This window comes from Pontibacter beigongshangensis (assembly GCF_014332515.1).
In the GTDB taxonomy this organism is placed as follows: Bacteria; Bacteroidota; Bacteroidia; order Cytophagales; family Hymenobacteraceae; genus Pontibacter; species Pontibacter beigongshangensis.
This window is the reverse complement of the sequence record NZ_VFSD01000028.1, coordinates 1-84,308: the sequence shown is the minus strand read 5'-3', so window position 1 is coordinate 84,308 and position 84,308 is coordinate 1. Positions and strand designations below refer to the sequence as shown.

General features: G+C 50.1%; 71 protein-coding genes and 1 tRNA gene. 37 read left to right on the top strand and 35 right to left on the bottom strand.

Translation table 11 applies throughout. The features are described from left to right. Window positions 1-158: 158 nt before the first annotated feature. On the bottom strand, window positions 159-767 hold the full coding sequence (locus FJM74_RS19865; protein WP_007659731.1) for an RNA polymerase sigma factor: 609 nt from the start codon (window positions 765-767) through the stop codon (window positions 159-161). Next, entirely contained in the window at window positions 758-1,861 is a 1,104-nt protein-coding gene (locus FJM74_RS19860; RefSeq protein WP_187264382.1) for a glycosyltransferase, read from the bottom strand. The genes FJM74_RS19865 and FJM74_RS19860 overlap by 10 nt, the downstream gene beginning before the upstream one ends. Before the next feature lie 420 nt (window positions 1,862-2,281). Here FJM74_RS19860 and tgt point away from each other — a divergent pair, with 420 nt between their 5' ends. The 3 genes from tgt to FJM74_RS19845 all read left to right on the top strand — a co-directional run bounded on the left by tgt (window position 2,282) and on the right by FJM74_RS19845 (window position 5,562). Then, window positions 2,282-3,412 (top strand): tRNA guanosine(34) transglycosylase Tgt, encoded by a 1,131-nt coding sequence (gene tgt, locus FJM74_RS19855; protein ID WP_187264381.1) that lies wholly within the window; start codon window positions 2,282-2,284, stop codon window positions 3,410-3,412. 135 nt (window positions 3,413-3,547) lie between these two features. Further along, window positions 3,548-4,621: an LptF/LptG family permease gene (locus FJM74_RS19850; RefSeq protein ID WP_187264380.1), complete on the top strand. Its 1,074-nt coding sequence runs from the start codon at window positions 3,548-3,550 to the stop codon at window positions 4,619-4,621. Then, window positions 4,621-5,562: a DMT family transporter gene (locus tag FJM74_RS19845; protein ID WP_187264379.1), complete on the top strand. Its 942-nt coding sequence runs from the start codon at window positions 4,621-4,623 to the stop codon at window positions 5,560-5,562. The genes FJM74_RS19850 and FJM74_RS19845 overlap by 1 nt, the downstream gene beginning before the upstream one ends. Here FJM74_RS19845 and ispE read toward each other — a convergent pair. Continuing rightward, window positions 5,518-6,327, bottom strand: coding sequence for a 4-(cytidine 5'-diphospho)-2-C-methyl-D-erythritol kinase (gene ispE / locus FJM74_RS19840; RefSeq protein WP_187264378.1), 810 nt, complete (start codon window positions 6,325-6,327; stop codon window positions 5,518-5,520). The genes FJM74_RS19845 and ispE overlap by 45 nt on opposite strands. Window positions 6,328-6,985: 658 nt before the next feature. Here ispE and FJM74_RS19835 point away from each other — a divergent pair. Genes FJM74_RS19835 through FJM74_RS19825 form a run of 3 tightly spaced genes read left to right on the top strand, consistent with a single transcriptional unit; the run spans window position 6,986 to window position 9,376 of the window. Then, complete coding sequence (locus FJM74_RS19835) at window positions 6,986-7,600, top strand: sugar transferase (RefSeq protein WP_187264377.1); 615 nt, start codon at window positions 6,986-6,988, stop codon at window positions 7,598-7,600. Next, window positions 7,597-8,253, top strand: coding sequence for an acetyltransferase (locus tag FJM74_RS19830; RefSeq protein WP_187264376.1), 657 nt, complete (start codon window positions 7,597-7,599; stop codon window positions 8,251-8,253). Before FJM74_RS19835 ends, FJM74_RS19830 begins: the two co-directional genes overlap by 4 nt. Next, window positions 8,243-9,376 carry an aminotransferase class V-fold PLP-dependent enzyme gene (locus FJM74_RS19825; RefSeq protein ID WP_187264375.1) on the top strand — a complete coding sequence of 378 codons (1,134 nt, stop codon included), beginning with the start codon at window positions 8,243-8,245 and terminating at the stop codon, window positions 9,374-9,376. Before FJM74_RS19830 ends, FJM74_RS19825 begins: the two co-directional genes overlap by 11 nt. A 95-nt stretch (window positions 9,377-9,471) precedes the next feature. Here the strand turns inward: FJM74_RS19825 and FJM74_RS19820 are convergent, their stop codons facing one another. From FJM74_RS19820 to FJM74_RS19795, 6 genes are all read right to left on the bottom strand, one after another. Continuing rightward, window positions 9,472-10,044: a dihydrofolate reductase family protein gene (locus tag FJM74_RS19820; RefSeq protein WP_187264374.1), complete on the bottom strand. Its 573-nt coding sequence runs from the start codon at window positions 10,042-10,044 to the stop codon at window positions 9,472-9,474. A gap of 281 nt (window positions 10,045-10,325) precedes the next feature. Then, window positions 10,326-10,826, bottom strand: a complete 501-nt coding sequence (locus FJM74_RS19815; protein WP_187264373.1) for a hypothetical protein — start codon at window positions 10,824-10,826, stop codon at window positions 10,326-10,328. Window positions 10,827-10,972: 146 nt separating this feature from the next. Beyond that, window positions 10,973-11,278: a hypothetical protein gene (locus tag FJM74_RS19810; RefSeq protein ID WP_187264372.1), complete on the bottom strand. Its 306-nt coding sequence runs from the start codon at window positions 11,276-11,278 to the stop codon at window positions 10,973-10,975. After that, window positions 11,268-11,645 carry a hypothetical protein gene (locus FJM74_RS19805; protein WP_187264371.1) on the bottom strand — a complete coding sequence of 126 codons (378 nt, stop codon included), beginning with the start codon at window positions 11,643-11,645 and terminating at the stop codon, window positions 11,268-11,270. Before FJM74_RS19805 ends, FJM74_RS19810 begins: the two co-directional genes overlap by 11 nt. A gap of 78 nt (window positions 11,646-11,723) precedes the next feature. Further along, window positions 11,724-12,170, bottom strand: a complete 447-nt coding sequence (locus tag FJM74_RS19800) for a WapI family immunity protein (RefSeq protein ID WP_187264370.1) — start codon at window positions 12,168-12,170, stop codon at window positions 11,724-11,726. Window positions 12,171-12,233: 63 nt separating this feature from the next. After that, a complete protein-coding gene (locus FJM74_RS19795; RefSeq protein WP_187264369.1) occupies window positions 12,234-13,361 on the bottom strand; it encodes a trans-sulfuration enzyme family protein in 1,128 nt (375 codons plus the stop codon). A 327-nt stretch (window positions 13,362-13,688) separates the two neighbouring features. Here FJM74_RS19795 and FJM74_RS19790 point away from each other — a divergent pair, with 327 nt between their 5' ends. Further along, window positions 13,689-14,321, top strand: a complete 633-nt coding sequence (locus tag FJM74_RS19790; protein ID WP_187264368.1) for a PAS domain-containing protein — start codon at window positions 13,689-13,691, stop codon at window positions 14,319-14,321. Between the two features lie 189 nt (window positions 14,322-14,510). Here the strand turns inward: FJM74_RS19790 and atpC are convergent, their stop codons facing one another. The 3 genes from atpC to FJM74_RS19775 form a co-directional block, all read right to left on the bottom strand. Further along, window positions 14,511-14,756, bottom strand: a complete 246-nt coding sequence (atpC, locus tag FJM74_RS19785; protein WP_187264367.1) for an ATP synthase F1 subunit epsilon — start codon at window positions 14,754-14,756, stop codon at window positions 14,511-14,513. Between the two features lie 98 nt (window positions 14,757-14,854). Then, the gene (gene atpD / locus FJM74_RS19780; protein WP_187264366.1) at window positions 14,855-16,366 is read right to left on the bottom strand and encodes a F0F1 ATP synthase subunit beta; all 1,512 of its coding nucleotides are present in this window, start codon (window positions 16,364-16,366) and stop codon (window positions 14,855-14,857) included. 443 nt (window positions 16,367-16,809) lie between these two features. Further along, the gene (locus tag FJM74_RS19775) at window positions 16,810-17,043 is read right to left on the bottom strand and encodes a hypothetical protein (RefSeq protein ID WP_187264365.1); all 234 of its coding nucleotides are present in this window, start codon (window positions 17,041-17,043) and stop codon (window positions 16,810-16,812) included. 475 nt (window positions 17,044-17,518) lie between these two features. Between FJM74_RS19775 and FJM74_RS19770 the strand changes: the two genes are divergently transcribed. Continuing rightward, window positions 17,519-17,591 (top strand) — tRNA-Gln (locus FJM74_RS19770). 467 nt (window positions 17,592-18,058) lie between these two features. Here FJM74_RS19770 and FJM74_RS19765 read toward each other — a convergent pair. Next, entirely contained in the window at window positions 18,059-18,571 is a 513-nt protein-coding gene (locus FJM74_RS19765) for a hypothetical protein (protein ID WP_187264364.1), read from the bottom strand. A gap of 140 nt (window positions 18,572-18,711) precedes the next feature. Continuing rightward, window positions 18,712-19,092 carry a hypothetical protein gene (locus FJM74_RS19760; protein WP_187264363.1) on the bottom strand — a complete coding sequence of 127 codons (381 nt, stop codon included), beginning with the start codon at window positions 19,090-19,092 and terminating at the stop codon, window positions 18,712-18,714. A 634-nt stretch (window positions 19,093-19,726) separates the two neighbouring features. Here FJM74_RS19760 and FJM74_RS19755 point away from each other — a divergent pair. From FJM74_RS19755 to FJM74_RS19740, 4 genes are all read left to right on the top strand, one after another. Continuing rightward, window positions 19,727-20,656, top strand: coding sequence for a ribose-phosphate pyrophosphokinase (locus tag FJM74_RS19755; RefSeq protein ID WP_187264362.1), 930 nt, complete (start codon window positions 19,727-19,729; stop codon window positions 20,654-20,656). Between the two features lie 172 nt (window positions 20,657-20,828). Beyond that, window positions 20,829-21,413 (top strand): 50S ribosomal protein L25/general stress protein Ctc, encoded by a 585-nt coding sequence (locus FJM74_RS19750; protein ID WP_187264361.1) that lies wholly within the window; start codon window positions 20,829-20,831, stop codon window positions 21,411-21,413. A gap of 535 nt (window positions 21,414-21,948) precedes the next feature. Continuing rightward, window positions 21,949-22,512, top strand: a complete 564-nt coding sequence (pth, locus tag FJM74_RS19745; RefSeq protein WP_187264388.1) for an aminoacyl-tRNA hydrolase — start codon at window positions 21,949-21,951, stop codon at window positions 22,510-22,512. A gap of 223 nt (window positions 22,513-22,735) precedes the next feature. Continuing rightward, window positions 22,736-24,037, top strand: a complete 1,302-nt coding sequence (locus tag FJM74_RS19740; protein ID WP_187264360.1) for an MFS transporter — start codon at window positions 22,736-22,738, stop codon at window positions 24,035-24,037. Window positions 24,038-24,250: 213 nt separating this feature from the next. Here FJM74_RS19740 and FJM74_RS19735 read toward each other — a convergent pair whose 3' ends face one another. Both FJM74_RS19735 and FJM74_RS19730 read right to left on the bottom strand, forming a co-directional pair. Further along, the gene (locus tag FJM74_RS19735) at window positions 24,251-28,495 is read right to left on the bottom strand and encodes a hybrid sensor histidine kinase/response regulator (protein ID WP_187264359.1); all 4,245 of its coding nucleotides are present in this window, start codon (window positions 28,493-28,495) and stop codon (window positions 24,251-24,253) included. 720 nt (window positions 28,496-29,215) lie between these two features. Next, on the bottom strand, window positions 29,216-31,213 hold the full coding sequence (locus FJM74_RS19730; protein ID WP_187264358.1) for an adenylate/guanylate cyclase domain-containing protein: 1,998 nt from the start codon (window positions 31,211-31,213) through the stop codon (window positions 29,216-29,218). Between the two features lie 301 nt (window positions 31,214-31,514). Between FJM74_RS19730 and FJM74_RS19725 the strand changes: the two genes are divergently transcribed. Next, on the top strand, window positions 31,515-32,699 hold the full coding sequence (locus tag FJM74_RS19725; protein WP_187264357.1) for a Pycsar system effector family protein: 1,185 nt from the start codon (window positions 31,515-31,517) through the stop codon (window positions 32,697-32,699). 247 nt (window positions 32,700-32,946) lie between these two features. On the opposite strand, the gene metG is transcribed toward FJM74_RS19725, so the two are convergent. Beyond that, complete coding sequence (metG, locus tag FJM74_RS19720; protein WP_187264356.1) at window positions 32,947-34,986, bottom strand: methionine--tRNA ligase; 2,040 nt, start codon at window positions 34,984-34,986, stop codon at window positions 32,947-32,949. Window positions 34,987-35,127: 141 nt separating this feature from the next. On the opposite strand from metG, the gene FJM74_RS19715 reads away from it, so the two are divergent. Next, window positions 35,128-35,343: a hypothetical protein gene (locus FJM74_RS19715; protein WP_187264355.1), complete on the top strand. Its 216-nt coding sequence runs from the start codon at window positions 35,128-35,130 to the stop codon at window positions 35,341-35,343. Window positions 35,344-35,594: 251 nt separating this feature from the next. Here FJM74_RS19715 and FJM74_RS19710 read toward each other — a convergent pair whose 3' ends face one another. Next, the gene (locus tag FJM74_RS19710) at window positions 35,595-35,933 is read right to left on the bottom strand and encodes a hypothetical protein (protein WP_187264354.1); all 339 of its coding nucleotides are present in this window, start codon (window positions 35,931-35,933) and stop codon (window positions 35,595-35,597) included. Between the two features lie 905 nt (window positions 35,934-36,838). Between FJM74_RS19710 and FJM74_RS19705 the strand changes: the two genes are divergently transcribed. The 3 genes from FJM74_RS19705 to FJM74_RS19695 all read left to right on the top strand — a co-directional run bounded on the left by FJM74_RS19705 (window position 36,839) and on the right by FJM74_RS19695 (window position 40,876). Next, the gene (locus FJM74_RS19705) at window positions 36,839-38,656 is read left to right on the top strand and encodes an ABC transporter ATP-binding protein (RefSeq protein WP_187264353.1); all 1,818 of its coding nucleotides are present in this window, start codon (window positions 36,839-36,841) and stop codon (window positions 38,654-38,656) included. 295 nt (window positions 38,657-38,951) lie between these two features. Then, window positions 38,952-39,818: a DUF2911 domain-containing protein gene (locus FJM74_RS19700; RefSeq protein ID WP_187264352.1), complete on the top strand. Its 867-nt coding sequence runs from the start codon at window positions 38,952-38,954 to the stop codon at window positions 39,816-39,818. A 122-nt stretch (window positions 39,819-39,940) separates the two neighbouring features. Then, window positions 39,941-40,876, top strand: coding sequence for a class I SAM-dependent methyltransferase (locus tag FJM74_RS19695; RefSeq protein WP_187264351.1), 936 nt, complete (start codon window positions 39,941-39,943; stop codon window positions 40,874-40,876). Between the two features lie 735 nt (window positions 40,877-41,611). On the opposite strand, the gene FJM74_RS19690 is transcribed toward FJM74_RS19695, so the two are convergent. From FJM74_RS19690 to FJM74_RS19680, 3 genes are all read right to left on the bottom strand, one after another. After that, window positions 41,612-43,327, bottom strand: coding sequence for a sodium:solute symporter (locus tag FJM74_RS19690; protein ID WP_187264350.1), 1,716 nt, complete (start codon window positions 43,325-43,327; stop codon window positions 41,612-41,614). After that, window positions 43,324-43,464 carry a hypothetical protein gene (locus FJM74_RS19685; protein WP_187264349.1) on the bottom strand — a complete coding sequence of 47 codons (141 nt, stop codon included), beginning with the start codon at window positions 43,462-43,464 and terminating at the stop codon, window positions 43,324-43,326. Before FJM74_RS19685 ends, FJM74_RS19690 begins: the two co-directional genes overlap by 4 nt. 490 nt (window positions 43,465-43,954) lie before the next feature. After that, complete coding sequence (locus FJM74_RS19680) at window positions 43,955-46,513, bottom strand: PIG-L family deacetylase (RefSeq protein WP_187264348.1); 2,559 nt, start codon at window positions 46,511-46,513, stop codon at window positions 43,955-43,957. A gap of 439 nt (window positions 46,514-46,952) precedes the next feature. Between FJM74_RS19680 and FJM74_RS19675 the strand changes: the two genes are divergently transcribed. From FJM74_RS19675 to FJM74_RS19645, 7 genes are all read left to right on the top strand, one after another. Further along, window positions 46,953-47,657, top strand: coding sequence for a hypothetical protein (locus FJM74_RS19675; RefSeq protein ID WP_187264347.1), 705 nt, complete (start codon window positions 46,953-46,955; stop codon window positions 47,655-47,657). 108 nt (window positions 47,658-47,765) lie between these two features. Then, the gene (locus FJM74_RS22480) at window positions 47,766-48,290 is read left to right on the top strand and encodes a YobA family protein (RefSeq protein WP_241739265.1); all 525 of its coding nucleotides are present in this window, start codon (window positions 47,766-47,768) and stop codon (window positions 48,288-48,290) included. A gap of 442 nt (window positions 48,291-48,732) precedes the next feature. Beyond that, entirely contained in the window at window positions 48,733-49,077 is a 345-nt protein-coding gene (locus FJM74_RS19665; protein WP_187264346.1) for a Rieske (2Fe-2S) protein, read from the top strand. Between the two features lie 67 nt (window positions 49,078-49,144). After that, window positions 49,145-49,825 carry an alpha/beta fold hydrolase gene (locus FJM74_RS19660; RefSeq protein ID WP_241739264.1) on the top strand — a complete coding sequence of 227 codons (681 nt, stop codon included), beginning with the start codon at window positions 49,145-49,147 and terminating at the stop codon, window positions 49,823-49,825. Beyond that, complete coding sequence (locus FJM74_RS19655; protein WP_187264345.1) at window positions 49,822-50,073, top strand: hypothetical protein; 252 nt, start codon at window positions 49,822-49,824, stop codon at window positions 50,071-50,073. Before FJM74_RS19660 ends, FJM74_RS19655 begins: the two co-directional genes overlap by 4 nt. Before the next feature lie 2 nt (window positions 50,074-50,075). Further along, on the top strand, window positions 50,076-51,212 hold the full coding sequence (locus FJM74_RS19650; RefSeq protein WP_241739263.1) for an NAD(P)/FAD-dependent oxidoreductase: 1,137 nt from the start codon (window positions 50,076-50,078) through the stop codon (window positions 51,210-51,212). Between the two features lie 96 nt (window positions 51,213-51,308). Beyond that, window positions 51,309-51,578 (top strand): hypothetical protein, encoded by a 270-nt coding sequence (locus FJM74_RS19645; RefSeq protein ID WP_187264344.1) that lies wholly within the window; start codon window positions 51,309-51,311, stop codon window positions 51,576-51,578. 655 nt (window positions 51,579-52,233) lie between these two features. Here the strand turns inward: FJM74_RS19645 and FJM74_RS19640 are convergent. Together FJM74_RS19640 and FJM74_RS19635 are read right to left on the bottom strand one after the other, a co-directional pair. Continuing rightward, window positions 52,234-53,898 (bottom strand): dipeptidyl-peptidase 3 family protein, encoded by a 1,665-nt coding sequence (locus tag FJM74_RS19640; protein WP_187264343.1) that lies wholly within the window; start codon window positions 53,896-53,898, stop codon window positions 52,234-52,236. A gap of 464 nt (window positions 53,899-54,362) precedes the next feature. Further along, window positions 54,363-55,751, bottom strand: coding sequence for a TolB-like translocation protein (locus FJM74_RS19635; protein WP_187264342.1), 1,389 nt, complete (start codon window positions 55,749-55,751; stop codon window positions 54,363-54,365). 453 nt (window positions 55,752-56,204) lie between these two features. Here FJM74_RS19635 and FJM74_RS19630 point away from each other — a divergent pair, with 453 nt between their 5' ends. After that, the gene (locus tag FJM74_RS19630; protein ID WP_187264341.1) at window positions 56,205-56,993 is read left to right on the top strand and encodes an SGNH/GDSL hydrolase family protein; all 789 of its coding nucleotides are present in this window, start codon (window positions 56,205-56,207) and stop codon (window positions 56,991-56,993) included. 106 nt (window positions 56,994-57,099) lie between these two features. Here the strand turns inward: FJM74_RS19630 and FJM74_RS19625 are convergent, their stop codons facing one another. The 5 genes from FJM74_RS19625 to FJM74_RS19605 form a co-directional block, all read right to left on the bottom strand. Next, a complete protein-coding gene (locus tag FJM74_RS19625) occupies window positions 57,100-58,575 on the bottom strand; it encodes a sialate O-acetylesterase (RefSeq protein WP_206684065.1) in 1,476 nt (491 codons plus the stop codon). A gap of 52 nt (window positions 58,576-58,627) precedes the next feature. Beyond that, window positions 58,628-60,970, bottom strand: coding sequence for a beta-galactosidase (locus FJM74_RS19620; RefSeq protein ID WP_187264340.1), 2,343 nt, complete (start codon window positions 60,968-60,970; stop codon window positions 58,628-58,630). Between the two features lie 70 nt (window positions 60,971-61,040). Next, window positions 61,041-61,376: an L-rhamnose mutarotase gene (locus FJM74_RS19615; protein ID WP_187264383.1), complete on the bottom strand. Its 336-nt coding sequence runs from the start codon at window positions 61,374-61,376 to the stop codon at window positions 61,041-61,043. A 135-nt stretch (window positions 61,377-61,511) separates the two neighbouring features. Then, a complete protein-coding gene (locus tag FJM74_RS19610; protein WP_187264339.1) occupies window positions 61,512-63,923 on the bottom strand; it encodes a glycoside hydrolase family 95 protein in 2,412 nt (803 codons plus the stop codon). 281 nt (window positions 63,924-64,204) lie between these two features. Continuing rightward, window positions 64,205-64,819, bottom strand: coding sequence for a deoxynucleoside kinase (locus tag FJM74_RS19605; protein ID WP_187264338.1), 615 nt, complete (start codon window positions 64,817-64,819; stop codon window positions 64,205-64,207). A 305-nt stretch (window positions 64,820-65,124) separates the two neighbouring features. Here FJM74_RS19605 and FJM74_RS19600 point away from each other — a divergent pair, with 305 nt between their 5' ends. Further along, a complete protein-coding gene (locus FJM74_RS19600; RefSeq protein ID WP_187264337.1) occupies window positions 65,125-65,304 on the top strand; it encodes a hypothetical protein in 180 nt (59 codons plus the stop codon). 321 nt (window positions 65,305-65,625) lie between these two features. Here the strand turns inward: FJM74_RS19600 and FJM74_RS19595 are convergent, their stop codons facing one another. Next, the gene (locus tag FJM74_RS19595) at window positions 65,626-66,252 is read right to left on the bottom strand and encodes a hypothetical protein (RefSeq protein ID WP_187264336.1); all 627 of its coding nucleotides are present in this window, start codon (window positions 66,250-66,252) and stop codon (window positions 65,626-65,628) included. A 488-nt stretch (window positions 66,253-66,740) separates the two neighbouring features. Between FJM74_RS19595 and FJM74_RS19590 the strand changes: the two genes are divergently transcribed. From FJM74_RS19590 to FJM74_RS19575, 4 genes are all read left to right on the top strand, one after another. After that, a complete protein-coding gene (locus FJM74_RS19590; RefSeq protein WP_187264335.1) occupies window positions 66,741-69,179 on the top strand; it encodes a GAF domain-containing protein in 2,439 nt (812 codons plus the stop codon). Between the two features lie 280 nt (window positions 69,180-69,459). Next, a complete protein-coding gene (locus FJM74_RS19585; RefSeq protein WP_187264334.1) occupies window positions 69,460-70,266 on the top strand; it encodes a hypothetical protein in 807 nt (268 codons plus the stop codon). Window positions 70,267-70,516: 250 nt separating this feature from the next. Then, window positions 70,517-70,738 (top strand): CDGSH iron-sulfur domain-containing protein, encoded by a 222-nt coding sequence (locus FJM74_RS19580; RefSeq protein WP_187264333.1) that lies wholly within the window; start codon window positions 70,517-70,519, stop codon window positions 70,736-70,738. A 42-nt stretch (window positions 70,739-70,780) separates the two neighbouring features. Further along, complete coding sequence (locus FJM74_RS19575; protein ID WP_187264332.1) at window positions 70,781-71,227, top strand: putative signal transducing protein; 447 nt, start codon at window positions 70,781-70,783, stop codon at window positions 71,225-71,227. 55 nt (window positions 71,228-71,282) lie between these two features. On the opposite strand, the gene FJM74_RS19570 is transcribed toward FJM74_RS19575, so the two are convergent. Beyond that, window positions 71,283-71,540 carry an acyl-CoA-binding protein gene (locus FJM74_RS19570; protein ID WP_187264331.1) on the bottom strand — a complete coding sequence of 86 codons (258 nt, stop codon included), beginning with the start codon at window positions 71,538-71,540 and terminating at the stop codon, window positions 71,283-71,285. Window positions 71,541-72,175: 635 nt separating this feature from the next. Here FJM74_RS19570 and FJM74_RS19565 point away from each other — a divergent pair. Then, window positions 72,176-73,678 carry a potassium/proton antiporter gene (locus FJM74_RS19565; protein ID WP_187264330.1) on the top strand — a complete coding sequence of 501 codons (1,503 nt, stop codon included), beginning with the start codon at window positions 72,176-72,178 and terminating at the stop codon, window positions 73,676-73,678. 231 nt (window positions 73,679-73,909) lie between these two features. Here FJM74_RS19565 and FJM74_RS19560 read toward each other — a convergent pair whose 3' ends face one another. Next, window positions 73,910-74,221 carry a winged helix-turn-helix transcriptional regulator gene (locus tag FJM74_RS19560; protein ID WP_187264329.1) on the bottom strand — a complete coding sequence of 104 codons (312 nt, stop codon included), beginning with the start codon at window positions 74,219-74,221 and terminating at the stop codon, window positions 73,910-73,912. A gap of 79 nt (window positions 74,222-74,300) precedes the next feature. On the opposite strand from FJM74_RS19560, the gene FJM74_RS19555 reads away from it, so the two are divergent. Then, complete coding sequence (locus tag FJM74_RS19555) at window positions 74,301-75,227, top strand: ClpXP adapter SpxH family protein (protein WP_187264328.1); 927 nt, start codon at window positions 74,301-74,303, stop codon at window positions 75,225-75,227. A gap of 296 nt (window positions 75,228-75,523) precedes the next feature. On the opposite strand, the gene FJM74_RS19550 is transcribed toward FJM74_RS19555, so the two are convergent. Then, complete coding sequence (locus tag FJM74_RS19550; RefSeq protein ID WP_187264327.1) at window positions 75,524-76,522, bottom strand: zinc-binding dehydrogenase; 999 nt, start codon at window positions 76,520-76,522, stop codon at window positions 75,524-75,526. Window positions 76,523-76,645: 123 nt separating this feature from the next. Here FJM74_RS19550 and FJM74_RS19545 point away from each other — a divergent pair, with 123 nt between their 5' ends. From FJM74_RS19545 to FJM74_RS19535, 3 genes are all read left to right on the top strand, one after another. Then, entirely contained in the window at window positions 76,646-77,149 is a 504-nt protein-coding gene (locus tag FJM74_RS19545; protein WP_187264326.1) for a GNAT family N-acetyltransferase, read from the top strand. 358 nt (window positions 77,150-77,507) lie between these two features. Further along, a complete protein-coding gene (locus FJM74_RS19540; RefSeq protein WP_241739262.1) occupies window positions 77,508-78,257 on the top strand; it encodes a peptidylprolyl isomerase in 750 nt (249 codons plus the stop codon). Window positions 78,258-78,524: 267 nt separating this feature from the next. After that, window positions 78,525-78,803, top strand: a complete 279-nt coding sequence (locus FJM74_RS19535) for a (2Fe-2S) ferredoxin domain-containing protein (RefSeq protein ID WP_187264324.1) — start codon at window positions 78,525-78,527, stop codon at window positions 78,801-78,803. Between the two features lie 55 nt (window positions 78,804-78,858). Here FJM74_RS19535 and FJM74_RS19530 read toward each other — a convergent pair whose 3' ends face one another. The 3 genes from FJM74_RS19530 to FJM74_RS19520 form a co-directional block, all read right to left on the bottom strand. Beyond that, window positions 78,859-79,395, bottom strand: coding sequence for a ferritin (locus tag FJM74_RS19530; RefSeq protein WP_187264323.1), 537 nt, complete (start codon window positions 79,393-79,395; stop codon window positions 78,859-78,861). A gap of 193 nt (window positions 79,396-79,588) precedes the next feature. Next, window positions 79,589-79,942 (bottom strand): hypothetical protein, encoded by a 354-nt coding sequence (locus FJM74_RS19525; protein ID WP_187264322.1) that lies wholly within the window; start codon window positions 79,940-79,942, stop codon window positions 79,589-79,591. Window positions 79,943-80,428: 486 nt separating this feature from the next. Further along, complete coding sequence (locus tag FJM74_RS19520) at window positions 80,429-81,490, bottom strand: hypothetical protein (protein ID WP_187264321.1); 1,062 nt, start codon at window positions 81,488-81,490, stop codon at window positions 80,429-80,431. 526 nt (window positions 81,491-82,016) lie between these two features. Between FJM74_RS19520 and FJM74_RS19515 the strand changes: the two genes are divergently transcribed. Further along, window positions 82,017-82,601, top strand: coding sequence for a DUF1579 family protein (locus FJM74_RS19515; protein ID WP_187264320.1), 585 nt, complete (start codon window positions 82,017-82,019; stop codon window positions 82,599-82,601). 530 nt (window positions 82,602-83,131) lie between these two features. After that, a complete protein-coding gene (locus tag FJM74_RS19510; RefSeq protein ID WP_187264319.1) occupies window positions 83,132-83,755 on the top strand; it encodes a hypothetical protein in 624 nt (207 codons plus the stop codon). The last annotated feature ends 553 nt before the right edge of the window (window positions 83,756-84,308 follow it).

Sequence of the window (84,308 nt, the reverse complement as noted above, 5' to 3'; positions counted from 1 at the left end):
CGAATAATTAGCACATCAGCACATGAACTAAACGGCAAAGCCCCTGCTACAACGAGTGCGGCAGGGGCTTCTAACCAATAATCAACCTTAATCCAAAATCTTTAAAACAGCAGGGAAGTTCAAATGCTTTCCCGGATGCCTACTGCCTAACATCTAAACTAGATAAGATGTTTCTTGTTTTTTACCATGTCGTAGAGCAGCTCCCGGGCGCGGTGCAGCTGGGCTTTTACGGTGCCGAGCGGCGCGTTCAGCTCGGTGGCGATCTCTTCGTAGCTCAGTTCGTTGAAGTAGCGCAGCGTAACCAGGCGCTGGTATTTTTCGGGCAGCTTGGCTACCACATATTGCATAATCTCGATCTTCTGGTTCTTGATGGCCTCTTCCTGCGGGTTAAGGTTCTTGTCTTTGAAGTCGATCGTGATCTCGTCGCCGTTGTCGATTTTTATGGCCGAGTCGATGCTCATCGTTTTAATCCTGTTCTTGCGAATAAAGTCGATGCAGTTATTGGTGGCGATCCGGAAAAGCCAGGTACTGAAGGCATACTCCGGGTTAAACTTGTGCAGGTTTCTGAATGCTTTGGCAAAGGCTTCTATCGTAAGGTCTTCGGCATCGTCTGCGTTGCGCACCATCTTTAACACAACGTGGTAAACAGGCTTTTTATAGATACTCATCAACTCAGCATATGCTTTCTCATCGTTTTCTTCTACAGCTGCCTGAATCAGCTTGAAATCGTGTTTAGCTTTTGCTGAAAATTGTTTGTTTACTTCCATCTGATTTTTTTATACATTAATACAGATACCCCAAGGAGCAGGTAGTTGAAAAAATAGACTACATCCAGCACGGGTAATAACGGCAATGAAATTTTTTCCTGAAGCCTGCGTGCAGAAAGCGTGTAAACCGGAAAAATGAGCGCATACCGCAGGCCCACAATCAAAGCCAAGATAGGTAATTGACTGCTGAATACAAGTAGAATAATAGTCAGTACGTAAAAAAGGAGGTTAGCAGCCAAAAAAGATCCAATTCTTCTTTTAGCGCCGGCACTATATTGCCTTCCTGCAGCCATGTGCCTTCTTTTTTGTGTAAGCCACTCCCGAAACGTCTTTTTGGGAATACTCTCTGTATGCGCCTCCCGATCGATGACAATACTTACTTTGCTGTTCGCCACGGCATCCCGAACAAAAAGGTCATCATCGCCGCCAATCGTTCTGATATGTGAGGCAAACCCTTTGTTCCTGAAAAAACACGCCTTGGTATAAGACAAATTTCGCCCCACACCCATGTAAGCGCATCCCCTGTTTGCATGAGACAGATACTGAATTCCGGTCAGTAAGGTTTCATAACGGATAAGATGATTTAAAAATCCCTTTGTTTTTAAATATGGCGAGTAGCCCAGCACCACATCAGCCCCTGAGGCATAGCCACTTTGCATTTTTTCGATCCACTGCGGGCTGCACGGGCGGCAGTCGGCGTCTGTAAAAAGCATGTGCTCATATTTGGCAGACCTGATGCCCAGTGCCAGGGCATATTTTTTGGAGTTCAGATACTCGGGGGTTTTCTTGATGGTAACGACCCGGAAGAAGGGAAATTGCTTTTCGATCTCGTAGAGGTAAAACTCACTGTCGTCGTCGGAGCGGTCGTTTATCACGAGCACCTCAAACTCCGGATACTGCTGGTCGAGCAGCATCGGCACCAGTTCTATCAGGTTGTCGAGCTCATTGTGTGCCGCCACAATTACCGAAACCGGCCTTCGTGTACCAGGCTCCGGATCTTTGTACCTGGTGAGCGGCATAAAGTAGAAGTAGGCAAAATAAAACTGTATAAGCACACACATAGCCAGTACAGACAGGAGTATGATTGAAATCAATATGTATGAATTGTTAAATGGTTAATTGTTGCATGGCCAAAATGGTGAATACCGTTAAATGGTTGCATGGCTGATCCGTGCGTTTGAAGGGTTAACATTTTTTTAACCATACAACAATTTAACCATATAACCATTCCGCCGCCTCCTCCTCAAAATTAGCTATTCTCCTGCCATTTCCGAAGCGCCAACACACATAAGTTTCAATTTTCTGAGCCCTGGCTGTTGCTATTCCATTCTAAAAGAAAAGAGTGTTTAACCAGAATTAAAAAAGTCAGATATCTTGTATCCGGCACCTTGTCTCTGCTGCGCTTGTTCGTATCTTTGCCGGTTCTGTTTTTTTAACCTGGCAACGCAATGGCTCCTGGCTTTTGCTGCTATGTGGCGCTGTTTTTGTATTGTTGCGCCTACATCAACATTCTTATGCAATTTACTTTAGTAGCAAACGATACCCAGTCTAAAGCGCGTGCCGGTGTGGTGCAAACCGACCATGGCACCATCGAGACTCCCATTTTTATGCCGGTAGGCACGGCAGGCACCGTAAAAGCCGTGCACCAGCGCGAACTCAAAGACGATATAAAAGCCGAAATTATACTGGGCAACACCTACCACCTGTACCTGCGCCCCGGCCTCGATGTGCTGGAGCGGGCAGGCGGCCTGCACAAGTTCAACGGCTGGAACGGCCCCATCCTCACCGATAGCGGCGGCTATCAGGTTTTTTCGCTGGCAGGTACGCGCAAAATCAAGGAGGAGGGTGTAAAGTTTAAGTCGCACATAGACGGCTCTACCCTTAACTTTACCCCGGAGAACGTAATGGATACGCAGCGCACCATCGGCGCCGACATTATTATGGCTTTTGATGAATGCACTCCTTACCCCTGCGACTACACTTACGCCAAAAACTCGATGGACCGCACGCACCGCTGGCTGCAGCGCTGCGTCGATCGTTTCGACAGCACCGAACCGAAGTACGGCTACAACCAGACCTTATTCCCAATCGTGCAGGGCAGCACTTACAAAGACCTGCGGGTAAAATCGGCCGAAACCATCGCTACTTTTGGCCGCGAAGGCAATGCCATTGGCGGCTTATCGGTAGGAGAGCCAGCCGAGATGATGTATGAGATGACAGAGCTGGTATGCGACATACTGCCTGCCGACAAGCCGCGCTACCTGATGGGTGTAGGCACTCCTGCGAACATCCTAGAGAATATAGCCCTTGGCGTTGACATGTTCGACTGCGTATTGCCCACCCGCAACGCCCGCAACGGCATGCTGTTTACCACACAAGGCATCGTGAACATCCGCAACAAGAAGTGGGCCGACGACTTCAGCCCGATAGATGCGGAACTGGGCGGCTATGTGAGCACGTTTTACAGCAAGGCCTACTTACGCCATCTGGTGCACTCCACCGAGATGCTCGGCGCCCAGATATCGAGCGTGCACAACCTCACGTTTTACCTGTGGCTGGTAAAGCAGGCCCGCGAACAAATCCTGAAAGGAACTTTCCGCGACTGGAAAGACCTGATGGTAAAGAAACTAATGACCAGGCTCTAGCGAGCCAGTTAAAAGTTAAGAGTTAAAAGTTAAAATCTATAAGTATCTCTCCAAAACAGAACACGGCGTGTACCTATATGTTAAAATTCTTTTACACTCTTAACTCATAACTTTTAACTCTTAACTTTTTAAAAGGTGAAGCTCCTCGATAAGTATATACTGAAGAAATTTCTGACCACGTTTTTCTTTGTGGTGCTCATACTGGTCGCGATTATCTGTGTAATTGACTTTACGGAGAAGAACGACGATTTTATAAAGCACAAGCTGCCGGTGTCTGAAATTTTGGAGTACTATGTTAACCTCATCCCCTACTATGCCAACATGCTCAGCCCGATCACGGTGTTTATTGCCACCGTGTTTGTGACGGCTAAGCTGGCGTCGCATACCGAGATTGTGGCCATCCTGAGCAGTGGGGTCAGTTTCCGACGTTTGCTGGTGCCTTATTTGATGGGAGCTTCCATTATAGCGGCCATGACCTTTGCCCTGATCGGCTGGGTAATTCCGAATGCGAACAAAAAAACGGTGGCTTTCCAGGTGAAGTACGTGAAAAGCCCGTTTACCTACGACGGGCGAAATATTCATATGAAAATTGCGCCGGACACCTACGCCTACATGGAGAACTACAACAACAACTCCAACATCGGCTACAACTTTGCGCTGGAAAAAATTACCGGCACTAAACTGACGGAGAAGCTGACCACTAACTACATCTCCTGGAACGTAGAAAAAGAGAAATGGCACATGGACAGCTACACCCTCCGGACTTTTGATGGCGAGAAAGAAACCATCTACAAAGGCGGCCAGCTGGATACCTCCCTGAACATGCGGCCCAAAGATTTTGAGAGTACCTACAAGCTGGAGCAAACCATGACACTGCCGGAACTGAACGCCTTTATCAACCAAAAAATAGAGCGCGGGGCCGACGATATTGAACTGTACCTGGTAGAAAAGTATGAGCGCTTTACTTACCCGTTTGCCATTATTATTTTAACGGTGATCGGGGTAATTATGAGTGCCCGCAAAGCGCGTGGCGGAGTGGGCGTGCAGATAGCGCTCGGGTTCGTGCTGGCCTTTGTCTTCATCATATTCGTGATCGCCAGCCGCAGCCTTGCCCAGGTCGGTAACATGGACCCCATGATCGCAGCCTGGATACCGACGGTCATCTTTACCGGCATCGGCTTTATACTTTACCGCTACATACCACGCTAATGCCACGCCTGCGAGATTACGTTGAACTCCATTTCATCATCTTCCTGTGGGGCTTCACGGCTATACTGGGCAAGCTGATCACCATTCCGGCTGTAGAGCTGGTGGCGCTGCGCACCCTCATCACCGTTTTGGCACTAGGCCTTATCATTTACAGGCGCGGCACAAAATTCTGGCTCGGCAGCAGCCAGGGCCTTAAAGTTTTTTGCGTGGGTTTCCTGATTGCTGCCCACTGGATGCTGTTCTTTGCCTCAGCACGCGTTTCTTCGGTTTCTATTTGTCTGGTGGGTATGGCCACCTGCAGCCTCTGGACCGCCTTTCTGGAGCCCTTGTTTACCAGGAGCCGCATCAAAGCCCATGAGATTCTGCTCGGCCTGTTTATTATCCTGGGGCTCTATATCATTTTTCAGCACGAAACCGAGTTCAACAACATCCTTGGCATTCTCATGGCAGTTACCTCTGCCCTGCTGGCCTCTATTTTTACGATCATCAATGCCGGGCTGGCTAAAAAGATGCCCTCCACCACCATCTCCTGCTACGAGATGGCCGGTGCCTGCCTGGGTACGGTGCTGTTTTTTCCGGTCTATACCTACTTTTTTGCAGAAGGCGGCAGCTTAAACTTTGGCCTCACCGGCATGGATTGGGTGTACCTGCTCATCCTCTCGCTGGCCTGTACGGTGTATGCCTACACGGCTGGGGTGCGGCTTATGCAGCGCATAACCGCATACACCATGAACCTGACGGTAAACCTGGAGCCGGTGTACGGCATTATACTCGCCTGGATTATTTTTAACGAGCACAAAGAAGTGTCAGAAGGTTTTTTCTATGGGGCTGGCATTATCCTGCTGAGCGTGTTTATTTACCCGGTGCTCGATGCCTACGTCATGCGCCGAAAGAAACTAAAGCAGCCCCTTCCAGACAAGGTGATTGTCGGGGAAGATTAAGTTTGCAGGCACCTCGCCTTTAAACAAGCCATATACAGCCGAGCCGGAACCCGTCATGGCGGCATAAGCGGCACCAGCCTCATACAAGTTTTCTTTGAGCGTAGCCAGCGCCGGGTATTTTGGAAAAAGAGCTTCTTCAAAATCGTTTTTCAGGGTGTGGCGCCAGGTTTTTACGTCCTGCTGTAGCAGTTCTTCCAAGCCAACTTCAGGTGCTTTCGGAGTTATGTTGCCGTAGGCTTCGGCTGTGGTGATGTGGATGCCGGGATAAACCACTACGCAGCTATAGCCTTTTAAATTCAGGTCAATGGGCTTAAACACATCGCCTTTCTCCACAGCCAGCACCGGCTTGTTCCGGATAAAGAAGGCGCAGTCGCTGCCGAGCTTCCGGGCATACTCCTCCAGCGTGTCCTCGCTCAGGTTTAGTTCGAAGAGTGTATTCAGCAGCTTCAAGGTAAAGGCCGCATCAGCCGATCCTCCTCCCAAACCGGCCCCCATCGGAATAACCTTGTGCAGGTGCAGATGCACGGGCGGCAGTTTAAAATCCTGCTGCAGCAGCTTGTACGCTTTCAGGCAGAGGTTGGAGTCGGGGTTGCCGGGCACGGGCAATCCGCTCATGGTAAATTGCTCCTCCGGTGCCGGCAGCACCTCCAGGGCATCGCACCACTGCACCGGGTAAAAACAAGACTCTAAATTATGGAAACCATCCGGCCGTTTAGCGGTCACCAACAGGCCCAGGTTCAGTTTTGCGTTTGGGAAATCAAGCATTTTATAAGATACCAGATGTTAGATTTTAGATGTTAGACTTTTTTGTCTGAATCAGGATGTGATTAGTTAATAGTTATGAATTAAGAGTTAGAAATTGATCATTTTTTACAGTTTTGGTCAATCATTCAACTGCTGTTTGAAGTCTTCTGCAGCAGGATTTCAAACAGCGGGACAACCGAATTCCTCCCTGCTGTAAATTATTCTAATGATTTTGCCCCTCCGGAGGTTTCTGCTGCTGCTGCTCTTCTTGTCTGAATCTTTCTATAGGGCCCCTACCCCAAGGATTTTCAGGATTTAAGGATGTGCTCAAAGCTTTTCTTCCATGCTTTTCGCCCAAAAGATTCTTCCAGAATGACAACAAAGGGTGAGACAGTTTTCAAATTAACCATTTAACAATTAAACCATTTAACAATCAACAACAAGCAACCAGCAACCAAATTATTCTAATGAAAAAGGCCCTCCAGAGGTTTCTGCTGTTGCTACTGCACAAAAGTTAGCTCTTTCTTCAAAGGTAAAAAATTAACGGCTCTCCTGTAGCCTCTCCCCTACCTGCTATTGAATTAAGCTGCACCTATTACTGTTGCGAATAAAATAATTTGTATTTTCGTATAAGTGCTTTTTAAGTGATTCCTAAACAGCGCCTGATTGAATAATTACCGTGTACCAGAAATATATTAAACGCCTTACGGATTTAGTGCTGGCAAGTCTGGCACTGCTTATCAGCTTGCCCCTTTTGCTGCTGGTAATGGTGTGCCTGGCTGTTGGGCAAAGAGGTCAGGTGTTTTTCAGGCAGCAGCGGCCGGGCTTCCGAGAGAAGCCATTCTTCCTCTACAAGTTTAAAACAATGGCCGATCTGTACGATGTGCAGGGACAGCTGCTGCCAGACGATAAGCGCTTAACCAGCATCGGGAATTGGGTCCGGAAAACATCGCTCGACGAGCTGCCTCAGCTTTTTAACGTGCTCCGTGGCGACTTAAGTCTGGTGGGGCCCCGGCCCCTGCTCATGGAGTACCTGCCGCTCTACACCAGGGAGCAGGCAAGGCGGCACCACGTAAAGCCTGGCATTACGGGCTGGGCACAGGTGCACGGCCGCAACGCCATCTCCTGGGAACAGAAATTCAGGCTCGACCTGTGGTACGTGGAACACCAGTCGTTCAGAACAGATTTGCTCATCCTGCTGAAAACAATGAAACAAACTCTGCGAAGAGCAGATGTAAATGCGCCCGGCTACGCTACGGCTCCACGGTTTACAGGCGAAATACAGGTTTCATGAAAGATATTGTGATTATAGGCGCAGGAGGCCTGGGGCGTGAACTGCTCATGCTACTCCATCAGCTAAATGAAGTGTCGGCCCAATGGAACATCCTGGGCTTTTATGACGACAACACCGCCCTCGCCGGCACCTATATCAACAACCTCCCTTACCTGGGTACAGTTAAGGATCTGGAAAAAGTGCAGCAGGAGCTGTCTGTAGCCCTGGGCATTGGATCGCCCCAGGTAAAGCAACAACTGGTGGCGCGCCTGCAGCCGCTGCAAAACCTCACGTTCCCGGTACTGGTGCATCCTTCTGTTTCAATTAAGCCGTATCAATTTATTCATTTAGGCGAAGGCACTGTTATTGGCCAGGGAGTGGTGTTAACAGCCAACATCACACTGGGCAGGCACGTATTCATAAACCTGTGCTGTACCATCGGGCACGATGCCTGCCTGGCCGATTTTGTTGCCCTGATGCCTGGTGTGAACGTTTCCGGTGCTACCACGCTGGGTGAAGCCGTTTACATGGGTACCAATGCCGCCGTTTTACAGGGTATCCGGGTGGGGGCACACACCACCGTTGGGGCTGGTGCCGTTGTTACCACAGACCTGCCTGCCGGTTGTACGGCAGTAGGTGTACCTGCAAAAATCATAAAAAAGCATGAACTATAGGCCCGGACGCATCTTTCTCTCGGTACCGCACCTGGGAGGACATGAGCAGAATTATGTTCAGAAAGCCCTGGAAGACAATTGGGTCACGACTGCCGGGCCCAATATTCCGGGCTTTGAGCACGATGTGTGCCAGCATACCAATGCCCGGTTCGCCGTGGCCCTGAACTCCGGCACAGCGGCCATTCATCTGGCGCTGCGGGTGCTCGGCGTGAAACGCGGCGACGAGGTCATCTGCTCCACCTTTACCTTTGTGGCCACCGCCAACCCGATCCTGTACATGGGAGCCACGCCTGTGTTTGTAGAAAGCGAAGCCACCACCTGGAACATGTGCCCTGACACGCTGGAACAAACTATACAGGCAAGGCTGAAGCTAGGGAAAAAGCCCGCCTGCATCCTGCTGGTGCACCTCTACGGCATGCCGGCCATGCTGAAAGAACTGCTGGAAGTGGCCCACCGCTACAACATACCGGTAATAGAAGACGCGGCAGAATCGTTAGGCTCCCGTTACGGTGGCCACCAGACAGGCACTCTTGGGGAAGTTGGGATCTTCTCCTTTAACGGAAACAAAATTATTACCACCTCAGGAGGCGGTGCCCTGGTAACGGCCGACGAGAAACTGGCGGAGCAGGCAAGGTTCCTGGCTACACAGGCCAAAGAAGACGCCTCTTTTTACGAGCACACGCAAATGGGCTATAACTACCGCATGAGCAATATTGCGGCAGGCATCGGGCGCGGACAAATAGAGGTGCTGGAAAAGCGGGTGAAGCAGCGCCGCGAGGTCTTTAACTTTTACCGGGAGCGGCTGGAAAGTGAATTTGTTTCCTTTTTGCCAGAGCCGAAAGGCTCTTACTCCAACCGCTGGCTTACCACTATTCTACTAGACCCCAGCCTTGGTAAAAACCCGGAAGAGATAAGATTAGCAATGGAAACCCATAACATAGAAGTGCGCAGGCTCTGGAAACCCATGCACCTGCAGCCGCTCTTTAAAGGTGCTGCGTACTATGGCAATAGCCTGAGTCAGCAACTCTTTGAACAAGGTCTCTGCCTCCCCTCCAGCAGCAGCCTGCCCGAAGAGGACCTGGAAAAGGTGGTAAGGGTGCTGAAGGGGGAATTATTACAGTAAAACGTCACTCCTCAATAAATTATACCAGGCAAGGCTGGGCAGCAGGAGTCAACCTCAGATAGAATGGCTCCTGAGTTCAGCGCCAGCCTGGTTTTCTAATTGCGTTTCGGCTCGTACTGAAGCACCACAATTCCGCAATTAAATGGTGTTGCTCTCACCAGAGTGAGATCGAGTCTGCTGGCACGACTTTTAAAAATCGGCATCCCATTACCAATAACCACTGGATTAATAAACAGGTGGTACTCATCGATAAGCCCTTGCGCTATGAGGGCCGACACAAATGTTGCACCGCCATAAGCTATTATGTCCTTACCGTTTTGTTTTTTCAATTGGTCTATTTCAGCAACCAGGTCGCCTTTTGCTAATACCGTGTTCGCCCACTCCGGCTCCTGGAGAGTTTTGGTGAAAACGACCTTGTTTGTATCAGTAAATTTCTGACCTGCTGTAAACTCCGGATCGTCTGGATTTGCTGCCACCATAGCCCAATGCGGGATAAAGCCCTGGGCTAGTTTCCGGCCGAGCACAATACAGTCCACAGGTTCGGTTATTTCGGTTACATACTCCTTCAGTTGGTCATCCCAGTTCCACGTTATCCAATCCATTTCCCCGTTTGTTCCGCCAATGTACCCGTCAAGGGTCATTTGCACCTGAAGCTTTAATTTTCTCATAGTTGATTTGATCTTTATACAAAACAAATTTCAAGTTAAAATATGAAAGGCAAGCGGTGTAGAAACGACAATTTTAAGGGCGTTCTGCGACAATTCGCTGGTATTTAAAATTTATTTCTACCTAATTGGAATCGGTAACTGGCCCTTATATGAAGGTTATAAAAAAGCTTTGGCGATGGGCAAGGCTGCCGCTATCAGAGAAATAAACGTTTTGGCTTTGACAGTCTAGCTTTTGCTAAAGATTTTCATTTGCAACTTAAAGCCTTTCAGCCCGCTTCTGATCATCTCAGTTCAAAGGCTGCATTCAAATTAGCTGCCAAGTGCCTGCCGTCCGAAATGGCTCGGTCTTTATTCGAAAACAAAAATGAATGCACGGCTGAAGAAGTATCGGTGTACAATAACACCTTGTAATTTGTCTCTTCTCCTGACCATGTTGGGCTAATACCATTGGGAGTATTAGATACTTTGGATGTACCGGAAATGACTACTACCCGGGTAATTACTGGTAAAGCTGACCATTGCCCAAACTTGTACCCCATAAAGGAAGTGTACTCTTTTACCTTTTTTCCCTTAAAATCTATCAGCGTTCCGCCGTAAGATGATACTACCAATAACCCAATTGTTATGGCTACAACCCCAACTATCACAGCCTTCTCTAAAGTGCCTGAACTGTTCATAAATAAAGGACTTGCTATGGATAACAAACCAGCTCCTATGAATAATAACCCTAAAAAATGTGGGCCTGAAAAAAGGCTTCTTCTTTTGAAGTCGTAATTTTTCATAGGTTGGTTTTGCTAAAGGCGTTGAAAGGGCATTGTTATAATCAAGTCAGGCAGAATAGTTTTTCATTTGATTCATGAAATCAAGGTTTAGCGCGCTGGTATAGCAAGGTGTAAGACCAGCAGCATAACTGCTTTACTTTGTTCTGCTATCGTTGTTTTTCTTCTACTTTTTTGAACTGCTCTATCAATGCCGCCGGAACATTGCACCACTCTGTTTTATCTGTTAAATTGAGTCTGTAGAAACATTCTTCCCTTACTACTTCTATAATATGGCTGAACCACTCCAAGTATGTCCAGTTCCCCGGTATTGGTGAAAATAAAGTTTGCTTAACTGTATCCCAATGAACTTCTGTCGCTGTTGTGTAAATCATAGGAAACTTCACTGATTCTGGCTTTATGTGAAGCTTTCCCTCAGTGTCAATTTCTACTTTTACTATATTATCACTTTCCATCTTTAGCAATACCTTGTATTTGAACAGTAAAAGTCGAATTGCTGAATTCGTTCACTCCTGAATACGTATAATACTGCCCGGAACATGGTGTACAGGCAACCTTGTCAAAAACTGGCAACCCTCCTTCATGCGATTTGTTAGATGAGCCGATTCCATAGTGAGCTTTCAATTCTTCATGTTCTCTATCTGTTACTTCATCAGTTTTACCCGTCCAGCAATTTTGTATCTGCTTCTGAAAGTCAATTCCTAATTCTGCTCCACAAGCCGCACACTTGAATAAATATTGCTTCCTCTTTTCACTTTCTCCAGTGATAAAATCAGGCTTCTTGTAATAAACAGGAGTTATAATTTCCACTTTCATTTTCATCTCAATAAAGCTTAACGTCTCGTGCATAATGTGGGAAGGCGCAGCCGAACCTGTATTATGAACCTTGTTGTACTTACGTTATTTTTTCACTCCTTTCATATCACCATATTTAAGAGCAATTTGCTTTAGTTCTCCAACTGTTATGCTCATATATGATTGGTCAGAAGTAAATTCAAATTTCAATTCATTATCAAGTTCAGTAAGCTCGTAAAACCTTCCTTCAATATTCACATGCCCCATATTATCATACTTCACATTGAATTCTAAATTAGCTTCATAATTAGCAAAATCTACAGAGCCTTTTAATTCTTCATTACAAGCTTCCAACTTTTTATAGAATTCGAAAAGCTCACCTGTAGATGTCCAGAAGATTGATTTTACTAGAAAGTTTCCTGACTTTATTCCCAATGCAGCTCTCAGTTCATAGCCACCCCAATGAGAGGTTGATTCAGGAAACCCATAAACTTCTTGAAAAGTGATTTTAATGTAATTTCCATTGTCACCTATGATTGAGAATTCTTCCATAATTTTAATGAAGTACAACTAGCAGATAAACGTAACTAACCCAAATCCCTCTTCTCTACCCACTCAAATCTTCTCCAGCGCCTGCTCCAGATCAGCGATCAGATCCTCAACATCCTCTATGCCTACCGATAGCCGGATAACACCCAATGTAATGCCCAGGTTATTCAGCCTTTCAGGTGTAAAAGAGCGGTGGGAGGTGCGGAGCGGGTGCGAGATAGTAGTGCTAACGCCTGCCAGCGACGGCGCAAAAGGCATCTGCTGCAGTGCCTGCATAAACGTATTTACCATCTCCAGCTTATCGGCGATCCGGAAAGAGAGCATGCCTCCATAGAGGCCTTTGCCCTGCTCTTTGGCCAACTGGTGCTGCTCGTGCTGCTCCAGGCCAGGGTACCACACCTGCTCCACCTTTGGGTGCTGCTGCAGGAACTGTGCTATGGCCAGGGCATTGTGGGAGTGCTGCCGTATGCGCAGTTTCAAGGTTTTGAGGCCACGGGCTGCGAGCCAGCTTTCGAAAGGGCTCAGGTTCACGCCAAAAGTCATCACTACCTGCCTGGCCCGCTGCAGGTCCTGCTCCCGGCAAACCACTACTCCTGCCGTTACGTCGCTGTGGCCCGAGAGGTATTTGGTGACGCTATGCATTACCATGTCGGCGCCAAGCGCTAAGGGCTTTGTAATTACCGGCGAGGCGAAGGTGTTGTCTATCACCAGTTTTATACCGGCTTGTTTTGTTTGTTCAGCCAGCCGCTGTATGTCCAGCACCTGCAGGAGCGGGTTGCTGATGGTTTCGGCCAGTACCATTTTGGTGTTGGCTTGCACTTGGTCGCCTAACGCATACAGCTGCTCTCCGGGCACAAACGAAACGGTTATACCGATCCGTGTCAGCTCCTGCGAGAGCAGCGCGGCAGAGCCTCCGTAAATTTCCTCGGCACAAAGCACATGGTCTCCTGCCTGGCAATAAGTGAGCACCGCCGCCAGAATAGCCGACATACCCGATGAGGTGACCACGGCACCGGCCCCACCCTCCAGCTTGTTAACTTCTGCAGCCAGCTCGTCGGTATTGGGGTTGCCGAAACGGGAGTACATATACTGCTTGCCCGGCTGCTCAAAATAGGCTTCCAGCTCGTTCAGGTCTTCGAAAGTAAAAACCGAAGTCTGGTAAATCGGGGTTATTTTTGGATGAATCTGTGTCATAGCAGGTTTGTATTTGGCCTGAAGTTAAGGAGGTTTTTAGTAGGATTAAAAAACGATAGCCAAAATTATAAAGGTCCCGGCCGAAGAAGAAGCTTGAAAATAGCATGCCGGCAGCAGCAGCAATAAAACCTCTGGAGGACCTATTTCATTCAAATAATTAGCATATTAACCCAAATTATTCTAATCAAAAAGCCCCTCCAGCGCATGTTGCTGCTGCTGCTCCTGCTGCTGACTTAATACTCTGTTTAAATACGTAATAAACGGTATTTTTTACAATTGCAGGCATTACGGCTCTATATTCCGCAAAAAATCGCTTTATTAGCCTATATGTTGCCTGATTACCGTATGACCAATTTTGCAGAAACCCAGGCTTTACTGGAGCCCTCGTCTTTTTTTTATATCATCACCACCAACATGGCTGGCAGGTACTCCTACATCAACACCAACTATGCCAGAACATTTGCCCAGATATATGGCTCCCTCCTGGGGCAACCTTACGACATTACTATGCACCCCGAAGATACAAAGGTTTGTGCAGAGGTAGCAGCCAGGTGCTTTGCAAATCCCGAACGTTTATTCCCGGCTACCATTCGGAAGCACGACGGCCGTGGCGGTTTTCTTATTACCCAATGGGAGTACAAAGCCATATTAAATGCGCAGCAACAACCGGAAGGCATATTTTGCATCGGTTACGATATTACAGAATACATGGATCAGAAGGAGCAGTTGGAAGGCACCCGGGAGTTGCTGAACCTGAAAGAAAATGTACTCAAAGAAATTGGCTGGTACCAGTCGCATGTTATCAGAAAGCCCCTGGCGAATATTATGGGCCTTGTTAAAATACTGGAAAAAATGGATCTGGATCAGAATATGAAAAACATCTGCCAGATGCTGATCACCAGCAGTCTCGAACTGGATGCTGTGCTGAAAAACACGGCTAACAGGCATCAGCAGCCCTAGCACAGCTGTATTAAGGGCGATATTATAACATCGGCGCCAATTCTGTTCCTATCCGGCAAATATCTGGGGCTGCTACAAAAGGCACAAACACCCGCCCTGCATCAGCCGATTTAAGAAATCTTTCATAAAAGTAAAAACGCCTTCTGCTCCGGAAGAACAGAAGGCGTTTTATGTTGCACTGTCAGATAGTTACGCGCTCACAGACTCGGCAAGTACGATAATTTTGTTGTTGAGCACTTCTACCACACCACCGTCCACGGTAAAGAACTCATGCCCTTGTTTGGTGGTGATGCGGACGCTGCCTTTCTCCAGGGTGCTGATGAGAGGGGCGTGTAAATCCAGCACCTCAAAAGAACCTTTGGCTCCGGGGAACTGCGCTGCATCTACCTCACCGGCAAATACCTTTTTATCTGGTGTAATGATCTCTAAATACATCTTCTTTAGTTAAGAGTTTAGAGTTAAAAGTTAAAAGTTAAAAAGTCTGGGTTTGCCTTAACAACTCATAACTCATAACTTTTAACTCTTAACTGATACTAACGTGCTTCGGCCATCATTTTCTGACCTTTGGCAACTGCGTCTTCGATGGTACCAACCAGGTTGAAGGCAGCTTCCGGCAGGTTGTCGTGCAGGCCATCCATGATCTCGTTAAAGCCTCTGATGGTGTCTTTGATATCAACCAACACACCTTTCAGGCCTGTGAACTGCTCGGCTACGTGGAACGGCTGAGACAGGAAACGCTGCACACGACGCGCTCTGTGCACTATCAGGCGGTCTTCTTCAGAAAGCTCGTCCATACCAAGAATGGCGATAATGTCCTGAAGTTCTTTGTAACGCTGCAGAATCTCTTTTACGCGCTGGGCCGTGTTGTAATGGTCATCTCCTACCACATCAGCCGTCAGTATTCGGGAAGTAGAGTCAAGAGGGTCTACCGCAGGGTAGATACCAAGCTCGGAGATTTTACGGGAAAGTACCGTGGTAGCATCCAAGTGAGCAAAGGTAGTAGCCGGGGCCGGGTCAGTTAAGTCGTCGGCAGGTACGTAAACGGCCTGTACCGAAGTAATGGAACCACGCTTGGTAGAGGTAATACGCTCCTGCATAGCACCCATTTCCGTGGCCAGCGTTGGCTGGTAACCCACCGCAGATGGCATACGACCAAGAAGGGCCGACACCTCAGAACCTGCCTGGGTGAAACGGAAGATGTTGTCTACGAAGAACAGGATGTCACGGCCGGCATCGCTTGATCCTGGCTCGCCATCGCGGTAGTATTCCGCCATAGTAAGACCAGAAAGGGCCACACGGGCACGGGCACCTGGGGGCTCGTTCATCTGTCCGAACACGAAAGTAGCCTTAGACTCTTTCAGTTCTTCCAGGTCCACTTTAGAAAGGTCCCATCCGCCGTGCTCCAGCGATTCCATAAAGGCGTCGCCATATTTCACGATGCCAGACTCGATCATCTCACGCAGCAGGTCATTTCCTTCGCGGGTACGCTCGCCTACACCGGCAAATACAGAAAGACCACCGTGGGCCTTGGCAATGTTGTTGATCAGTTCCTGGATAAGTACGGTTTTACCCACACCGGCACCACCGAACAAACCGATCTTACCACCTTTGGAGTAAGGCTCGATAAGGTCGATTACTTTGATACCTGTATATAATACTTCAGAAGAAGTGGCAAGGTCTTCGAAACGGGGAGAAGGTCTGTGGATAGGAAGACCTCCAGTGCTTACCGGCTGCTGAATACCGTCAATGGCTTCGCCGATCACATTAAACAGACGGCCTTTGATGCCTTCGCCTGTCGGCATTTTGATAGGGCCACCCAGGTCAATTACTTCAGTGCCACGGGAAAGACCTTCGGTAGAGTCCATTGCAATGGTACGCACACGGTCTTCGCCAAGGTGCTGCTGACACTCCAGCACGATTCTCTGGCCGTTTTCTTTCGTCACTTCGAGGGCATCCAAAATATTTGGAAGTTTAATGTTTTCACCCACAAAGCTAACGTCCACCACCGGACCGATAACCTGGGTAATTCTGCCAATATTCGCCATTTGACTTTTTATAAATGATTAGCTATTGTTAATAGAGTTTATTCAGGCTGCAAAACTAACCCATAAATCGGTCAAATCCACGAAACAAACCAAAAAAATTAACTCTTTGACGCTTAATCATTAAACACATTGGCACCTGAAGGAAAAATGCGCGCTTATTTTGCCAAAACTACAGATACGGCTACCGGAAAGGACACAAGAAGCAGGGCGCAAGGCATAAGACATCCAGCCAGTACCACAATTTATGGGATCAGAGAAGTAGCCAGGCGCTCAAAAAGTAACCAGAGGAGGATGTTGGTTGAGCTGCAACATGCCGGATAACAATTTAACCATTCCACAATTAAGCCTTTAATCAGCCCTAAAGGAATTATTCCAATGAAAGCAGCTATCCAAAGGCACTCTAGCTCCTGCCGCTGCACGCTTGCCGCCCACTCTTAACTAACTTAAAGGTTCTTGAGGAGCTCTATCTGTTCGTCGTTGAGCAGAATATACCTGTTGTTAAACGGGTTGGCGTAAAATTTTTCGGCTATCACGTATTCGCCGGTACTTAACTTGTGGACATTATAACTAAAAAGGCTGTTCGACTTTTCGATAACAAGCTCGGTTTTGCTTAGATCGAGCTCTCGCCCACAGGTAGTGGTTACGATATCGGAATTTTTGGTTTTAGGTGAATACATAGTGATCGTTTAATATGGCAGCTATCTGTACGGGAAATATCCGGGGAGGTGTCAGCTTTGCCTGATTAAATAATTATTTAGCCTTTTATTTATATGCAGCCGCCAGCCAGGAGCTGCTTGGCCGGCCCTGAGACAGAGCCGGCCGGAAAATTTCAGGAAAGCGAATTTTTATTTGGAAGAGCCTGCAGCAGTCTGGAACGGGCCGGAACAACAGGCTGCTTTTGATAAACAGGTTCAAAACAACAGCATGGTTTTCACTAATTTAGGCCTGCCATCAGCCTAGCAGTACCACTCCGACCGAAAGCTTTAAATGGCAATCTTGAAAGCCAAAAAGCACCATCACACCGTATTGGAGCAGATTTAGGAGTAAATTTTTAAAAATATTTTAGAGCAAATGTTTGCAGTTTAAAATCGTGTGTCTATCTTTGCATCACCAAACAACGACGGGGCTTCCACCCTTAGTTGGGCGGTAACTTGTCCGATGGTGTAACTGGCAACACGTCTGATTTTGGTTCAGAAGAGTCCAGGTTCGAAACCTGGTCGGACAACAAACTAAGCCCTTAGATCTGATCTGAGGGCTTTTTTGTTTTATGGCCTCCTCACGCAGAGCGCATTATAAGCCGCTCCCCTCATTTTATAGTGGCAAGGGCCGCAACTCATGCAGCAAAGGCCAAAAACCATTCGGAGGTCGTTTTTTATTCGAATAATTCATTTGTGCGGGAGCTGCCTGAAGCGAGTATTACAGCAGGAAACGAAAGGCACTAAACATTACCTGTTTGCTATGGCAAGTGTTAGGGAAGAAAAATTGTAATCGCCAACGTGGCCGGACCATGGCTCAACTGGCCGGCATTCAAATCCTGTAGAATGCTAACAGCTAGAACTGGCATGGCCTCTGTTGATAGCAGAAAAGGTCCGGGAGCAATTGCCCCAGACCTTTTCTGCTGCACCGGCACCTGTTAACCTGGCAGCAAATTCTGCAGGGCCAGCACAAGGGCCAGCGCTACTAACATCCCTCTTATTTTGCCATTTCGAATGTGCTGGCTGGTGCTGCGGAGGTGGCTATGTTTTCGTTTACCAGCTTCATCCACTTTTCAGCCAGGCGTAGCTCGTCGTTCAGGTTCAGGCTTTCCTCCTTGTTGTAGAACTCCACCATTTTTTCGGGGCGCTTGGTGTTCCGGTAAGCAAAGGCAAGGTCTATGCGGTCAATAATTCTGCCGTCATTTGAATCTTTGCTCAGGTTAATTACCCGGGCGCTGCTCACCTCCAGCAAATCGACAAGCACCTGCTGCTCCACGCCCTCCACATGCCTGGTATAGAGCAGTTTCTTTTTTACGGGGTCGAGGCCTATGGCATAGTAGGGGGCCCAGAACTCATGAGGTCCTATAGCTAGCTCCTGCTCATTGGCTTTCGCTGTAAAGTCCTGTAGGAGTCGCCGCTTTTTAGCCTTCCGCTTTCTTTGGAAAAAAATGATAGGCGCTACAAGAAGCGCCACAGAAAATATTCCGATAATTACTGTTACTGAATCCATCTTTGTTTTTGTTGAAATACAAGGTACACACAGCCACGGCAGACAAACGAGAACACGTTATCCGCAGCGCGGCTTAAACAATGTAAGCTTCAGGCAAGCCCTACCCCGTGGTTAAGCCTGCCTGCTAAATAAAGAATGGATTACCAGAAATAATGGAAGGGGAAAATAATGTCCCGGACAGACAGGCTCCTGCAGATACCTTTTGCGTGCATCAGGTACTGCGCAGAAAGACTCTGAATGCGTTGCTCCACAGCGGCCGCAACAGGCAGGCTCCCGAACAAATGCTGTTTTGCGCCAGAAGCAGGCAGGGTAGTAACCTGGCCTGTCCTCAGCTCTGAAAACCGGTGCAGAAACTGAAACCGGATCTGATCGCTTTGCGCTACAGCGGCCGCAGCCCCCTTATCTTCTGAGGCTGCTGCAGTTTTGTGGGCAGTACGCTCCACAGCCCCCTCACCTGCTCCTGCAAAGGACAGGAAAAAGGCAAAGAACAGAAGTACAGCGGTTTTTGAAAAATTACCCATACTACAATAATACAGCTTATAAGTATGTTTTGCTCATGGCCCTACAGATTAATTTTCTGTGCCCCGGGCTCCTGCCTATAACCAGGTAAGATTATGGGAGTGTATAACATATTATGGGGTATTTATCGAGCAATCATGATAGCCAATATTTGTTATGCATGGCTGTGGCATGCCATCAAAGCTGTCTATCAAAAAATCCCTGTCGCTGGCTTGATGTGCCTTTCCCCAGCCGTGAGCGCTCGGAGCCCCAGCAATGCAATAAAACAGCTTAAAGAACATCGGATCAAGCAGTAGCTAAAGCACTGCGGTAAAATATGATATGCACTCAAATTATTCCAATGAAAATACCCCTCCGGAAGCAGTTCTGCTGCACATCAGGCGGTCTTAGTTTGCGGCATGGCAGCTCCCACCAAAAAATAGCTGGGAAACCTGGTTTCTGCCGCTTTGCATGCTCTCCGGCGGCTTTAAAGCAAACAGGAACTTTATAAACAGCTTAAGCAGCTGATTAAAAGCTCATTCCGAAAACACAGACTTTATTTATCTTGGCTTTTTGAGAAACAGGTGCCAGTAATTTTGTAGATTTGCAGGCATAATCACCTAACTCTAACTTATACCCTCAGCGTTTAGCAGTATTATGCCACAAGTCAAAATATTTTCAGGAACTGCCACCACTTACCTGGCTGAAAACATAGCCACAGCATATGGCCTGCCTCTAGGAGACCTGTCTGTCTCGCATTTCAGCGACGGAGAAATAGGCGTACACTTTAATGAGTCTGTGCGTGGCGCAGAGGTTTTTATTGTGCAGTCCACTATCCCGCCTGCCGACAACCTCATGGAGCTGATGCTGATGATTGACGCTGCCAAAAGAGCATCGGCGCATAAAGTAATTGTTGTGATGCCTTATTTCGGGTATGCCCGGCAGGACCGCAAAGACAGGCCCCGCGTATCGATCGGCGCTAAAGTGGTGGCCAACGCCATCCAGTCGGTAGGTGCTGACCGCCTGATGACCTGCGACCTGCACGCCGGCCAGATTCAGGGCTTTTTTGATATTCCGGTAGATCACCTCGACGGTTCCGCGATCTTTGTGCCTTACCTGCGCAGCCTCAACCTGGGCAACGACCTTATTTTTGCCTCGCCTGATGTGGGTGGTGTGGTGCGTACCAGAGCCTTCGCCAAGAACTTCGGAGCCGAGATGGTAGTATGCGACAAGCACCGCAAACGCGCCAACGAAATAGCCTCTATGCAGGTGATCGGTGATGTGGAAGGCATGGACGTGGTGTTGGTAGATGACATGGTAGACACGGCAGGCACCATGACCAAAGCCGCTGAGCTGCTCAAAGACAAAGGTGCCAAAACCGTGCGCGCAGTGGCTACCCACCCCCTGCTCTCTGGCCCGGCTTATGAGCGTATCGAGAATTCGGTGCTCGAAGAACTGGTGGTGTCTGACACCATTAAGCTCAAGCAGCCTTGCTCCAAAATTAAAGTGCTGTCTTTTGCAGAGCTGTTTGCCAGAGCCATCAACAACGTGGTAACGCACGAATCTATCAGCTCGCTGTTTATTTAGTTGCTGATTGTTAGTTGTTGATTGTTAAGTGGCTGCATGGTTGAACCTTGCATGATTGAGGAAACAACCATTTAACAGTTTAGCCATTTAACAATTAAATAAAAAATTCAACAATTAAACAATTAAAAACCACTACCTTTGCACCCACAAAACATTTATACTAAAAATAACCATGCAAAAGTTAGAGATTATAGGGTTTAAAAGAGCAAATCTCGGCAAGCAGACGACCAAAGAGCTGCGTAATGAGTCTTATGTACCAGGTGTACTATATGGCGGTGCTGAGCAAGTTCATTTTTATGCGCCAGCCATCCTGTTCAGAGACTTGGTGTATGCTCCGGAAGTATACGAAGTAGACCTGAATATAGAAGGCACGCATTACAGAGCCATCCTTCAGGACTTACAGTTCCACCCGGTAAACGAAATGCTGCTGCACGTCGACTTCCTGGAACTGCAAGACGACAAGCCAGTGAAAATGGACGTGCCTGTACGTTTCGTAGGAGTTTCGCCGGGTGTGCTGCTTGGCGGCAAGCTGGTTACAAAGCTACGCAAACTCAGAATCAAGGCGCTTCCGGCTAACCTGCCAGACGCCATTGATGTTAATATCTCTGAACTTGAGCTTGGCAAGTCTATTAAAGTAAACAAAGTTGTTCCTAACAACTTCGAGATACTTTCTAATCCGAGCGCGCCAATCGCTACAGTTACCATTCCGCGTGCTCTTAAGAGTGCACAGATGGAAGAAGCCCGTGGCAAAAAATAAGCTTCCTCTTTCTGATGGAAAAAAAATCCTGTCCTGCCATATCGCAGGGCAGGATTTTTTTTTAGGGAACGGCCGCCAGCATATTTTAGCTCCGGCTTAAACCGGGAGCAGCAACAGCAGTAACTTCTGGAGGGGCTTTTTCATTAGAATAATTTGCTGGTTGCTGGTTGTTAAATGGCTGCATGGTTAAATGGTTGATTGGGAAACTGCCTCAGCCTGTGTTGTCATGCAGGAAGAAAAGCTACGAGAATGTCCTGAAAATCCTTTAATCCTGAAAATCCTTGTGGTAGGGGCCCTATAGAAAGATTCAGACAAAAAGAGCAGAAGCAGCAGCAGATACCTCAGGAGGGGCAAAATCATTAGAATAATTTCAAAATGGCAGCAATCCGTTACTGCTGTCATCAAGAATTAAATAGAGCTTCCGACAAAGAAGTCTAAAATCTGGCATCTACCTCCAGCCACCGTTATGTTTAAGTTGATAAAAGAAATGCTCGGTTTGGGAACTGCCACAGCTCCCGACACACAAGACACCACCATGAAATACCTGATAGTAGGGCTGGGCAATATTGGCCCCGAATATGCCAACACACGCCACAACATCGGCTTTATGGTACTCGACTACCTGGCCAAAAAACATGAAGCCAGCTTTGAGGTGAGCCGCCACTCATTCGTGACAGAGATAAAGACCAAAGGCCGCACCTTTGTGCTCGTGAAGCCCACCACGTACATGAACCTGAGCGGGAAAGCCGTGAGCCATTACCTGACCAGCCTGAAGCTACCGGTAGAGCAGATGCTGGTGCTTACCGACGACATTTCCATCCCCTTCGGAAAAATCCGGATCCGGATGAAAGGCAGCGCCGGCGGCCACAATGGCCTGAAGCATATTGAGCAGACGCTGGGCAACAATAACTACCCCCGCCTCCGCTTTGGCGTTGGCGACGCTTTCTCCAAAGGCAGGCAGGTAGATTATGTGCTGAGCAACTTCAGCTCCGATGAGGAGGCCGAGCTGCAAACCCTGATCGAGAAGGCAGCCGAGGCTGTCATCTCCTTCGGTACCATCGGGCTGGAGCGCACCATGAATGTGTATAATACCAAATAGCCACCGACAATAGAATTGTGCCAGCACCTCACTTGTCTGATCGGCAGGTGAGGTTTTTTTATGGAGTACAGGCTGCAGGAGCGGCTGAAATTACCGCTGAGATCAACTAATAAAATATCCTGCTGGGATGACGTGGAAGAACGATCCTTCCAGACCGATTTATTTCTAATCGCCTATAAATAGCCCTTTGTCCTGATACTTGTGTCCTTTTATCCACACAACTATGAAAAAGATTTTGCTCCTGTACCGCAATGCCTATGGCGGGCTTTCCAGACCAGCCTGGATGATGTCGCTGGTGATGCTGATAAACCGGTGCGGCGCCATGGTTACGCCTTTCCTGGGTGTTTACCTGATCGGGGAACTGGGCTATAGCTTGAAAGAAGCGGGAGCCATTCTCAGCATTTATGGGCTGGGTTCCGTTTGCGGCTCCTTTCTGGGCGGCTGGCTCACCGACAGGATCGGCCATTTCAGAGTGCAGTTTGTGGCCCTTACGCTGGGCGGAAGCCTGTATTTCCTGCTCCTGAACCTGCGCCAGTTCGAGTACCTTGCGGTTGGTGTGTTTATGCTGAGCCTGGTAAACGACTGCCTGCGCCCCGCCAACTCTGCCTCTATTGCGCATTATGCCAAACCCGAGAACATGACCCGTGCCTTCTCTCTGAACCGGATGGCTATAAACCTGGGCTTTTCCGTTGGTCCGGCGCTGGGTGGGCTGCTGGCAGCACTGTCGTACCGGTGGCTGTTTATTGCAGATGGAATTACGTGCATAGGAGCCGGCATTTTCTTTTACCTGTACTTCCGCCAGAAGCCCAGCAACCGGCCGCAGCCACCTGTACAGGAGATTGCAACCGCCAATCCCGGCAAGTCGCCTTACACGGATCTGCTCTTTTTGCTGTTTGTGCTGTTTTGCTGTGTTTTTGCCACGGTCTTTTTCCAGCTGCTTTCTACCCTGCCCCTGTATTACAAGCAGGTTTATCAGCTTACAGAAGGAAAGATCGGCTTACTGATGGGCCTGAACGGCATGATCGTGTTTTTACTGGAGATGATCCTGGTGTACCTGCTGGGCGAGCGCTTCCCCAGAAAATATGTGGTGGCGGCGGGCGTTCTTTTAGTCGGCCTTTCTTTTATCAGCTTAAACCTGATGGCACATGGCAGCATTCTGATCATTTCGATGCTGCTGCTTAGCATTTCGGAGATACTGGCCATGCCTTATATGACCACGCTTACAGTAGAGCGCTCTGATGCCAGTACCCGTGGTGCTTACATGGGTCTGTATACCATTTCCTACTCTGCTGCTCATGTAGTTGCTCCTTTACTGGGCACGAGCATCATCAGCGCCTTCGGCTTTTCTACCTTGTGGTGGACTTCCGGGGGCCTGGCAGCAGTAGCTGCTGCCGGTTTGTACCTGGTGGTACAGGCCATGGAAAAGCAGTGGAAAAAAAACCAGCACTTGGCTAAACCCACGGTGGATGGCCTTGCCATAGGATCAGCAGCAGGAGCAGAAGAGGTCTCCGAAGGGCTGTTTTGATTAGAATAATTCCGAAAAACAGACTTCTTTCTCTTCTCAAACTGTCCCGACTATTTTTACTCGCATGTACTTCGTGCTCCTCCACTTTAATTTAAAGAAAAATTCGGTTAAATATGAGTCTTAAAGCGGCGGGAGGCTTCGGTATAGTCGTCACGAGCGAAGACGCTCGTGCCATGATAATTTTGAATTTCTAATTATCAAATTGGAAAATTTCTAGTCAGGGATTGTCTGTTTAACTTCTCCAAAGGCTTTTCGGAGTGCCACCATCAGCTCGTCCAGATCAATAGGCTTGCTGATATAGCTGTCTACACCTGCCAGCATGCATTGCTGCACATCTTCTTTCATGGCATTGGCCGTGGTGGCGATAATGTAGGGCTGAGGGCCGGGGATGCTTCGTATGACACGGGTTGCCTCCAGGCCATCCATCTCCGGCATCTGGATATCCATCAGAATCACATCGTAGAATGCCCCCTTTAAAGCATCCAATACCTGCAGGCCATTCTCTGCCAGCTGCCAGCTGTACCCCAGCCGCTCCAGCACCATCTGAAGCAGCAGCTGATTGACGGGGTAATCTTCCGCAATCAGGATCCGCAGGGGGTAATGCTCCGAAAAGGCTTCTGTTAGGGTATTCTCTTCTTCCTGCACCTGCGCTCTGGCCACTTTTTGTGGAGCATGCAGGCAGTTTGCTATTTGCTTCTGCAACTGCAGTTGCTTTACCGGCTTTGTCAGGATGCAGGCAAAGAACTCTTTCTGCCAGGGCTCCAGTTCGTACCCCACCGAGCTAAGTAGCATGACAGGCAGTTGCGGATACGCCTTTTTAATGTCCTGGGCAAAACCGATGCCGTTCACCTCAGGCATTTCCATGTCTGTTATCACCAGGCTACAATCATTAGCTGCCAGCATCTCGCTTCCTTCGGCCGCTGAGGAGGCTATAAAAGGCACCATTCCCCACTGTCTTAGCTGCGTTTCTAGTATCAGTCGGTTAGTTTCATTGTCGTCTACCACCAGAACCCGCCGCCCTTTCAGCTCTTCGATACCGGTAAAGGCATCGTTCGGGAGAGCTACATTTTCGCAGCTCTTTGTTTTCATCGTAAACCGGAATACGGATCCTTTGCCTTCATTCCCGGCCACCACGATCGTGCCACCCATCAGTTCCACCAGTCGCCGGGTAATGGCAAGGCCCAGGCCCGTGCCTCCATACTTGCGCGTGGTAGAAGCGTCTACCTGCGAAAAAGCTTTAAAGAGGAGTGGTCGTTTGTCGGCCGCAATGCCAATACCAGTATCCTTTACCTCAAACGACAGTTCAAGATCACCGGCTGCAGTTAGGGGCAGAGGTTTGACGGCTACCACCACTTCTCCTGCAGGTGTAAACTTTATCGCATTGCCTACCAGGTTAAACAGGATCTGCCGCAAGCGCAGGCTATCGCCTACTATAATGACCGGAAGCGCATGATCTAGCTGGTACATCAGGTCCAGCCCCTGCCTGGCCGCCCGCTCTGCAAACACATCCAGCACCTCCTCTATGCACTGCCTCAGGTTAAAAGGCACCTGCTCCAGCTCCATATTGCCCGATTCTATTTTAGAGAAATCGAGGATGTCGTTTATAACGGCCAGCAGGCTCCTGCCCGAACTTTGAATAATAGAGGTATAGTTGCGCTGGTCCGGGTTCAGGGGAGTGGCCGCCAGCAAGGAGGTCATGCCCAGCACACCGTTCAGGGGGGTGCGGATTTCGTGGCTCATGGTGGCCAGAAAAATGCTTTTGGCCTGGTTTGCTCTTTCTGCCTCGCTTCGGGCTGCTTCGGCATCGGCTCTTGCCTGCCGCTCCTCCTCTTTCTGCTGCTGCAGTTCCAGGTTCAGATCGTGCAAGCTCGTTGCCTGCCGTTCCAGCGCCTCTTTCTGCTGGTGAATTTCGGAGGTTCGCTGCTGCACCAACATTCCTAACTCCTGTTTCTGCTGCTGTATCGTATGCACCCGCACCCGGTATACTCCTACCACCAGCCCCGCCACCAGCAATATTCCCATGGCTATAAACCACCACGTTTGCCAGAAAGGAGGCGTGATGATGATTTTCACAAAAGTACCCTCTTCGTTCCACACACCGTCGTTGTTGGCGGCCTTAACTCTGAAAATATACTCACCCGGGTCCAGGTTAGTGTAGGTGGCATCGCGCTGAGTCCCCATATAATGCCAGTCCTTGTCGAAGCCTTCCAGCATATACGCGTACTGATTCTGGAAAGGAGCTGTAAAGCTCAAAGCAGCAAACTCAAACCCGATGATGGATTGCCGGTAATCCAGCACAATTTCGCGGGTCATGGAGATGTCGGCAGTTAGGGGCGAGCCCTCCCGGCCGAAATTAGCTGATTTGTTGAATAGCAGAAAATCTGTTAAGACAACCGGAGGAGCAATGGCATTTACCGGAATGTTATCAGGGTTTATCACCACAAAGCCTTCCCGGCCTCCAAAGTAAATTTCGCCGGTACTGGCCCTTAATCCTGACCCAGGCAGAAAATCGCTGCTCCTCAATCCATTTGTCTGTGTAAAGCTTTTAGTGGTGCCGGAGGCAGGGTCGAACCTGACAATGCCATTGTTGGTGCTGAGCCAGAGAAAGCCGGCAGCATCTTCGGCTATGTAATTTATGGTGTTGTTGGGCAGGCCATGCTGTACGTGGTAAGCGGTAAAAGTTCTTGTTCTGGCATTAAACCGGTTAAGGCCGCCACCTAAAGTACCTACCCACATAGTGCCTTTGCTATCTTCACAGAGCGACAAAACTACGTTGCTCCCCAGGTTGCTCTTCTCCCTGTCGAGCTGTTGAAACTTGCCTGTTTGCTGGTTGTAGAGGTTTACTCCCCCGCCTGCTGTTCCTATCCAGATAGTTCCCTGCCTGTCTTCGAGCAATGCCCGCACATAATCGCTTCCCAGGCTGTCAGGATAGTCCGGGTTAAAGCGGTGCTTCAGGATGGTATTGGTTTTAGGGTTCAGCACATTTAAACCGCCGCCGTTGGTGCCAATATATATGTGGCCCCGCCTATCCTCGAGCAGCGTGTACACCGACTGGCTGCTCAGGGCCTGCTGCCCCGACCCACTCTGATAATTTTTGAAGTAATAAGGTTCTACATCAAACCGATCCAGGCCGCTGCCAAAGTACCCGACCCAGAGGCTACGGCTCTTTTTACTCTGCAGCAGCGCCAGAACAGAATAGCTGGCCAGGGAGTAGCCAGGAGGAGCCGCTTCATCCGGCAGGATGCGTGTAAAGATGCCCGAATCCTTATGATACAGGTTCAGAGCGCCGCCGTCGGTTCCCACCCATATATTGCCATCCGGCGACTCCGCAAACGAAGACACCACGTTAAACCCAAGACTATGATAATCAGAGTAGTTGCTCTTAAAGGTTTGGAAGTAGGCCAGATTTTTGTCATACTTGTTCAGGTACCCGCCAAAGGTACCGACCCATACAATTCCGTGGTTGTCCTGCAGAACAGATAGGACGGCACCGCCGCTAAGGCTGCTCTCGTTGCTGGCTATGTGCTCGTATCTTGTAAAAGTTCGTTTTTTTACATTCAGGAGATTCAGCCCCAGATTAGTGCCTACCCAGAGATGGTGACTATCGGCAGCAGCCAGACTGATTATGAATTCGCCGCCGAGGCTGCTGCTTTTTGCAGGGTCCTGCAAAAAGTGCGAAAATGTGAAGGTTTTTCTATGGAGCAGGTTCAGCCCGCCGCCGTTGGTTCCTATCCACAGGTTAGCGTCCGCATCTTCAATAATAGCCGTTATACCGCTATTGCTCAGGCTGCGGGGGTCAGCTTCTGCATGGCTAAAGTGCCTGAACTTGCCGGTTTTTTTGTCGAGCAGGTGCAGCCCTCCGGGGGTTCCTACCCAGAAAAGGCCTTTGCTATCCTCGTACAGGGCGCTAATGGTGCCGTGCTGTAAACTGAAGGGATTTTCGGGCTCAGGAAAAAACGATGTTATCTGGCCGGTTTTGCGGTCCAAGAGGTTAAGCCCATAGTTGGTGCCTATCCAGAAACCGCCCTGGCTGTCTTCGTATATCGTATTTACATCTTTGTGCGACAAGCCTGGTGCACCCTCTATGCTCTCCTTTACCCGGACAAAGGAATCGGTTTGCCGGTTGTAGCGGTTCAGCGCCCCGCCATTGGTGCCAATCCATAGCTCGCCCTGGCTGTCTTCAAATAGTGCCGTAATGTGGTTAGAGCGGATACTTGTGGAATCTTTGGGAATGCTGCGGTAATTGGTAAAACTGTAGCCATCGAATTTATGCAGGCCATCTTCGGTACCAAACCACATAAAGCCATATGTATCTTTAAGGATAGCCCGGACATTGCTTTTGGAGAACCCGGGCAGATTGGTCAGTTGCGAAAATTTCACTTGTTGCTCCTGTGCATACAGGAGAGGTGTGGTGAGGAAGAAGACTAACAGCAGGCAAAACAGACGGTATATACGCATATTATTAATACAGGGCACTCAACACTCCGGAAATATTTTTGCCCGATGCATTTTTGGTATTAAACCATTGTTGCGGCATGGTATAAGTGAAGCAGTAACAGAAAAATTTATAGCTTTTTTTGTTGAGTACATAGCTGCCCATCGGTACAGCTGGCTTATTTTTGAGACTCATAAAACAACTCATTTTAGAACAAAATGCAGTTACGGCAGCAACTCATAACACTCGAACCAAGATATAACTAAAATCAGTCATACAAAAGAAAGTAATACAAAATTATATATTATTCCATCGTAAATAAAGGCTGTTTTTCCTCTCCAGCACTGCCTGTGGCGCTGTATCAGTACAGGGCACAAGGGCACGATCTGTTGCAAACGACAGTAACAAGCTCCGGAGGGGCATTTTTATTAGAATAATTGCCCCTGACCCCGGAAAGCAAACTTTTGCGCAGCATGGCCTGGCGCAAAGGCACGGCCCGTTTTTGAGGTTGCGTGGTTCTGGATGCAACGGCTGAAAGGGCAAAGTAGCAGGAAATAGCTGAACCGAATAACCCGGCACATCCTGTGTTAATACATGGATCGGGAAAAGGCGCTGCCCGGCGTTCTGACGAGCACGCTCTACTTGAGAAAGCTTTCTTCCTGATAAAAGAAAAAGCTGCCGGGGGAGCCCGGCAGCTTTTCCAGGAAACCTATCTGCCTTAACCGGCTGAGCAAGGGTGGCTATTATATGTGGCTGCCCTGAGCTAACAGCTTGTGCGAGTACTCCATGCGTTCCAGCAGCTTCTGGTAGCGAGGATCCTCTCTGAGGGCAGCAGGAATCCAGTGCTCATATTTGATCGACACCATCAGCGGTTCATGTTCCTCAAGCCCTTTATTAAGAAAATGGAAAGCCTCGTTTAGGTTATCTTGAAGCCAGGAAGCCGCAATTCCTATTACTGTGCACACCACATATTCTTTTTTGGCCCTTTCCTTCAGGTCGCCTAGTTCTTTTTGGGCTCTTTCGTAGTCACCTTTCTGGCTGAGCGCCATAATCAGGCCGCCGTGCGTAAAGCTATGCTTATTCGACACCTCCATTAAGCCCTCAAAAACAGTTATCGCCTCCTTATACTGTTTCAGAAACAGGTAAGAATAGCCTGTGTACAAATGGCACAGGTAAGAATTGGCGTCAAGCTCCAGCCCGGTTTTGCAGGCAAGGAGCGCCTCACTAAACTTGCCGGCCGCGTGTAAGATCTGGGCATGTATTCCATAGCAGAGCGCGCTCAAGGGCTCCAGCTTTATGGCCATTTCTCCGTGTTCTTGTGCCTTCGCAAAATCCCCTTTCATCCAGGCCAGGTAGCTCAAACCGTATCTCAGATGCACATGGGCATAGTTGGGGTTTAGCTCCAGCGATTTCAGAAAGTTTTTCTCTGCCTCGGGCAGGTTCCAGATATAGCAGTAGTAAGACCCAAGCGCACAATACGCTTCGCTGAGCTCCGGATTAAGCGTCAGGGCTCTTTCTGCTGATTCCCTGGCTCTGGACATCACCTTTCTTGGTGGCAGCAGGCCATAGAGCCCTGCCATCATGCAGGCGTCTGCATAGGCCGTGTGGGCCAGGGCAAAGTCAGGGTCTAACGCTATCGCCTGCTCCAGAAACTTGATGCCGGTAAGAATGGAGGTGCCACGCCTGTTTACATAGAACCGGCCTTTCAGGTACAATTTATAGGCATCCGTATTCTGGGTATGGGCTTTTTCTATCTTGCCCCGGCTTCTCTCCGATAACATCACCTTCATTTTTGCTGTAATGGCTTTCGCAATTTCATCCTGGATGGCAAATATATCGTCCAGCTTTCCGTCATATCTCTCAGACCACAGATGGAAGCCATCGTTGACCTTGATGAGCTGCACCGTAATCCGGAGGCGGTCGCCCTGTTTCCGTACACTGCCTTCCAGCACGGTGCTCACGCCCAGCTTCTCGCCTATTTCACGCAGGTCTATGTTCTGCCTCCTGAACCGAAACGAAGAGGTGCGGCCCGCCACCTTCAAATCTTTCAGGCTGGACAATGAGTTGATGATCTCCTCCGCCACCCCATCGCCAAAATACTGCTGCTCCGGGTCGTTGCTCATATTGATGAGCGGCAGCACCGCAATACTCTTTACCGGTGCCCGCTTGTGTATCTTTTTCCTGGTCTTCGTCTTTTTTTCTTCTGTTTTCCCTTTCAGTGTATAGGGGCTGGGCTTTACCAGCTTATCATGGTCAAGAGCGAACACTTCTACCTCCTGCTCCACATTCTTGAATTGGTAGGTGCCCACCGAGTAGGACTTTATATCCGGATGGTTCCGGATTTCATTATTAATTTTATCTGAGATCAGAACACTGCCCGCCACCCCCAGCGACTCGATGCGGGAGGCCAGGTTTACCCCGTCTCCAAACAGCTGCTCCTCATCAAACACCACATCGCCCATGTGCAGGCCTATCCGAACCGGTACCCGGGGAGGCTCCGCAAACATCAGCTGCATTTTTAAGGCACATTCTACGGCTTCAACCGCACTTTGGAATATGCTGAGCGAACCGTCTCCGTAATACTGCACAATGCGGCCATGGTATTCCTCATGCTCCTGCTGCAGCACGTCCCGATGCCGGTTCTTTAGTTCCAACGCTTGCTGCTCACTGTGCTGCATTACCGCCGTATATCCTTCGACATCGGTAAACATAATGGCGGCCAATTGACGGTGGTGGCTCATAAAACCGGGTTTTTTACAAAATATCAATCACTGATCAGACTACAAATTATACACGTCCATAACCCATATATTATATTTACGAAAATAAAACCAAAAAGAACACAAGCTGTTAAAACATTGTAAATTAATTAGTTATGTCTATATTCAAACTTTATATATTTAGTCTTACGTAGTTTTATCACTATAATTTGCCGTTTTTTAGGATACCTTAAATTGTAATTCATTTTTGATTTAATGATATAAGATTAATTTTTATTAAAATCGTATATAAAGATCAGAAGGAGATATAAACCGGGTAGCCATGATAGACGAAGATATTCTGGAGAAGGCCAATGCGTTTGTAGGCCACCGCCTTTCGGGCAATGGCGCTCAGGATGCATTAGGCGATCATCTGAAGCACACCAGAGCTTTAGTGGCTGTGGCAGAGGCGATCAGCAAATTCTGCGATTTTAATGAGCAGGACACAAGGCTGCTCATGCTGGGCGCCTGGCTGCACGACCTGTATTTTGATGAAGCCGACGAACTGCTGGATGAGCAGAAACTGGTGCCCGTCTACGAGTTTCTGGTGAGTTGCGGCCTTACCAGGCCTGAGATCTTGAGACTGCATCAGAGCATAGCCACCACACGCTACCCGCAACAGCCACAGGATTTGTTAGACGAAGCGCTCTGCGATGCGGTGGCGAGTTTTCTGGCCTCAGAAGATTACCTGAGGCAGGCCGAACAGAAAGCCGCAGACACCAGCACAAAAATTGGCCAGTACGATTGGATCGAACAGCATTTAACACTCCTGAAAAAACATTACTACCATACCAAATATGCCAAACGCGCTTTCTCGGCAGGCAAAGATAAAAACATGAAGGCGCTGAAGAAACAGCGCAAAGACCTTAGCAAAGACAACGCCGAGCTGGAGAGACTCTGGGAGGAAAACAAAGGCTTAAAAAGAGATCTGAAAAAGGAAAAGGAGCAAAAAGTGAGCAAGGGCATAGAAACCATGTTCAGGACGACCATGGCCAGCCACCTTCAGTTAAGCGTAATAGCCGACAGCAAGGCCAACATGATGATTTCGGTCAATGCCATTATCGCCTCCATCATGATTTCTTCTTTCTTCAATAATTTCCAGGATGTGCCGCACTTGCTCCTTCCTTCCATCCTGCTCACGGTGGTGTGCCTGCTAACTGTTATTTTTGCCATACGCTCTACGCGGCCAAACATCAAAAATACCGCTGTGCCCGAACACAAAATAGACTTCCTGTTTTTCGGAGACTTTGTTCAGCTTAAGCCTGACAGCTACCGGGAAGGAATCAGGAACATTATGCGCGACCACAACCTGCTCTACAACAGCATGGCCGACAACATTTACCTGCAGGGGCTGGTACTGGCCAGGAAGTACCGCTTGCTGAAGCTCTCCTATACTGTTTTTGCCTTTGGGCTTGGCCTGGTACTGATAAGCTATATTGTTGCCTGGCTATTTCTTCCACACCATTGAGTTTCTGAATACGTGAATTATTGTGTGATTGTGTAAATAGGTGAATGCGGGGGGTGGTTCACTAAGGTGGTGCTGCTACATGCCGGCGTTCGGGATTATTCTAATCAATTTGGCCCTCCGGAGTGTTCTGCTGCTCCTCAGTAGCCAGTCCTGGAGCCTGTTATACTGATCCCAAGGCTGGAAAAAACAAAACACCTCACCCGCCCTATGGCAAGTGAGGTGTTTCTGGACTAATCAGGTTGCCGAACTACCTGACGCCTCCGCCATTTACTATTTTTTTGCTCGGCTGCACAAAAGCCAATGAGCCATCTGCGTTTTCGGCCATCAGGATCATGCCCTGGCTCGTGATGCCTTTGATATCGCGGGGGGCCAGGTTCACCAGAATGCTTACCTGCTGGCCTATGATCTCCTCAGGCTTAAAGAACTCGGCAATACCACTCACCACCGTGCGCTGATCAAGGCCGGTGTCGATTTTCAGTTTGAGCAGCTTTTTGGTCTTGGCCACCTTCTCCGCCTCCAGAATGGTTCCGATGCGGATGTCCATCTTGCTGAATTCATCGAAGGTGATATTTTCCTTGGCTGGCTCTACCACGGCACTGTCCGCCTGGTTGGCTTTCTTGGTGTCGAGCAGCTTCTGCACTTGCGCTTCAACGGCAGCATCCTCTATTTTTTCAAATAGAAGTGCCGGGGTGCCAATGGTGTGGCCGGCGGGTAACAGGTCGGAAGCTCCGGCAGCTGCCCACTTGCCTACCGGCAGGTTCAGCATGTCCGACAGCTTTTGCGCGGTGGCAGGCAGGAACGGCTCCATTAGAATGTTGAGGCTGGCAGATATCTGCAGCGCAATGTTCAGAATGGTTTTTACACGCTCCGCATCTGTTTTTATCAGCTTCCAGGGCTCCGTGTCGGCCAGGTACTTGTTGCCAAGGCGGGCCAGGTTCATGAGCTCGCTCAGCGCCTCGCGGAAGCGGTAGCGCTCCACCAGGTCGGCAATGGTAGCCGGGAAAGCCTGCAGCTGCGCCAGCACTTCTTTATCCAGCTCCGTCAGTTCGCCACGCTCAGGCACGGCTCCTGTATAGTACTTTTGGGTGAGCACCACGGCCCGGTTTATAAAGTTGCCGAGTATGGCCAGCAGCTCGTTGTTGTTGCGGGCCTGAAAATCTTTCCAGGTAAAGTCGTTGTCTTTGGTTTCGGGGGCGTTGGCGCACAGCACATAGCGCAGCACATCGCTTTTGCCCTCAAAATCCTGCATGTACTCGTGCAGCCACACCGCCCAGTTGCGCGACGTGGATATTTTGTCGCCCTCCAGGTTCAGGAATTCGTTGGCAGGCACGTTGGCAGGCAGCACATAATCGCCGTGCGCCTTGAGCATGGCCGGGAAAATAATGCAGTGGAACACGATATTGTCTTTGCCGATAAAGTGTACCAGCTTCGTATCCTGGTCTTTCCAGTACAGTTCCCAATCAGGGGTCAGGTCTTTGGTAGCGGAGATGTAGCCGATCGGCGCATCGAACCACACGTAGAGCACCTTGCCTTCAGCACCGGGCGCAGGCACGGGCACGCCCCAGTCCAGGTCGCGGGTTACGGCACGCGGCTGCAGCCCCTGGTCTATCCAGCTCTTGCACTGCCCGTACACATTCGGTTTCCAGTCCTGCTTGTGCCCCTCCACAATCCATTCGCGCAGCCAGGGCTCGTACTCGTTTAGGGGCAGGTACCAGTGCTTTGTTTCGCGCATTACTGGCACAGCGCCGCTCAGGGTACTTTTGGGGTTGATGAGGTCGGTGGCGTTGAGGGAGGTACCGCAGCTCTCGCACTGGTCGCCATAGGCATTCTCGTTGCCGCACTTGGGGCAGGTGCCCACTATGTAGCGGTCGGCCAGGAACTGCTGCGCCTTCTCGTCGAAGTACTGCTGCGTGGTCTGCTCGATAAACTTGCCGTCTTCGTAGAGCTTCTTAAAGAAGCCGGAGGCGGTATCGGCATGTGTCTGGGAAGAGGTGCGGCTGTAGATATCGAAAGAAATGTTGAAATCCTCGAAGGAGTTCTTGATGATCTCGTGGTACTTGTCTACTGCCTGCTGCGGCGTAATGCCTTCTTTCTTGGCTCTTATCGTGATCGGGACGCCGTGCTCATCGGAGCCGCACACGAATTTCACATCGCGCTCCTGCGAGCGCAGGTAGCGGGCATAAATATCGGCCGGAATGTACACCCCCGCCAGGTGGCCAATGTGCACCGGCCCGTTGGCATAGGGTAGCGCCGCCGTAATGGTATATCGTTTGTAATTTTCAGCCATGTTTCTCTTAAAAAAGCAAATATACAAATACAGACCGAATGCATTGTGGAGACCTGCGGCTCTTGCCGCTATAAAAACAGGAATTTAGCTGCCTTCGCCAAGGTTTTTCCGTAAGGTATACTTTCAACAGCAAATAATACGATGAGGAATACCGAAAATTCAAGGACCAGAAAAGACGGGGGCGATACCCTGGGGGAAAAGGACCGGCAGCAGAAAGTGGAAAAAGACCCGGCTCCAAGAGAGGCCGACCGAGAATCAGAGACCACGCCCCCGGAAAACGAAGTGTATGTAGACATGGAGCCAGACGAGCTGCACCCCGACGAGGAGCCGCTGGATGTAAGCGAGGAAGATAAGTAAAACAGGAGCAGCACCAGCAGGAGTTGACATTAGCAGAGGGCCTTTTTTATTTAAATAATTAATGTCCTGCAGTGGGTGAAACATCCCCCTACCCCCTTCAAAGGGGGACTTTTCCTGCATGAGTTATTTTTATCCTAACTTCAATCATCAATAAATAATTTGTGTGCCGCAGCGGCGGCAGATTATTTAAATGAAAAAGGCCCTCTACACCATCTAACCGCACGACGCGCTTAGCTCCTGTTTCTAATCAATTACTCTCCCGGATTAACCCGTGGCCGCACCGGCCAGGCCGTTCTGTGACTGGTAGAATCAACGGGGGCTCCCTCCACACGTTGCGACCGCTCTGTGGTTGGCGTGGTAGCTGGCCCATGGTGGGTGGGCTCCTCTATGTTTATTTTCCGGTTCGTTTCGCTGGACTGTGTATTCATCTGCCTGCGCACCTGGTCCAGGTTTCCGGTGCCTTGCTGCACCCTTCGGTTATGATCCGGGTTTGGCAAAGGCTCCTGGCTTCCGCCTTCTGATAAGGAGGTGCAGGACACCGCTCCTGCCAGCACCGTCATCAGCAAACTCTTACATATCACCTTCATCATCTTTATATCGTTACAATACCTGTTTCTTCTGCGAACTTCTCCTAAAGTATACGATCAAAAAAGTATAATAACCGAGTTTAATGGGTTAATGGCTAATTTGGAGATGTGGAGATGTGAAGATTTGGAAATGGTTTGATTGGCTTAGAGTAACGGAGCCATCCATCTTCTGGCACCATCATCAGGACTCCCTTCTTCCAAATATGCGCTGATCCGGCAAATTCTTGGGGTGGGGGGTCCAATAGAAAGATTAGGACAAAAAAGTCTTGCGTCTTATGTCCTGCGTCCTGTGTCTTACAAAAGGCTCCGGAGGTCCAAATTCATTAGAATAATCCAAGTTGTGCGGTAGCAGCCCTAAATAATGTGGTGCGGCGGGTAACTACAAGTCAGATACAGTTGCCAGGTGCAAAGAGTGACGATTTTTTGTTGGGGGTAGGGGCCCTCTACAAAGAGCGTTCAGCGAGTGGGGGAAGGGGCCCCCGACAAGCAAAATCGTCTTGATTTTTTTGGTTCTTTTTGTATCAAGACAAAAAGAACAAAGACACGGGCCATGAAACAAGCTGCTTTTGCCATCAAGTCTTAACAAGTGGCTATGCCAACTTAGCCCCAGGCCAGTGGCCATTGCCTTAGGCTTTCGCCCACAAGATCCTTTCAGGAGGACAAAGGGACAAAGTCAGAAAGGCTCTCTACCGCACAACTTGGGTTAGAATAATTACGCCCGGTCCGCTCACGAGCAAAACATATCCTGCTGATATCCGGCTAAATCCCGGCAGTTTTCTTACCTTTGAAATATTTTGCGGCAATGTGGCATTTTATAGAAGCTTCGGCTGTTATAGCATTCACATACTTCTGCTGCTGAAGTTTCGCCGAGCTGAAGCAGCGATAACAAGTACTAATAACATTTATTAATGGCAAAACGCGGATTTGGTCCAAACAGAGCATCTGACGGAGAAAAAGGCAAACCAATAACCAAAGAAAGCTTTAAACAGGGTCTCCGGGTATTCCGGTATGTGCTTCCTTATAAGTACAAATTTATTATAGGCCTGGTGTTCCTCACCTTCTCCAGCCTCACCTTTATGGGCTTCCCGTACCTGGTCGGCAAACTTTTCGATACAACTGCCGGCGATGCCTCCGCTTCCTTCGAGAACATTAACCTGATTGCCTTGGGCCTTTTTGGCATTATGGTGCTCCAGGGCATTTTCTCGTTTTTCAGGGTGTACTTTTTTGCGCAGGTAAGCGAAAACGCTGTAGCCGATATTCGTCGTGACCTCTACAGCAAATTTATGCTGCTGCCCATCTCTTTTTTCGAGAAAAGGCGCGTGGGCGAAATTACCAGCCGCATCACCACCGATGTGGCGCAGGTGCAGGACGCCATGTCGATTACGCTGGCAGAACTGTTCCGGCAGGTGATGACGCTGGTCGTGGGTGTTGCCATCATTATGTGGACCTCTATTAAGCTGTCGCTGTTTATGCTGGCCACCTTCCCGGTGCTGGTGGGGCTGGCCTTTGTGTTTGGCAAAAAAATAAAAGCCCTTTCTAAAAAGACGCAGGACGAGCTGGCCCAGACCAACATTATTGTGGAAGAAACGCTGCAGGCCATTAACACCGTAAAAGCCTTCACCAACGAGCTATTTGAAGTAAACCGATACAGAACCACGCTGGCCAGAGCCGTAAAAACAGCCTTGTCTGCTTCTTATTTCAGAGGAGCCTTTATCTCTTTCATCATTATCGGCCTGTTTGGAGGCATCATTCTGGTGATCTGGTACGGTGCCACCCTGGTGGCCACCGGCGAGATACTGCCCGGCGACCTTATTTCCTTTGTCCTTTACACCGTGTTTATCGGTGCGTCGGTAGGCGGCCTGGGCGACCTGTACGGCAAAGTACAATCCTCTTTGGGGGCAACGGAGCGCATTCTGGAAATACTGAACGAAAACGAGGAGCCTACCAACCGGACCCGCAACTTGCTGGCACCGGTGCCCAAACTGCACGGCGACATCAGCTACCACAACGTGGCCTTCTCCTACCCCACCCGCCCTGATCTGCAGGTACTGGGCAATATTAACCTCAACATCCGCTCAGGCGAGAAAATAGCGTTGGTCGGGCCAAGCGGTGCGGGCAAGTCTACCATTGTGCAGTTGCTGATGCGCTTCTATGATGTGCGCAGCGGCGGCATTACTATAGATGGCCACAACATCCAGAACCTGGACCTGAGCACGCTGCGTGGCAACATCGGCATTGTGCCGCAGGAAGTGCTGTTGTTTGGCGGCAGCATCCGCGAGAACATCGCCTACGGTAAACCAGGCGCCACAGAAGCTGAGGTAATAATGGCCGCCAAAAAAGCCAATGCCTGGGAGTTTATCCAATCCTTCCCCGAAGGGCTGGAGACGCTGGTGGGTGAGCGCGGCATCAAACTATCCGGCGGACAGCGCCAGCGCATTGCCATTGCCCGCGCCATCCTGAAGAACCCGGCCATCCTGATCCTCGACGAAGCCACCAGCTCCCTCGACTCGGAGTCGGAGCACCTGGTGCAGCAGGCCATGGACGAGCTGATGCAAAACCGAACCACCATCGTGATAGCGCACCGCTTGGCCACCATCCGCAAAGTAGACAAGATTCTGGTGATAGACGGAGGCGAGATTGTGGAAGAAGGCCCGCACGAGGTCCTGTCTATGAACGACAACGGCATCTACGCCAACCTGCTGAGGCTGCAGTTTGAATTGAGCTAAGCTCTAAAGAGGCCAGATTTGTCTGAATTATTTGAATGGTTAAGGCCCTCCGGAGGCTCTGCCGCCGCTGTTGCTGCTGATGGTCTAGCCTAAAAATAGCACTTTGGCAGCTGTTCCTGTTGCCTCCTGATGGAATGATAAAAGCAGTCAGAAGCCTTTTAACAACTGTTAATTCCTTATCTGGCGAGGTTTGGGCATAATTTCTGCTTGTTTCCTTGGGTGGCAGCTATGGTTTTAGCCCAATCTTTTTTGTAATATTACTGCCGGAAAAATACATCCATCAACTCAATACCTTATGAAAAGAACAATAATAGGCTTCGCGTTATCAGCGGCTCTTTTACTAGGTGCAGGTGCAGCACAAGCCCAGATCGCCATGCCGGCCGCCAGCCCTGCTTCTACTTTAACTCAGAAAGTAGGATTAACAGATGTAACGGTAAACTACTCGCGCCCATCGCTCAAAGGTAGATCAGTAGGAGCCGAGATCGCGCCTTACGGCTCTATCTGGCGCACGGGAGCCAACGCCTCCACCAAGCTTACCTTCAGCGATGAAGTAACGATCCAGGGCAACAAAGTGCCTGCAGGCGAATACGCGCTCTACACCATTCCGGGCGAAAACGTCTGGACGATCATCCTCCACAAAAACACCAAGCACTGGGGCGATGGCGGTGCCAACTACAAGCAGGAAGAAGACCAGGCACGTTTTACAGTGAAGGCAGAGAAAAACCCGCGTAAAGTGGAGAGCTTCACCATCAACTTCGCCAACCTCAAGAACAACGCAGCCGACTTAGAGTTGCTATGGGGCAACACCGTGGCTTCGTTCACGATCGAGACGGACGTAGACAGCAAAGTGATGAGCCAGATTCAGGAGAAAGTAGTGAACGGCACCAACGTAGCGCCGGGCGTATACGCTGCCGCCGCCAGTTACTACTACGACACTAACAAAGACCTGAAGCAGGCAACCGAGTGGATGAAAAAAGCTACCACCGAAGATCCCCGCTTTTACTGGCTTTACACCCTGGCCCGCATGCAGGCGCAGCAGAAAGATTACAAAAACGCCGTAAAAACTGCCGAGAAATCTTTGGCCGGTGCCAAGGCTGCCAACGAGCAGGCTTACATCCGCATGAACGAAAAATCCATAGCGGAGTGGAAGAAGATGAAGTAAGACCAACAGCCTATATTTAGCTCCATTTTATGAAAAGAATGGCAGGTAAATAAACGCTTACCTTATTTGAAGCCCCTGCTATGCCAGGGGCTTTCTTTTTTTAAACCTGTAACCGAACGTAATTGGACAACCAAGAAGACAAACAACATTCTGAAGAACACCTGGGCCCGGCCCGGGAATACTGGTGGAACGAAGACTACCTGGAGCTGCTGGCCAACCGGCTGCACCTGCCCTACACCCAAACCCTGGTCGATATCGGCTGTGGCAAAGGCATGATGGGCTTTAAATTCTCGCGCTACCTGCCCAACGGAGCCACCGTATATGGCGTGGACTATGAGCCGGGCTACATTGAGGAGGCGCGGCAGCGGGCCAAAAGCATGTACCAGCAGCATGATGTGGAGTATATATTCAAGGTCGGCAACGCCACCGATATTCCCCTGCCCGATGCCATCTCCGACCTCACCCTCTGCCAGACACTGCTGATCCACGTGAAAAACCCGCAGCGCGTAATCCAGGAGATGATCCGGATCACCAAACCGGGCGGCTGGATTCTGGCCCTGGAGCCCAACAACCTCGTGCCCAACCTCATGTTCGACCGCTACGGCGAAACCGATTTTGATGTGGAAAGCACGCTGGAGGTACTGGAAATAAAGCTGCGGATAGAGAAAGGCAAAAAGCAGCTCGGCGAAGGCTTCAACTCACTCGGCGACGTAATTCCGGACCTCTACCTGAAAGCAGGCCTGGTGGATACCAAAGTCTGGATCTCTGACAAAGCCTTAGCCATTATTCCGCCCTACGACACCCAGGAGAAGATGCTGCGCGTGGAGCAGATGCTGCAGTGGATAGAATCGGATGCGATGGGCTATGACTACCAGGACAACCTGAACTATTACATGGCCGGCGGCGGCGAAAAAGACAAATTCGATGCCTACTGGCAAAAGCTGCTCTACAACAAGATCACCCTGAAGCAGAAGCTGCTCAAAGGCGAGTACATATCGGCAGGAGGCAGCCTGGTGTATATTGTAGCCGGCCGCAAACCAAGGCCTTCGGAGGCTTAGTTAAATGTAGGATTGTAGATGTTAGACTTATTCACCGGGTTAGCGCCGCTTGATTTAGGATAATCTTGCAACAGTTTCATTTCGAGAGCATACGCCTTGTTTAGGTGCTTTAAACAGGAATGACAAGAAAGTTCACTCAAGCGCTCTTTTGGGGATCTTAATCCGAAAGTTATCTGGTGAGGATCCCCAGATCCACGTAAACCTGTTTTAAGTTGCAACTTGTCATTTCGAGAGCGTACACCTTTTTAGGTGTTAGAAGTTGAAGATGACAGTTCTGCTACTTATGCGTGGCAACTGTGCATCCGATGCCCTCTTGCCGCCTGTTTTATAGCTGCCTCATGCGCTCCTCGGCCGCATGGCCGCGTTTTCGCTTTCGTCGCTGTCTACGTGAACCTGCCCTCGCTCCGCTGCGGGCTGCCACTAGCGTGGCACCGGAACACGTAGAAGGCTCCTACAGCGAAAACTGGAGAAAGCATTCCTTCGAGCCAGTTCCAAAATCTGTCATTGGTACGCAAGGAGAAATCCGAGTTAGTATCAGAATTGCTTTTTATGCCGGATTTCTCCTGACGTCGAAATGACAATACAGTATAATTATTTGAATGATTTTGCCCCTCCGGAGGTACTGCTGCTCCTGCTGCTGCTTGTTTGTCTGAATCTTTATATAAGGCCTCAACCCAGGAATTTTCAGGATGGGCCATCCAACATCATGAGGCCTCTCAAAACATTTCACCTACCTCATCCCATTTCCAAATCTGAAGAAGCAGGCTTGTTCCGGTTCAGTATAAACTGAATTACAAATCCGAACAAAATCACAAAGAAGCACCCGATTACGTTGAACCACAGAAAGGCAATGTCGGTGAAGTAGTAGCAATAAAGCACAATGGCCTCCGCCAGCAGGGCCGCTACGAAAACAGCATTTCCTTTGATGTATTTGAAGTAGAAGGCTACCAGAAAAACACCCAGAATGGTGCCGTAGAAGATCGAGCCGATGATGTTTACCGCCTGTATCAGGTTATCGAGCAGCGATGCGTAAGTAGCGAACATAATCGCTATTAAGCCCCAGGCAACGGTAAAAACCCGTGAAGAAAAAAGGTAATGCGCCCCGTCGCCATCCTTCTTGAAAGAGCGCTTGTAGATATCCACCACTGTTGTGGAAGCCAGCGCATTCAGTTCTGAGGCTGTAGACGACATGGCCGCCGAAAGAATGACCGCCAACAGCAGCCCCACCAGCCCTACCGGCAAATAATTGGTTACAAAAGACAGGAAAACATAGTCCGTGTCTTTTGTTTCGGCATCGGGCAGCGCTTTTTTGATGACACTTTTCACCTCTGTCCGCACCTCGCGCGCCTGCTGCTCCAGGTCCAGTGCCCTGGCGGAGGTCGCATCTGCCAGGGCCTCGTCTCCTGCTTTCAGGTTGCCAACCAATTCGCGCACGGCCGCCTGCTTCTGCACCGAAATGGCCATGTGCTGCTCTTCCAGCTGCTGCAGCTCACCGCCGTATGAGGTGGCTTCTGCCCTGGCTTTGGTTGCCTGGTTAAAGAAAACGGGCGCCTGGTTAAACTGGTAAAACACAAACACCATCACGCCGATAAACAGAATCAGGAACTGCATCGGGATTTTGAGCAGGCCATTAAACAGCAAGCCCAGCCGACTCTCCGCCAAAGAGCGCCCCCCGATATACCGCGATACCTGCGATTGGTCAGTTCCGAAATAGGAAAGCGACAGGAACAAGCCCCCCGTGATCCCGGACCAGAAGTTATAGCGATCATCCCAGTTAAAGGAGAAGTCCACGATGTTCATTTTACCCATCTTACCTGCCACTGCCACGGCATCGCCAAAGGAAACGTCGGCAGGCAGGAACTTCACCACCATAAAGCCGGCCACGAGCATCCCTCCCATCATCACTGCCATCTGCTGCTTCTGCGTAACGCTTACAGCCTTTGTTCCTCCCGATACGGTATAGATGATCACGACCATGCCAATAACCACATTGGTGATGGTGAGGCTCCAGCCAAGGATAGAAGAAAGGATAATGGCAGGGGCATAAATGGTGATCCCTGCCGCCAATCCCCGCTGAATCAGGAACAGGAGCGCGGCTAGGGTCCGGGTCTTCAAGTCGAAGCGGGTCTCCAGGTACTCGTAAGCCGTGAATACTTTGAGCCGGTAAAAAATGGGGATAATGGTGACAGAGATAATGACCATGGCAATGGGCAGCCCGAAATAGAACTGCACAAAGCGCATGCCGTCTTCATAAGCCTGGCCTGGAGTAGACAGGAAAGTGATGGCGCTGGCCTGGGTGGCCATTACAGACAAGCCGATGGTCCACCACTTCATGCTGTTGTCGCCTTTCAGGTAGCCCTCTATGTCTTTGCTGCCGCGCGTTTTCCAGATACCGTAAATCACGATAAAACCTAGCGTACCCGCCAGGACCAGCCAATCGGGTAAACTCATGCGTAAAACCTGGTTATCAGATAAAAAATGAATATGGTGAGCGCCAGATTACCCAGCACGAGCAGGTACAATTGTTTCCAGCTGCCCAGCAAGGGGGGCTTGTCTTCCTCGTATGGTCGTTTTTCGTCTTCTGTCATAGGTTCGCTCAATAGTAGGGAAGCTGGTGCTTGGCCAAGTTAAAAATTCGAAATTCAAAAGTAGAAATGATGGCAGCTTTGCGAGCATTCAACCTTTCTAAAAAAGCCAAATTAGAAGCATACTATGTGCCCTCAGGTAACTATTGCCGGGTCCGTTTTAGAGGAGAAAGAAGTATGTCTTTCGGAATTATTCTAATCAAAACAGCCCTTCGGAGACCTCTTCTGCTCCTGCTGCTGCCCGCATAGAACAGTTTTTACTTGAATGTACCTGGTACGCCCTAAAGGTTATCATATCGGGACTGGCTTCCACTGCAAATAATTTGTGCCAGAGAAAACACACGGCAACGGCAAAAGGTAAAGCCGACAAAGAATTATTCAGGCAGCGCTAAGCACATTGTAAAATAAAAAATCAACCCTAAGGTTACTGAAAAACAGCTATGAGCAATCTTAATAATTCAGAAATAAAGTTGACTGCCTGCATACTGGTTTCTTATTGCGCCCGGCCGCTTGCCCCTGTTGCTGTAGATGCCTTGCCGGAGGTGGTATCTGCTTTGCCCAGCGAGATCAGGTTTGCAAACAGTCTGTAAGCGCCCGGCACCCCCGCCGGCAACTGCCGGAACCAGGAGTAGCCGGTATAAATATAATTTCCTTTGCCGTAAGCCGCCACCAGCAGGCCGCCATCGCGGGCCGGTTCCCCCGGGTCGTTAGACGACAGGATGGCCTCAAACTCATTGCCCCATTCGTTCGGAAAATACAGACCGCGCTCCTGCACCCAACCTTCAAAATCTTTTGAGGTAATCCGGTTCGGAATGTTTAGTACCGGATGCTCCGGCTTTAGCATCCGCACTTCAGCCTGCTCCACGGCCACCCGCTCGCGGGAGATCTGCAGCGGGAAGGGAGCGATATCGGGCGTCACGAGTCCGGAAGAGGTGTTGTACTGTACAATCAGGTTGCCTCCTTCCTTTACATAATCCAGGAGCAGGGGCTGGTGGTGCCGTAGCCGGTCTATGGTGTTGTAGGCCCGCACGCCGAGCACAATGGCATCGAACTGCCCAAGTGTTTCGGGTTTCATGTCTTCATCTTTCAGGATCGTGACCTCATAGCCGATCTGCTGCAGGTTTGCCGGCAACTCATCTCCGGCTCCCATTACGTACCCCACCTTGTCGCCGCGCTTCTGCAGCTCCAGCTTTACGGCTTTGGCCGCGGCCTCCGGGAAAGTGGTCTGGGCCGGAATGTGGCTGTACTGTATTACATTCAGGCCTTGGCTGTAGGTCTTTCCGTCTACAGTAGCCACGGCCTTGAGCGTTACTTCCTGCTGCCCCTGCGGGGGGTATACCATAAACTTAGCCGCCTGCTCTGCTCCTTTGGCTTTCAGGTTTACAGGAAGGGAAGCCGGCTCCACCCGCCAGCCCTGCGGCAGCGACAGGGCTACATTACCATTCACATTAGACTTGCCACTCTTTACCAGCACCTGCACCTGCTTGGGCGCCTGGTCAGCAAACATGTATACTTTTTCGGCTATATTCAGGAAAACAGGTGGTGTGATCTCGAAGGGCCGGTAAATTTCACCGTCAACCGGATCGGTGCGCTTGTGTACGACCGGCACCGTGTAGGAGATTGGCTGCCCCGCCACCAGCACCGAAAAAACCACCGGCGCCACTGGCCTGTTTTCGGGTAGGCCCACCTCCTGCTGCCCTTCTATGGCAAACATACCCAGCGAGCCTGGCTTGCGGAGCCAGTACGGTTGCGAATAAGGCACTGAGGCAGGCACTTTGGCTGCGAGCGGAAGCATCAGGGCTTTGTTTTTCTCCAGTGGAACAGCCAGGGTAGTGTCTTTGTTTGTTAGATCTATAGTAATAGCCTGCAAACTCACCGGCACGGCCGACCGGTTCACGGCCTCCACCTGCAGCCGCACCGCCTCTCCTGGCGCCACCGCAAAATCAGAAGCTGTAACCTCCAGGTACAGCCCCAGCGCATGCTTAATGACCTGTTCCAGTTCCTGCAGTTTTACTTGCTTCCAATAGCTGTCGGGTAGTTTCTGCAGCTCGGTTCTGGCTACAAGTAAGGCCGGAACGGCGGCCGCAGGGTTCTCGGCTTTAAAGCTATCGGCAGCTCTCTGAAAAAGCCTGGCTATTTTGTCGCCACCTTTCACACGGCTCCAGCTGGTGTTGATGCCTTCAAAAAGATCTTTCTGTGCTTTGCTGCCCTTGGTGTGCTCCATGTACTCTATAGCACTGCTGCGGGAGCTGCTGGCACCAAAACCCTGGCTTTTGTGCATGCTGCGGCTCTCGGCGGCGATCTCCGGATACGATTTGCCCAGGAGCGGGTTAAACTTGCCTACATCCAGCTTCAGGAGCTGTGCACCATAGGCCTCGAACTCCTCCTCACTCCGGAACGACCAGACGCCGGTATTCCAGACCAGCCGTTTGGGTTGCCACACCTCTACCTGCTTTAGCTGCTCCGGGAAACGTTTTTTGTCGCCGGCTGCTTCAAAGGCCTCCCCGGCCAGGATGGCTGAAGCGGTATGGTGGCCGTGCGTGCCAGACGGCAAAGGTGAGAAACGGGTAATGAGCACATCAGGCCGGAACTTGCGGATAACCCACACCATATCGGCCAGCACCTGCTCCTTCTCCCAGATCGTAAATGTTTCCTGCGGATTTTTAGAGAAACCGAAGTCGTTGGCCCTGGTAAAGAACTGCTGCCCCCCGTCGGTACGGCGCGCCTGCAGCAGCTCCTGCGTCCGGATAATGCCCAGGTCTTCGCGTATCTGCGGCCCGATCAGGTTTTGGCCGCCATCGCCACGGGTTACAGACAGGTAGCCGGTGTTGTACAGTTCCTCGTTTGCCAGGTAAGCGATCAGCCGGGTGTTTTCATCGTCGGGGTGAGCGGCAATGTAGAGCACACTCCCCAGCACGTTCAGCTTTCTGATGTCCTGATATAATTTGGCCGAGGTAGGCTTGGCCGGCATCTGTGCCTGCACAACATCAGGAATAAGCCAGCTCAGGGAAGCCAGACAGTATACTCTGAAAACAAATAGGAATATTCTCATATAGCAAAAAAAAGAAAAACTTTTGGGCCGCTCCGGGAGTTGCCGTAAAGCTACTTAAAATAACTGTTCGAGTAAGAAGCAGCTGCATTTTCTGTTCCGTTTTCAGGCAGCACCCGGTGCCTGCCGCACTGGTAGTTGCAGGTTTAATAGCATCAGAAGTTCAACAACATATACCGGATCTAATTGTTATACAGCTTTAAAAAAAATATATATTTGGGCTACTAACATGATTATATCTATATTCGACGTTAAAACAAAAATATTTATTGATTATTTTAAATTAGATTTATATTTTTGACCCGTTTTAAAGCTATTCACATACTTCGTTCTTTAGATAGGGAGTATAGAACTGCTGATTTCTGTGTAAGTTACCCGCTTAACAAACTTAGCTGCTAAACCTATAGTTCTATCCTTATACTTTATCTCGCCTCAGACAAGTATGTCAAAACATAGAAGCCCCAAGATTGAAGATTTTGCTTACGATTTCCTTCAATCTCATTACAAAGCCACTTATACAGCAACTTCTATTAAAGTTAGGCATAAAATTAAAACCAAAGCTGATGCCGAAGTTGATGGACTGCTATTGTTTGACACCGTAGACAATGCCCCGTTTTGTGCTGCCGTAGTTACGGCAGGCTCCTCTGACCTGGCCCATATTCTTATCCGCTATAAAAAGAAAGGCCTGAGCAAATTCCGCTTCCTGACCTCTGGAGCCATGCTATTTGGTACTGCCTTCTTGCTTTCTGGCCTACTGCATTTGGCATTGGCTGCCGGCATAGCCGTACTTGCTGCCCTTGCCACCCTTATCTTACACTCCACTGTCGAAACAAATCAGCTTAAAAAGAAAATTGGGTGCATGGTACATAACCTGCGCAATTTTCCGGCAAACGAGCAGTGGCTGGGGATCTCTATCAGCAGCCTTATATTCAGAAACAACCTACTGGCGCACCACCTCCTGACGCTCTGCCGCCAGCAAGGCATTGGGGTGCTTACCGTTGGCCAACGGGCTAAAGTGGTACTGCTGCAGGAACCAAAGGCCGTACAAAGCCAGGGAGCAAATTTTGTGTCTAATTACGTGCTGCCAGCAGAAACGAAGCCGCTAGACGACAAAAAGGAGCCAGGCTCGAACCTCAGGGTAGCCTGACACACGCATAAGCGTTCCTTATCAAACAAAGCCGCATGTTGCTGAAGTATTCTGCAACATGCGGCTTTGTTATGGAGTAGAATAGCATGCGATTAGAAGCCAGACAAGATGTTGCTAACACTTACGCTCAGATCCGGATTCAGGCTCCTGGAACCCAGCCTGATCAGAGAACCGATGGCTCCATTCCTCGACCTGAATTTTCAGGTTCTGGCCCTTGCTTGCAGTTACGATGATGACGCCATATTACCAAAATCTACCATGAAACGCACAACACCCTTACTCTATCTGCTGGCTTTTCTGCTGGCCTCCTGCTCCGGCGATACCGCCAGGCGCATTCCAGACACTGTTCCTGATGTACAGGGAACCATTACCTCTTTAAAGAAAACGGCAGCGAAGAATAAAGACAATAATCTGGCTGTAATACTGGTAGAGTCGCAGGAGGAAACAACCAGTATCTATGCCAGAGCAAGCATCAAAATAGACAGCAATACTCATATTGAGGATCAGGACGGTGGAGTTTTAAAACCGGAACAGCTCCGGGAGGGGCAATTGGTAGAAGCCTGGCTTGAAGGACCGGTGATGGAGTCGGACCCGGTGCAGGCCTATGCCACCGCCGTTAGAGTAAGCTTATAACCTTTAGAGCAGCACCTTCTTTCATGTACTAATTTTTCCATCTGGAGATTTGGAAATGAGAAGATTTGAAACTGCATTACTTAGGCGAGACTTTCAACTCTTCACTCATAACTTTTTTTGCTGGGTTTTGTGTCCTTGTAAAAGAGCAGCATCAGGAGTAATTGCCTTTGGGAGGCCATTTTCATTCCAATAATCTGGTTTTGCACCAACCTCCCGGGCGCTGCCCACGCTGCGAGGCCATGGCTGCCGTTCTATAAGATATTATGCGCCAGTTTGCATAAAGCCTGCTGTAGCGGCATTACCTTGTATCGCCGCTACAGCAGCAACAAAAGCCTCCCGAGGGCTGCTTTCATTCAAATAATTGCCTTGGCAAGTTGATAAGCCATAAAGAATTAAAACACCCTCAATACTCCACCCTTAACTTATTACTCTTAACTTTTCCATGCAGCATACCTGGTATAAGATTTTTGAAAGCGAGGCAGATGCCCTGAAACAGGTGCCGCTTCGACAGACAAGGCTGTTGGCAGTGGCCGGAAAAGAGATTTGCCTGGCACATACTGCTGCTGGCTTTGTTGCCATACAGGACGCCTGCCCACACATGGGCTCCTCGCTGAGCCGCGGCAACATAAACTACCTGAACGAGATCGTGTGCCCCTGGCACAGTTACCGCTACAACCTGCAAAGCGGCAAAGAGTGCGACTACAGAACGCGAAACGCCACCATCTACCCGCTCGAGGTCAGGGAAGACGGCGTTTTTATTGAACTGCAACAAAAGCCGGCAGAGTAGTAAGTTCAGCCTATAGGCTGTAAATTTGTGTCGCAGCCAAAAAACGTTACACAAACAGAAAGCAACCTTGGAGTCAGAAAACGGAAGCAGTACGCGTAAAATCTATTTCATCAGTGGCCTTGGAGCCGACTGGCGCATGTTCCGGTTTCTGAGGCTGCCCCCCGATCTTCCTCTCGAGCATGTAGAATGGATAGCCCCGCTATCGGTGCAGGAGTCGCTGCAGAGCTATGCGCGGCGGCTGCAGGCGCAGATTACGGCTCCGAACCCTATTCTGATCGGGCTGTCGTTTGGTGGCGTGGTTGCCGCCGAACTGGCCAAATTGCTGCAGCCTCAAAAGCTGATCATTATCTCCAGCCTTGCCCATAGCTCTGCCCTGCCCTGGTATTACCGGCTGCTGGGCAAGCTGCGGTTACAGCGGCACCTGCCCCTCAAGTTCCTGCAAAGCTTTCTGCCGCTGGCCCCTTTCTTTTTTGGGGCTCACACCCCCGCCGAGAAAAAGCTGCTCCGGCAGGTGATCCTGGACATAGACGAGACCTACCTGCGCTGGTCGCTGGAGCAGCTGCTGGCCTGGCGACAGGCAGCCCCACTGCCAAACCTGTTCCACCTGCATGGCACCGCCGACAAAGTGTTGCCGCTGCGCCGGCGCCCCGGCATGTTTATCGTAGAAGGAGGTGAGCACCTGATGGTGATGAGCCGTTCCTCCGAAATTAGTGACATCTTAAACCAGATTCTGACAGCAGACACATGAGCAAAAGCCGCTACCTCGTAAAAACAACTACTGGCCAGGAGGCAGACCTGACCCAGGCCACCATCCTGAAGAGCAACAACCTCTACCCCTTTGGCTCACACAACTACGCCATCTACGAAACACCCGAAGGCCTTTTCGTAAAAGCCATGAACGCTGGCGAAAGGGAAATCATGCTGACGCATTATGAACTGATTGACGAAGCAACTGCCCGCCAATACAGCCACCCCTACTTCCGGCAGGATAACTGAACATGATGGAGCTTAGCTTCTGGGAGAAAGAAACTTACTTTAGCAAAATAGATGTCCTGATAATCGGGAGCGGCATTGTGGGGCTAACTGCTGCATTGCACCTGAAACAGGCACAGCCGCAGCTAAAGGTGCTGGTGGCAGAACGTGGCTTGCTGCCAACCGGTGGCAGTTCCAAAAATGCAGGCTTTGCCTGCTTTGGCAGCCCCTCCGAACTCCTCGACGACTTGGTGCACCACACCGAAGAACAGGTTTTTGAACTGGTGGAGCGGCGGTGGCGCGGGCTCCGGCAGCTCCGGCAACACCTGGGCGATGCCGCGCTCGACTACCGGCAGTGGGGCGGCTACGAACTTTTCGACAATGCCCCGCTCTACAGCTCCTGCGCCGAACAACTCCCTTACCTCAACAGGCAGCTGGCCAGCATTACCGGTCTGCCGCAAACCTACCGCCTGGCCGATGACAAAATAAGCAGCTTCGGCTTCCGGCAAGTGCAACACCTGATTAAAAATACGGCCGAGGGGCAGCTGAACACCGGCAACATGATACTGGCGCTTACGCAAAAAGCGCAGGCGCGGGGCGTACTGGTGCTAAACGGGCTTGAAGTGCTCGGCCTCCACGAGGAGGAGACAGCCATTGTGGCCACCACCACCCAGGGAATTAACCTGAAAGCAGCTGCAGCGCTGGTGGCTACCAATGGCCTGGCCCGGCAACTCCTGCCCCAGCTGCCGGTGGTGCCGGCACGGGCCCAGGTGCTCCTTACACAACCGATCGCCGGCCTCAAAATTAACGGCACGTTCCACTACGACAGAGGCTATTACTACTTCCGCAACATCGGCAACCGGGTATTGTTTGGCGGTGGCCGTAACCTCGACTTTGTTACCGAAGAAACCCCTGCCCTGGGCCTGACAGAAAGAGTACAGCAGCAACTGGAGGAACTGTTAAAAAATGTGATCCTGCCCGAAAACACCTTTGAAGTGGAGCACAGGTGGAGTGGCATCATGGGCATGGGGCCTGAAAAAACTCCCGTTATCAGGCAGGTGCGGGAGCGGGTGGTGTGTGCCGTGCGCTTATCCGGTATGGGTGTGGCTATTGGCTCATTGGTAGGAGAAGAAGCCGCGGAACTGGTTTTGCAGCAGCTGTAGTGCATGGCAACTAGCTGCCATGCAGCAGCAGGAGTAGCAGAACCTCCGGAGGAGCATATTCATTTAAATAATCTGAATTAGCTGAAACTACGCCTTATGGTATTTGCTGCTCCTTCAAAATTTACAGCCCTGCCCTACGATACACGCACCATGCGCCGCTCTATCTTTTTCAGTTCTCTGGCCCGGGTGCGAAGCATCAGCTTCGGAAGGCGCAAACAGAAAACAACCGCCCTGCAGGCCATCCTGCTCCCCCTGGCTGAAGGCACAAAAAAAGGTAAACCTTTGAGTGGCTTACCTTTTTACCTGGATAAGAACTTAACTAAGCATGCCTCCATGTTGATGTATAGGATTGGTTTGGGATCATAAAAGGCTTGATACTTTCCTTTTCAGCGCTATAAAAACTGAAATACTCTTCTTCGCTCAACTCCTCACGAAGTGCGATGTGAAATTTGGATAATTCAGGATACAATCTTTCTCTTTCCTGCCGCTCCTGAGGGCTGCCCGGATTGAATTCATAATAGCTTTTCATCACTTGCAGTTAAATTAAAAATCTGATTTATAATTACTTGGAAAGATAACTTACTCCTATTACACCTAATAGGTTACTACTAAATATTAAAACCCCGATATAACAAGGGCTACACCAGACATTATACTAAAAAAGGAAAGGGGTACACCCAAAAGATGTACCCCCTTCCTTAAAATATACCTGTTTTTAGGGATAGTTCCTTTTTCTCTGAGGCTCCTTCTTTTCTGCGGCCGCCACACCTGCCCTGCTAAAAATGCAGCAGCTTACAAGGATCAGGTGTATCAGCAGCAGAAAGCTCCGGAGGCCTGTTTTCATTAGCATAATTTTGCGGGAGCCCTACCTGGTGCTAAAGCCTGCGACTTACCCTACCGGAATCCTACATGGCGTCTCCTTGAGAAAATCGACACACGTATCACGACATTTATTCATTGTAAAAAGATGAAACAAATCCCGATAAGTTGTGCAGCTGACTATACAACGGCAGCAGTCTTTTTACCGCAGCCCTAGCACCTCAACGCCCTGTTCAAACACAATGTCCACCGGAATGTTGTTCTGGCTCAGGCGGTCGAGGTCGCTCTGGAGTTGGGTGCTGATCTGGCCTTGCTGGTTGAGCAGGTCACCCACACCGGCATAATCGCCGTTGCCCTGCAGCGTCAGGATCAGTTCCGAGAGCTTGTTCATGGCAGTGCGCATCTTTACATAGTCCACACGGTATTTGCCAGTTTGCTCATCTCTGGAAAAAGCGCCCTGGTCCCTGAAAAAGTTGAATCGCACCATGTTGGCCTTGCCGTGTGCACTGGCTGCCCCAAAACGCACCGACCGGAAAATACCAGCCAGAAAAGTGGTGTAGTAATCTTCGAGCTTACCTTCTACTTCGCCTTTCTCGTGCAGCTGCGAGATCATGTAGAGGCCCAGGATGTCGGCTTTGCCTTCTTCCAGCGCAGAGGCGTGCTCTTTCAGCGCCTCCCGCACCGTGCCTTTGCCGTTGATGGTGTTTTTGATGCCCAGCCCGTGCGCCACCTCGTGGAACATGGTGTTGCCAAAAAAGGCATCGAAGGTAACGTGCTGCTGCTGGTCCGGCACAATCAGCTCCTCCGCAATGGGAAGCATGATCTTGTCGAACTTGGCCCGCATGGCATTTTTGAGTTGTAGCCGGCGGGTACCTTTCTGGAGCTGCACCTCCTCGTCGTTGGGCAGGTTTATGGCGATGGTCTTGCTGCCGGCGTTGCAGTCGCCGGCATAGTATATCACGTCATAGGCATTCAGATCAGCATCGGAGCCGGGCATCTCTTTTTTGTAGCTGGCCCCAACCGGAAGCCCTTTCTGAAGCTCCGGCAGAAAAGCAGCATACTTTTCTAATCGTTTGCTCCACTCCATGTCTTTGATGAGGATATAGGCCTCATGAGCGGCTTTGTAGCCAAAGAGCTTGTCTTCGTAAGTCTCTATCGGTCCGATGACCACATCGATGGTGTTGTTTTTCATGTCCATCCAGGCGAGGTCGCTGGGTTGGTAGTTATCGGTGAGCAGCGCCTGGGCACGCATGTTCAGATACTTTTTCAGCCCCTGATCGTCGGCGAGGGTGGCCGCCTCACGCAGCAGGTCCGATGCCCGTTCCACCTGCTCCCTGAACTGTGTATGATAGGGCACGGTAACCAGCTTGCCGCTGGCGTTGCGGCGTAGAAGCGTGTACTGGCTTGTTTTGTCAGGGAGGTCGGCCTGTTCAAACTCCTCCTTGGTCATGTCGTGCGGGTAAAAGTTGGCCGCGTCTGGCTTAGGCCCTACACCTTCTATAAAGGATTCATTGTTGTTCAGGCGGTCCCAGGGGCCATAGTTGATTTTCACAAACTGTTTAGCCGACTCATCAGCGAGGGCATTGAGCAGAGAGTCGCGCTGGCCGTAGGCTTCGTACCAGAACAGCTCGTCCATTATTTTACCGGCTTCTATCAGCAGCGGAATCATCTGGCGGTCGCGGTCGCTCAGCTTGCTCAGGTCGGCGGTAAGGCGCACGGTGGTGTACATGCCCAGCTTTTCCTGCAGGGCTCCGGTTGGCTCTGTTTGTACTGTTGCTCCTTCGTGCGCCTCTCCTGTTTTCTGGCTGCTGCACCCTAGCAAGGTAGCGGCCAGGGCAGCGGCCAATAAGATGTGTGTTGGTTTCATGTGTGGTAGATGCTCTTTTTATTTTTCCGGAAGGAAGATATAAAAAAATACAGAGGAGGTGAAATGGAAGCTGGAATTGAAGCGGAATATAAAAGCGGAAACGATGGCTGCATACGTTAAGCAATCATTTCTTTACTTCTAATACTAAATCGCTGTTAGCATATGCCACTGGAAATAAGTTTATCTCGTTCTACCTCTTCATGCTGCTACCATTAAAAGTTGATGCGTTTTACTGGTTTTCGCCTCTCCGGCTGGGCTTTACTTTTCTCCTTGATGAGAACCGAGGCGCCCTACCCTCTCTCGCTGAACGCTCTATTATGAGGGACCCTTCCCCCAACAAAAAATCGCCATTGGTGCACCTGGCAACCTCATCTGCCCTTTGGCATGGTATTGATTCCGGAAATATGGAAGCTGTTAACTGTTAGCGGGTGTAAAAATTATGCTAACAATTAAGTGTGGGATGATTATTTTGCGTTTGTGGTTTTATGCGTTCGTTTCAGCCATGCCTGTGGCACCGGCACAATGCAGATGTTCATGGAGCGGTTGTCTTCTGAGAGCATGGCCGACTGTATCTGAAACTTGGTGCCGTCGCGGCTGAAGGTGGGGTGCGGGTGATCTGAGGCAGTAGTCTTATGGCCGGTGGTGAGCATGATCATTTCCCGCGTGTCACGGTCGATCAGGTAGAGGCTTCGGGAAAAGTCGTCGCCTACGGCCCATTTGCCGTCCGGGGAGCCGTGCACGTGCCAGAGTCCGCTGCCGCTGGGAGTTTGTCCGGCAATGGTCATTTCTCTGGTTCGGAGGTTTACAATGCCCAGCCCGGTTGGCTTCTCACGTGTACCCGAAGGTCCCCAGCTAACTTCCTGCCCCGGGTTGGTGGGGTCGCTGGCTGTGGAGGCCATAGCCGAGGCGCTGCCTGTACCTACCTTGCGATGCCCCATAATGGCGAAAGCAACTTCATCGCGGGTAATAACTGCCTCATGCGTCACCCATTCGTATTCTGATTCAGGGTAGAGCGGGCGCAGGCCTGAGCCGTCGGCCATCACCGTCCAGGTCCGCTGTGGCGACTTGCCACCTGTTTCCCAGCAGAAGATGATCTCTCCCGGCACCCAGGGGTTTGTCTGGATATGCCCCATCTGAAACGGCACCGACACCACATGTTTCAAACTTCCGGTTTTCACGTTCATGGCAGCCAGGCCAGACGGACCAGCTCCCATATTCCGGGGACCAAAGTTATCCTCTACTTTTGTTTCTTTGGGCAGGTGCCGGGCCGCTTCCTCTCGACCTACTCTGAAGTAAACCCATTCTTCATCCGCATCCAGGGCCATGTCGCCACCGGCACCTATTTCGGGTGGGGTGGTGCCGCAAACACGCTGATAGGTGCTGGCAGGATTCATCTTGCCCGACTTACTGTCGGCAAAAAGTTTGGCCAGATCCACTTCCACGATTTCCAGGGCACGGCTGCCACGGGGCTGTGCCTCGCTTCCGGAGGGGTTGCGCATAAAGTACAGTTTCATGGATTTTTGTGCGATGTTCAGCATACCAGAGTAGCCGCCTTCGGTTACCTGCACCATTTCACCGGTTTTCTCATGCACCGCCAGCGCCTCCCCCTTCACGCGTCCCGACCGGAATATGACCCATTGCCCATCGGAGGTCCATTGTGGGTGCGTTGGGTATATCTTCGAATCGCCATGCGGTGTGCTGGTCAGGAAGGTAAGCATCGTGCCGGTTACAGGATCTTTCACCACTTTTCTTTCTGATGGAAAGCGCGTGCCGATTTGGGCATGAGCAGCCGCTGCAAGCAAAACAGATGCCCCCAAGGCCACTGCGAACGATAAAAGGAATCTAGTTTTCATAAGGTTGATTTTTCTTCTCAGGCTGCGCTAACTGCCTTGTGCTAAACGAAACAGCAGCACGTGCCTGACAATGGTAAATTATTCTAATGAATTTGGCCCTCCGGAGCTGCTGCTACTGCTGCTGCACCTTCTACCTTTTGTAGCGTTTGCCAGCTTTGAAGAGATTATTTTTACAGGGTAAGGAAGGTCATTTCTAAACTTATGTAACATCAGGCAAGAAACTATCCTGCTCTATCTTGGTGCTTAAAAGTGCTTTAGAAACTGACAGCCAGTATAGGTCCTGCCCAGGCATTCTTCAAGGGCAAATTGCTTTATACAGTAGGGCAAGCACATATTCTCCGTTCACAGGAAACTTTAAGATAGTCTGAAATGAAATTTTACATATCTTGGATCAGAAGTGGCAGGCAATGATTTCGTTTAGCCATTTCGAAAACAGATAACTGAAGCAGCCTGATGGCAACTAATAATAAGATGGATAACCTGAAAGATTCAAGGAGAAGTTTCCTGAAGAAGATAGCAGTAGCAGGAGCAACTACTTTGGTGCCACAAGCCCTTATGGCTGCCAGTGTACCTGCACCTGATAAACTGGATGGAAAGGGATTAACCATTTTGTTTCAGGGAGATTCGATAACAGACGGGAAATGGGGTCGCAACCACGACCCGAACCACATTATGGGCCATGGCTATGCCTTCTCCATTGCCAGCCGCGTGGGTGCCGACCACCCTGACAAAAACCTCCTGTTCCTTAACCGCGGCATCAGCGGGAATAAGGTAACTGACCTGGAGCAACGCTGGCAAACAGATACACTCGATCTGAAACCTGATGTTTTAAGTATCTTAGTCGGAATAAATGATGCGGCCTCCGTTATCCAGCAACAAAATGCAGTGACGGTAGCACAATATGAATCGGTTTACAGAACACTTCTGGATCAGATGCAGCAACAGAACCCTGATGTACTGCTGGTGCTCTGCGAGCCGTTTATACTGCCGGTAGGTCGTATTGAGCAACAGTGGGAGGCCTGGCACAGCGATGTGGTGCAGCGGCAGGAAGTTGTGAAGCGGTTGGCTACGGATTACAAGGCTGTTTTTGTTCCGTTTCAGAAAGTGTTCGACAAGGCGCTGGCCAAAGCGCCTGCTTCTTACTGGATCTGGGACGGCGTACACCCTACCGTTCCCGGGCACGAACTAATGGCCCGGGAATGGATGAAGCAGGTAAAACGGAAACTAAGGTTTTTCAAATAAGGCTCCAGCAGTGTACCTTGGGAAATTTTGTATCGGCAGCCATTTCTGAAAGATTGGAGAAGAGAAAGACCCGATACGAATCATCTTAAGAAGGAGGCTTCTTATATTACTCCGCTCCGATAAAACTATTTTTAGTATACTTCCATTCTAGCGCATCGGTGCAGAAAGGTACTGCCGGGAGTCCTGCTTTATTGGAGAGGTTGGGCATAGCAGTTTCGTTCCAGGCAAAGCGAACTATGGCTGGTTTTCTAACTCCCTCAGCGTACACAATTACTTTATCGCCTTTAATTTTAGCAATAGCAGGTTTAAACTGGCCATCTGCTCCCGCTATGCTAAACCAACTAAGAGGTTTGCCGTCTAAACTCTTCAAGCCATCAGCATGATCGAAAGACAAAATAGCCTGCCTTTTCTTCACTTTCATTTCTTTGAAAACAGGTCCCTGGCTCACAACCTTTTTATCGTAGTCTTTGGCTAAGGCAATTAAGGCCAATCTGCGGCCAATTTCCCATTTATATGACGGGTGAATATCTCCCAGGTCGTCTACTAAATCTGTAACCACGGCCATGCCGGTATAAGGAATCTTCAGGGATTGTGTTTGTGCTTCCCAAAACTCGGGGAGTGTTTCTGGTGTATGGGGTAAACGGTCGTTGCGTTTAGTGTATAAGAAGGGTGCGATCATAACAGAGTAGAATGGCAGTTGTTCGTTTCCCCACTCCTTGCGCCAGCCTTCAATCAAAGCCTGCATTTTATCTGCATAGCGCATACCGTCATGTTGCATGCAGTTCGATTCGCCCTGGTACCAAAGCACGCCCCGCAGGGCTAATGGCTTGATCATACTCCTGTAGTTCTTGCCTGGCTCCACTTCGTCTACTTTAAAAGGCTCGCTCTGAAGCGCTGCCGCAAAGGCAGGCAAAGCCTTATAAGCCTCGGCGGGTGTCCAGGGTTCTATCCGGCTTCCGCCCCACGATGAAGAAATTACACCTATGGGTACGTTCAGCTCTCTCTGAATATCTTTGGCAAAGTAAAAGCCGATCGCAGAAAATGCTTCCAGGGCCTCTCCGCTGCACTCATTCCAGCCGGTGGAGGTAACGTCGGGGTTACTCCGTTCTTTCTCTACCTTAAAAATCCGGATGCCAGGATGTGTTTTTGTCAGGGCTACAGCAGCACTGTCGATACCTTTAGCCGGCCTGGCATATTTGGGATGGAGTTTCATGGTATACTCCATATTAGATTGGCCGGAGCATAGCCATACTTCGCCGATCAGCAAATTAGAAAGCGTTATGGTATCACTTCCTGCAATGGTCATCTCCTGTGGGTTGGCATTTGCCTTCAGAGGGTCGAAGGTAACTTTCCAGGTACCTTCCGCATCTGCTTTAGCGGTTTTTTGCTGACCTGCAAACGTTACCGTTACCTGCTCCCCTGCAGAGGCCCATCCCCAGATGGGCAATGGCTTCTCCCGCTGCAACACCATGTTATTGCCCAGGATTTTTGGCAACCGTACGGCAGCAGAGACAATAGTTTGAGAGGCAATCAGTAATAGAAAAATGAACAGCGTTCTGACTTTCATGGCTTGTTTTATCATGATGTTATGTAGTGATATAGCAATAATTAAAATTAAACATAAGTTACTGTTGCTATAGCTTAAAAGGGCTTTCCTTTAAAAACACACGGTAATCTTTTATCATACCGGCGGTGCTTTTATCAGAACGTGGCAGGTAGCGGAACCCTTTCACCTTTACGACTTCGCCCAGGTCTATCACCACCTGGTGCGGATGCTTTGGCTTGCCACCAACCGTCTGGGTTTGCCAGAACGTGGATTCCTGCTGGTCATATACTTTGTCGGCAGCATGGTTGGCCGCTGTTATTTCTTCGCTGTCGGCATACACCACTTTCCATTTCAGGCGGGATAGCTGGTTTCCTTTCTCATCGAGCAGTTCCAGTTCAGCCATGGAGGCAAGCGGATCGTTTGCCTGTTGGGCATTCAGCGCCTCGAAGCACAAATAACGACCTTGCTGTGTTTGCTGGAATTGCACCTCCTGCCATCCGTTGCCGGGAGAGAAGGAGCCTGTGATAGCCGGAACCTCACCGGAAAGATCAAGCTCCTCGCCTTTGGCCCGGTGCAGAAGCGATTCGTCCGGACGGAGTTCATCCAGGATCGGCTCCCGCAGGCCTGCTACTCTTGTAGCTTCCGGCTTGTCCACATCCAGGATAATGATTTCGTTCTTGCCCTTTTTCAGCCACACGCCCGGAATATAGAGCGTTTGCTGTGGACCAATTTTCCAAAACCGGCCCAGGTTATGCCCGTTCACCCACACCATGCCTTTCCCCCAGGAGCTCACATCCAGAAAGGTGTCGCCTGTTTTGGTTAGTTTAAAGGTGCCTTTGTACCAGCCCGGACCAGTAGCAGTGCCTTTCTTAAATTTTGCCTTCTTCTGAAATTCGTAATCAACCGGAAAGTTGTAAACAAGCCAGTTTTTGATTTCCGTACTTGTTTTACCATCTGTTAGCTCCACCTTTTCTGTAATGCCCTTGCGGTCGATAATGGCTTTGCCGTAGTTCACACGGCCTGTTGCTTCTACCAGTATGTCCAGTTGCGCATCGGTGGTAAGCGGAGGCAGTTCTACGGTATTGTCGCCTCTGCGGCGATCCAGTTTCCCGATCTGCTGGCCGTTTACAAATACTGCGGCCCAGTCGTGCAGTTCTGTGATAACAAGCTTGCGCCTTGCGGCAGAGGCCGGAATAGTAGCGCGGTACAGAATGCGTCCCCAGCCCTGGTCAAAGTTTTCCATCGGCTGGATGGTTTCACTCTTCTTTGGAGCAGGCAGGTTCACAAACAAGCCGGCACTCTGGTTTAATTCGAAAGTCGGGATTTCAATGATCTCTTTCGCTTCGGGAATCTCGCCTAAGATCTCGCCCGGCTGCAGGTAGTTTTTTAGCAAGTTGCGTACGGCAAAAAACTTGTCGGTGGTGTTGCCCTGCTCACCGATGGGGGCATTATAGTCGTAAGAAGTGGCCATGGCAGAGTATGGCGGCGCGTTGGCTCCACCCCACTGCCCAAACGACGTGCCACCATGCGCCATGTAGAGGCTGAAGGAGATACGGCGGTCCATCATATCTTTCAGGCTCCCGATAAAGCTGCTGATGGAGCGGGTTTCGTGTGGTCTGCCCCAGTGGTCGAACCAACCGGACCAGTACTCGCTGCACATTAAAGGAGCCGTAGGATTCAGTTCCTGAAATACTTTGAACTTGTCCTCCACATTGGAGCCTGCCCCAAAATTCAGGGTGGTAGCTACGCCATCGAGCTGGTACCTATTAAAGTTCGTAGGCCAGTCGCACCTGAAAAGCTGCACTTTGTCGAAACCGGCTGTACGCACGGCATCGCGGGTAGCTTCCATATAAGCCTGCTCCTCGCCAAACGTAGCATACTCGTTCTCTACCTGCACCATGATGATGTTGCCGCCATTCTGGATCTGCAGCGGCGCCAGTTCTTTAGCAGCGGCGGACAAAAACTTCTTCGTGCGCTCCATAAAATAAGGATCCTGCAGTGTACGCACCTGCACATCTTCCTTTTTCAGCAGCCACCAGGGCAGCCCGCCCATATCCCATTCGGCACATACATAGGGCCCCGGCCTTACAATGCAGTACATCCCGTTTTTCTGAACCAGCCTCACAAACTCCGCAATATCGTTCTGACCCTTAAAATCGAAAACGCCCTCTTGCTGCTCGTGCAGGTTCCAGAACAGGTAAATACAAATAGTATTCATTCCCATTGCCTTGCTCAATTGGATACGATGCTCCCAATACGCTTTGGGAATGCGTGGATAATGCAGCTCCGCCGCCCGGATAATGAATGGTTTTCCGTTAAGCAGAAATTCCTTGTTGCCAAGGGTGAAGGTGCCGGGGGTTCCTTTCAGCTCCTGCGCCTGCCCGGTAAACGCGGTCAGGATGAGCAAGCAAAGGAAGAATACTTTTCTCATTTGGGATAGGTAAAATAAAATTTATCAGATTGTTGCTTTTTGACGACAACTGTTTGATGAGAAGGGGTCCTTATACTTTAAAGATCTGCTCCATCAACACCCATTTCTCCCCTGGCTTTGCCCAGGGCAGTGGCTGCTGAAACTTCCACATCAGCGTTTCCCATTCCTGCACTTTTGGGTTGGCTGCATCCAGGGCGGCTTTCCGTTCAAAGCTGAAGCTGTCGTCTGTTTCCATGATCATGAACAGGCGGTTTCCGGTGCGGTAGATCTCCATGCCGGTAATGCCGCTGTCAGTAATGCTTTTCCTGATTTCGGGCCAGGTTTTTTCGCTGGCGTGCCACTCTTCGTAAGCGGCAATGGAAGCCGGATCATCTATCAGGTCGAGCGCTAAGCAGTATTTTTTCATGTCTGAATAATCTTTTATGTCCTTGTAGAAATACGGGTCATCTTTCTCCGGAAAATCAGCAACGGTCAACAGTTCAACAGCAGGAGCTACAGAATCCTCCGGAGGGCCTTTTTCATTAGAATAATTCAATCTCCTTTACTTGGTCAGGATGCCGCTCAATTTCTGCGTCTGCCCTGGCTTAAGCTGCAGGTCCACGACGTTATCACCGTATCTCACTCTTGTGGCGGTGCCGTTTTCACTCCTGATGTTCACCCACACCAGTTTGCTGTCTTTCCACTCCATGTCTACTTCAAAGCCGCCACGTGCCCGGAGGCCAGTAATTTTTCCGTCTTTCCAGGCATCGGGTAGGGCAGGCAGCAGGTGGATAAAACCGGCGTGGCTCTGGAGCATCATCTCGCCCATGCCCGCTATGCCGCCAAAGTTGCCGTCGATCTGGAAGGGCGGATGCGCACAGAACAGGTTGGCATAGGAGCCTCCTCCTTTAGCGAACTCTGTGCCCTCCACACCCGTCAGGTGCAGCAGGTTGCGGATCAGTTTGTAGGCGTGGTTGCCATCGTGCAGGCGGGCCCAGAAATTTATCTTCCAGGCAATGCTCCAGCCGGTGCCTTCGTCGCCTCTCATCTGCAGCGTTTTTTTGGCAGCCTGGGCAAATTCAGGGGTGTTGACAGGCGAGATCTGCCGGCCAGGGTGCAGCCCGAACAGGTGCGATACGTGCCGGTGCTGCGGGTCCTCGTCTTCCCAGTCTTTGTACCACTCTTGCAGGTTGCCTTTTTTGCCGATCTGCAGCGGGTAGAGCTTGCTTTGTTTCTCTGCAATCATTTTCCGGAAATCCGCATCGGTGCCTAATGTTTCGGAAGCCTCGATCAGGTTCGTGAACAAATCCCAGATGATGGACATATCCATGGTGGTAGCCACCGAGATGCTGCCTTTCTCGCCTGTTTCGGTTATAAAAACATTTTCGGGCGAAGAAGCCGGAGCCGTTACGAGGTAGCCGTCTTTATCTTCTACCAGCCAGTCGAGGCAGAAGATGGCGGCCTCTTTCATGAGCGGGTACGCTGTTTTTTCGAGAAAGGCCCTGTCGCCGGTGTAGCTGTAGTGCTCCCACAGGTGCTGGCTCAGCCAGGGGCTGCCCATAGCCCAGTTGGCCCACATCGGGTTGCCATCGCCTAAATTGCCTACCGGGTTGGAGGTGGCCCAGATGTCGGAATTATGGTGCACGGCCCAGCCTTTGGCATTGTAGAAGTTTTTGGCCGTTGCCCGCCCGGTTATGGCTGTTTGCTGAATCAGTTCCAAAAACGGCAGGTGCAGTTCGGAGAGGTTTGCCATCTCGGATGGCCAATAGTTCATCTGGGCGTTTATGTTGGTGGTGAAGTTGCTGCTCCAGGGGGCGCGCAGGTGCGGGTTCCAGATGCCCTGCAGGTTGGCCGGAACGCCACCCGGCCGCGAGCTGGAGATGAGCAGGTAGCGGCCATACTGGAAATACAACGACTCCAGCCCCGGATCGTCTGCCCCGTTGGCGTAACGCATCAGGCGCTCCAGCGTCGACAGCTTTACTTCCTGGTTGTTGTTCAGCGAAAAACTTACGCGGTTAAAATACCCCTGGTAGTCTTTTATATGTGCCTTTTTGATGGCATCGAAACTTTTGGAGAAGGCTTTGTTCAGATACCCCTGCGCCAGCACCGACTCGTCCTTGCCGTCTTTGTCCGGGCAGGTATCGAAGCCGTTGAAACTGGTGGCCATCGAGAGGTAGAGCACCACTTCGGTGGCACCTCTTACGTGCAGGCCAGTTGCATCGGCTGTTACCTTGCCGCCCTGGTTCTTTGCCTTCAGGCGCAGCTCGTAGCGCATGCCTTTGCACTTATCGGCCTCGTCGTAAATTACGGGGTTGTCGGAGCGCACGTAGCTGGGTTCGGCATGCGAGGGCGCCTCCCCTTTCATCACAAACTCATTTTGCCCGGCTGCCATATTCTGAGAACGGAGCTGGCTTCTGGTGCTGACATCGAAGTTGAGGTTCCCTTTTTTTGATGACTTAAGGCGGATCACGATGACCTGGTCGGGGGCAGAGGCCAGCACCTCGCGGGTGTATGCTGTGCCATTTACCTTAAAGCGGGTAAGCGCCGTGGCGTTGGCAATGTCCAGGTCGCGGTAATATTCGGTGGGCTGGCCCGAGAAGTTATGCCTGATGAGCAGGTCGCCCAGCGGCATATAGGACTGCGTGTACAGGCCCTGCATTTTCTGGCAAAGCTGTTCGGCCGTTTTATAATCTCCCCTGAAAAGGGCCTCCCGGATCTGGGGCAGGTACTGCGGTGATTCCGGGTTCGGGTTGAGGTTCGCCGGCCCCCCAGACCACAGGGTCTCTTCGTTGAGGTGAATCAGCTCCTCCTGCGTATGGCCAAACACCATGGCTCCCAGCCGGCCATTGCCTACAGGCAGGGCATCGGTCCAGATTTTGGCTGGCTGCTCGTACCAGAGCGTCAGATTTTTTTGCTGGGCAAAAGTAGTAGCGCAAAGGCTGAGCAACAAAATCAGGGAAAGCAATTTCTTCATGTCAGAAAGGGATTTACAGAGGCCTTGCCCCTGTTCATGTTAATTGGCTCGCAGATAACAAGTAGGTGGCCGTTACTCTAAAGTTAATCCTGAACCTTCCTGCACCTATCCTGCCCTATCATGCATGGCGCAAACTTTTGCAGGTGCCCTCTCTGACTCCGCACTAACGGCCCGATTATGCTAATGAAAATGGCCTTCCAGAGGCATATGATGCGCTTTACAGGATTGGCTGGAAGGATCATTGGCGGAGCTATCAGCAACAGCAAAGCCGCTACAGCAGGCTAAAACAGCCCGAATAATTCGCTTTGGATGCGCTCTATGATGGAGCCCAGGTCATCGGGGTTGGCCACAAAGTCTATTTGGTTTACATCCACCACCAGCAGTTTTCCCAGGTTGTAGGTACTTATCCAGGTGTTGTAGTGCTCGTTAAGGTTGCGCAGGTAGTCGAGCCGGAGGTTGTTCTCGTAGTCGCGGTTACGCTTCTCTATCTGGCCGATCAGCTTGGGCAGGTCGGCTTTGAGGTAGATCATCAGGTCGGGCGCCTGCACCATGCTGATCATCGACTGAAACAGGCTGAAATAATTGTCGTAATCGCGGGTGCTCATCAGGCCCGACTGGTGCAGGTTGCTGGCAAATATGTAGGCATCTTCGTAGATCGTGCGGTCCTGGATCACATGGCCGGACTTTGCCTGGATCTGCTGCAGCTGCTTGAAGCGGCTGTTCAGGAAGTACACCTGCAGGTGAAAGGCCCAGCGCTCCATGTCTTCGTAAAAATCTTTCAGGTAGGGGTTGTTCTCTACAGCCTCCAGGTACAGGTCCCATTTAAAATGATGAGCCAGTTTGGTGGCCAGCGTGGTTTTGCCGGCTCCGATGTTGCCAACGATCGCGATGTGCATACGATGAACGATTGAATATAAAGGCTGTAAAAGTACGGCATTTTTAGCAGAAGTAGCAGCCTGTAACTAAAAGGACACAAATAACAGGATGCAAGATTACTAAATGACAGGTTAAGAGATGCAAACCAAATAACCGGAAACCTGGCAGTTCCCTGATTAAAAGCATGTGCCGGCACTTATTTCAGTCCATCTTTTACCCGGTCCCGAAATTGCCCGAACCACTGCCACCCCCTTAATTTGTCCGTCAAAAGTCAAACTCCTCTGGCAGGTGGGCGTAAAACTTAGAACATCAAAAGACTAAAGCTATGACAAAAGGACATAACCAGGGTAACGACAACAAGAGCCGGCCCGAAGCAGAAAACAAGCAGGATCAGCACAAAGGCCAGAACCGCCACATGAGCGACCAGCAAAAGAAAAAAGGCCCGCAAGGCCGCCACGACGAGAAAGACCAGTCGGGAGGCACAAAAGGGCAGAATGCTATTTAAACCGCCAAATCCAAAAAGAAAAAGCCCCGGATACGTTTGTATCCGGGGCTTTTTCTTTTTGTGAAGTTTACAGCTCGGCTCTACTTAAAGCCCCAACCTAAAAGCTGCGTGAAGCCCCAGGAAGGGCATTTTCATTTAAATAATTTGGTAGCTGGTTGTAGATTGGCTCAATTGTGAGTTGGTTGATTTGGAGATGAAAAGTGAAACACAGACCAACTCATGGTTTTAAACTCTTCACTTTAAAAAGTCCTGTGTCTTTTGTCTAAAAAAGCTTTTGGAGGGCCATTTTCATTAGAATAATTTCAAATCCTGTCCCAAGCCTTACTTTTTCCTGTTGTCGAGCCGATCCTTTACATCGCGGCTCTTGCGCAGGGTGTTGAACTCTACCTGCAGGGCGGCAATCTTCATTTTATCGCTGTTGGGCAGGGCATCCAGCACCAGCTCTTTGCGGTCTGAAAGCTGCAGGTACACGTGCTCGGCATAATCCCAGTCGCGGAGGCTCCAGCGGGTGCGGCGGGCCCGTACCTGCTCCATAAAGTACACATAGCGGTCGCGCAGGTCCACCATTCTGATGGCTTTGATGTTGTTGGCTCCTGTCAGCTCTCGTTCCCAGCGGGCGGCCTCTTCGCGGTTGAGCGGCTGGCCATAGGCCTCTTCGTTACGCTCTTCCATGTGGCGGTACTGGCTCTTGAGCTCCCCGTATTCCTTTTTGGAGCTATCCGACAGCTTATTGGCTTCTTTGTCCAGCTTTTCGGTGCGGGTAAAGAATTCTTCTTTGATGGCCGGCCATTCTGCCCGCGTCAGGCTGTCGGCCTGATTGGTTTTTTTAATAAGCCAGGCTCTCAGGTCTTCCACATCCTTCTCTAACTTCGATTTTCCCTGTGCCTGCGCCCCCATACTCCATACGGTAAGCAGCAGCGCAAAAGTCAGTTTAAAAAGTACGCTCATTTTCAGCAAATTAAGGTTTAGTTGGTGATAGCTAGTATTTCGGCTCCAGACGGCCCACAAAAATAACGTTGTTGCCGGCATAACTGGCCGCTACAATTTTGAGTTTCTCATAAAGCTAATGCCCGATACAAGGCGGCTTGCCGGGCAGCGGGGCAATTATGCTAATCAAAATGCCCCTCCAGAGGCTTTTTCTGCTGCTGCTGCTCCTGCTTTTATCCGACAAAACTTACAGGCAGGCACTTCTCCACAGGCCTACCTGCATAAATACTATGCCAGAATATATAGGCCGCCCCCGCTATGCCATATAACGCCCGCAGGCACAGCTCCTGCTGCCCTTAACACGAAGATAACATGGCGAGCGTAAAATATCTGATACTTTTTATCTGATCTCACGTTTAAATCTCAAAAGACAGCGCCAAAGCCACCAGCCGGGCTGCGCGCGTTCTTCTCCTTCCATCCTGATTAAAAATTACCTTCAAAAATTGTACATGAGAGATAAAAGAGGCAGTCTGCAAGAAACAGTTGTTTCGATCACGAATAACGATGAGGTGACTCTGAGCGTCGACAAATTCCCGTTCAGGACCACCCTCTGCCTGTCTACGCTTATCTCCTACTGGGAGACCAAGGCCGACACAGACCCCAACTGCAACGTGGCCCGCGTAATTGAGCTGGCCACGCTGCTGCGCCAGACCCCGGAGCTGCTGGAGCCGATAGAAGATGTCTCGATTATAGACCAGCACATCAACACCATAGATATCCTGATGGAAGAGATATTTCCGAGCGCGCTCTGGGAAAATGACCTGAAGGCGGTGGTGGTGCCCTTCCACTTCGACAGTTTTTATGCCACCCCCAAGCTGGAGGAGCTGAAGCTGCTCGGCGGCGACAACTACACCGAAAAACTGAACATAGACCTGAAAACCCTGCTTTTCAGGCAGATTATCTCGGCCTACACCCTTATACTGGCCAAGTTCTACAATGCCAACTTTGTGGTGGACGAACCTTTTATTTTCACGATAAAAGACAAAATAAGGCGGCTGGAGCGGCACTACAAGCTCAGCATCGACCTGAAGTTTATGGAGGTGAAGGCGCTGGGGGAGCTGAAAAAACTCACGGATACCGAAATAAACTTCCTGATAAACCGCTACAACAACCTGGACCTGTGGATGGAAAAACTGCCGCCGGAGAACTTTGAGTTTACCGGTTTTGCGATTTACGACTTCACGGACGTGACCAACGAAGAAACGATATCGTCGCTCCGCTACGACCTGCTCGAAAAAGGCTCGGTGAACACGCCCGAGAGTTTCGAGAGCCTGCAGCAAAAGCTCCGGGTGCTCTTCAGCCTGCCAGATATACGGCTGGGCCTGGTCACCACGCCTTCTTTAGACGATTTTGAAACCAATTATGGCCGCAAGCTCTGGAATGGCCTGGTGCTTAGCAAAAACAGCAACCTGAATTTCGAGGCCATCAGCAACTCCATCTACGAGCCTGTCATACGCCATGGCCATACCATTGTGGTAGAAGACCTGGACATGTTTCAGCACCCCACCAGCATTGAGCAGATGCTGCAGAAGGCCAAGATCCGGAACCTGATTATTGCCCCGCTGCACTACAACGGCCAGATAATCGGTATACTGGAGCTGGCTTCGCCCATACCCGGAGAGCTGAATGCCCTCACCACCATCAGGCTGAAGGAGATTCTGCCGCTCTTTGCCCTGGCCATGCACCGTGGCCTGGATGAGTTGCGCAGCAGCATCCAGAACATCATTAAAGAGAAATACACGGCCATACACCCGATAGTGGAGTGGCGGTTTACGCAGGCCGCCATCAACCTGATGGAGAAAAGAGAACGCAACGCCAGCTCTGAGATAGAGCCGATCGTGTTCCGGGATATTTTCCCGCTCTATGGCCTTTCCGATATCAGGAGCTCCGCTACAGAGCGCAACAAAGCCATTCAGGGCGACCTGCTGGAGCAGCTCATCCTGGCCAAAGATGTGATCCTGACAGCCAAAGACAACCTGCAGCTTAGCATCCTGGACGAGCTTATCTTTAAAATAGACAAGTACTCGCAGACCATTATGCACGAGCTGGCAACAGGAGACGAAGGCCTGGTGCTGGATTTTCTGCGTGCCGAGATAGAGCCCCTTTTCGAGCATTTTCTGAAGCGCAACCCTGACTCATCCGGACCTATAGAGGCCTACAGAAAAGCCACCAGCAATGCGTTTGGCGCGGTATACAACAAGCGTAAAGCCTACGAGGAAAGCCTCTACCTGATCAACGATACCATCTCCTCTTTTCTGGAGAGGGAGGAGGAGAAGGTGCAGCAGATATTTCCGCATTATTTTGAGAAAAATAAGACCGACGGGCTGGAGTATAATATCTACATTGGCTCCTCGCTGCTGAACAAAGGCCATTTTGAACCGATCTACCTCAAGAACATGCGCCTGTGGCAGCTCATGCTATCGTGCGAAATTGCCAGGCGCATTCAGAACCTGCGCGCCAACCTGAAGCTGCCCCTGGAGATCACGCAGCTCATTCTGGTGCACAGCACGCCCATTTCGATCCGGTTCCGGCTCGATGAGAAGAAATTTGATGTGCACGGGGCCAACAACATCCGCTACGAGATCCTGAAAAAGCGGATCGACAAAGCCACCTTGCTCGGCTCCGACGAAAGGCTGACACAGCCCGGCACCATTGCGATTGTGTATACCCTGCAGCGGGAAGCAGAGGAATATATACGCTACATTGAGTTTCTGCAGTACGAAGGCTACATAACCAAACAGGTAGAACATCTGGAACTGGAGGAGATGCAGGGCGTGCAGGGGCTGAAAGCGCTCCGTGTGCACGTTAATTTTAAAGAGCAGCTCCGCCACGACATAGACGCCGGAGACGAATTACTGGCCATTGCCAAAAAAGCGACCCTGAATTAACTATCAACTATTCGCTTAAATTCAAAAAATCCTATAAACAAAATTTTGCAGTTTTTTATCAGGCGGATTTAATATGCACAATAAATTATTAATAAACTGAATATCAATATGTTAAATCAACTTAAAATTAAGTAAAGTATAGACAACATACGGCTAAAAATCATTATTTTATCATCAGGTGCAATTATTTTAGAAAAGTTGACGTTCTCCATATCAACAACCAGTAATACGTACTGGCTTTTTATTTATTTACACTATTTCAAATTCAACTTTTAGCCAAATGAAATTGAAGAACAGTATTTTGCCAGCTATGCTTCTATTTGGAGCTGCTGCGCTATCTTCGTGCGAGAAACACGAGCGGGAAAATGTGGCTCCTGCTTTTGAACAGGGAAAAATCTCTCATGTGCTGGCCGACTCCGCAGAAGTAAGATCTTATAACTTTGCAGGTAGCCAGATTAGCCAGATAAATCATTACAACACAAAGTCTGGTGAACTCGAAACTTATGAGAAGTACAGCCGCGACAACAAAGGGAAAGTGGTAAAAATCAGCACTTTTCAGGGAAACTCGAACACCCTGCTTACGGAGCAACAATTTGTGTACGACACCAAAGGCGACCTGTCGCAAACCAACACAGCCTATTATGCTGGCGGCACCCTGGAGTATACCTCGTTTGCCAAGTTTAATTACGCAGACCACAAATTGAAATCGAAGTCGGTTTACGAAGGCACCGACAAAGACAGCACCTCCTCCAGGCTGAAGTCTTATTTTGAATATGAGGTGCTTCCTGATGGCAACTACAGCCAGGAAAAGCAGTTTGTGATAGACGGAACCGGAACCCCCAAACTGTACTCCACCACCACCTACTCCTACGACTCTAATACGAACCCGTTCCATAGCTTTGCTGAGCCGGGCACCATCAGCAGCCCTAACAACGTGATCAGCAACGCGACGCTGGTGCACAGCACCAACAAAACATACACTTACAATTACACCTACAAGTACGACGACCATGGCAACGCCATCAGCATGGCTACCAAAGGTGCAAAAGGCAAGAACGAAACACTGACCTTCAGGTACGGCAGCTGAGCTGCTGCCTGGCGCCCTGCTTACCAGATTAACTGGCTGGCAAGCGTATAAGCGGCTTTAATGCGCTGTAAAACGTGGTTCTGCTTCAGGCGGGGCCACGTTTTTGCTTTAAAAAGCAGGTATCTTCTGCCAGGCCTGCATACTCCCGGGTTAAAACAGTATATTTGTTTATCAAGTAAGAAACCGGAAGCTGCAGGTATGCTTTATAAGAAACACCTGATGCTGAACTAAACTTAAAACATAACAGAAGATGGCAAAAACAAAAATTACCGTAAACAGCAACGGCTCGCTACGGGTAGAAGGAGAATTTGAGATAGTAGACAAAAATGGCAACGTTTATGACCTGGGAGGCCGTGAATTGGTTTCGATTTGTCGTTGCGGCCGGTCGAGCAATAAACCATTCTGCGATGGCTCACACAAAGGCCATTTTGAGCATGACGCAGTTGCGTTTAACTTACCACCTAAAAAATAATCTGGTCGCAGCCATTGCTACTGACCAGCCAACCAGTTTACCATGGCTCTTCGTCTTATCACCATCGCCACCTTTAGCCAGCCTACCGAAGCGCACATAATTAAGGGGCGCCTGGAGTCGGAGGGCATCCCCTGCTACCTGGGCGACGAGCACATTGTGGGGGCGCATCCGTTTTACTCAGTGGCTGTTGGGGGCGTGAAGCTGCAGGTGGCAGAGCAACACGAGGCACAAGGCCGCAGGCTGGTAGAGATGATACAGGCGGGCAGAGGCCACCTGGACCCGGACGAAGAGATAGAGCTGGCACCCCCCATGCAGGAGCATGAGCCGCCCGTGCTTTGCCCCATCTGCGACTCAGACCATGTGCTGGAAGAGAATTATTCCAAAACGGTATTTTCTTTTGTATACCTGCTGCTGGGCTTTCCGCCTCCGTTTTTCAAAAGGAAATACCAGTGCCACAGCTGTGGCTATGCCTGGAAACAAAAGAAATGAGGCTGCCTCTTGCAAGAGGCAGCCTCATTTCTTTTGTTTCCAGCAGGCAGCCTCGCTATTTTGCAGCCAGTTGCCCCACAATCCGCACGTACTCGCCCCGGGCTACTTCCGGAGGAGTGCCTTTCAGCTTTGCCCAGGCATCCCATTTGGCTATATTTTTAAAATCGAATCCTCCCGGCCGCTCCGTTTGCACGTCTCCCTCGGTGGCCTGTTTGTATAAACTGTACAGCTGCAGCAGCACCTCGTTGGAGGGGCGCTCTGTAAGCGTTTTCGATTTTGCTACGGCGCTTTCAAATTCTTCCTGTGTAACCATTTTGCATCCTGTTTTGTATCATGGTAAAGTTACAAAAACTTAGATAGCGTGCGTAATACTGCCCTGGTTTTATAATTAGCCTTTTGCTGTTTCGGTTGTCGGCTCAGGCAGCAGTTTCCAGACATCTCTTCTCGGAAACGAGTATGGCCAGCCGCCGTTTAAATTTCTGCTTTTCTTCCACCGTGCCCGCCTGTAGTTTTACCTAAGTTCCTGGCCGGTACTGTACGTTAACCGCTAAAGTGCCTTTACAGAGCATTGGCCTGCCTTTTAAGTGACTGCCGCATAGTCCTGGCACCTTGTTTCACTGATAGATGCCGGCAATTAAATTTGTTCTTTTAAGATATGTGGTTGGCAGGAAATTTGCGCAACAGCAGAGAAATTAAATTTTTATGACTTATATTTACAGTGGTACCTATACTCCCTCCATCTGATCGGCACAACACCGATAGATTCTGGCCCTCCTTTCTACGGAGGCCTGGCCCGGCAGTAACCAACTTGGCCCCGGCCAATTCGCTCCTGCCTTTAGCGCAGAAACACAACACAATAGCTAACAATAAATAAGTACCGTTTTATTCTCGGCGGGCAAAAGAACACAAAGGATAGCGGAAAACACAAACGACAACTTCTAAAAATAAATGGGAATATCTATTGAAGCGCTTTTATTAGGGATTTCTATCCTTTTCTTTTTAAGTATTTTAGCGGGTAAGGCTGGTTTCAAGTTTGGTGTTCCCGCATTGCTTCTGTTTCTGTCGGTTGGTATGCTCTCGGGGAGCGACGGGCTTGGAATTCAGTTTGAAAATATTCAGGCGGCGCAGATCATCGGGTCGGTAGCACTCTGCATTATTCTATTTTCGGGCGGCATGGACACGAAGTTTTCTGATATCCGCCCGATCATTCCGCAAGGTATCATTCTGGCCACCGTCGGGGTGCTGTTAACAGCCATTCTGACCGGTATTGCCATCTGGTGGATAATGGGAATGACAACTGCCGCGGCAGGGATCGGCCTGACGACTTCGCTGCTCCTGGCCGCCACCATGTCCTCTACCGACTCTGCTTCTGTTTTCTCTATTCTGCGCTCCAAGGGGCTGAACCTGAAGAACAACCTGCGCCCCATGCTGGAGCTGGAGAGCGGCAGCAACGACCCGATGGCCTACATCCTCACGATCACGCTCATTGAGATCATAAAAATGGACGCTGCGCCAAATTACTGGCTGGCAGGAGGCGTTCTGCTGATGCAGCTGGTGATAGGCGCAGCGGCAGGCTACTTGTTGGGTAGGCTGGCAGTACGCATCATCAACCAGGTGGAGATCGACAACAGCTCCCTTTACCCGATCCTGGTCTTCACCTTCTGTATCTTCATCTTCTCGGCCACCTACTTTATCAAGGGCAACGGCTACCTGGCAGTGTATATCGGCGGATTGGTGATAGGAAACTCCCGATTCGTGCATAAACGCTCCTCTCTCAACTTTTTCGATGGCATGGCCTGGATGAGCCAGCTGCTCATGTTCCTTACCTTAGGCCTGCTCGTGAACCCCCGTGAGTTGGTTCCGATCATTGTGCCGGGTCTGGTAATTAGCTTTCTGATGATCTTTATTACACGGCCACTGAGTGTGTTTCTGTGCATGTTGCCGTTCCGGAAAATGCAGCTCCGGGATAAAATCTTTGTTTCCTGGGTGGGATTAAGAGGCGCCGTGCCAATCATTTTCGCTATTATTCCGCTTGCCGAAGGCGTGCCTCATGCCCGGCTCATGTTCAATATCGTGTTTTTCTGCACGCTGATCTCCCTTATTGTGCAGGGCACTTCGCTGTCGAGAATGGCTGTCTGGCTCGGGCTGGCAGAAAAGCCAAGCGAATTGAAGAAACTGCAGGACTTCGATGTAGAGTTTTCTGATGAAATTAAATCCGTTACCACTGAGATTACCATAACGGCGCAGGCACTAAGGTCCGGAGACTACCTGATGAACCTGCCTCTGCCAGACAATACGCTCGCCGTAATGGTAAAGCGCGACAACAAATACTTTGTGCCAAAAGGCAAAACAGCGCTAAAGGAAAATGACAAGCTCCTGATCATTACAGACGACCACGAAGCCCTGATGCAAACGGTCAGGAACCTGAATTCCACCGATGCCACCGTATAGACAAACCCATACCATAACCTGCAGCCCGCACAAGCCAGCGCTCCGGGGGGCCTTTTTCATTCAAATAATTTGGCTGCCGGTTGATTGTTAGTTGTTGATTTCTCGATATGGAGGTTTGGAGATTTAAAGATTTGGAGATGAACCGGAAAACGCCAGTCAACTCTTAACTTTTAACTCTAAGAAGTGGCTGCCTGCTGTATTGCAACCCTGCCTTGCGTAAGAGGCGGAAGATCAAGAAAAGGATTCCAGCTGCCGGAAAACGGGAATAAGCGATTTGCCTTTCTCGGACAGCGAATACTCTATGTGAAGGGGCTTTTGCCGCACAACCAGCTTTTCTAACAGCCCCTGCCCTTCCAGCTCCTTCAGGGCCACGTTCACCGACTGTTTATTTGAACCTTCCAGTTGCCGCAGCAAGGCATTGAAGCGAACCGGCCCCTTGGCGGCCAGGCGAAATATCTCGGGCTTCCACTTGCCTGCAAGTACCTTCAACAGCCCCTGAGCAGGGCAGGCTTCCTCATTTTCTGATACTTTTTTGGTAGTCATGTTTTTCTGACTAATTGACAGGCATGTTTAAAAGGCCGATCTTTGGAATAAGTTAAATACTAAAGTTAAAGAAAATATCATGGATAATCAAAATAGAAACCCCCTGTTATGCGATATAGAGACCGGCATCTGCGAAATACCCACAAGCTCCGAAAGCGGGCAGCAACAGCAGCGCGCTGCCGATAAGAAGCCGGTGCGCATTATCTACTTCACAGATCCTATCTGCTCTTCGTGCTGGGGAATAGAGCCGCAGTTGCGCAAACTGAAACTGGAGTACGGCCACGACCTTCAGATTGAGTACCATATGGGTGGCCTCCTGCCAGACTGGAGCTACAACAGTGGTGGCATTGGCGGGCCAGCCGATGTGGCCCACCACTGGGACGAAGCAAGTGCCCATTACGACATGCCCATAGACGGCGATGTGTGGCTGGAAGACCCTTTACATTCATCCTACCCACCCTCAGTTGCCTTTAAAGCAGCCCAGTTACAGAACGAGGAGAAGGCTGTCGCCTTTTTAAGAAGAACAAGGGAGATGCTGTTCCTGGAGAAAAAGAACATTACCAAGTGGGAGCATATGAGCGCTGCGGCGGTGCAGGTGGGCCTGGACCCGGAAAAACTGAAGCAGGACTACGAAGGCAGCGCCAACGACCTGTTTAAGGCTGATTTGGAACTTGGCCGGCAACTCGGCGTGAGGGGTTTTCCAACCTTGTTTTTTGCCGACGGCCAGAACAAGCAGCAAACTGTTTACGGATTCAGGCCATACGAGCAGTATGAAAATGCAGTGCTGAACCTGCACCCGCAGGCCACCAAGGTCAGCTATAACAAAGCCTGGGACTACCTGTTTGGCAAGTACCCGACTTTAGCCACCAGAGAGTTTGCGGAGTTGAGCGGCCAAACCAAAGCGCAAAGCGAGGCTCAGCTACAACAGCTTGCCGACCAAAACAAGTTGAGCAAACAGGTTACCAAAAATGGGGATTTCTGGTCTGTAAACACCGCCAGCAACTAGGGCTGCGCCGACAAAAAATTAGAAATCATGCTGGCCGTTTCGAAATTCACAAGGCGCCGCATAAATTTTTCTAAGAGCGAAACTGGCCGGTCACTTATTGCTGCAATAATGAGAATCTACCAGATAAAGCCTAATGGCAAAAACAGGCAAGAGTACCTCTAGAGGGCCATTTCCATTAGAATAATTTATCCAAGGCCCGGCAAATATTCCTACACCTTACTTTGAGCACGAGCTGCGTAACTGGCCTGACTGGTTACACAGCTCGTGTTTTATCTAGAAAAGTACTTAAAAGCCTTTTACTTAACCTGTAGCAAGATCTTCCCGAAATGCTGGTTTGATTCCATGTAGCGCATGGCCTGTTCTGCCTCCTGCAGCGGGAACACACGATCTATAACCGGCCTCAGCTGCTTTTCCTGCACAAAGGCCAGCATGTTGGCAAAGTCCTGGTTGGTGCCCATGGTGCTGCCAAAAATTGAGAGCTGCTTCCAGAAGATCTCGGCGGGGTTCAGCTGCCCGATCAGGCCGGTAGTGCCGCCATAAATGCCGATGCGCCCGCCCGGCATGGCCAGTTTCACCAGTTGCACAAAACCATCGCCCCCTGCCCCGTCTATACACACGTCAAAGCCTCCCGTTAGCGCCTTTAGTTCTTTGCCCCAGTTCTCTGCCTGGTAACTAATGCCTCCTGCCGCACCCAGCGCCCTGGCTCGGTCTATCTTCTCCTGCGAGCCCGACGTTACCCACACCTCGGCACCGGCGGCCACCCCAAACAGAAGTGCAAACAAGGCCACGCCACCGCCTGCACCCGTAACCAGCACCTTCTCCGCTGGCTGCAGCCGGCACTTGCCGAACAGCGCGCGCCAGGCCGTAACACCGGCAAGCGGAAGCGCCGCTGCCTCCTCAAAGCTCAGGTGCTCCGGCTTGGGGTGCAGGTTGCCGGCACGTACCAGTACATAGTCGGCAAAGGTGCCGGCCTGCGGCATGCCCAGCACTTTAAATTGTGGCGCCTGCACCTGCAGGTTGTCGCCCCAATCGGTGGTAGGGTCTATGAGCACGGCCTGGCCCAGCCAGTCGGCCGGCACGCCTGTTCCCAGCTCCGTTACCACACCCGCGCCATCGGAGCCAAGCACAGCCGGATAATCTTTCGTGAAATACTTGCCGTACTGAATCCAGACATCGCGGCGGTTCAGGGCGGCGGCTTTTACCTGCACCAGCACCTCCCCGGCCGCAGGCACCGGCTTTGGCCGCTCCACCAGTTCGAATGGTTTATTTATTCCTTCCAGGTATATCGTTCTCATAGTATTATATATCAGGTTATTAGTTTAATTTGTAAATATAAAAGATTTACTAAGTCCGAAAGCAGCCCAGGGAGGCTATCCCTTCTCCGGCATTTAGTATGTATTGTTTACCTTTGATTTTCCATGACAACAACTTACAGCATCCGAACAGCCTCCGAGGCCGACATCCCGGCCATTAAACAGCTGGCTGAAGCTACCTGGGGCCCGACCTATGGCCACATCCTTACCAGACAGCAGGTTGAGTACATGTTTCAGCTGATTTATACGGAGGAGGCACTGCGACGGCAAATGCAGGAAGGGCAGACATTTCTGCTGCTCCAGGAGCAGGAGCAGCCCATTGGCTTCGCCTCTATCTCTGAGAAAGATATGGGGCAGCATGTGTACAAACTAAATAAGATTTACCTGCTCCCCCACTACCAGGGCAAAGGGCTCGGCAGGGTGCTGCTCACCAACGCCGAAGCAGCGGCACTGACAAAAGGCGCTACCGTAGTGGACCTGAACGTGAACCGGCACAACCGGGCCTTCCATTTTTATAAGGCCTGTGGTTACCAGTTGCTGCAGGAAATAGACATCCCGATCGGGCCCTTCTGGATGAATGACTATATTTTGCGGAAACAGCTGTATTAGTGCTTCTCCAAATTGATTTTTAGAAAAGCTAAAGGCTTGTAAAGCTGCCAAAGGGCGCCTTTGGCAGCTTTTTTAATTTGGCGAAGCCCTACGCCACACATGCCCCGCTTTCGGCCATCACAGCAGGAGCACAGGTAAAGGCACGCGGCGACTGCCCCGCAGGGGTGGTAAAAATGGGTGGCATTTTGTAACTTAGTAGATAGGCTCTCATAAATTCAGCAAGTAGTTAATCCTGAAAGACTGAAAATCGAGCCTATCTACTTCTGGAATAAGTTTTCTGACATTTCTGATCTTAGATTTCTGCTTTTTTACTTGACTAAGCTCCTTAGAACACCTAAACCTCAAAAGCCCTATGCCCATGTTCTCTTTTTCTCCTGTTAAAGTTATTGTTGCCATCTGTTTATGCTTGGCCACCGCCTGCAACAGCAGGCAGGACAAACCAGAAGAGCAGACCGAGGCGCCGCCCAGCCCGGATGAACAGCTCCAGGCTACCACAGCCGACAATGTGGTGGAGGTGCTCACTGCCTACGGAAAAGAGAACCCCGATACGCTGGCCATCATCAGCACCCGCCACGGCGACATAAAGGTGCGCCTCTACCCGGACACGCCCCTGCACCGGGCCAACTTTGTGCGCCTCGCCAAACTCGGCTTCTACGACCAGGGCGAGTTTTACAGGGTAGTAGAGGACTTTGCCATACAGGGCGGCGACTCCGACAACCGCACCATGAAGCAGGGGGTCTACAAGATCCCGCAGGAGTTTAACCCAAAGTATTATCATAAAAGAGGAGCACTGGCCATGGCTCGTTACGGCGATGAACGCAACCCCGAAAAAGAATCGTCGAGCCACAACTTTTATATTGTGCAGGGCAAGCCAAAACAAAAATACGAGCTAAAGGCTTTTGAGGAGCAGAAAAACATGACCTATACCCCGGAGCAAACAAATACCTACCTTTCAGAAGGCGGAGCACCGAGCCTGGACCAAGAATTTACCGTGTTTGGCGAGGTATTGGAAGGCATGGAGGTAATAGTTAAAATAGCCGCTGAGCCCGTAAACAGCCAGAAGTGGCCAAAAGAGATCGTGCCCCACAAAATAAAGATGGTAAACTGAGGTAAATCTGTCATCAGCAGCAGCTTCAGCAGAAACGCTGGAGGGCATTTTCATTAGCATAATTTGTTCGCGGCAGCTGCGAACAAATTATGCTAATGAAATCAGGCCCTGTAAACACTTTATTGCTGCTACTGCTCCTTTCCCCTATTTCCTCATCTTCAAATTTTCAAATCTTCTCGTCTCCAAATCCCCTACGCTGCAGTTCATTTTTATTTCTGATATTTACCTGGCTGAACTTTAAGGGCCAGAACAGAGTAATTTATACATATGAAAGGATTTGATATACCCGATAAAGTAATTTATGTGTGTACCGGCAGCAAGTGCAAGAAAAAGGGCGGCAAGGACCTGGCAAAAATGTTCCGGTCGATGATAAAAGATATGGGCCTGCAAAACACGGTGGAGGTGATTAAGACAGAATGTACCGACCGCTGCGACTTTGCCCCTGTTATGAGCATGCAGCCCGACAACGCCTGGCTGCACCATGTAACGGAGGCGCAGGCAAGGCAGGCTTTCCAGGAACATATTATTAGCTCAGACAAGCCATAAAAAAAGCCTGTGGAACTTAACCCACAGGCTTTTTTCATGGCTTACCCACCCAAGGTTAATCCTCGTAGGTGTCTTCGTAAGTGATTTTAGGCACGCGCTTGTCTATTTCGTACAGGCCTGTTCCTTCTTCACCGATCACATCGAAAAGCTCCAGGGCACGACGCGCTACATATTCTTCTTCTATCTGCTCCTTCAGGAACCATTGGATAAAGGAGAAAGTCACGTAATCCTTCGATTTCTGGCAACGGTCTGCAATACGGTTAAATGATTGCGTAACCGCAATTTCCTGCTGCAGGGCCTGCTCAAACACGCCTTTAAAGGTATCGTATTCTATTTGCGTGTTGGTAATGGCCGGCGATATGGCGCGTCCGCCCATGTCAGACACATATTTAAAGAGCCGCAGCATGTGCTCGCGCTCCTCATCAGACTGCTTTTTAAAGTATCCGGCACTAAAGTCGAAGCCGTTACGGTCGCACCAGGCCGACATGGCCAAATACATAGCAGATGCCTCTGCCTCCATTTTGATCTGATCGTTCAGAACTTTCTCTATTTCTTCAGTCAGGGATGTTCTGAGCCTAAGTAAATCCTTCATAAGGTTGAGGTAATTTTTGAATTCATGAAAATATAGAGGACATCCGCAAAACAGGTTCCTCCCTTATCTGATACCATGAATATAGACATTAGGTTTTAATTTGGTAGCCCTGGAAAGCAATATGGAAAAAGTCTAAATAAAAAAAGTACAGCCGGGGCTGTACTCGTAACACGACTCTATTACAGGACTGCCATTATACAAAGAGCGGGTTCAGGCACTCGTGCAGCATGCTGTTGAGGTGCAGCGAAAATTTGGCGCCTGCCAGCAACTCTTTAAAGGCATACAGTTCCGGCATGGTAAGCACAAAGCAACGGTCGCAGCCGCAAACCGAAACGATCTCCAGGTCGGAGGCGCGATCGGTGCGCTCGGCCATGCTCTCCAAATCTATAGCATGCACCGCCTTTACCAACCGCAGAAAAGCATCTACTTTCAACACCGAAACCTGCCCGGCAAAATTCAGGACTAACCTGTTCTGGCGATTGCACTGATAAACGGCTCCAGCGGTTGTAGCGTAAATTTCGGTGAACTGGGTGCAAATATGTGTCATGGGTACTGGCTTATTTCTAGGTAGTTCCTGTTGAACACTACAAATGTAAAGCCTATTTAGAACCAGTCCAAATAAAAACACCATTATTTAGCATCTTTCTAAATAATGCAGCACTTTAGCAAAATCAATGGGAGCTCACAGCCTAAAAACCAGCGGACTGCGCAGAGTGCCGCCAGCAGAAGTAATATAAAGCTCCACTAAATCGGGAGCATAACATGGTACTGGGAGTTCAATAACCGTCTTATCAGGCACGAAGGGCTGGCATAGTGCCCTGCCACCTGCAAAAGCAGACAGAACCGTCTGTACTAAAGCATGGCGACATGAATACCCCTGCCTCTGTCAGAAACTCAAATTATGCTAATCAAAACGTCCCTTCTGAAGCTGTTTGCTGCTGCTGGAGATGGAACCAGGCACAGGGTGCAAGGCTTTTCCGGTTTAGGTTGCCGATGTCTTTGCTATTGAGTCTTTCTCCACCACCCCTGCTGCCTACAGCTTAAATTTGCCTGAGGCAATGCGTGCATCTCTGGTCAAAACTGTTTTAATATTGAGCCTGACCAGGTCACCCATGCTTTTACACTTCAGAAACTCTTCGGTTTTGTGATGCCTGGACAGCTCCAACTTCAGTTGCTCCACCTTTTCCTGGGTTGAAATGGTATCGATGCGCATGCAGTCTACCAGTTCCTTCAGGCGGTAGCGGACGGTTTTCATTCTGAGCCTGCGGTACAGCAGGGTGCGTTCCTCGCTCCGGTACTGCTCTATCGCCTGTTTATCGAGCAGGCTCACCACCAGGTCCACCACCCGGTTATTATCCTTAAAAAACTGCGGCAGGTACATAGACTTGCGCCCTTCGTAAGATTGCTGGTCAAAATCTATGGCCCGCACCCGGTACTGCTCCTCCTCAAAATCGGGGGTAATGTCTACCACATAGTTGTAGGCACGCATATCGCCGAGCAGGCGCACAAAGCAGCGCTCGTTAAACTTCACGAACTCTTTGGCAATACGCACCTTGTTGGTAATGGGCCTGTTCAGGAAGTCGTTCATAAATACATCGCCCGGAATGCCGGCTATGTGCTCTTCTATCAGGGTTTGGCCGTGCACCAGGTAGTTGATGCGGCTGGGCGAGAGCAGGTGCTCCAGCTCCAGCCCATACACGCGCGAGGCGTCAGCATGCTTCACATAAAAATAGTCGTAGTTGTCGTTGATCTGGTTCATGATCTGGATACGGAAGGGATGCGAATTCCCGAAGGTGCAGTAATCGATGCGCGAGACTACCAGGTGCTCCATCACCGACATGTCGCCATCTGTCTTGAGTATAGCATAAATCACCTTCAGGCCCTGGTTAAGCTCCCTCTGCTCCTGCTGTTCGTACATCACTGTTTCCCAGAGGGTATCTTTGCCCTTCTTGTCGTAATAAGGGAAAGACTCTGCAAAATGCAGCAAATCCTCGTAGCCAATGGGCAGCTTCTGCTCCCGATCGTAGGACTTTAGGTACCTGTGCAGCCTGGCTACAATAGGGTAAAACACTTTTTTCTTTGATATTTTGTTCACAGCGTCAGGCATTTGGGCGTCTAAGCCATTTACTTCTCAAACTAATCGGGCTAATTTATGCAGCAAGCCTTACCCATGGCTGGCTCGCTGCGTTTTGCTATCGTAAAGATCAATTGTCAAGTTATAGGATTAAGGCCCGTTTTCATAATTAATGCGTCTTAAGGCCACTATATTTCTCCGGGCCACCTAAAAAGACTTATCTGCTGCACTGTATTCTGCACAGCTCCACCTAAAGATGCCTCGGCCTGCCTGCCAGGAGGGCCGGGGCAGTTTCCTTTAAGGCTAATCAGGAGCGGCAAAACCTTTTTTGAAGGAGGAAACAGCCCGAAATCATACTCAGATTAGTAGATTTTATAAATTTCTGATTGGCTGTTTGTCTGGAAAATATGAGAGTAGAGCTATTGCTTGCACAGGTTTGTATAAAACAAAATTACTGCTTTGTTTTTCAGCTTATACTTGTATCGTTATCTGGTTCAAAAACCAAACAACCAGCTAGCATCGCAAGCATAATCTAAAAAATAAAACCATGAAAAAGTCAGTTATCTTCTTGCTGGCAGCTGTGCTGCTGGCTTGGTCCGCCCCAGTTACGCAAGCACAGTCTCCTGCCACACTTTCTTCTGCAGATGCCTCTTTCCTACTTCAGAAAACCCTTGGCGACTGGCAGGTAATAAAATCGAACTGGAACCCTGAGAAGCAGGAAATGAGTAAAGTATCGGGCAGGGCTACTTACAGCCCTTCTACCACAGATGTCTCTGTAAAGGAACATGCAGAGATAGTATTCGCAGATGGCACCTCCAAGACTGAGGCAGGCACGCTGCGGTATAAAAAGTCACGCCATCAGTTCGAGTATGTTCAAACAGACCTTGCCACAGGCAAAGAAGTAATCCTGTTCACAGGGCACTGGTACCCGGATTTCAGAACCATCCTGATGACGGCTTCGCCTTCCTCAAAAAACAAAAACGCAAAACCAGATGAATGGCGCTATGTTTTTCAGGAAAACGGCACATTTACCAAGATGGTGCACCAGGCCAACGCAAACGGCAAAATGATTCTGACAGACCAGTACCATTTCACTCCGGCTTCTGCCTCCACCACCGCTGTATTGCGATAAACTCCTTCTTGATCAGGCCAGAAGCTGCAAAGGCGGTCTCTGGCCTGAAATTTTCTCTCCTCTGCCTGGTTCCCCCTGCACCACCGCTGCAGCCAAAGCAACTGGCAGCGGGCTGTTCCGCTTCATTTTTTCCGGCTTCTGGTGGCATGTGGGCTCCACCTTGTTCTCTCACATTCCTTTTCACCTGTAGCACGCTTCTGCCAGCCTGCCTTTTGCCGATGGGAACAATCGCTTACCGACTCTTGCTGAGGTGCTTCGCACATGGGCAACCCGGTTCAGACATGTAACACAGGCTGTTTTGCACATGCCCCGCCTATTGCCTTCCATGCCTGGTTATAAGTACCTAAGCAGCCACCGTGTCTTCCTCACCCTTCTCTTGCAGCTAAAGGCGCGATCTGCGCATGCCTTTCCAAAGGCAGGTAAAGCCATCGCCAGGTGTGGATACACCAGCGCGATTAACATACTACCCATCAACACCTTAACCACTGGCCGCCATTAAAAGAACTATGCTATCCCGCAACGATATACCTATGAAACAGACATTACTTTTTCTGTTGCTTGCCATTGGGTCTGCAGCAAGCGCTCAGCAGCAATTGCCTTCCACGCTCACTTATTCAGATGCCTTGTCAATAATTCAGAAAATCAGCGGTCAGTGGCATGTTAAAAAATGTACCTGGCACCCCGAAATAAGAAAGATGTCGGAGCAGGAAGGCACTGCTACACACCTGCTCTCCGCAACAGCTATTACTGTTGCGGAGCAGGTCGAGTTTACAGAGATCAGCGGCACTTTACATAAAGAAGAAGGCATGCTGCGCTACTCCAGAGACCGCCAACAATTTGAATATGTACCTGTACAAGGCGGCGGCGGGAAAGAGATCGTGCTGTATGCTGGCCACTGGCACGCTCCTTTTAAGACCTTATTGTTAAAAGGGGTAGTGCGCCTAAAAGGCAAAAAAGTAAGCCTGGGCGAATGGCGGTACACTTTTATGGAAGATGGCTCCTTCGTAAAGGATATTCACTACTCAGACAAGAATGGCAATCTGCATCTGGCCCACCGCTACCACTATATCCCTGTTCGACCTGCTACCGCTGAGCTACAGCAAACAGTCGATACCTCCCGTGGCCGAACTTGGCAGTATTTGCCAGCCAGGTAGCATGTTATATATTCAGCCTTGCAGGAATCAAAACCTGTCGCATACCAGCCGGCGCAGAAACAGATAAGCTCTCCGGAGCTCATCTTGTAGGAAAAAGCAGGTCGCTGGAGCGAGCTTGCCGCTCATACCAACTGTTCCTTACGGCTACAGCCTAAAAGAATTGATCTATAACAAGGTGCTTTAACCCCTTCTGGAAAGGCTTGATAGGAAAGTACGAGCGGCGAGCTCGCACCAGCGCAAAATCAAGGAAACAGAAGCCTTATTGTTCCCTACAAGATGAGCTCTGGAGGGGCTTATTCATTCAAATAATTCAGGGCTCGTGCCCCTCCCCGGCTGCTGAACCTGATCCGGTAATACTTACTGGCATGTATTTCTTGCTGCTACATTTCAACTTAAGCTACTTTTGCTTCATTTGTTCGCCTTTATCCCCGGGTCTGCCCCCAACGGACCCTTCCTTGCAGGAACCAAACCAATGGCTGACTCACTAAATAGTGCGTTGTCAGGGGACAGCGACAGCACACGGAAATCTAAAGCGCAACATCCAAGATCGTAT

What these genes read in the sequence shown, in the direction of transcription:
- FJM74_RS19865 (WP_007659731.1), bottom strand. Translation starts at nt 767, where the DNA reads ATGGAAGTAAACAAACAATTTTCAGCAAAAGCTAAACACGATTTCAAG.
- tgt (WP_187264381.1), top strand. Translation starts at nt 2,282, where the DNA reads ATGCAATTTACTTTAGTAGCAAACGATACCCAGTCTAAAGCGCGTGCC.
- FJM74_RS19845 (WP_187264379.1), top strand. Translation starts at nt 4,621, where the DNA reads ATGCCACGCCTGCGAGATTACGTTGAACTCCATTTCATCATCTTCCTG.
- ispE (WP_187264378.1), bottom strand. Translation starts at nt 6,327, where the DNA reads ATGCTTGATTTCCCAAACGCAAAACTGAACCTGGGCCTGTTGGTGACC.
- FJM74_RS19830 (WP_187264376.1), top strand. Translation starts at nt 7,597, where the DNA reads ATGAAAGATATTGTGATTATAGGCGCAGGAGGCCTGGGGCGTGAACTG.
- FJM74_RS19825 (WP_187264375.1), top strand. Translation starts at nt 8,243, where the DNA reads ATGAACTATAGGCCCGGACGCATCTTTCTCTCGGTACCGCACCTGGGA.
- FJM74_RS19820 (WP_187264374.1), bottom strand. Translation starts at nt 10,044, where the DNA reads ATGAGAAAATTAAAGCTTCAGGTGCAAATGACCCTTGACGGGTACATT.
- FJM74_RS19815 (WP_187264373.1), bottom strand. Translation starts at nt 10,826, where the DNA reads ATGAAAAATTACGACTTCAAAAGAAGAAGCCTTTTTTCAGGCCCACAT.
- FJM74_RS19810 (WP_187264372.1), bottom strand. Translation starts at nt 11,278, where the DNA reads ATGGAAAGTGATAATATAGTAAAAGTAGAAATTGACACTGAGGGAAAG.
- FJM74_RS19805 (WP_187264371.1), bottom strand. Translation starts at nt 11,645, where the DNA reads ATGAAAATGAAAGTGGAAATTATAACTCCTGTTTATTACAAGAAGCCT.
- FJM74_RS19800 (WP_187264370.1), bottom strand. Translation starts at nt 12,170, where the DNA reads ATGGAAGAATTCTCAATCATAGGTGACAATGGAAATTACATTAAAATC.
- FJM74_RS19795 (WP_187264369.1), bottom strand. Translation starts at nt 13,361, where the DNA reads ATGACACAGATTCATCCAAAAATAACCCCGATTTACCAGACTTCGGTT.
- FJM74_RS19790 (WP_187264368.1), top strand. Translation starts at nt 13,689, where the DNA reads ATGTTGCCTGATTACCGTATGACCAATTTTGCAGAAACCCAGGCTTTA.
- atpC (WP_187264367.1), bottom strand. Translation starts at nt 14,756, where the DNA reads ATGTATTTAGAGATCATTACACCAGATAAAAAGGTATTTGCCGGTGAG.
- atpD (WP_187264366.1), bottom strand. Translation starts at nt 16,366, where the DNA reads ATGGCGAATATTGGCAGAATTACCCAGGTTATCGGTCCGGTGGTGGAC.
- FJM74_RS19775 (WP_187264365.1), bottom strand. Translation starts at nt 17,043, where the DNA reads ATGTATTCACCTAAAACCAAAAATTCCGATATCGTAACCACTACCTGT.
- FJM74_RS19765 (WP_187264364.1), bottom strand. Translation starts at nt 18,571, where the DNA reads ATGGATTCAGTAACAGTAATTATCGGAATATTTTCTGTGGCGCTTCTT.
- FJM74_RS19760 (WP_187264363.1), bottom strand. Translation starts at nt 19,092, where the DNA reads ATGGGTAATTTTTCAAAAACCGCTGTACTTCTGTTCTTTGCCTTTTTC.
- FJM74_RS19755 (WP_187264362.1), top strand. Translation starts at nt 19,727, where the DNA reads ATGCCACAAGTCAAAATATTTTCAGGAACTGCCACCACTTACCTGGCT.
- FJM74_RS19750 (WP_187264361.1), top strand. Translation starts at nt 20,829, where the DNA reads ATGCAAAAGTTAGAGATTATAGGGTTTAAAAGAGCAAATCTCGGCAAG.
- pth (WP_187264388.1), top strand. Translation starts at nt 21,949, where the DNA reads ATGAAATACCTGATAGTAGGGCTGGGCAATATTGGCCCCGAATATGCC.
- FJM74_RS19740 (WP_187264360.1), top strand. Translation starts at nt 22,736, where the DNA reads ATGAAAAAGATTTTGCTCCTGTACCGCAATGCCTATGGCGGGCTTTCC.
- FJM74_RS19735 (WP_187264359.1), bottom strand. Translation starts at nt 28,495, where the DNA reads ATGCGTATATACCGTCTGTTTTGCCTGCTGTTAGTCTTCTTCCTCACC.
- FJM74_RS19730 (WP_187264358.1), bottom strand. Translation starts at nt 31,213, where the DNA reads ATGAGCCACCACCGTCAATTGGCCGCCATTATGTTTACCGATGTCGAA.
- FJM74_RS19725 (WP_187264357.1), top strand. Translation starts at nt 31,515, where the DNA reads ATGATAGACGAAGATATTCTGGAGAAGGCCAATGCGTTTGTAGGCCAC.
- metG (WP_187264356.1), bottom strand. Translation starts at nt 34,986, where the DNA reads ATGGCTGAAAATTACAAACGATATACCATTACGGCGGCGCTACCCTAT.
- FJM74_RS19715 (WP_187264355.1), top strand. Translation starts at nt 35,128, where the DNA reads ATGAGGAATACCGAAAATTCAAGGACCAGAAAAGACGGGGGCGATACC.
- FJM74_RS19710 (WP_187264354.1), bottom strand. Translation starts at nt 35,933, where the DNA reads ATGATGAAGGTGATATGTAAGAGTTTGCTGATGACGGTGCTGGCAGGA.
- FJM74_RS19705 (WP_187264353.1), top strand. Translation starts at nt 36,839, where the DNA reads ATGGCAAAACGCGGATTTGGTCCAAACAGAGCATCTGACGGAGAAAAA.
- FJM74_RS19700 (WP_187264352.1), top strand. Translation starts at nt 38,952, where the DNA reads ATGAAAAGAACAATAATAGGCTTCGCGTTATCAGCGGCTCTTTTACTA.
- FJM74_RS19690 (WP_187264350.1), bottom strand. Translation starts at nt 43,327, where the DNA reads ATGAGTTTACCCGATTGGCTGGTCCTGGCGGGTACGCTAGGTTTTATC.
- FJM74_RS19685 (WP_187264349.1), bottom strand. Translation starts at nt 43,464, where the DNA reads ATGACAGAAGACGAAAAACGACCATACGAGGAAGACAAGCCCCCCTTG.
- FJM74_RS19680 (WP_187264348.1), bottom strand. Translation starts at nt 46,513, where the DNA reads ATGAGAATATTCCTATTTGTTTTCAGAGTATACTGTCTGGCTTCCCTG.
- FJM74_RS19675 (WP_187264347.1), top strand. Translation starts at nt 46,953, where the DNA reads ATGTCAAAACATAGAAGCCCCAAGATTGAAGATTTTGCTTACGATTTC.
- FJM74_RS22480 (WP_241739265.1), top strand. Translation starts at nt 47,766, where the DNA reads ATGTTGCTAACACTTACGCTCAGATCCGGATTCAGGCTCCTGGAACCC.
- FJM74_RS19665 (WP_187264346.1), top strand. Translation starts at nt 48,733, where the DNA reads ATGCAGCATACCTGGTATAAGATTTTTGAAAGCGAGGCAGATGCCCTG.
- FJM74_RS19655 (WP_187264345.1), top strand. Translation starts at nt 49,822, where the DNA reads ATGAGCAAAAGCCGCTACCTCGTAAAAACAACTACTGGCCAGGAGGCA.
- FJM74_RS19650 (WP_241739263.1), top strand. Translation starts at nt 50,076, where the DNA reads ATGATGGAGCTTAGCTTCTGGGAGAAAGAAACTTACTTTAGCAAAATA.
- FJM74_RS19645 (WP_187264344.1), top strand. Translation starts at nt 51,309, where the DNA reads ATGGTATTTGCTGCTCCTTCAAAATTTACAGCCCTGCCCTACGATACA.
- FJM74_RS19640 (WP_187264343.1), bottom strand. Translation starts at nt 53,898, where the DNA reads ATGAAACCAACACACATCTTATTGGCCGCTGCCCTGGCCGCTACCTTG.
- FJM74_RS19635 (WP_187264342.1), bottom strand. Translation starts at nt 55,751, where the DNA reads ATGAAAACTAGATTCCTTTTATCGTTCGCAGTGGCCTTGGGGGCATCT.
- FJM74_RS19630 (WP_187264341.1), top strand. Translation starts at nt 56,205, where the DNA reads ATGGCAACTAATAATAAGATGGATAACCTGAAAGATTCAAGGAGAAGT.
- FJM74_RS19625 (WP_206684065.1), bottom strand. Translation starts at nt 58,575, where the DNA reads ATGATAAAACAAGCCATGAAAGTCAGAACGCTGTTCATTTTTCTATTA.
- FJM74_RS19620 (WP_187264340.1), bottom strand. Translation starts at nt 60,970, where the DNA reads ATGAGAAAAGTATTCTTCCTTTGCTTGCTCATCCTGACCGCGTTTACC.
- FJM74_RS19615 (WP_187264383.1), bottom strand. Translation starts at nt 61,376, where the DNA reads ATGAAAAAATACTGCTTAGCGCTCGACCTGATAGATGATCCGGCTTCC.
- FJM74_RS19610 (WP_187264339.1), bottom strand. Translation starts at nt 63,923, where the DNA reads ATGAAGAAATTGCTTTCCCTGATTTTGTTGCTCAGCCTTTGCGCTACT.
- FJM74_RS19605 (WP_187264338.1), bottom strand. Translation starts at nt 64,819, where the DNA reads ATGCACATCGCGATCGTTGGCAACATCGGAGCCGGCAAAACCACGCTG.
- FJM74_RS19600 (WP_187264337.1), top strand. Translation starts at nt 65,125, where the DNA reads ATGACAAAAGGACATAACCAGGGTAACGACAACAAGAGCCGGCCCGAA.
- FJM74_RS19595 (WP_187264336.1), bottom strand. Translation starts at nt 66,252, where the DNA reads ATGAGCGTACTTTTTAAACTGACTTTTGCGCTGCTGCTTACCGTATGG.
- FJM74_RS19590 (WP_187264335.1), top strand. Translation starts at nt 66,741, where the DNA reads ATGAGAGATAAAAGAGGCAGTCTGCAAGAAACAGTTGTTTCGATCACG.
- FJM74_RS19585 (WP_187264334.1), top strand. Translation starts at nt 69,460, where the DNA reads ATGAAATTGAAGAACAGTATTTTGCCAGCTATGCTTCTATTTGGAGCT.
- FJM74_RS19580 (WP_187264333.1), top strand. Translation starts at nt 70,517, where the DNA reads ATGGCAAAAACAAAAATTACCGTAAACAGCAACGGCTCGCTACGGGTA.
- FJM74_RS19575 (WP_187264332.1), top strand. Translation starts at nt 70,781, where the DNA reads ATGGCTCTTCGTCTTATCACCATCGCCACCTTTAGCCAGCCTACCGAA.
- FJM74_RS19570 (WP_187264331.1), bottom strand. Translation starts at nt 71,540, where the DNA reads ATGGTTACACAGGAAGAATTTGAAAGCGCCGTAGCAAAATCGAAAACG.
- FJM74_RS19565 (WP_187264330.1), top strand. Translation starts at nt 72,176, where the DNA reads ATGGGAATATCTATTGAAGCGCTTTTATTAGGGATTTCTATCCTTTTC.
- FJM74_RS19560 (WP_187264329.1), bottom strand. Translation starts at nt 74,221, where the DNA reads ATGACTACCAAAAAAGTATCAGAAAATGAGGAAGCCTGCCCTGCTCAG.
- FJM74_RS19555 (WP_187264328.1), top strand. Translation starts at nt 74,301, where the DNA reads ATGGATAATCAAAATAGAAACCCCCTGTTATGCGATATAGAGACCGGC.
- FJM74_RS19550 (WP_187264327.1), bottom strand. Translation starts at nt 76,522, where the DNA reads ATGAGAACGATATACCTGGAAGGAATAAATAAACCATTCGAACTGGTG.
- FJM74_RS19545 (WP_187264326.1), top strand. Translation starts at nt 76,646, where the DNA reads ATGACAACAACTTACAGCATCCGAACAGCCTCCGAGGCCGACATCCCG.
- FJM74_RS19540 (WP_241739262.1), top strand. Translation starts at nt 77,508, where the DNA reads ATGTTCTCTTTTTCTCCTGTTAAAGTTATTGTTGCCATCTGTTTATGC.
- FJM74_RS19535 (WP_187264324.1), top strand. Translation starts at nt 78,525, where the DNA reads ATGAAAGGATTTGATATACCCGATAAAGTAATTTATGTGTGTACCGGC.
- FJM74_RS19530 (WP_187264323.1), bottom strand. Translation starts at nt 79,395, where the DNA reads ATGAAGGATTTACTTAGGCTCAGAACATCCCTGACTGAAGAAATAGAG.
- FJM74_RS19525 (WP_187264322.1), bottom strand. Translation starts at nt 79,942, where the DNA reads ATGACACATATTTGCACCCAGTTCACCGAAATTTACGCTACAACCGCT.
- FJM74_RS19515 (WP_187264320.1), top strand. Translation starts at nt 82,017, where the DNA reads ATGAAAAAGTCAGTTATCTTCTTGCTGGCAGCTGTGCTGCTGGCTTGG.
- FJM74_RS19510 (WP_187264319.1), top strand. Translation starts at nt 83,132, where the DNA reads ATGAAACAGACATTACTTTTTCTGTTGCTTGCCATTGGGTCTGCAGCA.